The 109513-nt window shown below is 73.2% G+C and carries 105 protein-coding genes and 1 riboswitch (2 of these 106 running past the window's edge); of the genes, 44 read left to right on the forward strand and 61 right to left on the reverse strand.

What is annotated here, in order from left to right; genetic code table 11:
* A protein-coding gene (locus tag ACQP2Y_RS28705; RefSeq protein WP_433718142.1) for a catalase crosses the window boundary here: on the forward strand, positions 1-1511 show its 3' portion. The gene continues 616 nt to the left of window position 1, outside the view; only the last 1511 of its 2127 coding nucleotides appear in the window; its start codon lies beyond the left edge, outside the window; the stop codon is at positions 1509-1511.
* A 33-nt stretch (positions 1512-1544) separates the two neighbouring features.
* Here the strand turns inward: ACQP2Y_RS28705 and ACQP2Y_RS28710 are convergent, their stop codons facing one another.
* A complete protein-coding gene (locus tag ACQP2Y_RS28710) occupies positions 1545-2348 on the reverse strand; it encodes an MBL fold metallo-hydrolase (RefSeq protein WP_433718143.1) in 804 nt (267 codons plus the stop codon).
* Between the two features lie 40 nt (positions 2349-2388).
* Complete coding sequence (locus ACQP2Y_RS28715; RefSeq protein WP_433718144.1) at positions 2389-4335, reverse strand: putative bifunctional diguanylate cyclase/phosphodiesterase; 1947 nt, start codon at positions 4333-4335, stop codon at positions 2389-2391.
* Positions 4336-4473: 138 nt separating this feature from the next.
* Between ACQP2Y_RS28715 and ACQP2Y_RS28720 the strand changes: the two genes are divergently transcribed.
* Complete coding sequence (locus ACQP2Y_RS28720) at positions 4474-5634, forward strand: branched-chain amino acid ABC transporter substrate-binding protein (RefSeq protein WP_433718145.1); 1161 nt, start codon at positions 4474-4476, stop codon at positions 5632-5634.
* Between the two features lie 18 nt (positions 5635-5652).
* Here the strand turns inward: ACQP2Y_RS28720 and ACQP2Y_RS28725 are convergent, their stop codons facing one another.
* The gene (locus ACQP2Y_RS28725; RefSeq protein WP_433718146.1) at positions 5653-7275 is read right to left on the reverse strand and encodes a glycosyltransferase family 39 protein; all 1623 of its coding nucleotides are present in this window, start codon (positions 7273-7275) and stop codon (positions 5653-5655) included.
* Between the two features lie 77 nt (positions 7276-7352).
* On the opposite strand from ACQP2Y_RS28725, the gene ACQP2Y_RS28730 reads away from it, so the two are divergent.
* The 4 genes from ACQP2Y_RS28730 to ACQP2Y_RS28745 all read left to right on the forward strand — a co-directional run bounded on the left by ACQP2Y_RS28730 (position 7353) and on the right by ACQP2Y_RS28745 (position 10206).
* On the forward strand, positions 7353-8636 hold the full coding sequence (locus ACQP2Y_RS28730; protein ID WP_433718147.1) for a sensor histidine kinase: 1284 nt from the start codon (positions 7353-7355) through the stop codon (positions 8634-8636).
* On the forward strand, positions 8633-9283 hold the full coding sequence (locus tag ACQP2Y_RS28735; RefSeq protein WP_433718149.1) for a response regulator: 651 nt from the start codon (positions 8633-8635) through the stop codon (positions 9281-9283). Before ACQP2Y_RS28730 ends, ACQP2Y_RS28735 begins: the two co-directional genes overlap by 4 nt.
* A 95-nt stretch (positions 9284-9378) precedes the next feature.
* Positions 9379-9882, forward strand: a complete 504-nt coding sequence (locus ACQP2Y_RS28740; protein ID WP_433718150.1) for a hypothetical protein — start codon at positions 9379-9381, stop codon at positions 9880-9882.
* Positions 9883-9936: 54 nt separating this feature from the next.
* Positions 9937-10206 carry a DUF2277 domain-containing protein gene (locus ACQP2Y_RS28745; RefSeq protein WP_433718151.1) on the forward strand — a complete coding sequence of 90 codons (270 nt, stop codon included), beginning with the start codon at positions 9937-9939 and terminating at the stop codon, positions 10204-10206.
* On the opposite strand, the gene ACQP2Y_RS28750 is transcribed toward ACQP2Y_RS28745, so the two are convergent.
* On the reverse strand, positions 10187-10942 hold the full coding sequence (locus ACQP2Y_RS28750; RefSeq protein ID WP_433718152.1) for a hypothetical protein: 756 nt from the start codon (positions 10940-10942) through the stop codon (positions 10187-10189). The two genes, ACQP2Y_RS28745 and ACQP2Y_RS28750, sit on opposite strands and share 20 nt — an antisense overlap.
* A 72-nt stretch (positions 10943-11014) precedes the next feature.
* Between ACQP2Y_RS28750 and ACQP2Y_RS28755 the strand changes: the two genes are divergently transcribed.
* Complete coding sequence (locus ACQP2Y_RS28755) at positions 11015-11374, forward strand: ArsR/SmtB family transcription factor (protein WP_433718153.1); 360 nt, start codon at positions 11015-11017, stop codon at positions 11372-11374.
* Positions 11371-12003, forward strand: a complete 633-nt coding sequence (locus ACQP2Y_RS28760) for an SRPBCC family protein (protein WP_360834772.1) — start codon at positions 11371-11373, stop codon at positions 12001-12003. Before ACQP2Y_RS28755 ends, ACQP2Y_RS28760 begins: the two co-directional genes overlap by 4 nt.
* A gap of 8 nt (positions 12004-12011) precedes the next feature.
* Here the strand turns inward: ACQP2Y_RS28760 and ACQP2Y_RS28765 are convergent, their stop codons facing one another.
* Both ACQP2Y_RS28765 and ACQP2Y_RS28770 read right to left on the reverse strand, forming a co-directional pair.
* Entirely contained in the window at positions 12012-12587 is a 576-nt protein-coding gene (locus tag ACQP2Y_RS28765; protein ID WP_360543318.1) for a sigma-70 family RNA polymerase sigma factor, read from the reverse strand.
* Positions 12584-13303, reverse strand: coding sequence for a YcnI family copper-binding membrane protein (locus tag ACQP2Y_RS28770; protein ID WP_433718154.1), 720 nt, complete (start codon positions 13301-13303; stop codon positions 12584-12586). The genes ACQP2Y_RS28765 and ACQP2Y_RS28770 overlap by 4 nt, the downstream gene beginning before the upstream one ends.
* A gap of 112 nt (positions 13304-13415) precedes the next feature.
* On the opposite strand from ACQP2Y_RS28770, the gene ACQP2Y_RS28775 reads away from it, so the two are divergent.
* Positions 13416-14543, forward strand: coding sequence for a hypothetical protein (locus tag ACQP2Y_RS28775; protein WP_433718155.1), 1128 nt, complete (start codon positions 13416-13418; stop codon positions 14541-14543).
* A gap of 2 nt (positions 14544-14545) precedes the next feature.
* Here the strand turns inward: ACQP2Y_RS28775 and ACQP2Y_RS28780 are convergent, their stop codons facing one another.
* Both ACQP2Y_RS28780 and ACQP2Y_RS28785 read right to left on the reverse strand, forming a co-directional pair.
* On the reverse strand, positions 14546-15904 hold the full coding sequence (locus tag ACQP2Y_RS28780; protein ID WP_433718156.1) for a HAMP domain-containing sensor histidine kinase: 1359 nt from the start codon (positions 15902-15904) through the stop codon (positions 14546-14548).
* A gap of 2 nt (positions 15905-15906) precedes the next feature.
* Positions 15907-16575, reverse strand: a complete 669-nt coding sequence (locus tag ACQP2Y_RS28785) for a response regulator transcription factor (RefSeq protein WP_360828146.1) — start codon at positions 16573-16575, stop codon at positions 15907-15909.
* 102 nt (positions 16576-16677) lie between these two features.
* Here ACQP2Y_RS28785 and ACQP2Y_RS28790 point away from each other — a divergent pair, with 102 nt between their 5' ends.
* The 3 genes from ACQP2Y_RS28790 to ACQP2Y_RS28800 are packed head-to-tail and all read left to right on the forward strand — an operon-like array spanning position 16678 to position 19605.
* Positions 16678-17820: a LolA family protein gene (locus tag ACQP2Y_RS28790; RefSeq protein ID WP_433718157.1), complete on the forward strand. Its 1143-nt coding sequence runs from the start codon at positions 16678-16680 to the stop codon at positions 17818-17820.
* Complete coding sequence (locus ACQP2Y_RS28795) at positions 17817-18749, forward strand: ATP-binding cassette domain-containing protein (RefSeq protein WP_433718158.1); 933 nt, start codon at positions 17817-17819, stop codon at positions 18747-18749. Before ACQP2Y_RS28790 ends, ACQP2Y_RS28795 begins: the two co-directional genes overlap by 4 nt.
* Complete coding sequence (locus tag ACQP2Y_RS28800) at positions 18736-19605, forward strand: ABC transporter permease (protein WP_433718159.1); 870 nt, start codon at positions 18736-18738, stop codon at positions 19603-19605. Before ACQP2Y_RS28795 ends, ACQP2Y_RS28800 begins: the two co-directional genes overlap by 14 nt.
* Here the strand turns inward: ACQP2Y_RS28800 and ACQP2Y_RS28805 are convergent.
* On the reverse strand, positions 19542-20312 hold the full coding sequence (locus ACQP2Y_RS28805) for a PASTA domain-containing protein (protein ID WP_433718160.1): 771 nt from the start codon (positions 20310-20312) through the stop codon (positions 19542-19544). The genes ACQP2Y_RS28800 and ACQP2Y_RS28805 overlap by 64 nt on opposite strands.
* Positions 20313-20499: 187 nt before the next feature.
* The gene (locus ACQP2Y_RS28810; RefSeq protein WP_433718161.1) at positions 20500-21003 is read right to left on the reverse strand and encodes a winged helix-turn-helix transcriptional regulator; all 504 of its coding nucleotides are present in this window, start codon (positions 21001-21003) and stop codon (positions 20500-20502) included.
* Positions 21004-21119: 116 nt separating this feature from the next.
* Between ACQP2Y_RS28810 and ACQP2Y_RS28815 the strand changes: the two genes are divergently transcribed.
* The gene (locus ACQP2Y_RS28815) at positions 21120-21719 is read left to right on the forward strand and encodes a dihydrofolate reductase family protein (protein ID WP_433718162.1); all 600 of its coding nucleotides are present in this window, start codon (positions 21120-21122) and stop codon (positions 21717-21719) included.
* Here ACQP2Y_RS28815 and ACQP2Y_RS28820 read toward each other — a convergent pair.
* On the reverse strand, positions 21695-23113 hold the full coding sequence (locus ACQP2Y_RS28820) for an alpha/beta fold hydrolase (RefSeq protein WP_433718163.1): 1419 nt from the start codon (positions 23111-23113) through the stop codon (positions 21695-21697). The two genes, ACQP2Y_RS28815 and ACQP2Y_RS28820, sit on opposite strands and share 25 nt — an antisense overlap.
* Before the next feature lie 132 nt (positions 23114-23245).
* Between ACQP2Y_RS28820 and ACQP2Y_RS28825 the strand changes: the two genes are divergently transcribed.
* Both ACQP2Y_RS28825 and ACQP2Y_RS28830 read left to right on the forward strand, forming a co-directional pair.
* Positions 23246-24430, forward strand: a complete 1185-nt coding sequence (locus ACQP2Y_RS28825) for a sensor histidine kinase (RefSeq protein WP_433718165.1) — start codon at positions 23246-23248, stop codon at positions 24428-24430.
* 52 nt (positions 24431-24482) lie between these two features.
* Positions 24483-25160, forward strand: a complete 678-nt coding sequence (locus ACQP2Y_RS28830) for a response regulator (RefSeq protein WP_433718167.1) — start codon at positions 24483-24485, stop codon at positions 25158-25160.
* Here the strand turns inward: ACQP2Y_RS28830 and ACQP2Y_RS28835 are convergent.
* Positions 25157-25870, reverse strand: coding sequence for a Stf0 family sulfotransferase (locus ACQP2Y_RS28835; RefSeq protein WP_433718169.1), 714 nt, complete (start codon positions 25868-25870; stop codon positions 25157-25159). The two genes, ACQP2Y_RS28830 and ACQP2Y_RS28835, sit on opposite strands and share 4 nt — an antisense overlap.
* A 123-nt stretch (positions 25871-25993) precedes the next feature.
* On the opposite strand from ACQP2Y_RS28835, the gene trpB reads away from it, so the two are divergent.
* The 3 genes from trpB to ACQP2Y_RS28850 are packed head-to-tail and all read left to right on the forward strand — an operon-like array spanning position 25994 to position 28651.
* Positions 25994-27154, forward strand: coding sequence for a tryptophan synthase subunit beta (gene trpB, locus ACQP2Y_RS28840; RefSeq protein ID WP_433732092.1), 1161 nt, complete (start codon positions 25994-25996; stop codon positions 27152-27154).
* Positions 27151-27954 (forward strand): tryptophan synthase subunit alpha, encoded by an 804-nt coding sequence (gene trpA, locus ACQP2Y_RS28845; RefSeq protein ID WP_433718171.1) that lies wholly within the window; start codon positions 27151-27153, stop codon positions 27952-27954. The genes trpB and trpA overlap by 4 nt, the downstream gene beginning before the upstream one ends.
* Before the next feature lie 28 nt (positions 27955-27982).
* Positions 27983-28651: a GntR family transcriptional regulator gene (locus ACQP2Y_RS28850; RefSeq protein WP_433732094.1), complete on the forward strand. Its 669-nt coding sequence runs from the start codon at positions 27983-27985 to the stop codon at positions 28649-28651.
* A gap of 5 nt (positions 28652-28656) precedes the next feature.
* Here the strand turns inward: ACQP2Y_RS28850 and ACQP2Y_RS28855 are convergent, their stop codons facing one another.
* Both ACQP2Y_RS28855 and ACQP2Y_RS28860 read right to left on the reverse strand, forming a co-directional pair.
* Positions 28657-29901, reverse strand: a complete 1245-nt coding sequence (locus ACQP2Y_RS28855; RefSeq protein ID WP_433718173.1) for a tyrosine-protein phosphatase — start codon at positions 29899-29901, stop codon at positions 28657-28659.
* A complete protein-coding gene (locus tag ACQP2Y_RS28860) occupies positions 29898-30599 on the reverse strand; it encodes a TetR/AcrR family transcriptional regulator (RefSeq protein WP_433718174.1) in 702 nt (233 codons plus the stop codon). The genes ACQP2Y_RS28855 and ACQP2Y_RS28860 overlap by 4 nt, the downstream gene beginning before the upstream one ends.
* A gap of 45 nt (positions 30600-30644) precedes the next feature.
* Between ACQP2Y_RS28860 and ACQP2Y_RS28865 the strand changes: the two genes are divergently transcribed.
* Both ACQP2Y_RS28865 and ACQP2Y_RS28870 read left to right on the forward strand, forming a co-directional pair.
* A complete protein-coding gene (locus tag ACQP2Y_RS28865) occupies positions 30645-30968 on the forward strand; it encodes a nuclear transport factor 2 family protein (RefSeq protein ID WP_433718176.1) in 324 nt (107 codons plus the stop codon).
* 99 nt (positions 30969-31067) lie between these two features.
* Positions 31068-31460: an SCO5389 family protein gene (locus ACQP2Y_RS28870; RefSeq protein ID WP_360543352.1), complete on the forward strand. Its 393-nt coding sequence runs from the start codon at positions 31068-31070 to the stop codon at positions 31458-31460.
* Positions 31461-31501: 41 nt separating this feature from the next.
* On the opposite strand, the gene ACQP2Y_RS28875 is transcribed toward ACQP2Y_RS28870, so the two are convergent.
* From ACQP2Y_RS28875 to ACQP2Y_RS28890, 4 genes are read right to left on the reverse strand one after another with little or no spacing between them, the layout of a single operon-like run.
* Positions 31502-32734 (reverse strand): YibE/F family protein, encoded by a 1233-nt coding sequence (locus tag ACQP2Y_RS28875; RefSeq protein ID WP_433718179.1) that lies wholly within the window; start codon positions 32732-32734, stop codon positions 31502-31504.
* Positions 32686-33867, reverse strand: coding sequence for a tetratricopeptide repeat protein (locus ACQP2Y_RS28880; protein ID WP_433718180.1), 1182 nt, complete (start codon positions 33865-33867; stop codon positions 32686-32688). The genes ACQP2Y_RS28875 and ACQP2Y_RS28880 overlap by 49 nt, the downstream gene beginning before the upstream one ends.
* On the reverse strand, positions 33864-35048 hold the full coding sequence (locus ACQP2Y_RS28885; protein WP_433718182.1) for a tetratricopeptide repeat protein: 1185 nt from the start codon (positions 35046-35048) through the stop codon (positions 33864-33866). Before ACQP2Y_RS28885 ends, ACQP2Y_RS28880 begins: the two co-directional genes overlap by 4 nt.
* A 38-nt stretch (positions 35049-35086) precedes the next feature.
* Positions 35087-35833, reverse strand: a complete 747-nt coding sequence (locus ACQP2Y_RS28890; RefSeq protein WP_433718184.1) for a TetR/AcrR family transcriptional regulator C-terminal domain-containing protein — start codon at positions 35831-35833, stop codon at positions 35087-35089.
* Between the two features lie 93 nt (positions 35834-35926).
* Between ACQP2Y_RS28890 and ACQP2Y_RS28895 the strand changes: the two genes are divergently transcribed.
* Together ACQP2Y_RS28895 and ACQP2Y_RS28900 are read left to right on the forward strand one after the other, a co-directional pair.
* Entirely contained in the window at positions 35927-36856 is a 930-nt protein-coding gene (locus ACQP2Y_RS28895) for an ATP-binding cassette domain-containing protein (RefSeq protein WP_433732096.1), read from the forward strand.
* Positions 36853-37632: an ABC transporter permease gene (locus tag ACQP2Y_RS28900; RefSeq protein ID WP_433718186.1), complete on the forward strand. Its 780-nt coding sequence runs from the start codon at positions 36853-36855 to the stop codon at positions 37630-37632. Before ACQP2Y_RS28895 ends, ACQP2Y_RS28900 begins: the two co-directional genes overlap by 4 nt.
* Positions 37633-37683: 51 nt before the next feature.
* Here the strand turns inward: ACQP2Y_RS28900 and ACQP2Y_RS28905 are convergent, their stop codons facing one another.
* A complete protein-coding gene (locus ACQP2Y_RS28905; protein WP_433718188.1) occupies positions 37684-38460 on the reverse strand; it encodes an SDR family NAD(P)-dependent oxidoreductase in 777 nt (258 codons plus the stop codon).
* 45 nt (positions 38461-38505) lie between these two features.
* Positions 38506-39585 carry an epoxide hydrolase family protein gene (locus tag ACQP2Y_RS28910; protein ID WP_433732098.1) on the reverse strand — a complete coding sequence of 360 codons (1080 nt, stop codon included), beginning with the start codon at positions 39583-39585 and terminating at the stop codon, positions 38506-38508.
* Between the two features lie 62 nt (positions 39586-39647).
* On the opposite strand from ACQP2Y_RS28910, the gene ACQP2Y_RS28915 reads away from it, so the two are divergent.
* Positions 39648-40064 (forward strand): MarR family winged helix-turn-helix transcriptional regulator, encoded by a 417-nt coding sequence (locus ACQP2Y_RS28915; RefSeq protein ID WP_433718190.1) that lies wholly within the window; start codon positions 39648-39650, stop codon positions 40062-40064.
* On the opposite strand, the gene ACQP2Y_RS28920 is transcribed toward ACQP2Y_RS28915, so the two are convergent.
* From ACQP2Y_RS28920 to ACQP2Y_RS28935, 4 genes are all read right to left on the reverse strand, one after another.
* A complete protein-coding gene (locus ACQP2Y_RS28920) occupies positions 40039-40941 on the reverse strand; it encodes an aminoglycoside phosphotransferase family protein (protein ID WP_433718192.1) in 903 nt (300 codons plus the stop codon). The genes ACQP2Y_RS28915 and ACQP2Y_RS28920 overlap by 26 nt on opposite strands.
* Positions 40942-41497: 556 nt before the next feature.
* Positions 41498-42490 carry an NlpC/P60 family protein gene (locus ACQP2Y_RS28925; RefSeq protein WP_433718194.1) on the reverse strand — a complete coding sequence of 331 codons (993 nt, stop codon included), beginning with the start codon at positions 42488-42490 and terminating at the stop codon, positions 41498-41500.
* A 14-nt stretch (positions 42491-42504) separates the two neighbouring features.
* Positions 42505-42642, reverse strand: a riboswitch (cyclic di-AMP (ydaO/yuaA leader).
* A 134-nt stretch (positions 42643-42776) separates the two neighbouring features.
* Positions 42777-43691, reverse strand: coding sequence for a M56 family metallopeptidase (locus ACQP2Y_RS28930; RefSeq protein ID WP_433732100.1), 915 nt, complete (start codon positions 43689-43691; stop codon positions 42777-42779).
* 5 nt (positions 43692-43696) lie between these two features.
* Positions 43697-44101 (reverse strand): BlaI/MecI/CopY family transcriptional regulator, encoded by a 405-nt coding sequence (locus ACQP2Y_RS28935; RefSeq protein ID WP_433718196.1) that lies wholly within the window; start codon positions 44099-44101, stop codon positions 43697-43699.
* 75 nt (positions 44102-44176) lie between these two features.
* Between ACQP2Y_RS28935 and ACQP2Y_RS28940 the strand changes: the two genes are divergently transcribed.
* Genes ACQP2Y_RS28940 through ACQP2Y_RS28955 form a run of 4 tightly spaced genes read left to right on the forward strand, consistent with a single transcriptional unit; the run spans position 44177 to position 52012 of the window.
* Positions 44177-45571 carry a cytochrome ubiquinol oxidase subunit I gene (locus ACQP2Y_RS28940; RefSeq protein ID WP_433718198.1) on the forward strand — a complete coding sequence of 465 codons (1395 nt, stop codon included), beginning with the start codon at positions 44177-44179 and terminating at the stop codon, positions 45569-45571.
* A 9-nt stretch (positions 45572-45580) separates the two neighbouring features.
* Positions 45581-46564 (forward strand): cytochrome d ubiquinol oxidase subunit II, encoded by a 984-nt coding sequence (cydB, locus tag ACQP2Y_RS28945; RefSeq protein WP_433718200.1) that lies wholly within the window; start codon positions 45581-45583, stop codon positions 46562-46564.
* Positions 46561-49953 carry a thiol reductant ABC exporter subunit CydC gene (cydC, locus tag ACQP2Y_RS28950; RefSeq protein ID WP_433718202.1) on the forward strand — a complete coding sequence of 1131 codons (3393 nt, stop codon included), beginning with the start codon at positions 46561-46563 and terminating at the stop codon, positions 49951-49953. The genes cydB and cydC overlap by 4 nt, the downstream gene beginning before the upstream one ends.
* Before the next feature lie 25 nt (positions 49954-49978).
* Positions 49979-52012 (forward strand): aminotransferase class I/II-fold pyridoxal phosphate-dependent enzyme, encoded by a 2034-nt coding sequence (locus ACQP2Y_RS28955; RefSeq protein ID WP_433718204.1) that lies wholly within the window; start codon positions 49979-49981, stop codon positions 52010-52012.
* Here the strand turns inward: ACQP2Y_RS28955 and ACQP2Y_RS28960 are convergent.
* Entirely contained in the window at positions 52004-53389 is a 1386-nt protein-coding gene (locus ACQP2Y_RS28960; RefSeq protein ID WP_433718206.1) for a serine/threonine-protein kinase, read from the reverse strand. The two genes, ACQP2Y_RS28955 and ACQP2Y_RS28960, sit on opposite strands and share 9 nt — an antisense overlap.
* Before the next feature lie 140 nt (positions 53390-53529).
* Positions 53530-54654 carry an alpha/beta fold hydrolase gene (locus tag ACQP2Y_RS28965; RefSeq protein ID WP_433718208.1) on the reverse strand — a complete coding sequence of 375 codons (1125 nt, stop codon included), beginning with the start codon at positions 54652-54654 and terminating at the stop codon, positions 53530-53532.
* Between the two features lie 163 nt (positions 54655-54817).
* On the opposite strand from ACQP2Y_RS28965, the gene ACQP2Y_RS28970 reads away from it, so the two are divergent.
* On the forward strand, positions 54818-55357 hold the full coding sequence (locus tag ACQP2Y_RS28970; RefSeq protein WP_360832255.1) for a hypothetical protein: 540 nt from the start codon (positions 54818-54820) through the stop codon (positions 55355-55357).
* Here ACQP2Y_RS28970 and ACQP2Y_RS28975 read toward each other — a convergent pair.
* Positions 55354-55935 carry a TetR/AcrR family transcriptional regulator gene (locus ACQP2Y_RS28975; protein WP_433718211.1) on the reverse strand — a complete coding sequence of 194 codons (582 nt, stop codon included), beginning with the start codon at positions 55933-55935 and terminating at the stop codon, positions 55354-55356. The two genes, ACQP2Y_RS28970 and ACQP2Y_RS28975, sit on opposite strands and share 4 nt — an antisense overlap.
* 106 nt (positions 55936-56041) lie before the next feature.
* Between ACQP2Y_RS28975 and ACQP2Y_RS28980 the strand changes: the two genes are divergently transcribed.
* The 4 genes from ACQP2Y_RS28980 to ACQP2Y_RS28995 all read left to right on the forward strand — a co-directional run bounded on the left by ACQP2Y_RS28980 (position 56042) and on the right by ACQP2Y_RS28995 (position 60337).
* Positions 56042-56470 carry an ester cyclase gene (locus ACQP2Y_RS28980; protein ID WP_433718213.1) on the forward strand — a complete coding sequence of 143 codons (429 nt, stop codon included), beginning with the start codon at positions 56042-56044 and terminating at the stop codon, positions 56468-56470.
* Positions 56467-56937, forward strand: coding sequence for a DUF1772 domain-containing protein (locus ACQP2Y_RS28985; RefSeq protein ID WP_433718215.1), 471 nt, complete (start codon positions 56467-56469; stop codon positions 56935-56937). The genes ACQP2Y_RS28980 and ACQP2Y_RS28985 overlap by 4 nt, the downstream gene beginning before the upstream one ends.
* An 83-nt stretch (positions 56938-57020) precedes the next feature.
* The gene (locus tag ACQP2Y_RS28990) at positions 57021-57758 is read left to right on the forward strand and encodes an ABC transporter ATP-binding protein (RefSeq protein ID WP_433718217.1); all 738 of its coding nucleotides are present in this window, start codon (positions 57021-57023) and stop codon (positions 57756-57758) included.
* Between the two features lie 29 nt (positions 57759-57787).
* Complete coding sequence (locus ACQP2Y_RS28995) at positions 57788-60337, forward strand: ABC transporter permease (protein WP_433718219.1); 2550 nt, start codon at positions 57788-57790, stop codon at positions 60335-60337.
* Between the two features lie 12 nt (positions 60338-60349).
* Here ACQP2Y_RS28995 and ACQP2Y_RS29000 read toward each other — a convergent pair whose 3' ends face one another.
* From ACQP2Y_RS29000 to ACQP2Y_RS29010, 3 genes are read right to left on the reverse strand one after another with little or no spacing between them, the layout of a single operon-like run.
* On the reverse strand, positions 60350-60988 hold the full coding sequence (locus ACQP2Y_RS29000; protein WP_433718221.1) for a LuxR C-terminal-related transcriptional regulator: 639 nt from the start codon (positions 60986-60988) through the stop codon (positions 60350-60352).
* Positions 60979-62088, reverse strand: a complete 1110-nt coding sequence (locus ACQP2Y_RS29005) for a sensor histidine kinase (RefSeq protein WP_433718223.1) — start codon at positions 62086-62088, stop codon at positions 60979-60981. Before ACQP2Y_RS29005 ends, ACQP2Y_RS29000 begins: the two co-directional genes overlap by 10 nt.
* Before the next feature lie 39 nt (positions 62089-62127).
* The gene (locus ACQP2Y_RS29010; RefSeq protein WP_433718225.1) at positions 62128-63123 is read right to left on the reverse strand and encodes an aldo/keto reductase; all 996 of its coding nucleotides are present in this window, start codon (positions 63121-63123) and stop codon (positions 62128-62130) included.
* A gap of 102 nt (positions 63124-63225) precedes the next feature.
* On the opposite strand from ACQP2Y_RS29010, the gene ACQP2Y_RS29015 reads away from it, so the two are divergent.
* Positions 63226-64098, forward strand: a complete 873-nt coding sequence (locus ACQP2Y_RS29015; protein WP_433718227.1) for a helix-turn-helix transcriptional regulator — start codon at positions 63226-63228, stop codon at positions 64096-64098.
* Here ACQP2Y_RS29015 and ACQP2Y_RS29020 read toward each other — a convergent pair.
* From ACQP2Y_RS29020 to ACQP2Y_RS29100, 17 genes are all read right to left on the reverse strand, one after another.
* Entirely contained in the window at positions 64061-64846 is a 786-nt protein-coding gene (locus ACQP2Y_RS29020; RefSeq protein ID WP_433718229.1) for a class I SAM-dependent methyltransferase, read from the reverse strand. The two genes, ACQP2Y_RS29015 and ACQP2Y_RS29020, sit on opposite strands and share 38 nt — an antisense overlap.
* A complete protein-coding gene (locus ACQP2Y_RS29025; RefSeq protein WP_433718230.1) occupies positions 64836-65912 on the reverse strand; it encodes a radical SAM protein in 1077 nt (358 codons plus the stop codon). Before ACQP2Y_RS29025 ends, ACQP2Y_RS29020 begins: the two co-directional genes overlap by 11 nt.
* A 28-nt stretch (positions 65913-65940) precedes the next feature.
* Positions 65941-66435, reverse strand: coding sequence for a hypothetical protein (locus ACQP2Y_RS29030; protein WP_433718232.1), 495 nt, complete (start codon positions 66433-66435; stop codon positions 65941-65943).
* Entirely contained in the window at positions 66435-66896 is a 462-nt protein-coding gene (locus ACQP2Y_RS29035) for a hypothetical protein (RefSeq protein WP_433718234.1), read from the reverse strand. The genes ACQP2Y_RS29030 and ACQP2Y_RS29035 overlap by 1 nt, the downstream gene beginning before the upstream one ends.
* A 65-nt stretch (positions 66897-66961) precedes the next feature.
* Entirely contained in the window at positions 66962-67477 is a 516-nt protein-coding gene (locus ACQP2Y_RS29040) for a GNAT family N-acetyltransferase (protein ID WP_433718236.1), read from the reverse strand.
* Positions 67474-68034, reverse strand: a complete 561-nt coding sequence (locus tag ACQP2Y_RS29045; RefSeq protein WP_433718238.1) for a helix-turn-helix domain-containing protein — start codon at positions 68032-68034, stop codon at positions 67474-67476. The genes ACQP2Y_RS29040 and ACQP2Y_RS29045 overlap by 4 nt, the downstream gene beginning before the upstream one ends.
* A 25-nt stretch (positions 68035-68059) precedes the next feature.
* Positions 68060-68470 carry a ChaB family protein gene (locus ACQP2Y_RS29050; protein WP_433718239.1) on the reverse strand — a complete coding sequence of 137 codons (411 nt, stop codon included), beginning with the start codon at positions 68468-68470 and terminating at the stop codon, positions 68060-68062.
* Between the two features lie 33 nt (positions 68471-68503).
* On the reverse strand, positions 68504-69481 hold the full coding sequence (locus tag ACQP2Y_RS29055) for a DNA topoisomerase IB (protein ID WP_433718240.1): 978 nt from the start codon (positions 69479-69481) through the stop codon (positions 68504-68506).
* Entirely contained in the window at positions 69465-70400 is a 936-nt protein-coding gene (locus ACQP2Y_RS29060) for a glycosyltransferase family 9 protein (protein WP_433718241.1), read from the reverse strand. The genes ACQP2Y_RS29055 and ACQP2Y_RS29060 overlap by 17 nt, the downstream gene beginning before the upstream one ends.
* Complete coding sequence (locus tag ACQP2Y_RS29065) at positions 70397-71080, reverse strand: SDR family oxidoreductase (protein ID WP_433718242.1); 684 nt, start codon at positions 71078-71080, stop codon at positions 70397-70399. The genes ACQP2Y_RS29060 and ACQP2Y_RS29065 overlap by 4 nt, the downstream gene beginning before the upstream one ends.
* Positions 71077-72468, reverse strand: coding sequence for a PfkB family carbohydrate kinase (locus ACQP2Y_RS29070; protein ID WP_433718243.1), 1392 nt, complete (start codon positions 72466-72468; stop codon positions 71077-71079). Before ACQP2Y_RS29070 ends, ACQP2Y_RS29065 begins: the two co-directional genes overlap by 4 nt.
* The gene (locus ACQP2Y_RS29075) at positions 72465-73088 is read right to left on the reverse strand and encodes a D-sedoheptulose-7-phosphate isomerase (protein ID WP_212989403.1); all 624 of its coding nucleotides are present in this window, start codon (positions 73086-73088) and stop codon (positions 72465-72467) included. The genes ACQP2Y_RS29070 and ACQP2Y_RS29075 overlap by 4 nt, the downstream gene beginning before the upstream one ends.
* Positions 73088-74311 (reverse strand): glycosyltransferase, encoded by a 1224-nt coding sequence (locus tag ACQP2Y_RS29080; RefSeq protein WP_433718244.1) that lies wholly within the window; start codon positions 74309-74311, stop codon positions 73088-73090. The genes ACQP2Y_RS29075 and ACQP2Y_RS29080 overlap by 1 nt, the downstream gene beginning before the upstream one ends.
* A complete protein-coding gene (locus ACQP2Y_RS29085) occupies positions 74302-75225 on the reverse strand; it encodes a glycosyltransferase (protein ID WP_433718245.1) in 924 nt (307 codons plus the stop codon). The genes ACQP2Y_RS29080 and ACQP2Y_RS29085 overlap by 10 nt, the downstream gene beginning before the upstream one ends.
* The gene (locus ACQP2Y_RS29090; RefSeq protein WP_433718247.1) at positions 75222-76814 is read right to left on the reverse strand and encodes an HAD-IIIA family hydrolase; all 1593 of its coding nucleotides are present in this window, start codon (positions 76812-76814) and stop codon (positions 75222-75224) included. The genes ACQP2Y_RS29085 and ACQP2Y_RS29090 overlap by 4 nt, the downstream gene beginning before the upstream one ends.
* A complete protein-coding gene (locus ACQP2Y_RS29095; protein ID WP_433718248.1) occupies positions 76778-77776 on the reverse strand; it encodes a glycosyltransferase family 2 protein in 999 nt (332 codons plus the stop codon). The genes ACQP2Y_RS29090 and ACQP2Y_RS29095 overlap by 37 nt, the downstream gene beginning before the upstream one ends.
* On the reverse strand, positions 77773-79416 hold the full coding sequence (locus ACQP2Y_RS29100; protein ID WP_433718250.1) for a carbamoyltransferase family protein: 1644 nt from the start codon (positions 79414-79416) through the stop codon (positions 77773-77775). The genes ACQP2Y_RS29095 and ACQP2Y_RS29100 overlap by 4 nt, the downstream gene beginning before the upstream one ends.
* A gap of 150 nt (positions 79417-79566) precedes the next feature.
* Between ACQP2Y_RS29100 and ACQP2Y_RS29105 the strand changes: the two genes are divergently transcribed.
* Positions 79567-80973, forward strand: a complete 1407-nt coding sequence (locus ACQP2Y_RS29105; RefSeq protein WP_433718252.1) for an aldehyde dehydrogenase family protein — start codon at positions 79567-79569, stop codon at positions 80971-80973.
* Positions 80974-80976: 3 nt separating this feature from the next.
* Here ACQP2Y_RS29105 and ACQP2Y_RS29110 read toward each other — a convergent pair whose 3' ends face one another.
* The 5 genes from ACQP2Y_RS29110 to ACQP2Y_RS29130 all read right to left on the reverse strand — a co-directional run bounded on the left by ACQP2Y_RS29110 (position 80977) and on the right by ACQP2Y_RS29130 (position 84842).
* A complete protein-coding gene (locus tag ACQP2Y_RS29110; RefSeq protein ID WP_433718253.1) occupies positions 80977-81807 on the reverse strand; it encodes a glycosyltransferase family 2 protein in 831 nt (276 codons plus the stop codon).
* A gap of 43 nt (positions 81808-81850) precedes the next feature.
* Positions 81851-82807, reverse strand: coding sequence for a TIGR03557 family F420-dependent LLM class oxidoreductase (locus ACQP2Y_RS29115; protein WP_433718255.1), 957 nt, complete (start codon positions 82805-82807; stop codon positions 81851-81853).
* 108 nt (positions 82808-82915) lie between these two features.
* Entirely contained in the window at positions 82916-83587 is a 672-nt protein-coding gene (locus ACQP2Y_RS29120) for a DUF3618 domain-containing protein (protein ID WP_433718256.1), read from the reverse strand.
* A complete protein-coding gene (locus ACQP2Y_RS29125; RefSeq protein WP_433718257.1) occupies positions 83563-83991 on the reverse strand; it encodes a phage holin family protein in 429 nt (142 codons plus the stop codon). Before ACQP2Y_RS29125 ends, ACQP2Y_RS29120 begins: the two co-directional genes overlap by 25 nt.
* Positions 83988-84842, reverse strand: a complete 855-nt coding sequence (locus tag ACQP2Y_RS29130) for a hypothetical protein (protein WP_433718259.1) — start codon at positions 84840-84842, stop codon at positions 83988-83990. The genes ACQP2Y_RS29125 and ACQP2Y_RS29130 overlap by 4 nt, the downstream gene beginning before the upstream one ends.
* A gap of 223 nt (positions 84843-85065) precedes the next feature.
* Here ACQP2Y_RS29130 and ACQP2Y_RS29135 point away from each other — a divergent pair, with 223 nt between their 5' ends.
* Entirely contained in the window at positions 85066-86307 is a 1242-nt protein-coding gene (locus tag ACQP2Y_RS29135) for a sulfite oxidase (protein WP_433718260.1), read from the forward strand.
* Between the two features lie 4 nt (positions 86308-86311).
* On the opposite strand, the gene ACQP2Y_RS29140 is transcribed toward ACQP2Y_RS29135, so the two are convergent.
* The gene (locus tag ACQP2Y_RS29140) at positions 86312-88045 is read right to left on the reverse strand and encodes an ABC transporter ATP-binding protein (RefSeq protein WP_433718261.1); all 1734 of its coding nucleotides are present in this window, start codon (positions 88043-88045) and stop codon (positions 86312-86314) included.
* Positions 88042-89661, reverse strand: a complete 1620-nt coding sequence (locus tag ACQP2Y_RS29145) for an ABC transporter transmembrane domain-containing protein (protein ID WP_433732102.1) — start codon at positions 89659-89661, stop codon at positions 88042-88044. The genes ACQP2Y_RS29140 and ACQP2Y_RS29145 overlap by 4 nt, the downstream gene beginning before the upstream one ends.
* Positions 89662-89909: 248 nt before the next feature.
* Here ACQP2Y_RS29145 and folP point away from each other — a divergent pair, with 248 nt between their 5' ends.
* Positions 89910-90707, forward strand: coding sequence for a dihydropteroate synthase (gene folP / locus ACQP2Y_RS29150; protein WP_433732104.1), 798 nt, complete (start codon positions 89910-89912; stop codon positions 90705-90707).
* On the opposite strand, the gene ACQP2Y_RS29155 is transcribed toward folP, so the two are convergent.
* The 3 genes from ACQP2Y_RS29155 to ACQP2Y_RS29165 form a co-directional block, all read right to left on the reverse strand.
* Positions 90695-91399 carry an LLM class flavin-dependent oxidoreductase gene (locus tag ACQP2Y_RS29155; protein WP_433732106.1) on the reverse strand — a complete coding sequence of 235 codons (705 nt, stop codon included), beginning with the start codon at positions 91397-91399 and terminating at the stop codon, positions 90695-90697. The two genes, folP and ACQP2Y_RS29155, sit on opposite strands and share 13 nt — an antisense overlap.
* An 84-nt stretch (positions 91400-91483) precedes the next feature.
* Complete coding sequence (locus tag ACQP2Y_RS29160) at positions 91484-91960, reverse strand: MarR family winged helix-turn-helix transcriptional regulator (RefSeq protein WP_433718262.1); 477 nt, start codon at positions 91958-91960, stop codon at positions 91484-91486.
* A 34-nt stretch (positions 91961-91994) separates the two neighbouring features.
* Positions 91995-92567, reverse strand: coding sequence for a TetR/AcrR family transcriptional regulator (locus ACQP2Y_RS29165; protein WP_433718265.1), 573 nt, complete (start codon positions 92565-92567; stop codon positions 91995-91997).
* A 71-nt stretch (positions 92568-92638) separates the two neighbouring features.
* On the opposite strand from ACQP2Y_RS29165, the gene ACQP2Y_RS29170 reads away from it, so the two are divergent.
* Positions 92639-94084 carry a DHA2 family efflux MFS transporter permease subunit gene (locus ACQP2Y_RS29170; protein WP_433718266.1) on the forward strand — a complete coding sequence of 482 codons (1446 nt, stop codon included), beginning with the start codon at positions 92639-92641 and terminating at the stop codon, positions 94082-94084.
* A 188-nt stretch (positions 94085-94272) separates the two neighbouring features.
* Positions 94273-95952 (forward strand): galactose-binding domain-containing protein, encoded by a 1680-nt coding sequence (locus tag ACQP2Y_RS29175; protein WP_433718268.1) that lies wholly within the window; start codon positions 94273-94275, stop codon positions 95950-95952.
* A gap of 95 nt (positions 95953-96047) precedes the next feature.
* On the opposite strand, the gene ACQP2Y_RS29180 is transcribed toward ACQP2Y_RS29175, so the two are convergent.
* The 3 genes from ACQP2Y_RS29180 to ACQP2Y_RS29190 all read right to left on the reverse strand — a co-directional run bounded on the left by ACQP2Y_RS29180 (position 96048) and on the right by ACQP2Y_RS29190 (position 99712).
* On the reverse strand, positions 96048-96911 hold the full coding sequence (locus ACQP2Y_RS29180) for an MBL fold metallo-hydrolase (RefSeq protein WP_433718270.1): 864 nt from the start codon (positions 96909-96911) through the stop codon (positions 96048-96050).
* A gap of 75 nt (positions 96912-96986) precedes the next feature.
* Positions 96987-97868: a helix-turn-helix domain-containing protein gene (locus ACQP2Y_RS29185; protein ID WP_433718271.1), complete on the reverse strand. Its 882-nt coding sequence runs from the start codon at positions 97866-97868 to the stop codon at positions 96987-96989.
* Positions 97869-97960: 92 nt separating this feature from the next.
* Positions 97961-99712 (reverse strand): LamG domain-containing protein, encoded by a 1752-nt coding sequence (locus ACQP2Y_RS29190; protein WP_433718273.1) that lies wholly within the window; start codon positions 99710-99712, stop codon positions 97961-97963.
* Positions 99713-100020: 308 nt separating this feature from the next.
* Here ACQP2Y_RS29190 and ACQP2Y_RS29195 point away from each other — a divergent pair, with 308 nt between their 5' ends.
* Positions 100021-101028, forward strand: a complete 1008-nt coding sequence (locus ACQP2Y_RS29195) for a LacI family DNA-binding transcriptional regulator (RefSeq protein ID WP_433718275.1) — start codon at positions 100021-100023, stop codon at positions 101026-101028.
* Between the two features lie 147 nt (positions 101029-101175).
* Entirely contained in the window at positions 101176-102882 is a 1707-nt protein-coding gene (locus ACQP2Y_RS29200; protein ID WP_433718276.1) for a DUF1996 domain-containing protein, read from the forward strand.
* An 18-nt stretch (positions 102883-102900) separates the two neighbouring features.
* Here the strand turns inward: ACQP2Y_RS29200 and ACQP2Y_RS29205 are convergent, their stop codons facing one another.
* Entirely contained in the window at positions 102901-103380 is a 480-nt protein-coding gene (locus tag ACQP2Y_RS29205) for a MarR family winged helix-turn-helix transcriptional regulator (RefSeq protein WP_433718277.1), read from the reverse strand.
* Between the two features lie 87 nt (positions 103381-103467).
* On the opposite strand from ACQP2Y_RS29205, the gene ACQP2Y_RS29210 reads away from it, so the two are divergent.
* The 4 genes from ACQP2Y_RS29210 to ACQP2Y_RS29225 form a co-directional block, all read left to right on the forward strand.
* Complete coding sequence (locus tag ACQP2Y_RS29210) at positions 103468-104370, forward strand: alpha/beta fold hydrolase (RefSeq protein ID WP_433718279.1); 903 nt, start codon at positions 103468-103470, stop codon at positions 104368-104370.
* Positions 104371-104393: 23 nt separating this feature from the next.
* Positions 104394-106148 (forward strand): acyl-CoA dehydrogenase, encoded by a 1755-nt coding sequence (locus tag ACQP2Y_RS29215; RefSeq protein WP_433718280.1) that lies wholly within the window; start codon positions 104394-104396, stop codon positions 106146-106148.
* Positions 106139-106912: a glycerophosphodiester phosphodiesterase gene (locus tag ACQP2Y_RS29220; RefSeq protein ID WP_433718281.1), complete on the forward strand. Its 774-nt coding sequence runs from the start codon at positions 106139-106141 to the stop codon at positions 106910-106912. Before ACQP2Y_RS29215 ends, ACQP2Y_RS29220 begins: the two co-directional genes overlap by 10 nt.
* Before the next feature lie 89 nt (positions 106913-107001).
* Positions 107002-109513, forward strand: partial view of an alpha-L-arabinofuranosidase C-terminal domain-containing protein gene (locus ACQP2Y_RS29225; RefSeq protein WP_433718283.1) — the 5' portion only. The gene runs 32 nt beyond the window's last position; only the first 2512 of its 2544 coding nucleotides appear in the window; it begins with the start codon at positions 107002-107004; its stop codon lies beyond the right edge, outside the window.

The raw sequence follows: 109513 nt of genomic DNA on the forward strand, positions 1-109513 counted from the left end.
TCTCGCTGCACACCGAGGCCACCCACCACGTCTTCTGGAACATGTCCGACCGCGGCATCCCGCGCTCGTACCGCACCATGGAGGGCTTCGGGGTGCACACCTTCCGCCTGGTCGACGCGGACGGCGGCACCCACCTGGTGAAGTTCCACTGGAAGCCGGTCGCCGGCGTGCACTCGCTGGTCTGGGAGGAGGCGCAGCTCGCCGCCGGGGTCGACCCGGACTTCCACCGCCGGGACATGGCCGACGCTATCGACGCCGGCGCCTTCCTCGAGTACGAGCTCGGCATTCAGGTGATGCCGGACAGCGCCGAGGAGACGTTCGAGGGGATCGACCTGCTCGACCCCACCAAGATCGTGCCGGAGGAGCTGGCCCCGGTCCAGCCGATCGGGCTGCTCACGCTGAACCGCAACCCGGACAACTACCACGCCGAGGTCGAGCAGGTCGCCTTCCACACCGGCCACCTGGTGCCCGGCATCGAGGTCACCAACGACCCACTGATGCAGGCGCGGCTGTTCTCGTACCTGGACACCCAGCTCACCCGGCTCGGCGGGCCGAACTTCCCGCAGCTGCCGATCAACCGGCCGCACGTGCCGGTGAACGACAACCTGCGTGACGGGATGCACCAGACCGCCGTGCACCGCGGCATCGCGCCGTACCTGCCCAACAGCCTGGCCGGGGCCGAGGGCCCGGCCCCGGCGAGCGAGCCGGAGGGCGGCTTCGTGCACGTGCCGCGGCTGGTCGAGGGTGAGAAGGTACGGGCCAACCCGGTCTCCTTCGACGACCACTTCAGCCAGCCGGCGATGTTCTACGCCAGCCTGAGCGAGGTCGAGCGGATCCACCTGGCCGAGGCCTTCACCTTCGAGCTCGGCAAGTGCTACGAGCAGGCGATCCGCGAGCGCATGCTCGGCGTGCTGGCGAACGTGGACGCGGGCCTGTGCGCCCAGGTCGCCGCTGGGCTGGGACTGCCCGCCCCGGCCGGCACGCCGGTCGCCGAGGTGCGGGTCTCCGCCGCCCTGTCCCAGGTCACCGGGGTGCCCGGCCCGATCGCCGGCCGGGTCGTCGGCGTGGTCGCCGGTCCGAAGGCCGATCTCGCCGGGATCGGCAAGCTGCGCGACGCGCTGACGGCCCAGGGCGCCTTCGTCCGGGTCATCGCGTCGCACGGCGGCGAGCTGGTCAAGGGCCTGCGGAAGGAGATCATCGAGCGCACGCTGCTGACCACGCGGTCGATCGAGTACGACGCGATCCTGGTCGCGGGCGGCGCCGGCGACCTCGCGGACGTGAAGCTGACCGTGCTGCTGCAGGAGGCGTTCCGCCACGCCAAGGCCCTCGGCGCGTGGGGTGACGGCGTGCAGGCGCTGCGCACCGCGGGCATCGACGTGGGGGCACCGGGCATCCTGCTCGCCGACGGCATGACGGCCGCGTACCGCAAGCAGCTCGTCGCCGCTCTCGGCCTGCACCGCGTCTGGGAGCGCACCCCGCAGGTCATGGCCGCGGCCGCACCGACCGCGTAGCCGGCGGGGCTGCCGCTGCGCCGGGCCACCGGCTCAGCGCAGCGGCAGCTCCAGACTGTTCCCGCGGGTGATCGGCTGGATCCCGGTGAGGCCGTGCTCGCCGGCCCGCCGCAGGAAGGCGCTCAGCGGCAGCTTCTGCACCACGTAGTCGTCGTTGTGGATCGGGATGGTGAGCCGCGGCCGGATCAGCTCGGTCGTCGCCACGCCCTGCTTGTCGTCCATGGTGAGCAGCATGCCCATGATCTTCGTGCCGCCGAGGTGGATGATCATGGCGTCGATCTCGCCGCAGCGCCGTGGCACCTCCTCCAGGAACGGCCGATACAGCGTGTCCCCGGTGATGTAGAGCCGCAGCCGGCACCGGCCGTCCTCCTCCAGCTCCACCACCGAGCCCATCACGTCCGGCAGCAGGCGGTCCATCAGGCCGGGACCGTGCCGGCCGGGGACTGAGGTCACCCGCAGCCGCTGGCTCCCCCGCGAGAGCTCGTGGCTCTCCCAGGTCGGCAGGCCCAGGACATCCTCGAACTTGCGGCGCCGTAGCTTGCGCTGGGCCTCCCGGGTGGTGACGATCGGCGTCGTCTTCGCCACCTCGGCCGTGGCGACCCGGTCCCAGTGGTCGCCGTGGAAGTGCGACAGCAGCACCGCGTCGAGCGGCGGCAGCTCCGCGACCGAGCAGGCCGGGTCGAGCAGGCGCCGGGTCCACATGCCGTAGCCCAGGTGCACCCGGCTGCCCGCGGACACGAAGTTGGGGTCGGTCAGCAGGGTGAAGTCCCCGAGCCGCAACACGGTCGTCGCGTTGCCGATGAACGTCATGCTCGCGCGCGAGCCGTCCTGATCCATGTGTCGCGCATACCCGGGCGACGGCCGTCCATACCCTCGATCAGGCGGTAGCCGCGGCACCGACCGCGTGGCGTACGACGTCCTCGGCGTCCTGGCAGGCCTGCGGGAGCTGGTCGGCGGGCACCGGGTGGCTCAGCGCGTAGCCCTGGGCGTACTCGCAGGCCATCTCGCGCAGCCGCAGCAGCGCGGCCACGTCCTCCACGCCCTCGGCCACCATGGACAAGCCGAGGTTGTGCCCGAGGTCGATCGCGCTGCGCACCATGACGGCGTCGGGCGTGCCCGGGGTGAGGTCGCGGACGAACGTACGGTCGATCTTGAGCTCGTCGGCCGGCACCCGGCGCAGCTGGGCCAGCGAGCTGAAGCCGGTGCCGAAATCGTCGACCGACACGGTGACGCCGTGCTCGCGGACCTCGTGCAGCGCGCGGACCGCCCGGTCCGGGTCGGCCATGATGCTGGTCTCGGTCAGTTCCAGGCACAGCTGCTGCGGCGGCAGGCCGGCGGCGGCCACCGTGCTCAGCACCCGGGCGACAAAACCGGCGTCGATCAGGCAGCCGGGCGACACGTTCACCGCCACCTGGTACGTGTGCCCCTCGGCCAGCCAGCGCGCGGCCTGCCTGACCGCCAGCCTCAGCAGGTGGTCGGTCAGCCGGATCTCCAGGCCCCGGCTCTCCGCGACGGGCAGGAACGTGGCCGGCAGCAGCAGTCCCCGCTCGGGGTGCTGCCAGCGGACCAGCGCCTCGACCGAGGTCACGACGCCGTCGCTGAGGCGTACCTGGGGCTGGTAGTAGAGCCGCAGCTGACCGTCCGGGTCGCCGCTGTCGAGCAGGGCCCGCAGGTCGGCGAAGAGCTGCATCCGGTCCGGGATCTCGGCGTCCTCGGCGGCGTCGTAGACGGCGACCCCGCCGCCGTTGCCCTTGGCCCGGTACATCGCCGCGTCGGCGTGCCGGAACAGCTCGTCGCCGGCGCCGTGCAGCGGGCCGAGCGCGATGCCGAGGCTGCCGCTGATCGCCGCCGGGCCCTCGGCCAGGACGAAGTCGCGGCGCAGCGCGCCGACCAGCCGTTCGGCCAGCTCGGTGGCCTCGGCGGCGCCGGCGACGCGGGGCAGCAGCACGGCGAACTCGTCGCCGCCGAGCCGGGCCACCACACCGTCGGCACCGACCCCGGCGGCCAGCCGCCGCCCGGATTCGAGCAGCACCAGGTCACCGGCGTGGTGGCCGAGGGTGTCGTTGACGGCCTTGAACCCGTTCAGGTCGATGACCATGAGGGCCACCTGATGGCCGGTCCCCGCGGTCACACCGGCCAGGGCGGTCTGCAGCCGCTGGCCGAACAGAGTCCGGTTGGGCAGGCCGGTCAGTGGGTCGTGCAGGGCCAGGTGCCGGCTCGCCGCCGCCTGTTCGACCAGCCGCCGCTGGTAGCTCAGCACCAGGCGCAGGATCATGCCGACCAGGGTCAGTCCGACCGCGAAACCGACCGAGGTGCCGACCAGCAGCCGTACCTGGGTCCGGCGTAATGCGGACACCTGCAGCTGGGCGGCGTCGTGGTACGCCCGCGACACCTCGTCCACGTCGTCCTGCAACGTGTAGAAGGCCGGCGTCACCTCGAGGCGGTCCAGCTGGACGTGCGCGGGGTCGCTGTCGGCGATCAGCGCGATCAGCTGCTCGGCCAGAGCCTGGTACGCCAGCTGCTCGTCCCGCAACCGCAGCGCGTCCACCCGGGCCTGGCCGGTGTCCCCGGCGATGATCTGCGCCAGCGTGTCGTTCGCCGTCAGCACGACCTGGTCGAAACGCTGCTGGACAGCCACGGACGGCTCGACCTGGTAGTGCCGCAGGTTCACCTCCTGCATGGCGATCGCGATCCGCGCCTCGAAGAACAGCGAGTCGACGACCAGCGCGTGACTCTGCTGCTCGGTGGCCCGGGTGGTGTGCACCGTGCCCTGGATGACGTAGCCGGCCAGCGCCAGCAGCACCCCCGCCAGGGCAGCCGTCATCGCGACACTGCGTCCCCGGATGCGGCTGATCACGGCGGACTATTCGGCAGCGACGGGCGGTGGTGAAGGCGAACGGGCTCAGGTGACCGGGCCGGGGACCGATGAGACCCATGAGTCGAAGGACGGGGTGTGGTCCCATTGCGCAGTCGCAGAGTGCTGTCCGGCGTCGCCGTGGCTGTCGTACTGGCCGGACTGGCCGGCTGCGGCGGGCCCGCGGCCGAGACCGCGGGTGCGCCCGCGCCGTCGTCGGGAACGATCCGGCTGGGCACCCTGGTGCCGCTCACCGGGCGCAGCAGCCCGTCCGGCGAGGCCATGGTCAACGGGGCCCGGCTGGCGATCAGTGAGGCCAACGCGGCCGGTGGGATCCTGGGCCGGCAGGTCGAGCTGGCCGTCGAGGACGACGCCTGCGACCCCGGCACCGCCGTGACCGCCGCCCGGACACTGGTCGGCAAGGACATCGTCGCCTCGGTCGGCGGCTACTGCAGCAGCGCGACCGTGCCCACCCTGAAGATCTTCCGGGCGGCCGGCGTACCGATGGTCGTGGCCCAGTCCAACTCCACCGACCTGCTCGCGCCGAAATACGACAACGTCTTCCTGATCTGCGGCACCGTCACCGCCGAGGCCGACTTCGCGGTCAGCTGGATGAAGCGCCTCGGCGGGCACCGGGTCGCGGTCGTGCACGACGGCACCAGCTTCCCGGTCACCCTGGCCGAGTCCACGGCCACGGCGGCCAAACGCACCGGCGACCTGACGGTGACCGGCCAGTTCGAACTGAGCCAGGGCGCGCCGAACTACTCGCGGATCGCCGGCTCGGTGCGGGCCGGCAAGGCCGACATCGTCTACTACACCGGCTACTACGCCGAGGCCAGCCAGCTCATCAAGGACCTGCGTGGCAACGGCTTCACCGGCAAGATCGTCGTCGGCGACGGCGCGACCGACGGCCCGCTGCTCGAAAACCTCACCCCGGCGCAGTCCCGCGACGTGTACGGCACCGCACTGATCTTCCCGGAATTCCTGCCGGAGCTGGCCGACTGGTCAAAGCGCTACCAGGCGGCCTTCGGCTCCCCACCGGGACCGTCGACGGTCGAGGCGTACGACGCGGTGAACGTCGCCCTCGACGCCGTGAAGCGGGCGGGCAGCACCGACCGCGAGGCAGTCCGCAAGGCGATCGCGGCCACCGACCTGGCGGCGATGAGCGGCCCGCTGAGCTTCAACCCGGACGGCACCCGCACCACGCCGAAGTTCCTGCTGCTGCGGGCCGAGAACGGCAAGTTCGGCCTGGAACCGGCCGCCCGCTGACCGGCGGAGCGGGCGAGGTCACGGACGGCGGTAGATGCTGATCGAGTGGCCCACCGAGTCGATCGGTGCGCCGCTGCCGGCGATCAGCGCCCGGGTGCGGCCGGTCGCGCCCGCGATCGTGGAGTCGGAGACCACCAGCAGGCCGTGCACCTCGGCCGGCGGCACGCCGCGCGGGTCCTTCGCGTCGATGCCGTACGCGGCCGGCACCCCCGCGCCCTTGTACAGCAGCCAGACCGGCTCGCCGGGGTAGCGCTCGCGCAGCCGGTCGGCGACCCGGCCCAGGTCCTGCCCCCAGTCGACGTTCGAGTCGTGCAGCCGCAGGTGGGTCTGGGCCGGCCCGCCGAAGGCCTCGTTCGAGTACGGCAGGTAGTACGGGAACGTGCGTACCGAGCTGACCGCGACGAACGCCACCAGCGCAGCTGCCGTGACCTGGGTCCAGCGCGGGCGCAGGGTCACCACGGCCGCCGCGGCCACGGCCAGGAAGACCGGCAGGAAGATCGCGTACCGGCTGCCGTAGTTGCGGGCGCCCGTCATGGCCACGAGGAACAGGATCGCCGGCGTCACGAGCACGTACAGGGCCGCGACCCGCAGCCGGGCCACGGTCAGCATGGTGACCGCGCCGGCCAGCCACAGCACCAGCATCCCCAGCGGCGTCTTCACCAGCATCGCCGCGGGCAGGTAGTACCAGCGCGAGCCCCGGTACGCCTCGCCGAACAGGAAGCCGTTGAACGTCTGCTTCTCGAAGCCGAACTGGATCCGCATGCCGTCGCGGTACGGCTCCGGCATCGGCACCAGGTTCACCAGCGTCCGCTTCAGCCCGTGCAGCTCGGGCAGGCCGATCGGCGTCAGGAAGTGCAGCGTCGGATCGACGACGAGGTAGCTGACCCACACCACGGCGAGCGCGATCAGCCCGACCCCGGCCGCGGCCACCACCCCGCGCAGCCGTTTGACCGCCAGGAACGCCAGGAGCATCACCACCGGCACCGCGGGCAGCGCGCTCATCCGGGTCGCCAGGGCGGCGCCGAGCGCCAGCCCGGCCAACGGCAGGTACAGCTGCGGGCGGTTCCGGGCCCGCCAGAGCAGCCACGCGGCGGTCAGCAGGAAACCGGCCGCGGGCACATCGAGGGTGGCCAGCGACCCGTGCGCGATCAGGTCGGGCGAGAAGGAGTACAGGGCCAGGGCGAGCAACCCGCCCATCGGCCCCACCAGGTCGCGGGCGAACGCGAACACCACCAGCCCGAACAGCAGCGTCAGGATGATCATCGGGAGCCGGGCGGCGAACATCAGCTCGTACGGGTCGTTGCCGGCCTCGTAGAGCACGTACCGGCCCAGCTCGGACTGGTTGCCCCGGTAGCGGGGATCGACGTGCGGATCGGCGAACACGAGCCCGGCCGCCATGATCAGCTTGCCGAGCGGGGGATGCTCGGGGTTGTAGCGCAGGCTGTGCTGCTGAACGTAGGTGATGGCCGCGCCGACATAGACCGGCTCGTCGATGGTCGGCGTCTGCTGCACCGAGGTGACCACCATGGCAGCCGCCATCTGACCGAGCATGACCACGATGAGCAGAGCGACCAGCCACCGTCGGTGACGCCGGGGCGCGGCAACGGCAGCGGGCTGCGACTCATCGACGTCCACGGTCATCCGCAGAACCTATCCGGGCCCGGGGGCCGGACCTCGCCGGGGCAGCGGGCGGTGCCGTGGCGCACTAGGGTCCCGGCATGTCCACCGTGGCACCCCGGACCCCGACCGCGGCGGCAGCCGGGCGGTCCCCCATGAGCCGGATGATCCGGCCGCTGGTGCTGGCCACGACGTACCGGCGGGGTGCGTTCCTGCTGCTCGGCGGCGTCCTGCTGCTGCCGTACGGGCTGGTCGGGGTGGGCCTGGCCCGGCTGGCGGCCGACGACGGCACGCCGGCCGCCCTGGTCGTGGTGCTCGGCGCCGCGACCGCCGTCATCGGGCTCACCCCGCCGTTCCTGCACGGCGCGCGGGCGCTGGAGGTCGCGGCCGCCCGCTGGCTGCTCGGCGTCGACCTGCCGGACCCGCCCGCCACACCGGCGCCGGAGGCACGGGTGCGCGCGGCGCTGTGGTTCGCCGTGCATCTCGGCGTGGGCGCGATCGTCGGGCTGGCGCTGTTCGTCGCCGTGCCGGTCGCCGCGGGGCTGATCATGACGCATACCGGCTGGCCGGCCGTCGGCCTGGGACTGCTGGGCGTGGCCCTGCTGGTCGCCACCGGCTACGCGACCGCCGGGCTGGGCGCCCTGGCCGCCGTGATGGCGCCGGTGCTGCTGGGCCCGTCGGCCGACGAACGGGTCGCGGCGGTACGGGCCGAGGCGCGCAAGCTCGCCGAACGCAACCGGCTCGCCCGCGACCTGCACGACTCGGTCGGCCACGCGCTGACGGTGAGCGTGCTGCAGGCGGCCGCCGCCGGTGAGCTGCTGGAACGCGACCCGGCCTTCGCGCGCCGGGCACTGACCGCGATCGAGGAGACAGGCCGCGCCGCCATGGAGGACCTCGACCAGGTCCTCGGCCTGCTCCGCGACGAGCGGTACCGGCCCGGCCGCTCCCCCGCCGACCTCGAACCGTCAAGATCGCGCAACCCGACCCAGCCGGACCCGCGCGACCCGAGCCGGACGGACTCGCGCGACCCGAGCCAGACCTCCGCAGCCCGGCAGCCGGACCTACGTGATCTCGCCCGGCTCGCCGCCGGCGCCGGCGCACAGCTGGTGACCACCGGCACGCTCGGTGACGTGCCCGCGGAGCTGTCCCGGGAGGCGTACCGGGTCGTGCAGGAGTCGCTGACCAACGCGCTGCGGCACGCCGCGCCGGCGCCGGTGTCGCTGCGGGTCAGCGCCCGCGGCCAGGACCTGGTCGTCGAGGTGCGCAATCCGCTGCCCGGCCGCGGGCTGGCCGGGATGCGGGAACGGGTGTCGCTGCTGGGCGGCGAGCTGGTCGCCGGTCCGGACGGCGACGACTGGCGGGTACGCGCGGAGTGGCACCGGTGAGCACCCCCGCCGAGCCGATCCGGGTGGCCGTGGTCGACGACGAGGAGCTCGTCCGGATCGGGCTGACCGCGATCATCTCCACCGCCCCGGACCTGACCGTGGTCGGTGAGGCCGCCGACGGGGCCGCCGTTCCGCCGCTGCTGGCCCGCACCCGGCCCGACGTGGTGCTCATGGACGTGCGGATGCCGGCTATCGACGGCCTCCAGGCCACCCGGCACGCGCTCGCCACCGCCACCAGTCCGCCGCGCATCCTGATCATCACGACCTTCGAGCACGACGAGTACGTGTACGCCGCCCTGCGCGCCGGGGCGAGCGGCTTCCTGCTCAAGCGGGCCCGTCCGGCCGAGGTGCTGGCGGCGATCCGGGTGGTGGCGGCCGGCGAGTCGCTGCTGTTCCCGGCGGCGATCCGGCGTCTCGCGGCCGCGTACGGCAGCCGCACGCCCCCGGCCGACCTCACCGACCGGGAGGCCGAGGTGCTGCGGTTGATGGCGCGGGGCCTGTCCAACGCCGAGATCGCCGAGCGGCTGGTGCTGGGCGTGCAGACGGTCAAGACCCATGTCGGCAATGTGCTGGCCAAGCTCGGCGCCCGCGACCGTACCCAGGCGGTGATCGCCGCGTACGAGTCGGGGTTTGTGAGTCCCTCCTGAGAGGGAGCCGGTTCCCTCCCGGGCGGGAGTCGCGCCGGGCCGCGACGGACCAGGCTCATCCATGTCGGAAGTACCCGAGACCTGGAGGAAAAATGATGAAGCGCGCAGTTCTCGCCCTGACCGCCGCGGCCGCCGTCCTGATCACGTCCGGTGGCGCCGCGTCGGCCACCCGCCCGAAGCCGACCGAGCCCAGCCTGGTCGGCTCGGCGACGTTGTGGCGGGCCGCGGGCGACGACATCCGGTTCACCTTCGACGCCCACGGCCTCGGCCCGGACGCCCGGGGGACGTTCCGGGTCAGCCACTACCTCGGCACCGAGGGGGCCTGGTTCAGCGGGCGGATCGACTGCCTGGCGGTCGGCGGCCCGGTGGCGGTCGCGACGGGGATCATCACCGCCAGCAGCCTGAAGGAGTTCATCGGCGTGCGCCGCGGCTTCACGGTGTATGACCACGGCCGGCACGACCGGGTCGGCTACAGCTGGGTGATCGATCCGGGCAACACCGAGTCGGTGCCTCTGTGCGTGAGCGGCGCGCCCTACGAGACGGTGGAGACCGGCGACTTCCGTACCGTCGAATGGTTCCCGCCGGGCGTCCTGCCGTGACGAGCCGGCGGCCGGGGACCCCCACGAGCCGCCGGCAGTGATTACGCTTCTGCCATGTGCCGAAACATTCGCCAGCTGCACAACTTCGAGCCGCCCGCCACCCCTGACGAGGTCCAGGCGGCCGCCCTGCAGTACGTGCGCAAGGTCGCCGGGTCGACGAATCCGTCGCAGCGCAACCAGGCCGCGTTCGACCGGGCGGTCGCCGCGGTCGCGGCGGCGACGGAGGAGCTGCTCGCCGAGCTCGTCACCGCCGCGCCGCCCAAGGACCGCGAGACCGAGGCGGCCAAGGCCCGCGAGCGGGCCGCTAAGCGGTACGCGTCCTGACCGAGGCCCCGGTGAGGGTGAGGTACCAGGCCGAGTCGGTGAAGCCGGGTCCGGTCTCCTCGCCGATGTAGAGGTCGAGGTGCTTGCTGCCGCCGAGGCCGGGAGTGAACTCGTCGGTGACGGTCCAGCGGGCTCGGCGCAGAGCCGTGCAGACCTGCTCGGGTGCCGCGGCTCCGTCGTCGGTGTGCCCGCAGCCGGCGACGCGGAAGGTCGTGCCGCGCGGCAGCACGCCGGCGTCGGCGGCGGCCGAGACGAACGGGCGCAGCGGGGCGCCGGCGGTGTCCCGGGCGGCGGTGTCGAGCCAGTAGCCGATGTCGTACGACCAGTTCAGGTACGTGCCGGCCGCCGTACGCCCGGTGCCCTCGTCCTTGACCGCCACGACGAAGTCGGCGGGATAGTCGCCCAGATCCTCGTCGCCGTGCGCGCAGTCGAGCCCTCGGCAGCCGGTGACGGTCTCGGGCTCGCCGTCGTGGAAGCTCTGCACGGCGGTGTAGTAGACGGTGAGCTCCCACCCGCTGCTGACGGCGGCGGCCGGCGCCGGGGACGAAGCCCGGGCCGAGGCCGAAGCCGGGGCCGGCGCGGCGGGCGAGGCGCTCACCGAGGGGCCAGGGACGGACCAGGGCCCGAACGACGGCCGGGGCAGCGCCGTGGACGGCGCCCGCGTCACCGGGTCGCCGCACCCCGCCAGCAGGCTCAGCGCCAGCACCACCGAGCAGAACCGCACCTGAAGCAGCATCGCAGCAGTCCGCCCGGCCGGCCGGGAGATTAAGACTTGACTTATATAAGCTGCGGCTGACACAGTGGCCGGGTGCATGCCTTCGACGTGCTGGGCGACCCGGTCCGCCGCCGCATCCTGGAACTGCTCGCCGACGGCGAGCAGCCCTCCGGCGCGGTCACCGAGGTCATCCGGGCCGAGTTCGGCATCTCCCAGCCGGCCGTCTCCCAGCACCTGCGGGTGCTGCGCGACAACGGCTTCGCCACGGTACGCCCGGACGGCGCCCGCCGGCTCTACGCGGTCGACGACACGGCGCTGCGCGAGGCCGACGAGTGGCTGAGCAGGTTCCGTCGGTTCTGGACCCCCCACCTGGACGCGCTGGCCACCGAGGTGGCCCGCGGCAAGCGACAGCGGCGGCTCGCCGCCCGCGACGACGATCGGAGCAACGGATGATTGACGCGAAGCAGCAGGTCAGCGCGGTACGGCGGCAGGCCGGGGGACGCACCCTGGAGGCCGGCGAGGCCCGCGTCTCGACCATCAGCCAGGTCTACGACACCGGCCAGGACGACCTGTGGGACGCGGTGACCGACCCGGAACGGATCACCCGCTGGTTCCTGCCGGTCAGCGGCGAGCTCCGCGAGGGCGGCAAGTACCAGCTCGAGGGCAACGCCGGCGGCACGATCTCCCGCTGCGACAAGCCGCACGGCTTCGCCGCTACCTGGGAATACAACGGCGACGTCAGCTGGATCGAGGTCCGTCTCGTCCCGGAGGGCGACGGACGCACCCGCTTCGAGCTGGAGCACGTCGCGCACGTCGCCGACGAGTTCTGGGAGCAGTTCGGCCCCGGCGCCGTCGGGATCGGCTGGGACGCGGGCCTGCTCGGCCTGGCCATGCACCTGGCGGATCCGGCGGCGCCCCGCGACCAGGCGGCCATCGAGGCGTGGATGGTCTCCGACGAGGGCAAGCTCTTCTACCGGCTGAGCAGCGACAGCTGGGCCGAGGCCGCTGTCGCCGACGGCACCGACCCGGCCGTCGCCCGCGAGCGCGCCGACCGGTGCTACGCGGCCTACACCGGCGGCTGACCGGACCGTCAGCCCGCCGCGTTCGAGGGGCGGCCGCGGCGCGGGTCACCGCTGGCAGCCAGCGCCGCCACCAGATCCTCGCGGGCCCGGGCCACCCGTGAGCGGATCGTCCCCACCGGACAGTCGCAGACCTCGGCCGCTTCCGCGTACGAGAGCCCGAGCAGCTGGGTGGCCACGAAGGCCTCCCGCCGCTCGGCGCTCAGCGCCCCCAGCAGGTCGCGCAGGGCCAGGTCGTCCTCGAAGCGCGGCCGGTCGGCGCCGAGCGCCGCGTCGGCCGCGCCCTGCCAGTCCTCGACCCGGGCGATCCGCGGCCGGACGACCGCGGCCCGCACGTGGTCGACGGCGACCCGGCGCGCGATGGTGTACAGCCAGGTGCGGGCGCTGGACCGGCCGGCGAAACCGGGCAGGCTGCGCAGCGCCCGCAGGTACGTCTCCTGGGTCAGGTCGTCGAGCTCCTCCGGCCCGGCCAGGTGCTGCAGGAAGCGCCGCAGCTGCCGCTGGGTGGCCCGGACGAACGCCGCCGCCGCGTCCCGGTCACCCCGGCCCGCGGCGAGCGCCCACCCGGTCACCTGCTCGTCGGTCACTGCCCCGCGGTGCTCTGACCCGAGCGGCGGTACGCGAGCAGCCCGAGCACCAGCGCGGCCAGCCCCAGCACGATGCCGACGATGCCGGCCCAGGTCCCGTTGCCGTCCGGCTCGGCCTCGCCGGCCGCCGAGACGGTCGGAGCGGTGCTGCTGGTGGCAGCGGCCGGCGCGTCTGCCGCGGCGGCCGCGGTCAGCTTGAGGACGGGCGCGGGCTTCTCCGGCTCGGTGCCGTCAGTGGTGGGCTCGTCGATCCAGCGCACGACGTTGCCGTCCGAGTACGTCTGCAGCGCCTTGAACACCACCTGCGGCACCTGCGGCAGCGGGCCGAGCGAGACGTCGAACTCCTGGAACTGACCGGGCTTGATGGCCGCGTCCCCGGTGGCGGTCCAGGTGATCTTCGTGACCGCCTCGTTGATCTGGGTGCCGTGCGCGTCGATCGGCTTGGCCAGCTTCGACTTCACCGGCGCCATGGTCCAGCCGGCCACCGGCTTGAGCGACACCGACGCGAACGGCGTGTCGGCCGGCAGGTTGACCTCGACCTTGGTGGTGCTCGCGGTGTCGCTCTCGTTCGGCACCCGGAAGGTGACCTTGGCGTAGCCACCCTGCACCGCGGTGTTCGCGTTGACCGTGACGTGCGCGGACGCGGGCACAGCGAGGGCGAGGGTGAGCGCGGTGACCATCCCGGCCACCGCGGCCGAGCGCTTCAACAGCGACATCAGAAACCTTCCGGTCGGACCCGGCCGGGGCGCCGGGCACGGTCATTGGTCGGTGACCGTCCCGGGAAAGTTCCCGCGGCTTTCGCGAGCCTCCGGCTGCTAATTTCTCCGCGTGCCCCACGACCCCCAGGCGCCCGACTGGCAGACCCTGACCCACGCGTACGGGCCGGCCGGTGACGTACCCGGCCTGCTCCGCTCGCTCGCCGCCGGCGACAGTGCGGCGGCGGACGAACTGAGCGACCTGCTCGTCCATCAGGGGTCGAGATATCCGGCCACCGTGGCCGCGGTGCCATTCCTGATCGACACGTTCGCCGGTGCGGGGGTGACGGCCCGTGCGGCGGCCTACGCGGTGCTGGCCGACATCAAGGCCGTCGACCGCGATCCCGCACCGCGCCGCCGCACCGCCGGGCCGACCCTGGCCGAGCTGGCGGAGGACCGCAGCGACCGGTGGGTCGCCCGCCTGTCCGAGCCGGCGTCCGCCGTGCCCGACGACCTCGATCCTTGGGAGGACCGAGCTCTCGCAGCCGTCGCCGCAGGCGTCCCCGCCTACCTGACGGTGCTGGACCACCCCGAGGCCGCGCTGCGCATCGCGGCGGCCCACCTTCTCTCCGCCGCAACGCCCGCCGCGGCGCAGGCGCTGGCCGACCGGCTCGCCGCGGAGCAGGACCCGCAGGTGGCCGCGTCGCTGGTTCTCGCCGCCGCCACGACCCTCGATCCCGCGCTCATCCCCGCGATCGCCCGGTGGCACGACCACCTGCACGACCTGACCCGCTGGTCGGCGGCGATGGCGCTGGTGTATCTCGCCGACGAGCCCGACCCCGCCCTGGCCCGCGAGCTCGCGGACCTCATCGGCCGGCCGGGCTCGGCGGACGAGGCCGAGGCCTGGCCGATGCACCCCACCCCGCGGGACGGTGCCCTCTGGGCGCTGGCCACCCTGGTCCCGGGATCGATCCCCGGCTTACCCCAGCTGCTGGCCGAGCCCTTCTACGAGTACGGCGCCGATCCCCGCCTGCTCGCCCTGCTGCTGAGCGCCGTCTTCCCGGACGGACCACCGGCCGAAGGCACCACCGCCGCCGAGCTGACCCGGCTGCAACGCGACCTGATCGGCTTCATCGTCGACGGCGGCATCCTGGACGACGAAGGCTTCGGGCCGTGGCATCGGGTGATCGCCGAGTGCAATCTGCCGGCCGGGCAGGCGGCCCTGGCCCAGTTCGTGGGCAGCAAGCCCGGCGCGCGCTGAAGTCAGGCGCCCGGCAGGCGGACGTCCACGCGCAGCCCCGGCGGCGGGGAGGCACCCCGCAGCACCACCGTGCCCCGGTGCCGGCGGACCAGTTCGCGGACGATGGCCAGGCCCAGCCCCGAACCGCCGGCGTCGCGGGCCCGCGCGTCGTCGAGCCGGGTGAAGCGGTCGAAGACCCGCTCCCGGTCGGCCGCCGGGATGCCCGGGCCGTCGTCCGAGACCGAGATCATCTGGTACGCGCCATCGGCCAGCACCGTGAGCCGTACCGACGACGCGGCGTGCCGGACGGCGTTGTCGAGCAGGTTGGCCACCACCCGGCCGAGCGCGTCGCGTTCCCCGCGGGTGCGCAGCGGCACCGCCGGGCGTTCGTACTCCACCGCCGGGTAGCGGGCCGCGACCTCGCCCAGCAGCTGGCCCAGCTCCACGGTCTCCATCCGCCGCTCCTCGACCCGGGTGCTGCCGTCGTCGGCCCGGGCCAGCAGCAACAGATCGTCGACCAGCCGGCTGAGTCTGTCCACATCGGTCAGCAGGTCGTCGGCGAGCGCCGGCCAGTCGGTGGTGTCCGGCAGCCGCTGCGCCACCTCCAGCTCGGTGCGCATGTTGGTCAGCGGGCTGCGCAGCTCGTGGGCGGCGTCCGCGACGAAGGCCCGTTGCCGTCCCCGGGCCGCGTCCAGGCGGTGCAGCATACCGTTGAGGGTGACCGCCAGCCGGTGGATCTCGTCGTGCGAGTCGGGCACCGGGAGCCGGTCGGAGCGGGCGCCGCCGGTGATCTCCTCGGCGCCGGCCCGCAACGCCTCGACCGGGCGCAGCGTCGCGCCGACCACCCGCCAGGCGACCAGCGCGAGCAGCGCCACCAGCGCCGGGAACGTGAGCAGCAGGGTGGTGCGCAGCAGCTGCAGGCCCTGGGTGAGGTCCGAGGTGGGCCGCGCGACCAGCACCCGGACCCGGTCGTTCGCGGGCCCGGCCGTCACCATGACCACGCGGACCCGGCCGTCGAAGCCGATCCGGTTGCCGGGGATGAACTGGCCCTCCCGGTCGCCCAGCGCGTCCATCTCGTCCGGGTAGAGGATCGGCACCAGCCGGTCGGCGCCGGCGGACACGGAACGGACCCGGTCCTGGGGGTCGACGATCTGCACCCGTACGCCCGGAGCAGCCGGCAGCGGATCACTCACCGTCTCCGCGTCGACCAGATCGGCGACCGCGTCGGCGGTCTGCAGGGCCTCGTTGTTCGCCGTGCGCAGCAGGGCGAAGTTCATCGTCGCGACCAGCACCACGCCGCCGCCGGCCAGCCCGACGAAGAGCACCACCACCGACACCAGCAGCAGCCGCGCCCGCAGGCTCAGCCGGCGCAGCCAGGCCACGCTCAGGACCCGTCGACGGCGGCCAGCCGGTAGCCCGCGCCGCGGACCGTCTCCAACCGGTCCCGGCCGATCTTGCGGCGCAGATAGCCGACGTAGACCTCGACCGCGTTCGCGGCGGTGTCCAGCGCGGCGTCCCAGACGTGGTCGAGCAGCTCGGTCTTGGAGACCACCTCGCCGGGGCGGCGCAGCAGGTATTCCAGCAGGGCGAACTCGCGGGCGGTCAGCACCACCTCGGCCCCGGCCACGGTGACCTTGCGCTGCGCCGGGTCCAGCTCCAGGTCGCCGTGGCGCAGCACCGCCGGGCGTTCCGGGGTGCCCCGCCGCAGCAGCGCCCGCAACCGGGCCAGCAGCACCACGTACGAGAAGGGCTTGGTCAGGTAGTCGTCGGCACCGCAGTCCAGCCCGTCGGCCTGGTCGTACTCGCCGTCCTTGGCTGAGAGCATCAGCACCGGCAGCCACTTCTGCTCGGCGCGCAGCTGGCGCACCACCCGGTAGCCGGACAGCCGCGGAAGCATGACGTCGAGGATCATCGCGTCATAGTCACCGTGGCGGGCCAGCTCCAGCCCGTCCTGACCGTCGCCGGTCACGTCCACCGCGAAACCCTCGGCCTGCAGACCACGCTGCAGGGCAGCCGCGAGCCGCGCCTCATCCTCCACCACCAGCAACCGCACCCCACTACCTTGGCACGGGCGGGGCAACCCCTAGGGGATGTTCTCAGCGGCGTCACAGCCGGTGCGGCGCAGGATGGCTGCAGACAACGGGAGGTGCTCATCGTGAGTGTGTTCAGGTCAAGGCCCGCGCTGCGCTGGCTGGTTCCGGCAGCGGCAGCGGTCGTCGTCATCGGAGGCGGCGCCGCGGCGGGCACGATCGTCGCCAGCGCGGACCCCTCGCTGCCGGAGCGCAGCGCGGCTCAGCTGCTGGTCGACGTGCAGAACGCCAAGGTCGACGGTTTCTCGGGCACGGTCGTGCAGACGGCCGATCTGGGACTGCCGTCGCTGCCCGGCGTCACCAGTGGCGCCGGCAGCTCCGAGATCATGAATCTCGTCGCGGGCAGCAACACCGCGCGGGTCTGGTACGCCGGCGAGGACAAGGCACGCCTCGCCCTGATGGGCACGCTCGGCGAGACCGACGTGATCCGCAACGGTTCCGACGTGTGGATGTGGCGCAGCGCCGACAGCTCGGCGACGCACTTCAAGCTGCCGGCGGACAAGGCCGGCAAGGGGGCCAAGCCCGAGGCGCTGCCGTCGGGTGTGCCGTCGACGCCGCAGGAGGCCGCCGACGCGGCGCTCGCCGCGATCGACCCGACCACGGCGGTCACCACGACCGGCGCGGCCAAGGTCGCCGGCCGGGACGCGTACGAGCTGGTCCTCACCCCGCGTGACACCGCCTCGCTGGTGGGCCAGGTACGCCTGGCCATCGACGCGGAGAAGCACATCCCGCTGGGCGTGGACGTGTACGCCAAGGGCGCCAACGACCCGGCCGTACGGGTGGCGTTCCAGCAGGTCAGCTTCGAGGTGCCGGACGCACAGCAGTTCACCTTCAACCCGCCGCCGGGCACCAAGGTGACCGAGCCCAGCGAGGCCGACATCGCCAAGGAGCGCGAGAAGGCGATCACGCCCGAGGCGGAGAAGGCGCAGAAGGAAGCCGCCGAGGGCACCAAGGTCGTCGGCAAGGGCTGGACGTCGGTGCTGGTGGCCAAGATGCCCAAGGGTGACGACGCCAAGGCCAAGGATGGTGCGGCCGGCGCGGCCGGGCAGCTGGACGCCATCGTCGGGACGCTGCCGAAGACCAGCGGCAGCTGGGGCAGCGGGCACCTGCTCACCAGCGCCCTGTTCAGCGCGCTGATCACCGACGACGGCCGGATTCTGGTCGGCGCGGTGGCCCCGGAGAAGCTGTATGAGGCAGCCGGAAAGTGACTGACCTCGCGGTCGCCACACAGGGGCTGACCAAGCGGTTCGGCAGCCAGGTCGCGGTGGACACCGTCGACCTGGCTGTCCCCCGCGGTGCGGTCTACGGCTTCCTCGGCCCGAACGGCTCGGGCAAGACCACCACGATCCGGATGCTGCTGGGGCTGATCGGCCCCAGCGCCGGGCAGCACGAGCTGCTCGGCGCGGCGATGCCGGAGCACGCCGCCGACGTGCTCCCCCGCGTCGGCGCGCTGGTCGAAGGTCCCGGCTTCCACCCGTACCTGTCGGGGCGGGACAACCTGCGCCGGGTCGACGCGGCCGATCGCAGCGCCGAGGCCCGGACGTCGGGCGCCCGGATCGCCGCGGCCCTGGACCGGGTGGGGCTGGGCGCGGCGGCCGGCAAGCGCTACCGCACCTACTCGCTCGGCATGAAACAGCGGCTGGCCATCGCGGCCGCCCTGCTGGTGCCGCGGGAGCTGCTCATTCTCGACGAACCGACGAACGGCCTGGACCCGCAGGGCACCCGCGAGGTGCGCGCGCTGGTCGGGGCGCTCGCCGCGGAAGGCGCGACGGTGCTGCTCAGCACGCATCTGCTCGCCGAGGTCGAGCAGGTCTGCACGCACGTCGGGGTCATGCACCGCGGCAAGCTGGTCGCCCAGGAGCCGCTGGCGCAGCTGCGTTCGGACGCGGCGCCGCGGGCCCGGGTGCTGACCGACCAGCCGGCCCAGGCCGCCCAGGTGCTGCGCACGCTGGGCCTGACCGAGGTCGCCGAGACGGCGGCCGAGGCCACCGGGCAGCTCGGCGCGATCGCGCCGGAGAAGGTGGTGGCCGCGCTGGTGCACGACGGGGTGGCGGTACGCGGCTTCGCGGCCGAGTCGCCCAGCCTCGAGGACGTGTTCGTCTCCCTGACCGGAAGAGGCTTCGATGTCAGCGGTTGAGGTGTCCGGGGTCCCGGCGACCCCGGTACGCCGGGTCTCCACCCGGTTCCTGCGCTCCGAGCTGCGCCTGATCGCGGTGCGCCGGCGTAACCAGGTCGGCCTGGCCGCGCTGGCCGCCGTACCGATAGTGCTGGCCGTGGCCATGAAGGTGGCCGCGCCGGACACCTCGGACCGCCCCGGCGGCGGTCCGGACTTCTTCGCCCAGATCACCGGCAACGGCTTCTTCGTGGCGCTGGCCGCGCTCGGCGTCGAGCTCGGACTGTTCCTGCCGATCGCCATCGCGATGCTGGCCGGCGATGCGGTAGCCGGCGAGGCCAACCAGGGCACGCTGCGTTACCTGCTGACCGTGCCGGTAGGCCGGACCCGCCTGCTGGCCGTCAAGTACGCCGGCATCGTCACCGGCGCGTTCCTGGCGCCGCTGGTGGTGGCCGTCTCGGGGCTGGTGATCGGGCTGATCCTGTTCGGCGGCGGGGACGTGACGCTGCTGTCGGGCACCCAGGTCGGCTTCGGCGAGGCGCTCCTGCGGCTGCTCGGCGTCTGCCTGTTCCTCGGGGTGTGCCTGTCAGCGCTGGGCGCCATGGGGCTGTTCCTGTCCACGCTCACCGAGCAGCCGATGGGTGCCACCATCGCGCTGACCATGCTGACCGTGGCCAGCTTCGTGCTCCAGCAGATCCCGCAGCTGGACTGGCTGCACCCGTACCTGCTGACCCGGCACTGGCAGGACTTCGGGGAGCTGCTGCGCGACCCGGTGTCCTTCGACGCGCTGACGCCGGGATTGCTGTCGGCCGGCGCCTACATCCTGGTGTTCCTGTCGGCGGCGTGGGCCCGCTTCGCCGGCCGCGACATCACCAGCTGACTCACGCGGACCGGCGGGCGGCTCCGTCCCGCTCCACGACGACGGCCCGGCCGTAGCGGTCGGTGAGCGCGGCGGCGACATCGGCCGGGATGTCGCCCTCGACGCGGACAGCGCCCGCGACCGGATCCACTCGCAGCGTGTAGCCGGCCGTGCGCAGCAGATCGGCACTCACCCCGACGCTGGACGCTCTCCAGCTCGGCGAAGGTGGTCGGGCAGGCGACAACGCGGTGCTTGCGGCCGGCCAGGGCCGGACGGATCGCCGAGACAGCGACGGCCGGGTCCACACCGGCGGCGACCGCGACGACCACGGTCCCGTCCGGGTCGGCGCCGAGCCCGACGAAGCGGCGGCGGTCGGCGGCGATCCGGCCGTCGAGGTCGGCGGTCGGGCGGCCCGCGACCGAGACCTGGATCGTGCTGCCCCGCCGCACCGCTGATCCGGCGGCGGGATGGACCGCCACCACCGTGCCGGGCGCCTGCCGGGCCCGGGGGCGGTAGCTCAGGATCGGCACCACGCCGGCGTCACCGGCCAGTTTGTCGACTCGTGCGACGTCGCGGCCGACCAGGTCGGGAACGGTCGCGGCAGCCGTGTCGAACCGGTCACCTCCTCGGCGCGGCCGGCGCACCGCGGTGGCGAGCAGGATCACCGGACCGAGCAGGATCGCGGTGTTGAGCAGGGCGGATGACGGGCGGGCGCGGCGGACGGACATGGTGGGCCTCCGGGATCGCACGAGGGCAGTCCGCGCTTGGACGCGCCGGTGCGCGAGCCCGGTTCCCGCCCGGGTCGCGGACGGCACATCCGGCGGTTACGCAGCCGGGCGAGGCCGACGGCTACGCGGCCCGCCCCGGACAAGGCCGGCGATTACGCGGCGGCCCTGCTCAGGGCCAGGCCAGCGGTTACGCGGCTTCGCCGCGGGCCAGCTCGGCGTGGTAGGCGGCGGTCAGCCGGGTCAGCACCGACTCGGTGCCGGCCGGGCGGGGCACGCCCAGGTGCAGCTCGCGCAGCTCGGCCATGAAGTCGTCCCAGAGTGCCGGGCCGCCGCGTTCCAGCAGCTCGGCCCGGATGGCCAGCTCGCGGGTGACCGGCAGGTGCCGGCGGCCCCAGGCGCCGAGGTGGGCGAGGACCGGCACGAGCTGGATGGCGGGCTCGGTCAGGCTGAGCAGGATGCGCTGCTTGTGCCGGGGATCGGGCGCCGAGGTCAGCATGCCGAGCGCGGTCAGCCGCTGGAGGCGGTCGGCCAGGATGTTGGACGCGATGCCCTCTTCGCTCTCGGTCAGCAGCGCCCGGAAGTGCCGGCGGTTGCCGAACATCATGTCCCGGATGATCAGCAGCGACCATTTGTCCCCGAGGACCTCGAGGGACAGGTTGATCGGGCACCCGGACCGGTGTTCCTCGGTCATCGTCGCTCCTCGCCGGCTCAGACTGCACCACGCCGTACCGGTTGCACTCTACAACCGGTATCCGGTACGGTCCAAACCGATTGCAGACAACAACCGGTTTTGAGAGGACAACGACCATGGCGTACGTGACCTCCGACCCCGCCGTCTCCGCGGACGGCTTCGTGGCCGGGCCCCGGCAGAGCCGGCAGGACCCCATCGGCGAGGGCGGCGAGCAGCTGCACCGCTGGATGTTCGACACCCCGGACGAGAACACGGCCGAGCTGGCGGCGATCACCGGCGTCGACGCGTTCATCATGGGGCGCAACATGTTCGGCCCCGGGCGCGGCGACTGGGATCCGGAGTGGCGCGGCTGGTGGGGCGAGGACCCGCCGTACCACAAGCCGGTCTTTGTTCTCACCCATCACCCGCGCGCCGATCTGGTGATGCAGGGCGGCACCACGTTCTCCTTCGTCACCGGCGGCCTCCAGGAGGCTTTCGCCCGGGCCCGCGAGGTCTCCGGCGACGGACGGATCTCGGTGGCCGGCGGCGCCTCGACGATCAACCAGGCCCTCGCCGCCGGCATCATCGACGAGCTGCGCCTGCACATCGCGCCGGTGGTGCTGGGCCGGGGCGAGCGGCTCTTCGACGGGATCCCGCCGGTACGCCTGGAGCAGCTCTCCGGCCGCTCGGCGTCGCTGGTCACCCACCTCACCTACCGGGTGCTGCCCCCGGCCTGAGCCAGCACCTCGTCCATCACCTCGGCGAAGCGGTGCGGCTGTTCCAGGAACGCCCGGTGGCCACCGGACGGCACCACGGTCAGCCGCTTGCCGGGCGCCCGCAGCGCTTCGTACCAGGGGGTGAAGAGGGCGGCGAGGCCCCGCATCTCGTGGGCGCCCTGCACGAAGTAGACCGGCACGTCCAGCCGGGGCACGTCGCGGCGCAGGTCCACGCTCTGCATCCGGGGGTAGAGCGCGTTCCAGGTGTCCAGCACGGCGTTGACGGTGTGTGCCTTCTGCAACAGGGTGTACTCCGAGGCGTTGATGCCGTCGAAGGGATCACCCGCCCCGGCCGCGTTGCCCGAGTGGTCGTAGTCGTAGACCTGGTTCGCGTAGAGCATGATCGGCTCGTACGAGTAGACGTCCCGGTACGGCGGCGGCCCGAGCGCGGTCAGCGTACGGACGAGCGCCTCGCGGCCCGTGGCTCGCGCCCAGGCCAGGATGTCGGCGTAGAAGATCTTGTCGCTCGCGGGCAGATCGACAGCCTGCCCGGCACCGATGTACGCCCGGTACAGCTCGGGCCGCCGCTGCACCGCCAGCACGCCCAGGATCGAGCCGCCGGAGTGCCCGAGCAGGTAGATCTTCTCCTGGTGGAACCGGCGGCGCAGCGCCTCGGTGACAGCGATGACGTCCGCGACCGCACTGTCCAGGGTCACCGTCGCCGTCGGATCCAGAGCGGGGTACGACGAGCCTCCGCCGCGCCGGTCCAGCGTCACCACCACGAACCGCTTCTCCAGCTCGGCCAGGTGGCGCCGGGCCGCGCCCAGTTCCGAGCCGCCCGGCGCCCCGGGCACGAACAGCAGCACGGGTGCCGTCCGGTCGACGCCCCGGATCAGCGCGCCGAGCCGGTGGCCGCCCGCGTCGATCCGGCTCAGTTCGGCGATGCTCCGCTCCCCCGCGATCCCCGGGGTCCGGGCCGGTACGGCCACCCCCACCGTCACGGCCAGCAGCACCGCGCTCAGCAACCCCGTCGCCGTACGCCGCAGATACCGGCGGCCGCCGGTGCTGCGCCGCGCGTACACGGCACCGAGCACCATCGGCAGCACCGACAGCAACGCGTGTAGGCCGCGCCCGGCGACCAGCACGACGAAGCCGAGAGCGCTGGCGTGCGGCGCGTCGACCGACGGGCCGTCCAGGCGCAGCCGCAGCAGCTCCACCGCCACGACGAAGACCGCCGGCGCGATCAGCAGCGACCACCGGGACCGGCTCAACCGGCCGACCGCCACCCCCACGACGACGCTGATACCCACCGACCACAGCGCCTGCGCGCCCGTCAACGGGCCGCGCGGCATCCACCACCCCGCGACGATCCCCCAGCCGGCCACCGCCCCGATCCACCCCGCTCGTCTCACCATGGCCGAGAGCCTGGCTGCGGCCGGCTGCCCGGCACATCGGCCCTCGGATCCGGTACGCACCCATACTTCGGTAGGGGTCGCCGGTGACTTCGGACAGTGCCCCCGCGCGGCGCCGGATCGTAGGCTCGGCACATGGCCGGCCTGGTGTTCGCGTTGCTCGTGCCCGACCCGGCGGGCGGGCGCCGGTCGGCTGTCCGGGACCGGCTGGCCGACACCGTCGCGGTGACCGTGGCGCTGGCGTACGGGTCGCTGATGGTGCCGCTCGGCGACGCCACCCGCGAGGGTGCGCCGCTGCCGTGGCTCGCCGACGTCGCGCTCGGTGTGTTGTGCTGCGCCGCGCTGCTGTTGCGCCGGCGCTGGCCGGTGGGCCTGACGATCGCCCTGCTGCCGGTGAGCACGGTGTCGGTGATGGCGACCGGCGCCGTCATCGTCGCGCTGTTCACCGTGGCGATCCATCGGCGCGGCCCGGTGGCGCTGGCGCTCGGCGTCGCGTACGTCGCGGTGGTGCCGGTGTACTTCGTGCTGCACGACAGCCCGGAGTTCCCCGTGTGGGTGGACCTGCTGGTCCGCGGGGTCACCACGGCGGGGGCGCTGGGGTGGGGGATGTTCGTGCGGGCGTACCGGCGGCTGACCGGGACGCTGCGGGAGCACGCCGCCCGGCTCGAGGCCGAGCAGCACCTGCGGGAGGACCAGGCCCGGCTGACCGAGCGGGCCCGTATCGCGCGGGAGATGCACGACGTGCTGGCCCACCGGATGTCGTTGGTCAGCCTGCACGCCGGGGCCCTAGAGGTGCGCACCGACGCGCGGCCGGAAGAGGTGGCGATCGCGGCGGGCGCGATCCGGGCCAGCGCCCACGAGGCCCTGGAGGAGCTGCGCGGCGTCATCGGGGTGCTGCGTGAGGGCGCGGTGGGCCGCCCTGAGCCACCACAGCCGGGGCTGGCCGATCTGCCCAAGCTCGTCGACAGCGCCCGGGCGATGGGCACGACGGTGCACTACACGTGTGCGCTGCCGGAGGGCGGTCCGTCGGTGGTGCTCGGGCGTACGGCGTACCGGATCGCGCAGGAGGGGCTCACCAACGCGCGCAAGCACGCGCCGGGCACGGCGGTGCGGGTGCTGCTCGACGGCGCACCCGGCGCCGGCCTGCGGATCCGGATCGCCAACCCGTGCCCGGTACCGGCCACGCGGGCGGAGGTGCCGGGCGCGGGGATGGGCCTGGTCGAGGTCGGCGAGCGCGCGGCGCTGGCCGGCGGCCACGTCCGGTACGGCCGGCAGGGCGACGACTTCGTCCTGGAGGCCGAGCTGCCATGGCCGGCATGAACTGCCGGCGCGTCCCGGCGGCGGCCGGGCTCCGCGCGGCCGGGGAGCGGCGGTGACGGCGGGCGCCGGGCCGGCGCGGCCGATCCGGCTGGCCATCGTGGACGACGATCCGCTGGTCCGGGCCGGGCTGCGCATCCTGCTCGGCGGCTCGCCGGACATCGAGGTCGTCGCCGAGGCCGGGGACGGCGCCCAGGCCGCGGCGATGGCCGACGCGCACTGGCCCGACGTGGTGCTGATGGACATCCGGATGCCGGAGGTGGACGGGCTGGTCGCCACCCGCCGGCTGCGCTCGCGCCCGGCGCCGCCGCAGGTGATCGTGCTGACCACGTTCCACGCCGACGAGCACGTGCTGGACGCGCTCCGGGCCGGGGCCAGCGGCTTCCTGCTCAAGGACACCCCGCCGCGGGACATCATCGAGGCGGTCCGGGCGGTGGCGGGCGGCTCGGCCACCCTGTCGCCGGCGGTGATCCGGCAGCTGATCGACCACGTCGCCGATCCGGCCGCCGGGCCGCGCCGGGACCGGGCCCGGCACCGGCTGGCGGCGCTGACCGAGCGCGAACGGGCGGTGGCGCTGGCGCTGGGCCGGGGCTGGTCGAACGCGGAGATCGGCACCGAGCTGGGGATGAGCCTGCCGACGGTGAAGGGCCACGTGTCGCGGCTGCTGGCCAAGCTGGACCTGAACAACCGGGTGCAGGTGGCGCTGCTGGTCCACGACGCGGAACTGCTTTAGCGGGCGGTTTCCGTCCGGTATCGCGCGCCCCATTCCTCGTTGAGCGCGTCGGCCTGGCGGCGGTGCCGGGGCTGGATCGGCCGGCCCGCTTCCGGGTCGAGGCCCAGGAAGGTGAGCACGCCGCGGGTGGTGCCGGCCAGGTCAGCGGTGAGCTGTTCGTAGGTGATCTCGTGCGGGGTGATGCCGTACCGGGCGAACCAGGCCCGCCAGGCGGCGGTGTGCTCGGCCACGGTGCCCAGCAGCTCGGTGATGCGGGCCTCGTCGTAGTGCGGCTCGGCCGCGGTGCCGCCCGGGTCGCCGGCCCGCCAGGTGCTGGTCTGCTCCGCGCGCAGCCAGGACACCGCCTGGGCCAGTTCGTCCTCGCGCCGCAGGTATACGAAGCGGACCGGCCCGAACGCGGCCTCCAGCACCGCCAGGTCGCGGCCCGCGGTGCGCGGCGCCAGCTTGGCCACCAGCTCGTCGAGGGTGCCCCACATCAGCTTGGCGCCGAAGACGCCGTTGGGCGTCGTTCCGGCCTGGAGGGCGGCGTGCACGAAGGCCCGATAGGCGAAAGCCGGGCCGGGAATCCCCCACCGGTCGGCCCAGAGCTGCTGGTCCGGTTGCCGGAAGTACGACTCCGGGATGCCGGCCAGCCCCGTCGAGGCCAGCAGGCCGAGGAGTAGGGAACTGCCGGTGCGCGGTGTCGCACAGATGAAGTAGGACTCGGTCACCAACCCAGCCAAGCCGCCGGTGACTCGCGCGACAACCGAAATAAAGTTCTAGAACTCTTAGAGCCGCTATGACACACTCAGCCGAGAGTTATAGAACTTTGGAGGCACACCGTGACCGTGGTCATGCGCGAACCCACCGCCGGCGGGCGCTTCGGCGAGTACGGCGGCAGATACGTCCCCGAGTCGCTGATCCCCGCCTGCCTCGCCCTGGAAGAGGCCTTCCGCGACGCCTGGGCCGACCCGGCGTTCCGGCAGGAGCTCGACGGCTACCGCCGCACCTACGCCGGGCGCCCCACCGCGCTCACCGCCGCCCGCAACCTCTCCGCCGAGCTGGGCATCACCCTGCTGCTCAAGCGCGAGGACCTCGCCCACACCGGCTCCCACAAGATCAACAACGTGCTCGGGCAGGCGCTGCTGGCCCGGCGGATGGGCAAGACCCGGCTGATCGCCGAGACCGGGGCCGGCCAGCACGGTGTCGCCACGGCCACCGCGGCCGCGCTGTTCGGGCTGCGCGCCACGGTCTACATGGGCGAACGCGACATCGAACGCCAGGCCCTCAACGTCTTCCGGATGCACCTGCTCGGCGCCGAGGTCGTCCCGGTGACCAGCGGCAGCCGCACCCTCAAGGACGCCACCAACGAGGCCATGCGCAGCTGGGTGTCGGCCGTCGAGGACACCCACTTCTGCCTGGGGTCGGTCGCCGGGCCGCACCCGTACCCGTGGATGGTCCGGGAATTTCAGCGGGTGATCGGCGAGGAGGCCCGCGGGCAGGTCGCGGCCGAGCTCAGCACCGGCGTCCCGGACATGGTCGTCGCCTGCGTGGGCGGCGGCTCCAACGCGGCCGGCACCTTCGCGGGCTTCGTCGACACGACCGCCCGGCTCGTCGGCGTGGAGGCGGCCGGCGGGGCGGCGGTGTCCGGCGGTGAGCCGGGCGTGCTGCACGGCTCCCGGTCGCTGGTGCTGCAGGACCGGCACGGGCAGGTCGCCGAGGCGCACTCGATCGCCGCCGGCTTGGACTACCCCGGCGTCGGGCCGGAGCACGCGCAGCTCGGCGGGCTGGGCCGGGCCCGGTACGTGACGGTGAACGACGACGAGGTGCTGGTCGCGGTCCGCCGCCTGGCCGAGCGCGAGGGCATCATCTGCGCGCTCGAATCGGCGCACGCGGTGGCGTGGGTGCTGCGCGCGGCCGGGACCTCCGAACTGCCGACCGGCTCGACGGTGCTGCTGACCCTCTCGGGCCGCGGCGACAAGGACATGGCTCAGCTGATGGAGGGACTGCGATGACGACCACGCTCAGCGCCGCGCTGGCGGTCACCGGACGGCCACTGCTGGTGCCCTACGTGACCGGTGGCATCACCGCGAACTGGACCGAGCTGCTGTTGGCCTGCCAGGACGGCGGGGCGGACGCGATCGAGGTGGGGCTGCCGTTCTCCGACCCGATGCTGGACGGGCCGACCATCCAGGAGGCCTCCGACCGGGCCCTGGCCCGCGGCGCCACGGTGGAGTCGATCCTCGCGGATCTCGCCGCCACGCCGCTGCGGGTGCCGGTCGTCGTCATGACGTACGCGAACATCGTCCTGCGGATCGGTCTTCCCGCGCTGGCCGCCGCCGGGGTCTCCGGCCTGATCGTGCCGGACCTGCCGCTGGAGGAATCGGCGGCGACCGAGGCCGCCGCGGCGGCCGCCGGCATCGACCTGGTGCTGCTGGCGGCACCCTCGACCCCGGACGACCGGCTGCGCGAGATCTGCACCCGCAGCCGCGGCTTCGTGTACGCGATCAGCGTCATGGGCACCACCGGTGAACGCGCCCAGCTGGCCGGCTCGGCGGCGACGCTGGCCGCCCGGCTGAAAGCGGTCACCGAGCTGCCGGTCCTCATCGGGTTCGGCGTGTCCACCCCGGCGCAGGCGGCCGAGGCGGGACGCGCCGGGGACGGCGCTGTGATCGCGTCGGTGCTGATGCGTAGGGTTCTCGACGGAGCCACGGCGGCCGAGCTCGCCGCCGACGTCGCCGCCTACCGCACCGCACTCGACCTGGGGGTGTCTTCTGGAACGCCGCACGCCGAAATATCGGGTCATCGCGGCTGACCTGACCGCGAAGATCCGCGGTGGCGAGCTGCCGCCCGGCTCGGCGCTGCCGCCGCAGAAGGAGCTCAGCGCCGCGTACGGGGTGACGCTCGTGACGCTGCGGCAGGCGCTGCGGCAGCTGGAGGCCGACGGCCTGCTCTCCCAGCAGCCGGGGCGGGGCACGTTCGTCGCGTCGCCGAAGGCCACCTACCGGCTGGACTCGCTGCGCGGGCTGGCCGAGGATCTGCGGGCCCAGGGCCATACGGTCAGCACCGAGATCCTCGGCCAGGGCCTGCACCGCCCGCCGGCCTGGGTCGCGGCGCAGCTGGGCCCGGGCCGGATCCTGCGGCTCGAACGCCTGCGCCTGCTGGCCGGCCGCCCGGCGGTGCACCAGCTGTCCTGGGTGCGCCCGCCGGTCGGCGCCTTGCTGCGCACCGCCGATCTCAGCGACACCTCCCTGTACGCGGCCATCGCCGAGCACGGGGTGGTCGTGCACCGCGCCTCCGAGGTGTTGCGCCCGGAAGTGCTCACAGCGCCGGTGGCGGAGCTGCTGCGCCGGCCCGAGGGCACGCCGGTGTTCGTCTCGGACCGGATCACCTACGGCCTGGACAACCAGCCGGTCGTGGTGGACCGGGCGACGATCCTGGGCTCGGTGATGGAGGTCCGCACCGAACGCGCGGCGACCGGCCTGTCGGTGCAGTGGACGTCGTCGTCCTGACGACGCTACTGACCGGCTGAGGGCCGGCGGGCCACCAGGTACGCCTGCGGCACCGTCTCGACCACGCCCAGGTGCTCGGCGGGCTCGCGGATCGTCCGCAGCACCAGGTCGAGCCCGGCGTCGGCCAGCAGCGCCTCGACGGCTTCGGGACGGCGGCGGTGGAAGTTGATGTCCCGGCGGACCACGATCTCGTCGCCGGTCTGGAACGCCAGGATCACCGGCGCGCCGGGCGCCAGCACCCGGTGGAACCCGGCGAAGACCGCCGGCAGTTCCTCGTCCGGCAGGTTGATGATCGAATACCAGGCCACCAGCCCGGCCAGCGAAGCGTCGGGCACCGGCAGGTCCGTCATGGAAACCACCCGGAACCGGACGTGCGGGTGGTCGCGGCGGGCGACGGCGACCATCTCCGGGGAGAGGTCGATGCCGCTGATGTCGAGGCCCAGGCTGTGCAGATAGGCGGTTGTGACGCCGGGTCCGGAACCGACCTCGACGACCAGGCCCGGCGCGGCACCGACGAGCTCCGCGAAGCCGGCCAGCAGCGCCCGGTCCCAGATCCGGGTGGGCAGGTCGTCGCGGAACTGCTCGGTGTACCAGTCCGCGACGGCGTCCCAGCCCGCGCGGGTCTCGGTGAGGTGGGCGGGCTCGCGCAGGCGCTCCCGGACCGCGTCGAGGTGGCGCTGCTCGATGCCGATGCCGCGCAGGTAGTTCTCGACGCCGCCGTACGCCTGCTCGGCGTGGGCCAGGGTGTTGATCATCGTGGCAGCCGGGCAGTCCTCGGAGCGCGCGTAGTCCTCGGCCACCACCTCCGGGCCGACCCCGGCGACGGTCAGGGCGAGGGCGACCAGGGTGCCCGTCCGGTCCCGGCCGCCGCGGCAGTGCACGAGCACGCCGCCCGGAGGCGCCTCGGCGATCGCCCGGAAGGCGGCCGCCACCCGGGCCTGGTTGTGGTCCAGCAGCGGCCCGTAGGAGTCCGCCGGATACTCGTAGTCGGTCACGTCCATGAGCATCGACACGTGGGTGTAGATCGGGTCACCGGCGAACGGGCTGGGCTGCTCGGCGAGCTCCGCGGGCCGGCGCAGGTCCACGATGCGCGACACCCCGGCGGAGCGGACCGTGGCGACGTCGTCCGGGGTCATCGCGGCGTGGTGGTCGGAGCGCAGCAGCGCCCCGTCACGGATCCGGCCACCGTCGAGGGTGGGCAGTCCGCCCAGGTCGCGGGCATTGCGGCAGGCGGGCCAGTCGAGGATCACCGGGCGGGCTCCGTTTCGGCGGCGAGGCGGTCGAGAAGCTCACCCAACAGGGCGGCCTCGCCCGCGGTCAACCCCGTCCGGTCGGCCGCCAGCGCGGCCCGCAGCGTGACGGCAGCACCGGCCCGGGAGACGTCTGCCGGCACCGCGTCGCCGGTGATCAGCACCCCTTGCAGGGCTGCCTCGCGGGCGCGCACGGACAGGCCCAGATCACGCTCCCCGGCCGGCCGGCCGATCAGGCTCAGCGTCACCCCGACGTTGGCCGCGAGGATCTGGGCGGCGGCGTCCGCCACCGGTACGCGTACCAGCCCGCGCGCCGCCGCGGCCTCCAGCAGCCGGCTCAGCGTGGCCAGAGCCGGCCCGGTCACGCCGCAGGGCACGCCGGGGCGGATCCGGCCGTGCAGCAGCACGTAGAACGACGGATGGTCCAGCCCGTACCGCACGTGGGCGTCCCAGCCCGCACGCAGGTCGGCCACCGGGTCGCCGGACTCACCCGCACCGGCGGCGTACTGCGTCAGGCCGTAGCTGACCACCGCGTCGACGAGGCCCTGCTTGCTGCCGAAGTGGTGATAGAGCGTGGGCGCGGTGACGCCGGCCCGCTCGCAGACGGCCCGGGTGGACACGTCCCGGCCGCCGGACCCGTCGAGCAGCTCGGCCGCTGCGAGCAGCAGACGGTCGCGTGCGGTCGCCTCGTCTTTCATGTCGCTATAGTAGCCGCTATAACAACGCTCTAGGAGGGTGGCAGCATGGACACGCCGGAGATCATCGATCGGTATCTGCAGCTCGGCACCGGGCCGGACCACGCCGCGACGGCCGCCTGCTTCACGCCGGGCGCGACAGTGTCGGACGACGGACGGACCTACCACGGCCGGGCCGAGATCCAGGCCTGGCGCGAGGCGCTGGCGGGGCAGTTCACGTACACGGTGAAGGTGCTGGGGACCGAGGGCAGCGAGAGCGGTGGCTACCGGGTGCGCAGCCTGGTGGAGGGTGACTTCCCCGGCGGGCGGGTCGAGCTGACGTACGCGTTCCGCCTGCGCGACGGCCTGATCAGCGAGCTGACGATCGGGTGACACCGGCGCGTCGTTCTTTACAATGAAAACCGTTCCCAACAAGATGGACGCAGCTGCCGGCGCCCCGCCGGTACGCCGTCCACTGTTGGAAGGATCCGCATGTCTCTTGCCGTCTCCCCCGATCTGCTCTCCGCCGCCGAGCGTGGCGAGGTCCCGGACGCGGAGTTCGTCGACTGTGTCCGCACGTCCCTGCCGTACGCCTGGGAGGTGGTCAGCAAGGTCATGACCGACCTGGACACCACCGGCGGCGAGTTCGCCGACCACGAGATCCCGCCGCCGTCCGAGCAGCAGCGGGGTGAGCTGCTGCGTGCCCTGGCCAGCGACGCCATCCGCGGCGGGCTGGAGCGGCACTTCGGCGCCAAGCTCGCCTTCCAGAACTGCCACCGGGTGGCGGCGTTCCGCTTCAGCGCGGTGGGCGGCGACCGTTACCAGGCATTCGTCTCCCCGCGCGGGCAGCTGCTCAACCAGTCACCGGAACTGCGTAACTGCTGAGCACCGGCCGATCGAGGGCGGCGGGCTCCGGCCCGCCGTCCTCAGGCGCGCCGGGCGTGCCGCCCCGCGACGACGGGAGTGGCCGGGCCGAGGTCCGCCACCAGGGCGGCGAGGGCGGTCGTGATCGGGACCGAGGCGACCAGGCCGATCGTGCCGACGGCGCTGCGCAGGATCTCCTGGGCCAGGTACTCGCTGGTCAGCAGGTCGGTGACGGGTTCGCTGGACGCCGTGATCAGCAACAGCAGGGGCAGCGAGGCCCCCGCGTAGGCGAGCACGATCGTGTTGACCGCCGAGGCCACGTGCGCGCGGCCGACCCGGATCGCCGTGCGGTACAGCTCCCAGCGGCTCGTCGCGCCGGGGCTCATCTCCGCCACCGTCACCGCCTGGGTGACCGTCACGTCGTCCAGCACGCCGAGGGCGCCGATCACGATGCCGGCCAGCAGCAACCCGCGCAGGTCCAGACTGGTCCGGGTGACGGCCAGGGCCGCGCTGTCGTCGCTGCCCAGCCCGCTCAGCTGCATCAGCGAGGTGAACAAAGCACCGAGCACGCCGGTGAGCACCAGGCTGGCCAGCGTGCCGGCCACCGCCACCGAGGTGTGCACGTTGACGCCATGGGTCAGATACAGCGCCGCGAACATGATCGCCGAGGCGCCCACCACGGCGATGAGCAGCGGCGGCGAGCCGTCCAGGATGGCCGGGATCACGAACAGCAGCAGCAGCGCGAAGCTCACCGCCAGGCCGGCCAGCGAGGTCAGCCCCCGCCGCCGCCCGAACGCCAGGATCACCGCCACGGCCACCGCGACCAGCCAGATCATCGGAGTCGAGCGCTGCCGGTCCACCACCGAGTACGCCCGCCCGCCAGGAACCGCGTCCGGGAAGTAGAGCAGGACCACGCCGTCGCCGACGTGCAGAGCGCGCGTGCCGGGGCCTTGTGGAAGATCCACAGCCTGATCTGTCCCTGAGCCAGGGCCCTCGGTGACGCGGACCGTGGCGGAACCACAGCGCTGCTGCTGCGCGCCGGCCGGGCACGCCTGCTCGGCAACGGCGGTGACCGTGCCCAGGGCCCGCTCGCCGCCGCCCGCGGCAGCCTCGGTGCGCACGTCGCCGGGCCACAGCAGGATCAGCGCGACGAGAGTGGCCAGCGCGGCCGGCACCAGCACCGCGGTGACGATCCGCCGGGTACGCCGGGACGCGGCCGGCGGAGTGCCGTGGCTGTGATCGTGGCTCATCGCGACGACCCGGGACTCGGCGGCAGCGGCTTGTCGTCGTTCCACGTCTCGCGCAGCTCGCGTTTCGTCTCCTGCCACCAGCGGGCGAGCTCGCCGCCCCAGTCGCGGAAGTCACGGCCCAGGGCCTTCAGCGCGTGCAGGAAACCCGGGTCGTCCAGCCGGGCACCGAGCAGCTCGGCCAGGCCCAGGGCCCACAGCACCGGCACCGCCGCGAGGGCGAGCACGGCCGTCCACCAGCGGCCCGTCACGGCGTACCCGAGCAGGAGCGCGACCATGACGCCCACCGTCACCATCGCGGCCCGGGTGGCCCGGCGCAGTAGCCGGGGCACCAGCCGCAGGCAGCGCCACGGCAACCGGCCCGCGGGGATCAGCACCCGCAGGGCGAAGCCGGCCACGACCACGGCGAACAGGGCGGCCAGGATGCGGCTGCCGAGGGCCGCCGATGGCCACCACGTTGCCGCGAGGGCGCCGGCCGCGACCAGCAGGATCGCGGCGGCGAACCAGCGGCGCAGCGCGCTGAGCAGGCTGCGGATCGGCCAGGTCATCGAGATGACGTTCGGGCGGGCCGGATTCTCCCGGGCCACGTCGTGCAGGGCCCGCATCGAACGACCCACCCGCAGCCGCTCGGCGTCGAGCATCGCGAGCAGCCAGCGGCCGTAGGCGTTGGCCGGCTCGATGGCCAGCGCCGCCCGGGCCGCCTCCTCGGCCGCGTCCCGGCTGCCCGCGTCGCGTTCCACGTCGGCCACGGTCAGCAGCCCCTCGACCGACCGCGGGGCCAGCGTCAGACCCTGCCGGGCGCAGGCGCGAGCCTCGGCGAAGCGGCGGCCGGCGGCCAGCGCGCGGGCCAGCACCAGGTGCCCGGAGGGCTCGTGCGGAGCCAGCCGGACCGCCTCCCCAGCCGCGGCGATCGCGTCCCGGTCGCGGATCAGGGCGATCAGAGACTCGGCGCGTTCGGCGTGCGCGTCGGCCAGCCCCGGCGCGGCGGCCACGGCGGCGTCGCAGGCCGCCAGCGCGGCCGCGTAGTCGCGCTGTTGACGCAGCACATAACCGAGCAGGGTGAGCAGGTCGGCGTCGGCGGGCGCGGCGGCCAGCGCCGTGCGCAACCGGACCTCGGCGTCCGCGTACCGGCCGACCTGGGCGAGCTGCCGGGCCTGCCGGTACGCGTCGTCGCCGCTCACAGCAGCTTGCGCTTCCGGAGGTACGCGGCCAGGTCGTCGTACTCGCCGCCGGCGTTGCCGAACATGACCACGCTGCGGGCGGTGGCGAACCAGGCGTCGGTGGACGGGCGCACCTCCCGGACGGCGGCCGTCATGTCCTGCTGCGAGATCATCCGCACCTCGCCGGTGGCGATGGCGTCGCGCATCGCGAACTCGGCCGCGGTCTCGCACACGTGCGCGAGGTCCGCACCGGAGAAGTGCTCGGTGGCGGCCGCCAGCGCGCGCAGGTCGATGCCGGCGACCGGCCGCTCGCGCAGGTGGTACTCGAGGATGGCCGCGCGGGCGGTCGCGTCCGGCGGCAGCACCAGGACAGTGCGGTCGAGGCGGCCGGGCCGGCGCAGCGCCGCGTCGATGTCCCAGGGGGCGTTGGTCGCGGCGAGCACGAACACGCCCTCGTTGCCGCCGCCGACCCCGTCCAGCTCGGTGAGCAGCTGGTTGACCAGGGTCCGCATCGCCGAGGAGCTGAGCTGGCTGCGCTTGTGGCCGAGCGCGTCGATCTCGTCGAGGAACAGCACGCAGGGCGCGTGCGAGCGGGCCGCCTCGAACAGGTCGTGCAGGTTGCGCTCCGAGCTGCCGACCCACATCTGCAGCACGTCGACGATCGACAGGGAGACGAACGCGGCACCCATCTCCCCCGCGACGGCCCGGGCCAGGAACGTCTTGCCGCAACCGGGTGGGCCGTACAGCAGCAGGCCGCCGCGCAGGCTCTTGCCGAACAGGGTGCGCAGCCGCGGGTTGCGCAGCGGGCCGAGGAAGGCCAGCTCGAGGCGCTGCTTCACCTCGTCCATGCCGCCCACGTCGGCGAGGGTGACCGTGGCCCGTTCGACGTCGAAGGCGTGGTCGTCGGCACCGGCCGGGGCGAACCTGGGCGGGACGACGCCCTCGAACTCGCCCTCCAGGGCGTCCCAGTCCACGCCCGGAGCTTGCGAGGGTTTCGGCGCTTCACCCGGAAGAGCGCTGGTCATCACCCGCCGGGCGGCCTCGTTCGCGGGGTCCCGGGCCAGCACCTGGGCGGCGTGCCCGATCGCCTCGCCGGTCCGTCCGGCCCCGACCAGCAGCTCGGCCAGGTGCAGCCGCAGCGCGACGTCGTCGGGCCGGGCGGCGACCGCCGCCGTGAGGCTGTCGATCAGGGCGTCGCTCATGAGAGGCGATTATGCCCCGGCTTCCCCGTGGGCCCCCGTCAGCGGTCGAGGAGGCGCTCCAGCCCGTCCAGGATGCGGTCGAGCCCGAAGCGGAACGACCGCTCCGGGTCGCCGACCGCGTTGTACTCCAGCCCGGCGGCCTGCCCGACCCGGCCGGAGATCGGGTACGCGTCGCCGGGCATCACCCGTTCCAGGACCGGCGCGTTGACCGCCCACCACTCGGCGTCGGAGATGCCGGACTGCTCGGTGGTGCGCCGGGTGTCGATGGAGGACCGGGCGGCCCCGGCCGTGAAGCTGCACAGCATCGTGATCACCTGGTCCATCTCCAGGTCGGTGAAGCCGGCGCCCTCGATGGCGGCGAGCTGCCACTCGTACCGGTCGGAGACGTTCGGGCCGATCCACGGCCGGCTGTTCTCCACCTGGAGCAGCCAGGGATGCCGGTGGTACTCGTCCCAGATCTGCTGCGCGACCCCGGTGATCCGCTGCCGCAGCGGGCCCTCGTGCGGCGGCAGCTTCTGCTCGCCGGCCACCTCGTCGATCATCAGGCCGATCAGCTCGGCCCGGCCGGGTACGTAGGTGTAGATCGACATCAGCTTCAGCCCGAGCCGGTCGGCGACCTTGCGCATGGAGAACGCGGGCAGCCCCTCCTCGTCCGCCACCGCGATCGCCGCGCGCACCACTTCGTCAACGCTCACCCGCTGCCGGGGTCCGCGGGTGCCCTGCGGGGTCCCGAGCGTGCGCCGCCACAGCAGATTGAGCGTGCGGTCGATGTCTTGACTCTCCATGTGCGCACATTACCCCGTGGGGTGTACGGTGTTGCCGGCAAGATTTCCGTAAGGCATACGGAGTTAGGAGCCACCGTGACCGACTACGCCCTCATGGCCGACGGACTACGCAAGAGATACGGCGCTCTGCAGGCTCTGGACGGCTTCGACCTGAGCGTGCCGCCCGGCGTCATCCACGGGCTGCTCGGCCCGAACGGCGCCGGCAAGACCACCGCGGTGAAGGCCCTGGCCACGCTCATCCGTACCGACGGCGGCAGCGCGCGGGTCGCCGGCTTCGACGTGCGCACCCAGGCCCGCGAGGTCCGGCGGCGGATCGGCCTGGTCGGGCAGAACGCCGCCGTGGACGAGATCCTCGGCGGTCGGCAGAACCTGGTCATGTTCGGCCGGCTCTTCGGCCTCACCACGGCCCGCGCCCGGGCCCGGGCCGACGAGCTGCTCGATACGTTCGGGCTCACCGACGCGGCGGACCGGGCGGTGTCGACCTACAGCGGCGGGATGCGCCGCCGGCTCGACCTGGCCGCCGGTTTCATCCTCACCCCGGCGGTGCTGTTCCTCGACGAGCCCACGACTGGCCTGGATCCCCGGGCCCGCAACGAGGTCTGGGAGAGCGTCCGGGAGATCGCCGCGCGCGGCACCACGGTCCTGCTCACCACGCAGTATCTCGACGAGGCCGACCAGCTGGCGGCCCGGATCTCCGTGATGAACCACGGCAAGGTGGTCGCCACCGGCACGCCCGACGAGCTCAAGCGTCAGGTCGGCGGGGATCGGGTGACCGTCACCGTGCCGCGGTCGGAGTCGCTGGAGCTGGTGGCGCAGCGGCTGGCGGCCGCCCTGGGCGAGGCCGCCGTCACCGACGCGGAGACGCACCGGGTGACCTTCGAGGTCGGGGCCGGGGTGGTCGCGCTGGCCGACATCGTCCGTGCCCTGGATCAGCTGGGTATCGCCCCGGAGGACCTGGTGCTGCGCCGGCCGACCCTCGACGAGGTCTTCCTCACCCTGACCGACAAGGAGGTGGCGCGATGACGACACTGCGAGCCGGCTGGATCATCACCCAGCGGGACCTGGCCCACTGGGTACGCCAGCCGTGGACGCCGCTCTTCGGCCTGCTCTTCTCGATCATGCTGCTGCTGGTCTTCGGCTTCCTCTTCGGCGGCGCGATCACGGTCCCCGGCGGCGGCGACTACATCAGCTTCCTGCTGCCCGGCATGCTCGCGCTGAGCATGATGTTCGGGGTCGAGAGCACGGCCACGGCGATGGCCAACGACGCCCGCAAGGGCATCACCGACCGGTTCCGCTCGATGCCGATCGGCAGTGCGTCGGTGGCCCTGGGCCGGGTCGGCGCCGACATGGCCAACTCGGCGGTCGAGCTGCTGGTGCTGATCCTCGGCGGCCTGCTCATCGGCTGGCGGATCTCCGACGGCCCGGCGTCCGCGCTGGCCGCCGTGCTGCTCCTGCTCCTGCTGCGGTTCGCCGTGCTGTGGATCGGCATCTTCGTGGGCCTGAGCTTCCGCGGCGAGGGCGCCACGATGGCCGTACAGGTGCTGGTCTGGCCGATCGGCTTCCTGTCCACCGCGATCGTGTCCGCCGAGACGATGCCGGGCTGGCTGGGCGCGATCGCCGCCTGGAACCCGTTGTCCGCGACCGCGTCGGCCACGCGGGAGCTCTTCGGCAACCCGACCGGGATCACCGAGGGACCGCTGGCCGACGGGGCGGTGTGGCTCGCGGTCGGCTGGCCGCTGCTGCTCACCGCGATCTTCCTGCCGCTGTCGGCGCGCGCCTACCGCCGGCTGCGCTACTGAGCCGGACCGGCCGGACCGCGGGTGGGCCCGCGGTCCGGCCGGGCGGACCCGTCAGGGCAGGATCGCGTCGACATAACCGCCGTCGACGCGCAGCGCGCCACCGGTGGTGGCCGACGCCTGCGGGGAGCTGAGGTAGACCACCATGTTGGCGATCTCCTCGGGCTCGATCAGGCGTTGCAACAGTGACTGCGGCCGGTGCAGCCGCATGAACTCGCGCTGCGCCTCGTCCCACGGCAGGTCACGGTCCACGAGCTCATAGACGAACTCCTCGACACCGGCGGTGTGGGTCGGTCCGGCGATGACGCTGTTGACCGTCACGCCACTGCCGGCCGCTTCCTTGGCGAAGCCGCGGGAGACCGCCAGCAGCGCGGTCTTGGTCATGCCGTAGTGGATCATCTCGGCCGGCGTCACCACCGCGGAGTCGCTCGCGATGTACTGGATCCGGCCCCAGCCGCGCTCGCGCATGCCCGGCAGGTACGCCCGGGTCAGCCGGACCGCGGTCAGCACGTTGACCTCGAAGTACCGCCGCCACTCGGCGTCGGTGATCTCCAGCGCCGGCCGGGCACCGAAGATGCCCAGGTTGTTGATGAGGATGTCGACCTCCGGCAGCGCCTCCAGCAGCGCGGCGACACCGTCGTCGGTGGTCAGATCGGCCGGGGCGGCGACGAAGTCACCGTCGCTCGGGAGCACGGCGAGCACCTTGTCGCGGTCCCGGCCGTTGATCGCCACCCGGGCGCCGGCGGCGGCCAGGCCGGTGGCGATCGCGAGGCCGATGCCCTGGGTCGAGCCGGTGACGAGAGCAGTCCTGCCGCTGAGATCGAGTCGCATGCCCCCACTCTTCCCCGTGCCGGGCGCCGCGACGCGGGACCCGCACTACGGTGAGGGCGAGATCACCGGGCTCCGGAAGAAGGCGCGGATGTCGGCGGCCAGCTCGACCGGCACCTCCAGCGCCGCGAAGTGCCCGCCGCGCGGCAGTTCTGTCCAGTGCCGGATGTCGAAGAGGCGCTCGGCCAGCGGGCGCACGCTCAGCACGATGTCGTGCGGCAGGACGGCCACACCCATCGGCACCGGGCAGGGCGTGCCGAAGCCGCTCTCCTTGGCCAGCCGGGCCGACGAGCCCGCCGTCCGGGTGAACCAGTAGATCGACACGTCGGTGAGCAGGACGTCGTCGCTGATGGTGGAGGCCGGGTCGACCCACTCGGTGAACTTCTCGGCGATCCAGGCGAGCTGGCCGACGGGTGAGTCGGTCAGCGCGTACGAGATGGTCTGCGGCCGGGTCGCGTGCAGCACCTGGTAGCCGGGCCGGTTCGCGGCGAACGCCGCGGTCCGCTCGGCGCGGTCGCGGTCCTCGCCGGTCAGGCCGGTCGCCGGGCCGGGCGTGGGCAGATAGTTGACGTGTACGCCGACGACCCGTTCGGGGACGGCGGCGCCGAGCGCACGGGCGACGCCGGAGCCCCAGTCGCCCCCGTGCGCACCGAAACGCGGGTAACCGAGCCGGGTCATCAGCTCGGCCAGGGCCCGGGCGATGCGGTGCAGGTCCCAGCCGCGCTCCCCGGTCGGCCCGGAGAAGCCGAAGCCGGGCAGCGACGGCACGACCAGGTGGAAGTCGTCGGACAGCAGGCCGGTCAGGGCCCGGAACTCGAGCACCGAGCCCGGCCAGCCGTGCAGGAGCAGCAGCGGCAGCGCGTCCGGGTTGGCCGAGCGGATGTGCAGGAAGTGGACGCGCTGGCCGTCGATCTCGGTGCGGAACTGCGGGAACTCGTTCAGCTCGGCCTCGTGCCGCCGCCAGTCGTAGCCGTGGCGCCAGTGCTCGGCGAGTTCGCGTACGCGGGCCAGCGGGATGCCGTAGTCCCAGCCCGCGCCGGGCAGCTCGTCGGGCCAGCGGGTGCGGTCGAGGCGGTCGGCCAGGTCGTCGAGGTCGGCCTGCGGGACGTCGATCCGGTACGGCGCGATATCGTTCATACGACTAACGTTAGTCGTACTAACGTTAGTCAGGCAAATGTTAGAGTCGGCACATGGAGCACCTCCCCAGCTGGCTGCTGACCCAGACCGCCGCCCACGCCGGCCGCCTGGTCACCGAACGATTCGCCGAGGTCGGCGCGCGCGGCTACCACTACCGGCTGCTGGAGACCCTGCTCGACGGGCCGGCCAGCCAGGCCGAGCTGGGCCGGCGCACCGCAATCCACCTCAGCGACATGGTGGCGGTGCTCAACGAGCTGACCGCGGACGGCTACGTCGAGCGCAGCCCGGACCCGGCCGACAAGCGCCGCAACGTCGTGACGATCACCGGCCGCGGCCGTGAACGCGCCCGGGAGCTGGCAGCTCGGGCCGAGGCCATCCAGGACGAGCTGCTCGCGCCGCTGACCTCCGCCGAGCGGGCCGAGCTGGTGCGGCTGCTGAGCCTGCTCAGGAAAGGCGCGGCGCCAGCTTGAGCGCCACCTGCAGCGCCTGGCCGGGCTCCGGGTAACCCCCGTCGGCATCCCACACCTCGGAGAGCACCGCCTGCACAAAACCCCAGGCGACCACCCGGTCGACGGGCATGCCGAGGCCGTCGGCGAAGTGCTCCACCCGGGCCGGCAGCAGCTCCAGCACCGGCTCGTCGCCGTCGAACGGGTTGTAGAGCACCGCCCCGACCTCGTATCCGGGATCGCCGAGCACGCCGTGCGGGTCGATCGCCAGCCACGGCTCCCGGACCGCGGCCAGCACGTTCTCGTGGTGCAGATCCCCGTGCAGGACCACCCGCTGCGAGGCCGAGGCGCACAGGTCGGCCAGCAGCGCCCGGGCCTGCTCGACCAGGCGCCGCGGCAACGGGTCGTCGCCGGGATACCGCGCCAGATGCGCGTCGAACGCCGCGACGCGCGAGGACAACTCCTCCAGCACCAGCCCTTCCGGCGCCGGCCGGTGCAGGCGCCGCATCATGTCGACGAGGACGGCCGTGGCCTGCTCGTCGTGCTCGCGGACCAGCGCCCGCAACGTCCCGCCGGGCTCGGCCCGCTCCAGCAGCAGCGCACCCCGGTCGTCGTCGCGGGCCAGCACCTCGACCGTGCCCCGGCCACCGAAGAAGCCGAGCGTGTCGGCCTCCATCGCGACATGACCGGCCACGGCCAGGCCGAGCTTGAGCACGGCCGGCGACCCGTCGGCCCGCCGCGCCGGCGCGACATAGTTGAAACTCAACGGGTACGGCGCACCGACCGTCAGTCCCCACTCCCGGGCAACGTCCTCGACCAGAGCGGGCAGCTGGGCGAGCCAGCGCCGGCCGTCGTCGCCCCAATTGCCGGTGACGTTGCGGACGAAGGCAGCGGGAAACATGCCCTCCAGTCTCGCAGCACCCTGATCGGACACTTTGGAGCCCACCGCTCTGGTGAGCGGGTTCATCCGCCGGCGCCACATCACCGCGGACGTGGACGACCGGGGCTGAGACTGCCTGCGGGCCGGCGGGAAGTTCCAGCTGGAAGGCAACGCGGGCGGTGACATCCTGGCCTGCGAACCGCCGCGGCTGCTGCGGCTGACCTTCGGCGGGCCACTGAGCCGGGTGGAGCTGCGCCTTTCCCCGGACGGCGCGGAGCGGACCCGGCTCGAGCTGGAGCACACCGTCCCATCGAGATGGCCCGCAGCGGCGCGGGAGCCCTCTCCCTCGGTCCGGGATGGGACGGCGCGTTCCTGGCCCTGGCGCTGTTCCTGCAGGGTGTGGTCGCCGAGGACCCGGCACACCTGGGTGAGCGTCGTCGAGGCGTCCGGCACCGCGGGACCGGAGGACATCGCCGCAGCCAAGGAGGTGTCGCTGGCCCAGTTCGCTCCGGAGCAGGCCTGAAAGGAGAAAGCCGCCACGGAGGTGGCGGCTTTTCCGTCGTGCGTGGTGCGGGCCTCAGCCGGTCGGGCGGCGGATGCCGGTGATGGCCCCGCTGCGATCGATCGACGCCATGCGGACGTGGTCACCCGTGTGCGGTGCGTGCACCATCGTGTTGCCGCCGACATAGATGCCGACATGATGGACCGGACTGCCGTAGAAGATCAGGTCGCCCGGCTGCAGCTGACTGCGGCTGACCGCCCGACCCGCTCCGATCTGGTCACCGGTGAAGTGCTCCAGGTGCACCCCGACCACCGCCCAGGCCACCTTGGTCAGGCCGGAGCAGTCGTAGCCGCCCGGCCCTTCCGCACCGAAGACGTAGGGCTTGCCGATGAGGTCGCACGCCTTCTGCGCCGCCCGGCCACCCTTGTCGTCGGTGTAGTCGACCGGGCACGGGCCGGTCTTGAACGCACCGTCGGAGACGCCGCTCGCCCCGTACGCCCTGATCCGCAGTTTCTGCAGCTCGTCGACCTTCTTCTGGATGTCCTTCTTCTGCTGGGCCAGCGCCTTGTCGCGCGCCGCCACGGCTTTGGTCAGGGTGTCCAGGTCGCGCTTGTCGCCCGCGAGCTGGTCGCGCAGCTTCGCGGCGCCCGAGACCGACTCACGCTGGTGCCGGCTGATCTGGTCGAGGAACGTGAGCTTCTCGGTCAGAGAGGTCGGCGAACCACTGACGACCATGGCCTTCATGGCGCTGGGCGAGCCCTGCATGTAGGCCTTTCCCGCCATGTTGCCCACCTGCGACATGGCCAGGTCGACCTCCAGCTCCAGCGGTGCGAGCCGTTTGTCGATCTTCCGGAGCTGGGCCTGGTTCTTGAGCAGCTGATTGTGCACGTTGTTGTACTGCTCGATGACCGGTTCCAGCTTGTTCCACTGCTCGTCGATCTGCTTTTCGATGCTCGACGGGGACGGTGTCGCATTCGCCACCCCGGGAGTGAGAAGAATCCCGACCGCGACGACGGCGCAGGCGATGCTGCGCAGAATTGCGGCGCTGCGCGCCTCAATCCGTTTCACGTAGGTGCAGTGTCCTTTCTTCCCTCGGCCGCCGACCGGGTTAGCTGACGGGTGCGGGCGGGAAGCGCGCCCGGCCACCGTGCTGCTGGTGGCTTGACCCCAGAATTCGTGGGTCCCCGGTTCGTCTCGCGACGATTAGGCGGTGGCTCGTCAGTTCGCCCGGGTTGGGACGAGGGGGGACTGCCGAGCCGGGCACTACCGTACTCCCGATCAACGGCGATTTGAACCCGGCGGTATCAGGACACACTGCGCCGAACATCGGTTGACGCAGCGTAAGAAATGGCCGTCAAAGCGGCCAGGCCGAAAGCGCCCGGTCCAGCCATGGCAATACCAGAATCACTGTGGGTAATACCAGCAGGCCGACCGCGCCGGTGGCCGCGGCCAGGGTCAAGGTCACGGTGACCGGGCGCGGATCACTCACATTCAGCCGGTCGAGCCGGCGCCGGCGTTCCGCCGCCGCGCTGCCGAGCTCCGCCGGCGCGTCCGGGCTGACCGCGTCGCTGAGCAGCGCCAGAGCTGTGCGCAGCGGCGCCGCGCCGCAGCGCCGCCGGGCGGCGTCGTCGGCGACCATCTCGAGCAGCAGGTGTACGGCGTCGAGCGGCGCCCGGCTGCGCAGTGGCCGCGGCACCGCCCGGTAGAACGCGGTGAACGACTCCATGACCACGTCGTGCCGGTGCCGCAGGTGGGTCTGCTCGTGCGCGATCACCGCGGCCACCTGCTCGGCGTCGAGGACCCGCAGCGCACCGTCGCTGAGCACCACCCGAGGCGAGCGGCCCGGCAGGCAGTACGCGAAAGGCAGCGGCCCGTCCAGCACCCGCAGCCCGGCAGGCACCTCGGCCGGCAGCTCACCGTGGCGCTCGGCACTGTCCAGCAGGTCGACCAGCATCCGGTGCCGGGACCGGCGCGCCCGGGACCGGATGCTCACCCGGACGAGCGACACGAGCAGCCGCACGATGATCACCGCGGCGACGGCCAGCGCGAAAATCAGCGCAGCCGCACCCACCGGCCGGTCCGAACCCAGCTCACTGACCAGTTCCTGCGGTCCGGCCAGCACCACGCCCAGCGCGCAGAGCACCCCAGTGAGGGTGATGCTCTGCCAGAGCGCGACGGCCGCCGCGGGAGCCCGGTCGGGCCAGCGCGCCCCGGCCAGGATGCCCGGCACGACCAGCGACAGGGTCAGCCCGAGAGCGCCGAGCAGCATGGCGGTCACTGCTGTTGTTCTGGGTTTTCCGCTGCGGGCAGGCTCAGCAGAGCGCCCGGGTCCTTCCGTGCCGCCTCGATGGCGGCGGTCAGTGCCGACGGGTCGATCCGGCCGACGAAGTGCGCCAGGGCCGCGTCGCGGACGCCGTCGGGAGCCGCACTGAGGGCGTCGAGCATCAGCGCGGCAGTCATCTCCTCGCGCGACTGCGCGGGGGCATAGCGGTACGCCCGGTCGGCGCGTTGCTGGGTGACGACACCCTTCTTGGCCAGCCGGTCCAGCACGGTCATCACGGTCGTGTACGCCAGCTCGCGGTCGCGGCTCAGCCGTTCGTGCACCTGGCGCACGGTCAGCGGCTCGCCGGCGTTCCACAACTGCGTCATGACCTCACGTTCGAGGTCTCCCAAAGCCATGTGACCCACTCTACTGCACAGCGTCGTACTACGGGGCGTAGTATCTACTACGGAACGTCGTAGAGGGGGCCATCCGTGGACGTGCTCGAGCTGACCCGGCTGCAGTTCGCGGTCGTGACGATCTACCACTACTTCTTCGTGCCGCTGTCGATCAGCCTGGCCGGCACCGCCGCGGGCCTGCAGCTCGCCTGGCTGCGCACCGGTCAGGAGCGCTATCTGCAGCTCACCAAACTGGTCGGCAAGCTGCTCATCGTCACCTTCGCGGTCGGCGTGGTCACCGGGCTGGTGCAGGAGTTCCAGTTCGGGATGGGCTGGAGCAACTTCGCCCGCTTCTACGGCGACGTGTTCGGCCCGACGCTGGCGATCGAGGGCATGCTCGCCTTCTTCCTGGAGGCGACGTTCCTCGCGCTCTGGTACTTCGGCTGGGACCGGCTGCCACGCAAGCTGCACGCCGCCACCATCGTCATCGTCGCGGCCGGCACCGTGATGTCCGCGTTCATCATCCTGGCCGCCAACTCGTTCATGCAGAACCCGGTCGCGTACTCGCTGGACCCGGTGACCGGGCGGGCGCACCTCGACGACTTCGGCGCGCTGCTGCTCAACAAGGTCAACCTGGCCGCGTTCCCGCACACGCTGGCCGGGGCGGTGATGGCCGGCGGGTCGCTGCTCCTGGCCATCGGGGTGTGGCGGCTGCGGGCGGGAGGCGAGGCGGCGTTCCGTACGCTGGCCCGGCTCGGCGCCTGGCTGACCCTCACCGGCGGCGCCCTCACCGCCCTGACCGGCGACCACCTCGGCAAGGTCATCACCGAGGTGCAGCCGATGAAGATGGCCGCCGCCGAGGCCCTGTACGCGACCACCACCGGCGCGCCCTTCTCGGTCTTCGCCGTCGGCGGCCCGGACGGCGGCGAGCCGTTCTTCAGCCTGGAGATCCCCCGCCTGCTGTCCATCCTGGCCAAGGGAAACCCCGGCGCGACCGTGCAGGGCATCGACGACCTCCAGGCCCAGTACGCCGCCCAGTTCGGCCCGGGCAGCTACATCCCGATGATCCCGGTGGCGTTCTGGACGTTCCGGCTGATGATCGGCATCGGCATGCTGGCGGCGGCCGTCGCGGCGTACTACCTGTGGAGCACCCGGCGTGACCGGCAGGCCCACCGGCTGCTGATCCGCTTCCTGCCGCTGATCCCGATCCTGCCCGCCGCGGCCAACACGTTCGGCTGGATCTTCACCGAGACCGCCCGCCAGCCCTGGCTCGCGTTCGGCATCTCCCGGGTCGCCGACGGCATCTCCCCCGGCCTGACCCGCGGCGAGGTGCTCGTCTCCCTGATCGGCTTCGCCGTCGTCTACGGCATCCTCGCCGTCGTCTGGCTGCGCCTGGTCCGCCACCTGTCCCGGCAACCGCTCGAAGCCGCCGCGCCCGCCGCATCCGCCGGCGAGCAGGCACCCGAGCGCGAGCCCGTCCCGGTCTACTGAGGAATCACCATGATGATCACTGTCTGGTTCGCGCTGGTCGTGCTCTGCTGGGTGCTGTTCTTCGTCCTCGAGGGCTTCGACTTCGGCGTCGGCCTGCTCTCCCCGGTCGTCGGCCGCGACGACCACGAGCGGGGAGCCGTCGTCCGCACCGTCGGCCCGTTCTGGGACGGCAACGAGGTCTGGCTGGTCGCCGCGATCGGCGTGACCTTCGCGGCCTTCCCCGACTGGTACGCCGCCCTGCTCTCCGGCCTCTATCTGCCGATGGTGGCGCTGTTGCTGCTGCTCGCCGTCCGCGGGGTGGCGCTGGAGTTCCGCGGCAAGGGCGACGGGCCACGCTGGCGCCGACGCTGCGACGCGGCCCTGGCGGCCAGCTCGGCCGGCATCGTGCTGCTCTGGGGAGCGGTGCTGGGCGTGCTCACCCACGGCCTGGCCCTCGGCCCGGACGGCCAGGTCACCGGTACGGGTCTGAGCCGCAGCACCGCGGCCCTGCTCAGCTGGCCGGCCCTGGCCGGGGCGGGCGCGGCCCTGTTCGCCGCCCTGCTGATCGGGGCGATGTTCCTGACCCTGCGCACCACCGGCCCGGTGCACGTGCGGGCCCGCCGGCTCGGCGTCACCCTGGCCACCGGCGGCACCGCCGTGCTGGCCGCGATCGGCTTCGCCACCGAGTCGCGGCCGGCGCTGGCCGCGGCCGCGCTCTGCCTGGGCATCGCCATGCTGGCCCGCAACGGCCAGGAAGCCCTGGCCTTCGGCGGTACGGCGCTGAGCATCGCCGGCGCCGTCATCACCGTCTTCACCGTGCACGGCGACGTCGTGCTGCGCAGCACACTGGACCCGGCCTGGTCGCTGACCATGACGGGCGCGGCGGCCACCGACTCGGCGCTGCGGCTGATCAGCGTCGTCGGCGTGGTGGTGCTCCCCGGCGTACTGGTCTACCAGGCGTTCTCGTACTGGGTGTTCCGGCGCCGGGTGGCCAGCGAGCGGGTGCCGTCATGAGCCGTGGACCCCTCGACCCCCGGTTGCTGCGGCACGCTCGCTCCAGCCGTACCGGAATCGGGATCTCGGCCCTGCTCGGCGCCGTCCAGGCGGCCGCGACGGTCGCCGTCGCCGTCGCCCTGGCCCGGATCGTCACCGGCCACGACGCGCTGGCGCTGCTGGCCGCGGCCTTCGTGCTGCGGGCCGCGCTGACCTGGGCGGAGCAGGTGGTGGCCCAGCGTACGGCGGCCGCGGTGACCGACGAACTGCGCCGCTCGGCGCTCGCGGCGGCGCTGGACCACGGTCCCGCCTGGGTGGCCCGCTTCGGCGGCAACCGGCTCACCGCCGTGCTGGGCAGCGGCCTGGACTCGCTGCGGCCGTGGTTCTCCGGCTACCTGCCCGCACTGGTCCTCGGCGTGGCGCTGCCACCGCTGGTCATCGTCGCGATGGCCCTCACCGACCTCACGTCGGCACTGATCGCCCTGGTCACGCTGCCGCTGATCCCGGTGCTGGGCGCGCTGATCGGCTGGGCGACCCGCGAGCGGGCCCAGCGGGCCTGGGAGGCCGACGCCCGGCTGGCGGGCCACTTCCTCGACGTCGTGCGCGGGCTGGCGACCCTGCGGGTGTACGGCCGCGCCGACCGCCAGACCACCGTGGTCCGCGACATGACCGACCGGCACCGCGCGGCGACCCTGCGGGTGCTGCGGGTGGCGTTCCTGTCCTCGACGGCGCTGGACCTGGTCGCCACGCTGTCCGTGGGGCTGATCGCCGTCGAGGCGGGGCTCCGGGTGGCCGCCGGCGACCTGACGCTGGGCCCGGCGCTGCTGGTCATCCTGCTCGCGCCCGAGGTGTACCGGCCGCTGCGCGAGATGGCGGCCCGCTACCACGCGAGCGCCGACGCGTCGGCAGTCATCGCGGACGCCGACGAGATCCTGGCACCCTCCGACGCCGATCCGGCCTTCCTGCCGACCGGGGCGGTGCTGGCCGCGGCTCGCGACGGACGCTTCGGCGCCGGTGGCGAACGCCCGGCCGTGTACGCCGCCCGGCTGCGGGTGCGGCACCCCGGGTCCACGGTGGACGCACTCAACCTGGACGCGCTGGCCGTCCGCGAGGGAGAACTGGTCGCCCTGCGCGGACCGTCGGGTGCCGGCAAGACCACGGCACTGCGGGTCCTCGCCGGGCTGCAGCCGGCGGTCACGGGACGGGTCGAGCTCAGCGGTCCCGGCCTGCTGTACCTGCCCCAGCGGCCGACGCTGCCGCACGTCCGCACAGTCGCCGACGTGTTCCCGGGGTGCAGTCCGGACGCGGTGCGCGAAGCGCTGCGCACGGTGGGCCTGGACGCCGAGGTGGAACCGGCGACAGTGCTGGGCGAGCACGGGGCTGGGGTGTCGGCCGGCCAGCGGCAAAGGCTGGCGCTGGCGGCTCTGCTGCGGGCGGCCGGGCGCGCACCGGCGGTGCTGCTGCTCGACGAACCGACCGCGCACCTCGACGCGGAAGCCGAGCGGCTGGTGATCGAGCGGCTGCGGGCGGCGGCGGACCAGGGGTGTGCGGTGCTGGTGGTCGCGCACCGGCCCGGGCTGCTGGCCGCGGCCGACCGGATCATCGACGTCACTCCCCCGCCGCCCGACGTGCCGCCGGCATCAGGACCGGTCGGCCGGCAACACCCCGACGACCGGGCCGTTTCATCGGCGCCGGGCGCCGCCCCCGCGGCCGCGCCGGGCGCTGTTCCCGCGGCCACGCCGGGCACTGTTCGCGCCCCTGCGGCCGGTGGGTCGCTGGTGGCGCGCGCTGCCGGGTGGCTCGTGCGGCGCCCCGGCACGGCCGTCGGGTTCGGGGCGGCTTCCTGGCTGGCCGGGATCGTGCTGACCGGGGCGGCCACCTGGCTGCTCGTCCGGGCCGCGACGCTGCCGCCGGTGCTCACGCTGTCGACCGCTGTCGTGCTCGTCCGGGGTAGTGCCGTCGCCCGGCCGCTGCTGCGCTACGTCGAGCGGCTGGTCTCGCACGACGTGGCCTTCGCCCGGCTCGGCGAGTGGCGGGCGCGGGTCTTCGCTGACCTCATCCCCCGGGTGCCCGGCCCTCGGCTGCGACGCCGCGGTGACCTGCTCACCCGGGTCGGGGACGACGTGGACGCCCGCGTCGACGGGCTGCTGCGGGGGCGCCTGCCCGCCCTCGCGGCGGCTCTGACCCTGGCGCTCGTGGCGGTCACTGCTGTGGCGGTGCTGCCCGCGGTCGCGCTTCCGCTCGCGGTGGGACTGCTGATCAGCGGGGTGGCCGCTCCGGCGCTGGCCGCGCGGCAGGCGAGCCGGCTCGACGCTGCTACCGGTCAGGCGCGGGCCGAGCTGCGGGACGCCGTCGTGGAGACCGTCGATGGTGTCGAGGAGCTCGCCGTGGGTCGGCGGGGCGGGGACGCTCTGGCCGTACCGGATCGGCGCAGCCGGGTGCTGGCGCGGCTCGAAGCGCGGGCGGCCCGCTCGGCCGGTGCCGCCGCCGCGCTTGGCCTGCTCGGCTGGGGGGTCGCGGTGACCGGTACCGCGCTGGTGGCCGCCGGTAGCGGGCTGTCCGACGAGTGGGCCGCTGTGCTGTTGCTTGCGGTTGTGGCGCTCGGCGAGCCGGTCGCCGCGCTGCCCGACGCTGCTGTTGCCTGGCGCCGCGCGGCCGGTGCGCGCGCCCGGCTCGCGGAGATCGCCGCGCAGCCACCGTCAGCCACTCCCGGACCCGCCGCTGCCGCCGGTGCTCCCGGTGCCGGTGCGGCCGGGGACATCACGATCCGCGGCCTGGTGGCTGGCTGGGACCCGGCTCGGCCGCCCGCCCTGGCCGGCATCGACCTGGACCTGCCGGCCGGCTCCCGCACCGCGGTGCTCGGGCCCTCCGGCGGCGGCAAGTCCACCCTCGCCGCCGTGCTGTCCCGGCTGCTGGACCCGCGCGCGGGCACGGTCACCGGGGTGGGCCGCAGCGCGCTGGTCGGCGACGAGGCCGACCACGTCTTCGCCTCCACGGTCCGGGAGAACCTGCGCCTCGCCCGCCCGGACGCCACCGACGCCGAACTGCACGCCGCCCTGGCCCGGGTGCGGCTCGACGGCTGGCTGGCCGGTCTGCCGCAGGGGCTCGACACCTGGCTCGGCACCGGCGGCGGGACGATCTCCGGCGGTCAGCGTCGCCGGCTGGCGACCGCCCGGGCCCTGCTCGCCGAACCCGACCTGCTCATCCTGGACGAGCCCACCGAAGGGCTGGACGAGGCCGGCGCGGCCGCGCTGATGGCGGATCTGCTCACCGCCACCGATGGGCGCACGGTGCTGCTGCTGACGCACCGCACCGAAGGGCTGGACCGGGTGCACGCCCGCTACGAACTGCGGGACGGACAGCTGACCCCCTGTCGGCGAGCGGACACCGCGGTGGTCGGGGCTCGTTGATACTGACCTCCTTTGTGGAGGTTGCATGAACAGCTTCGTGCTGGTCGGGGGTTCGGGCTTCCTCGGCACCGAGGTCGCCGCCGCGCTGCTGGCCGCCGGGGAAGCGGTCACCAGCGTGGACCGGGTCGCGCCGCCGGAGGTCACCGCGGCGGCCGGGCTCGGCTGGATCAGCGCCGACCTGCTCACCGACGAACTGCCCGAGCTGCCGCCGGGCGTTGTCGTGCTGCTGCTCGGGGCCAGCGATCCGCGGCCGCGCCGGCCCTGGACGCTGCCGCTGCACAATGCGATCAGCACGGCCCGGCTGCTGCCCGCCCTGGCCGGGCGACGGGTCATTCTGACGTCCTCGGTCGAGGTGTACGGGTCAGCCGACGGCCCGCTGACCGAGGACACGGCACCGGTGCTGCCGTGGTCGGCCGGCGAGATCGACGCGTGGTGCGCCGACGCCCGTGATCTGGCCCGGGCCGCCTGTCCCCCGTGGCGGGCCGCGCCGCTCGCCCGCCGGATGGCCGACGCGGATCCGGCCGGGCGGTGGACGTACGCGATGGCCAAGCTCGCCCAGGAGCGGCTCGTCGCCGGAGCCGTCCGGAGCGACCGGCTGACCGTGTTGCGGCTGGCCAACGCGTTCGGTGCGGGTCAGGACCGGGTCGCCACCCGGCTGGTCCGGCGGGCGCGGGCCGGGCTGCCGCTGCCCGTCACGGCCGGGACCGTACGCAGCTTCCTGCCGCCGGTGGAGCTGGGCCGGATCCTCGTGGGCGGCATCGGGCCCGGCGTGTTCAACGTCGGCGGGCCGCCGGTGTCGCTGCACGCCCTGGCCACCGAGATCCGTACGCTGTGCGGCTCCGCCTCCCCGGTACGCGAGCAGCCGCGCCGTCTGCCGGACAGTTCGGGGCTGGTGGTCACCAATCGGCTCGCCGCGGCCGGTTACCGGATCGGTTCGCTGCGCCCGCACCTGGCCCGGCTCATCGAGCAGATCGGCGACGACCGGGAGCCGCTGTTCCGCCCGCCGCTGCCGGTCGTGGTGCCGCTGCGGCCGGTCCGTCCGGAGCTCGTCGTCGCCCGCCAGCAGCAGTGCCTGGTCAGCGGCGAGGTGAAGCACGGCAACCGGTGGACGCGGGAGCTCACCGAGCGCCTCGGCAAGGAGCTCGACCTCGACGACGACCGGCGGGTGCTGCTCACCGCGTCTGGGACCGCCGCGCTACGGATCATGGTGGCGGCGACGGTGGGCCGGGCGGGGCCGGGGGACGTGGCGGTGCTGCCGTCGTACACGTTCCCGGCGACCGCCGAGATCCTGGTGCAGCTGGGCTACCGGCTGCGTTTCGCCGACGTGGACCCGGTGACCTGGACGCTGTCACCGGCCGCGGTCGGCGAGGCGCTGCGGCCGGGTGACGTGCGGCTGGTCATGGCGGTCGACACCTTCGGCAATCCGTGCGACTACCCGGGGCTGCGCGCGGTCTGCCGGCGGGCCGGGGTGGCGCTACTGGCCGACTCGGCGGCGGCGCTGGGCAGCCTGCACCGGGGCCGGCCGGTGGCGCAGCAGGCGGACGCGCACGCGTACTCGATGAGTTTCGCCAAGGTCCTGTCGGCCGGCGGCGCGGGCGGCGCCCTGGTCCTGCCGGCTGAGGCCGCCGAGCGGGTGCAGGCCGACCCGGCGGGCTGGACCCGCTCGGAGCTGATGAACGAGCTGCACGCGGTGGTGGCGCTGGATCAGCTGCCGGTGCTGGGCGACCTGGTCCGGTGGCGCGCCGAGGTGGCAGCGGTCTACGCCGGCCTGCCTCTGGAGACGCAGCAGGTGCGCGACGGCGACCGGCACAGTTACGTGCACTGGGTGGCCCGGGTGGCGGACCGCGACGGGTTGCAGCGGCGCCTCGACGCGCTGGGGGTGGGGACCAAGCCGTACTTCGCGGCGGTGCACCGGGGGCCGCTCGGCGCGGGCCGGACCCTGCCGGTCACCGACGCGCTGCACGCCGAGGCGCTGGCTCTGCCGATGTCGTCGGAGCTGACGGTCGAGCAGGCCGAACGGGTGGTCGCGGCCGTCCGGCGCAGCCTGCCCTCAGGATGAGGTGAACGCCGAGCCGGTGGGCTCGCCCTGCTCGGGACGGGCCAGGCAGTGCACCAGCCGCTGGTCGGTGCCGGGCACCTCGATCGGCCAGGCCTCGCGCTCCCAGCCGTCGGTCGCGGCCCGGTCCCGGCTGCGGTCGGCCATGACCCGCGCCGAGCAGGCGGCCGCGATGTCCTTGCGCAGCAGCAGTTCGTCCTCGTGGCTCCGGCTGACGTCGGCGGGCAGGGCAGTGGCCGCGAAGGTCTCCCAGGTGTGGTCCCCGGCGCAGTCGAGATCCCGCGGCGACGACGCCCGGCCGTTGATGGCGGTCACCCCGGCCCAGCACAGCGGCTCGGCTGGGCAGAGCAGCGGGCCGCAGGTGACGAAGCCGGCCGGCCGCACGACCCCGGGCGCGGCCGGGCCCGAGGTGCCGGCGCCCACTGCCGGCCCGCCGTGCGGGTCCGGACGCAGGGTCTGCCACAGCGCCACGCCTCCGGCCACGACCAGGACAACCAGCGCCGCAGCCAGCACCGCCCAGCGCCGGGAACGTGACGTGGACGGCCGCGGCGCCCGCGGTGTCGGTCCGGGACCGACCGCGGCGCGGGCGGCTTCGGCCATCGCGGCCGCTGACGGCCAGCGGTCGGCCGGGTCGGTGGCCAGCGCCCGCTCGACCACGGCCAGCACCGGGGCGGGAATGTCACCGCCGAGCGTGCGGGGCGCGGCCTGCAGCCGCTGCAGCGCCACCGCGTACGGGTTGTCGCCCTCGAACGGGCGCCGTCCGGCGAGACACTCGTACGCGGCCAGCCCGAGCGAGTAGATGTCGCTGCGGCCGGTGGCGGGTTGCCCGAGCACCTGCTCGGGTGACAGGTACGTCGGCGTGCCCAGGACCGCGCCGGAGGCGGTGAGCTGGGTGCCGTCCTCCGTGCGGGAGATGCCGAAGTCCGTGATGAGCAGGGCGCCGTTACGCCGTACGAGAAGGTTGGCGGGTTTGATGTCGCGGTGCACGATGCCGCGCTCGTGCACCGCCTCGAGGCCGTCGGCGGCCTGCGCGACGAGCCGCATCGTCGTCACCGGGTCGAGGCGCCCCTCCCGGGCCAGCAGCTGCGACAGGGACTCGCCGTCGATGAACTCCATGACCAGGTACGTGATCCCGGCGCCGCGCCCGTAGTCGTGGATCGACGCCACCGCGGGATGGTTGACGCTGGCCATGGCCTTGGCCTCGACGAGGAACCGCTTGGCGAAGTCGGGCTGGTCGGCGACCCCGGGCAGCATGGCCTTGACCGCGACGACCCGGCCGAGCACCTCGTCGACCGCCCGCCAGACCTCGCCCATGCCGCCGGCGCCGATCCGCGCGTCGAGCCGGTAGCGGTCACCGAGCCTGAGACCGGCGTGCAGCATCGCCCCTCACCGTCCGTCCGTCGGACCGCCCCCAGCGGCCGCCCGCCGCGCATCCTGTCATGCGCCGGCGGGCGGCGGCCGGGGACTCCCGGTCCGCGGGTCTCAGGCGGCGAAGCGGGCGGCGATCCGGTCCGCGGGTCTCAGGCGGCGAAGCGGGCGGCGATCCAGTCCGCGACGAGGGTCGTCGAGGCGAACACCGCGCCGTCGTGGTTCTCGTTCTCGAGGGTGACGAGTTCGACCGGCTGCGGGTAGTCGTCCAGCTGGTCCTCCAGCGCGTCGGTGATGAAGGCCGGCACCGCCTCATCGGCCGAGCCCTGCACGAGCAGGATCGGTGCGCTCGGCGCCACCTGGGCCGGGTTGTCGTAGTGGGCCAGCTGGTCCACCACCGCCGGCGGCAGGGCGCCGCCGAGGAGCAGCTGGCCGGCCTTCAGTGACTGGTACTGGGCCAGGATCTCGTACAGGCAGCCGGATTGGAGCACGGACACGCGTTGCCGGGCGGGCGGGGCCAGCACGGTGAGCGGGTCGAACGACGGCTGGACCGCGGCCAGGCCGTACAGGGCCATCACCAGGTAGCCCTGGCCGGGCGTGCCGGGGATCAGCGGGGCCAGCACGTCGACGTTGGAGACCGGGGCGATGGCCGCGACGCCGCGCAACGTGAGGTCGCCGTCGTAGCTCGGTGCCAGTTCGCCGGCGAACAGTGCGCCCTGGCCGCCCTGGGAGTGGCCGTCGAGGACGTACTCGGTGCCGAGGTTGGTGTCCAGGTGACGGGCGGCCTTGACGCTGTCGATCATCGAGCGGGCCGCGCTGCCACCGATCAGGTACGGGTGTGCTTGCGGCGTACCCAGTCCCGGATAGTCGGGGGCCGCGACGGTCCAGCCCCGGGTGAGCAGCTCGGCGACGGCGGCCCGGGCCTCCGGCCAGAAGACTCCCTGGTTCTCGGAGGGCGCGCACTGGTCGGCCAGCCCGGTGGTGCCGTGCCCCCAGACCACGGTCTTGTTGGCCTTCTTGCGTTTGGGGCTGAGCACGAGTCCGGTGGTGGTGATGCTCGCGCCGGTGACACTCGTGCTGACGTACGAGACGCGCTTGCCGGTGGCCAGGGCGGTCAGCTCCGGTGGCAGAGTGGCCGCCGCCGTGGACAGGACCGTGCCCGGCGGGTCGGCGACGGCTGCCGCCGGACGGGCACCGGGGAGACCACCGCCGATGACCGCCAGGACGGATCCGACGACGGCGGCCCTCCTCGCGTGATGCCGCAGGACTGCGTTCATACGTTCCACCCCTTCCGGGTGTGATCTCGCTTGGTGCGTCCATGCAAGCCCGCTGACCAGGGCGATCTCGCACAGTGCGTGCGACGGTGCCGAGGACTCCCCGTTCGGTGCGGCACCCGTCGGCCGATCGACGGCGCGGGCCCGGCTGTGCGACGGTGGACCCATGACGGCCATCGCCGGGTTGACGCAGTCGGGTTCGGTCTACATCGGCGGGGACAGCGCGGGGGTGTCGGGCCTGAGCCTGACCGTGCGCGCCGACGCGAAGGTCTTCCGCAAGAACCGCTACCTGTTCGGCTTCACCACCTCGTTCCGGATGGGCCAGCTGATCCGGTATTCGCTGACCCTGCCCAAGCCCACCGGCGACCTGGACCGGTTCATGGCGACGACGTTCATCGACGCGGTGCGCGACTGTCTCAAGGCGGGCGGCTGGGCGGCCAAGGAGAACGACCGCGAGGAGGGCGGCACGTTCCTGGTCGGCGTACGCGGGCAGCTCTTCGCCGTCCACGACGACTACCAGGTGGCGAAGGCGGCCGACGGTTTCGCCGCGGTCGGCTGCGGTGACCAGATCGCCCTGGGCGCGCTCTACGCCACGGCGGGCACCGCGCTGGGGCCGCGCCGCCGGGTGAAGAAGGCCCTGGCCGCGGCCGAACGCTTCAACGCGGGCGTCCGTGGCCCGTTCGTGTGCCTGAAGGGCCGGCCCTAGGCTGACGCGGCGCGCAGCTGCGTGACCAGGAGCTCGATGCGGGCGGTGTCATGGCCCGGGCGTAGCCGGCCGTTGCGGCCGAGCACCACCAATCCGTGCAGCGCCGACCAGACGACCTCGGTGAGGGTGTCGACGTCGCGCCCGCCGGCGATCGTGGCGACCGCCGCGCGCAGCTCGGCGAAGGCTTCTTTCAGCGGCGCCGGCGTGTCCTCGGCCGCGAAGTGCAGTCGGGTGGACCGGATGAACATCGCGTCGAACAGCGCGGGATTCTTCGCGGCGAAGCCGCTGTAGGCAGCGGCGACCCGGCCGAGCTCGTCGCCGGACGCCCGGCTGTCGCCGCGGGCGGCGCGCAGTGTCTCGGCGAGCTCCTCGAAGCCCTCGACCGCGACGGCTTCGACGATGTCCTCCATCGAGCCGAAATGCTTGTAGAGCACGGGCTGGCTGTATTCGATCTCGGTGGACAGCCGGCGCGTGGTGACCGCCTCCCAGCCCTCGGTCTCGGCCAGGGTGCGCGCCGTCGCCGTGATCAGCCGGCGACGGGCGTCGCGCTCGCGCTGCCGGCGGTCCTCGATAGCCATGCCCGACTGTAGCATCGATAGCTTCGCTAGCACCGCTATTGACGCGAGCGGAATTGCGGATTAGCGTCGCTAGCGCTAGCAGTGCTAACCGCGATCGGAGCCTGACATGACCACACCCGGACACCAGCTCGCCGACCTCTTCGTCGAGATGACCAACACTCACAACCCGGACCTGGTGGACAGGTTCATCGCCGAGGACTACCGCAACCACAACGACTTCGTCGCCGACGGGCGCGAGGCCAACCGCCAGTTCTGGGCCGCGTTCTTCACCGGCCTGCCCGATGTGAAGGTCACCATGGAGGACCTGATCGTCTCCGGTGACCGCGTCGTCGGCCGCTTCGTCTACCGCGGCACCCACACCGGGGACCTGCTGGGCATCCCGGCCAGCGGCAAGCCCGTCGAGATGCGCAGCATCGACATCTGGCGCGTGCGCGACAGCCTGTTCGTCGAGCACTGGGACCAGCTGAACCTGATGCAGATGTTCCAGCAGATCGGTGCCCTGCCCCCGCTCGGCGGTCCCGAGGCCCAGGCATGACACTGGTCTCGCAACTCGCCGCACTTCTGGCCATCCTGAGCACCGGGATCGTCTACGGCACCGACGCCTTCTGCGCGCTCGTCCAGCGATCCGCCCTCGCGCACGTCGACGACAGCACCCTCACGGCGGTCATGGGCAACCTGCACCGCGTCGCTGACCGGCGCATGCCCGTACCCGGGATCCTCGGGGTCATCGCGGCGGGCGCCGCGGCCGTGCTCGCCGCGGTGTCCGGCCGTCCCGCCGCGGCCGCGACCGCCGGAGCGGCATTCGTGCTGCTGGTGGTCTGGGTGCTGCTCTACGTGCGGGTCAGCGCACCCATCAACCGGCGGCTCACCGCGGCCGCCGACGCCCACCAGACTCCAGCGGACATCCGCAGCTGGCAACGCGCCTGGGACCGCATCATCGTCCCCCGGGCCGTCCTGCAGGGGCTGGCCGTCCTCGCCTTGGGCGTAAGCCTCATCAGCTGACCCGGCACTACAGCTGGCTGTAAGACTTTTCCGGTGGTTCGGGGTAGCGATCAAGCCTCGCGTGACGCCTAGCGTCAACCGCCATGACAGTTGGATCGTATGCCGTACGCCTCGATGCGGTATCCAAAGTGCACGGGTCAGGGCGGAATCAGGTACGCGCACTGGACGGGGTCACGGCCGCGTTCCTCCGCGGTACGTTCACCGCCGTCATGGGCCCGTCCGGGTCCGGCAAGAGCACGTTCCTGAATTGCGTGGCCGGACTGGACCGGCCCACCTCCGGACGGGTCATGCTGGGTGACACGGAGGTGTCCGGCCGGTCGGAGACGGAGCTCACCGAGTTGCGCAGGGACCGGATCGGGTTCGTCTTCCAGGCGTACAACCTGCTCGGGGCGCTGACGGTGGCCGACAACGTCACGCTGCCGGTGCGGTTGGCCGAGAAGCCGGTGGACCGGCAGCGGCTGGCCCGCGTGCTGGCCGAGGTGGGGCTCACCGAGCTGCGCGACCGGCGGCCGAGCCGGCTGTCCGGCGGGCAGCAACAGCGTGTCGCGATCGCTCGGGCGCTCATCAACCGGCCGGACCTGGTGTGCGCCGACGAGCCGACCGGCGCCTTGGACAGCCGTACCGGCGGGGACGTGCTGGCGCTGCTCAGGAAGCTCGTCGACGACCTGGGGCAGACCGTGCTGATGGTGACGCACGATCCGGTCGCGGCCGCCCACGCCGACACCGTGGTGTTCCTGGCCGACGGCCGGCTGGCCGGCGAGCTGGACCGGCCTTGCGCCGAGCAGATCGCCGAGCGGATGACTCACCTGGGCGAGCCGTGAGGCGCCGGCTGCCGTCGAGGCGCATTTCGGTGCTGGCCTGGCGCACGATCCGGGCACGCCCGGGCGGGTTCGTCGCCGCGTTCATCGCGGTGCTGTTCGGCTCGGCGGTGATCACGGCCTGCGGGATCCTGCTGGAGAGCAGCGAGCGCGCGGGCGGGCCGACCGAGCGTTACCAGGCCGCCGATCTGGTGGTGGGTGCCCCGCAGGCGCTGCCCGTGGCCGACGACGTGGACCCCCGGTTCGCCGAACGAGCCACCCTGCCGGCCGACCGGGCCGGCGCCCTCGCGCGGGTGCCCGGCGTCCGGGCGGCGATCGCCGACGTCAGCGTCCCGGTCAGCTTGGTGACGATGGACGGCGGACTGCTCGCCCAGCCGGACGGCATCCCCCTGCTCGGGCACGGCTGGGAGTCAGCCGTGCTGGGCCCGTTCACCACGAGCGCGGGAGGGGCTCCGGTCCGGACGGACGACGTGGTGCTGGACTCCGCGCTGGCCCGGCGGGCCGGCGTCACTGTCGGCGCTGCGGTTCGGCTCGCGGTGGGCTCCCGCACGTCGACCTACCGGGTGACGGGCATCGCGGACCTGCCCGCAGGTCCACCCGCCCGGCAGTCCGCACTGTTCTTCACCGACGACCGGGCGCGGGAACTGACCGGCCGGCCGGATCGGGTGAACGCGATCGGCGTGCTCACCTCCCCGGATGTCGGCCCAGCGGAGCTGGCAGGCGCCGTCGAGGCGGCGTTCCCCGATGTGGTCGTCCACACCGGACGGGAGCGCAGCGAAGCCGAGTTTCTCGACATCGGCAACACGCGTTCGTTCCTCAGCGAGCTGGCTCTGGCGTTCGGCGCCAGCATGGTGCTGGTCATCATGATCGTGGTGGCCGGCACCCTCGCCCTGTCCGTCCGGCACCGGCTGCGGGAACTGGCCCTGCTGAGAGCGATCGGTGCGACCCCGAGGCAGGTCCTCGGCATGATCGCCGCGGAGACCACGGTGGTGAGCACGCTCGGGGCGGTACTCGGGGTCATTCCCGGCATCGGGCTGAGCTTGCTCTTTCGCGCGGCCTTCGCCTCGGCCGGCGCGATACCGGATGACTTCGCGCTGTCGATCGGCCCGCTTCCGGTGCTCGCGGCGTTGGTGCTCTGCCTCATCGGCGCCCGGCTGGGCGGTTGGATCGCCGCGCGGCGCGCAGCCGGGCTGCGGCCGGTGGACGCTCTCGGTGAGGCGGCCGTGGAGCCGCCGAAACTGGGATGGCTGCGGTTGACCGTCGGCGTGCTGCTGGTGCCCGCAGGTCTGGCCACCGCCCTCGTGCCGCCGCTCCTGCTGCCCGGTGACGGCGGCGCGGAGAGTGCGGCCTTCTCGGCGTTCCTGCTCATCTTCGCCGTCGCACTGCTGGGCCCGCGGTTGCTCGGTGGAGCCGTCACCGTGCTCGGTCCCTGGTTGAACCGCCGATCGGGCGTGAGCGGGTTCCTCGCGACGGCGAACGCCCACGCCAACTCCCGGCGGCTCGCCGCGGCGACCACCCCGCTGATCATGGGCATCACGCTGGCCGCCGGTCAGCTCTTCAGCGGGACGACCGCGAGCGCCGCCGCCGAGGATCAGGTCGCGGCCGGGCTACGGGCGGACCACGTCGTCACATCTCTTTCCTCCGGTGTGTCGCCCGAGGTGGCCGATCTGCTCCGGGAGGTGCCCGGCGTCTCGGCGGTGACCCCGGTGGTCCGCACCCGGACCCTGTCCACCGTGGCCTCGGGAGACAGTCTGCAGATCAGGAGCTATTCCGCCCAGGGGGTGGACGGCGACCGGCTGGCCGAAACCATGGACCTCGCCGTGCTCGAGGGTGATGTCGCGCGGCTGCGGGGCAACACGGTGGCGTTGAGCCGGATCGCGGCGGGCACCCTGGGCGTCGTTCCCGGCGACACCGTCGACCTCCGTCTCGGTGACGGCACGCCGATCAGGCCCACGGTGATCGCGCTCTACGAGCGAGGGCTCGGCCTCGGTGACGTCACGCTGCCGCACGACCTCGTACTGGCGCACACCACCGACCACCTGGATTTCGCGGTGCTGGTCACGGCGTCCGCGGGCACCGGCGTCGGGGCACTCGGCGATGCCCTTCGATCCGCTGTGCGGGACCTGCCGACCGTCCGGGTCGACGATCGGGAGTCGTTCGTCGCGGCGCAGCGCGACGCCGGCGCCGGGGAGTCGGCGGTGGGCCTGATCCTCAACGCGGTGCTGCTGGGCTACCTGGCCATCGCCGTGGTGAACACCCTGGTGATGGCCACGGCCGCCCGGTCGCGGGAGTTCGCCCTGCTGCAGCTGGTCGGCGGCTCCAGGCAGCAGATCCGCGCGATGATGCGCGCCGAGACGCGGATCATCGTCGTCGCGGCCGTGCTCCTCGGCACCATCGCCGCCATCCCGTCGTTGATCGGCACCAGCCTCGCGCTCACCAGGACATTGATGCCGTCCGTCCCGCCCTGGGCCTACCTGGGGATCGTCGCGGTCGCCGCGCTGCTCGGCGGGGCCGCCGTCATGACCTCGACCCGGATCGCCATGCGGCCGCGCGCGGTCGACGCGATCGGCGTCCGGGAGTGACGGAGGGACCGGTCAGACCCGCAGGTACGCCAGGACGGCGAGCACCCGCCGGTGCCCGCTGTCGCTCGCCGCCAGCCCCAGCTTCGCGAAGATGTTGCCGATGTGCTTGTGCACGGCGTTGTCGGTGATGAACAGTCGGGCGGCGATCGAGGTGTTGTCGTGCCCCTGCGCCATCAGGCCGAGGATCTCCCGCTCGCGCCGGGTCAGGGTGGCCAGTGGATCGCCGCGGCGGTTCAGCAACTGGGCCACCACCTCCGGATCCAGGGCGGTGCCACCGGAAGCGACCCGCCGTACCGCGTCGACGAACTCATCCACCCGGCTCACCCTGTCCTTGAGCAGGTACCCGACTCCGGCCGGGGCGCTGGACAGCAGCTCCGCCGCGTACTCGTGTTCGACGTACTGCGACAGCACCAGCACCGGCAGCCCGGGGTGGTCGCGGCGCGCGCGGAGCGCGGCGCGGATCCCCTCGTCCCGGAACGAAGGCGGCAGCCGGATGTCGACGATGGTCACATCCGGACGGTGCCGGCCGACCGCCGCCAGGAAGGCGTCGGCGTCGGTGACGATGTCCACCACTTCGAAACCGCGACGGCTCAGCAGCAGCTCCAGGCCCGAGGAGAGCAGCACGTTGTCCTCGGCGATCACTACCCGCACGGCAGCTCCACGATCAGCGTGGTCGGCCCGCCCGGCGGGCTGGAGACCGTGACGACGCCGTCCAGCGCCTCCGCCCGGCGCCGGATGCCGGCCAGGCCGCTGCCCGCCGTCTCATCGGCCCCGCCGGCGCCGTCATCAGCGACGACGATGGACAGCCGATTGCCACGCCGGTGCGCGCGCACCACGGCCGAGCCGGCTCCGCTGTGCTTCGCCACGTTGGTGAGCGCCTCCGCGACCGCGAAGTACGCCACCGCCTCCAGCGCCGCGGGCACCTGCCCCAGCTCACCGACGTCCACGTCGGTACGGACCCCGCCCCGGGCCGCAACCGTGCGAAGCGCGCCGGCCAGCCCACGGTCGGCCAGGATCGGCGGATACATCGTGCGGATCACGTCCCGCAACTCGATCATCGCCTCCTCCGTCCCCTCGTGCGCCTCCCGGAGCAACCGTTCCACCAGCACCGGGTCGTCCGCCAACGCGTCCCGGGCCACCGCCAGCCGCACGGCGATGGCGACCAGCCGAGCCTGCGTTCCGTCGTGCAGGTCCCGCTCGATACGGCGCAGCTCGGCGCCGTGCGCCTCCAGCACGTCCGCCCGGGTCCTGGTCAGCACCTCGACACGGCCGGCCAGACGCTCGGCCGGAGAGGGGGCAAGCAGCGCCAGCGTAGCCTTGGCGTACGCGCCGGCCAGCAGCGGCAACACCAGCAGCACCGCCCCGCTGAGCACGCCGAGCTGAGCCGCGCCGAGAACCAGGGCCGTTCCCCAGTCGCGCACCGGCACGTCGAAGACCAGCCGGGCCGGATCCTCGGCCGGGAAGGCCCACCACAGCGGCGTCACCACCAACGCCGCCAGCAGGTTCCCGACGCACAGCACCGTCAGTAGCCCGACGGGCAGGCCGGCCACCACGTGTACCGACAGCCAGGCCCAGTGCCGGCGGCGCAGCGGCTGACCCGGCGACACCGTGACGCCGCGCATCCGGCCGGCCCGCCGCCGGTGCCACTGGGCCCAGGGCCGGCCCACCACGGGCACACAGAGCAACGGCAGCCCGATCAGCGTCACGACCGCCGTTCCGAGCGTGCCCAGCAGGTACCACGTCGCCCGCATCCCCCGAGTCAGCACTCCCCCACTTGTACAGGGTCCGTTCTAGTTGCCCACGCCGAGGGAGGCCATGAACGCCGCCGGGTAGCGGTCGCCGCGGGCCGCTCCCGCCGGCACTGCCTGCTCGATCGCGGCGAGGTCGTCCGCCGTCAGGGTCAGCTCGGCCGCGGGCAGCGCCTCGGCCAGCCGCTCCCGGGGGCGCGCCCCGACCAGCGGCACGATGTCCGCTCCCTGCGCCGCCACCCAGGCGATGGCCAGCTGCGCGACCGTGCAGCCCTTCGCCCCGGCGATCCGGCGCAGCGCTTCCACCAGGGCGAGATTGTGTTCCACGTTGCCGCCGGCGAACCGCGGGCTGAAGCCGCGGCTGTCGCCCGGCCGGGGCGGTCCGGCGGACCAGTGCCCGGAGATCAGGCCGCGGCCCAGCACACCGTACGCGGTCAGCCCGATCCCCAGTTCCCGCAGCGTGGGCAGCACCTCGGCCTCCACCGCCCGGGACAGCAGTGAGTACTCGATCTGCAGGTCCGCCACCGGGTGCACGGCCTGCGCCCGGCGGATCGTCTCCGCGCCGACCTCCGACAGGCCCAGGTGCCGCACGTAGCCGGCGTCGATCATCTCCTTGATGGCGCCGACGGTGTCCTCGATGGGCACCGCCGGGTCCAGCCGGGCGGGGCGGTAGATGTCGATGTGGTCGACGCCCAGCCGGGTCAGCGTGTAGGCCAGGAAGTTGCGCACCGCCTCCGGGCGGCTGTCCTGGCCGCCGAAGCCGCCGCCTGGCCCCCGCCGCATGCCGAACTTGACGCTCAGCTGGTAGCTGTCCCGGTCGCGGCCGCGCAGGGCCTCGCCGAGCAGCAGTTCGTTGTGGCCCATGCCGTAGAAGTCGGCGGTGTCGATCAGGGTCACGCCCGCGTCCAGCGCGGCGTGCACCGTGGCGATCGCTTCCGCGCGGTCGGTCACGCCGTACGCGCCCGACATGCCCATCGCGCCCAGGCCCAGCGTGGCGACGGCCGGTCCGGTCCTGCCCAAGGTTCGTGTCTGCATCATGGCTCAACGGTGGACCCGGTCCGGCGCGGGCGGGAGCGGAGCGTTCATCGTGGGAGAGCCGCTCCCTGGATACCCGGGCCCGGCGCGGAGCACCATGAGGTCATGCATCGTGACCAGCTCGCCGACTTCCTGCGCCGCCGCCGCGAGGCCGTCCGGCCGGCCCAGGTCGGCATCGCCGAGGGCCCGCGCCGGCGCACCACCGGCCTGCGCCGCGAGGAGGTGGCCATGCTGGCCGGCATGTCGGTCGACTACGTGGTACGCCTGGAGCAGGGCCGCAGCAGCCAGCCCTCGACCCAGCTGCTCGGCGCGCTGGCCCGGGCCCTGCGCCTCTCCGACGACGAGCGTGACCACCTGTTCCACCTCGCCGGGCACCGTCCCCCGCCCGCCGAGGGCATCGCCGGCCAGGCCCGCGCCGGTCTGATGCGCATGCTGGACCTGCTCGGTGACACCCCGGCCATGGTGCTGTCCGACCTGGGTGAGGTGCTCGCCCAGAACCGGATGTCCTCCCTGCTGACCGGCGATCTCACCCACTTCTCCGGTGACCGGCGCTACGTCGTGTACCGCTGGTTCACCGACCCGGCCGCCCGCGCCGCTCACGCGGATGACGAGCAGCAGGAGCACAGCCGCCGGCTGGTGGCCGGCCTGCGCGCGACCGCCGGCCGCCGGTCCGGTGATCCCTCCGTCGCCGGGCTCGTCGACCGGCTGCAGGCGGCGAGCGCCGACTTCCGGCGGCTCTGGGCCGAGCACGAGGTGGCGGTGCGGCGCATGGACCGCAAGACCTTCCGGCATCCGCGGGTGGGCCGGCTGCGGATGGACTGCGAGACCCTGGTCACCCCGGACCAGGGTCAGGAGCTGGTGGTCCTCACCCCGGCCGACGACGAGGCCCGCGAGCGGCTGGAGCTGCTGCGCGTGCTGGGCGTCGAGGAGTGGCCCACGGCTACGACAGACAGGCCGCTCCGGGACGGCGGCCGGTGACCAGGAGCTGCTTGCCGGTGTCGGCCAGCAGGGGCGACTCCAGCAGCTGACGTTCCAGGGCCAGGTGGGCCTCGCGGTCGGTGGTCAGCCGGCGGGTGAGCTCGTCGCGGCCCAGGGGTGTCGCCGTCACCAGCAGGCCGCGGGTGCGGACGTCGGTGAGGCCGGCCGCGGTGAACGCCGCCTCCAGCCGGGCCCGGTCGAGCAGGTGCAGGTCGGCTTCCAGGCCGTGCTGGCGCCACACGCCGCGCCGGGTCGTCAGCCGTTGCCGGGCCTCCTGCTCGCGGCCGTCGCGCAGCAGCTCCAGCACCAGGGCGACCAGCGAGTCGACCAGCACGGCCAGGACGCCGCCGGGACGCAGCCAGCCGGCCAGGTGGGCGATCGCGGCCTCGGGGTCGTCCGTGTACTGGAGTGAGCCCATCGCCAGCACCATTCCGGCGTCCGGCGGCAGCTGCGCGTCGGTCATCGACCCCTCGACGAGGGTGAAACCGGGGTCGCTCGGGTGGCGGCGCAGAGCGGCGATCATGCCCGGGGACTGCTCGACGCCCGTCACGTCGTACCCCAGGCTCCGCAGCCGGCGCGCCCAGCGCCCGACGCCGCAGCCGGCGTCGACGATCCGGTCCGGGGGCTGCGGCAGCAGGGCGGCCGTCTGCTCCCAGGCCAGGTCGTCGTAGGCGCGGCGGTGCGGGACGGCGAAGTGCTCCTCGTAGCCGTCGGCGAGCGCGTCGTAGAGGGGCCGGCTAGGCCGCAAGGGACTTCCGTCCCGCGCGCCACTGCAGGTCCGCGAGGTACGTGCCCGGCCGCCACCGCAGGTTGAGGCTGTAGTTGCTGCCGCAGCCGACGCACTCCTTGCGGAACAGCCGGGCGTGCTCCTCGCGGTATTCGGGGGCGTCGACGATGGCCGCCAGCGACCGGGAGCGGACGGTGGCGGTGGGGTCGTGGGCCCAGCACCCGCCGACCTGGCCCTGCGAGTGGATCATCAGCTTGAGCTGCGACTCGGCGCACGGCAGGTCGCGTTGCACCAGGTCGCTGAAGTGGCCGCGCAGATAGCGCAGGTCGGAGTAGCGCGGCAGCCAGCGGCGGTCCCGGCGGGCCAGCTCCTCCAGCTCGGCCAGGGCGGTGTCGAGGCGGTCGCGGTCGACGGCGGTCTGGTCGGTCACCGCGTCCGTGCGGAACAGGAACGTGCGGTCGGTGACCAGGTTGAGGTAGAGGGCGACGCCGAGCTCCTGGGCCAGGGCGGCGATGGCGGGCAGGCTGTCCACGTTGTCGCGCATGACCGTGAAGTTCATCCGCACCTTGAGCCGGTGCCGGTCGCGTTGGGCGATCAGGTGCCGTAGGTGCTCAGTGGTGGTGGCGAAGGCGCCGAGGCGGCCGCGGATCCGGTCGTGGACCAGGGCGGTCGGACCGTCGACCGAGACGTTGAAGCTGCGCACGCCCGCGGCGATGACCTCGTCGAGGACGGCCGGGGTGAGCCGGATGCCGTTGCTGTTGAGGTGCAGGTGGCGGACGCCGGCGCTGCGGGCGTACGCCATCAGCGCGATCGCGTCCGGCCGGATCAGCGGCTCCCCGCCGGTGAAGTTGACCTTGTGGATGCGCAGCGCCACGAGCTGCCGCAGCACGTCCTGCCACTCCTCGGTGGACAGCTCCCCCTTGGTGTTCGAGGTCCAGCAGCCGCAGCTGGTGCAGCGCAGGTTGCAGTTGTCGGTGAGGAACAGCTCGGCGACCAGCGGCCGCACGTGCAGCCGGGGCGCGAACCGTTCCTTGACCGCCAGCCGGCCGAAGAACGCCGCCAGCCGTGCCTTCTCACCGAGGGTCATGGCAGTCTCCTCGCCGCGACGAACGGGTTCATCGCACCAGCCGCCCGCAGAGCTCGTCGAGGACGGCCACGAGCCGCTCGTCGGAGACCGCCGGTGGCAGCGGCCGCTCGGCGAGCAACCGCCGCGCGTCTTCGCGGTGCCGGGCGACCGCTCCGGCCAGCTCGCCGACGTCCCAGACGGCGACGACCCGGCCGGCCCGCTCCTCGGCCCGCAGGTATGCGACCTGGTGATCGTTGCCCATCTCGCCGCGTGCGGCCTCGCGCGCCACGGCCACCGGCACGCCGCCGAGCCGCTGCACCAGCCGCACGGTGTTGCCGGCGTGGGTGAGCACGACGTCCGCGGCGGCGAGCCGTTCCTGCAGCTCGTCCAGCGGCAGGAACGCCGCGTGCGGGCAGGGCGGGACGACGGTGGACGTGCCGGTCTGGGCGAACACCTCGTGCTCGGCGCAGAGCGGGGCCAGCGCGGCGATGAGCCGGTCGAAGGGCCACGGTCCCATCCCGACGGTGACCAGGACGCGGGCCATCAGTAGAGCTCCCCGATCAGCACCGCGCGGCGACGGGTCTCCAGCAGGGCCGGCCGCTGCACCAGCACGGCGGCGGCGAACCGGGCGCAGATCCGGGCGGCGGCCCCGGGCGGACCGGTCATGTTGAACGTCTCCAGCCACAGGGCGGGCACGCGCAGCAGCCGGGCCGCGAGGAAGAAGCCGACGGCCACGCCGGTGCCGGCCGACACGATGACGTCGGGTCGCTCGGCGCGCAGCAGCCGCAGCGCCCGCCAGGCCGCCGGGATGACCCGCAGCTTGGTGCCGGTGGTCAGCTCGGCCCGCCAGTGCACCCGCTGGCCGGCCAGGGCGACCTCGGTGTCCGGGGCCGGCACGGCGACCCAGACCGGGTCGTGACCCTGCCACCACGGTCGCAGGGCGAGCAGATCCAGCAGCACACCGCCGCTGCTGGAGACGAGGAGCACCCGATAGCGCCGGCCCATAGGGCGTCAGGCTAGCGCAGCGCCCGCCCCGGCCCATCCACTGTGGAGAGGCGGATTCCCGACAGTCAGCCGAGCTTCTTGTAGAAGAAGCTGCAGTCCTGGAGCTCGCCGGCCGGGTCGGCCGCGTAGTCCGGGACGATGCCGTAGCGGTGCCAGCCCGCCGACTCGTAGAGCCGTTCCGCCGCGCTGGCCGTCTCCGTGTCGAGCAGCAACAGGGTGATCCCGGAGGCGGCGGCTGCCTCCTCGGCGGCGGCGAGCAGCCGGCGGCCGAGGCCGTTACCCCGCGCGTCGCGGCGCACGGCCAGCTTGACCACTTCGGCGCGGTGCCGGGCGTTGGGCTTCTCCGCGTACGCCAGGCTGACCGTGCCGGTGACGCCGGCCGGACCGCTGCTGATCCACACGGCGAGGCTGCCGTCCGCGACCGCGCCGGCGCGGGACCGCCACCAGGCAGTGGCCGCTGCGTGGTCGAAATCGGCCAGGAAGCCGACGGAGGCGCCGTCGGCCACGGCGTCGACGAGCAGGTCGGCCAGGGCCGGCAGGTGTGCGGCGAAGTCGTCGCCGGTGAGCCGGGTGACGGTCACGGCAGCACCACGAAGACGGCGTAGCGGACCGGGCCCGGACCGGGGTTGTAGAAGCGGGTCGGGCCCCAGAGGCGGAACCGCAGGCAGTCCCTCGCGTCGAGGCGGTGCGGGGTGCGGTCGTCCGTCAGCTCCAGCCGGCCGTCGAGCACCCACACGTGCTGTTCCATGCCGGTCACCGGGGGCGCGTCGTAGGAGATGTCGGCGCCGGGGTCGAGGACCCCCTCGATCAGCTCGCCGCGCAGGCCGGCGTGCGGCGGGGAGACGCTGCGGCGGGTGAAGCCGGCGGAGTCGTCGCGCCAGAGCGCCTGCTCCGCGCCGCGGACCACGGCGGGCGGCTCGGCCTCGACCTCGGCCAGCAGGCGGGACATGGTCCAGCCGTACGCGGTGCAGAGCTTGCCGAGCAGCGAGGCCGTCGGGCTGATCTCGCCGCGTTCGAGGCGGGACAGCGTGGAACGGCTCACGCCGGTGCGGCCGGCCAGGTCGTCCAGGGACCAGCCGCGCGCGACCCGCAGCTCGGCGACGCGGGACGCCAGCCGCTCGTCCAGAGCATCTCTCATATCCGGGATGCTATCCCAGATCTGATCAGTCCTCGCGTTCGGCCTTCAGCGCGCGCCGGCTGGCCGCGTCATTGGCCTTGCCGATCGCCTCGACCAGCTCGGCCTTGGTCATCCGCGAGCGGCCGGTCACGTCCAGCCGCTTCGCCACCTCCAGCAGGTGCTTCTTGCTCGCGTTCGCGTCGACGCCGCCCGCCGTGGGACGGTCGGTGTCGACACCACCCTCGGCCTGCGCATCGCTCGGGCCACGCTGCTCCTTGGGCTCCCAGTGGTCGCCGACCTTCTCGAACGAGTGCTTGAGCGACGACAGGGCGGTGCGGTGCGCGCGCTCGCCGTCGCCGTACTGCTCGACGGCGCTGTCCAGGGTCTCCGCGTAGGTGTCCTGGGCCTTGCGCGGCGACCGCTTGATGGTGCTCGGCAGGTTCTCGCGTGCGGGCATACCGTCGAAGTTCCCGCGGGCCGAGGCGCGAAACTAGTCCGAGAGCATGTCCAGCACCGCCTGCTCGACCGGCTCGTCCTGGGGCACGGTCCGGCCCTTCTCGAACTCCTCCACGACCCGCGGGTCCACGTACGAGCTGCGGGCCACCGCCGGAGTGTTGCCGAGCATCTCCGCAACCTCCTTCATGGCGTGCGAGACAGCCTTCTTGCGGGCCGTCTTCGTCTTCTGCGGCCCGGCGGCGGCCAGTTCCTCGGCGGCCTTGACAGTGCCGTGCCAGGTACGGAAGTCCTTCGCGGTCATCTCCTCGCCGCTGATCTCCCGCAGGTATGCGTTGATGTCGTCGGCCCGGATGTCCCGCCACCGCCGACCGGCCGGATCCCAGTACGCGAACAGCCGCTGCTCCCCTCGCCGGCGCCGCTTGAGGTCACGCAGCACCTGGCAGACCTCGCCGTCCTCGACCGGGTTGGCGTGCTCGACCCCGGACTTGCCGGTGAACTCCAGCACCACGCAGCCGCCACGGACGCGGACGTGCTCGGGCAGCAGGGTGGACAGGCCGTAGGAGGGGTCCTCGTCGCGGCGGGCGTACTGGTCGCTGCCGACCCGGAACATGCCCATGTCGAGCAGCCGGACCACCGCCGCCAGCACCCGCTCGCGGGTCAGGCCCCGCCCGCTGAGGTCGGTGCAGAGCCGCGAGCGCATCTCCGGCAGCCGCTCGGCGATCTCCAGCGCGTGCTCGAACTTCTTCTCGTCGCGGGCGGTCCGCCAGTCCGGGTGGTAGAGGTACTGCTTGCGGCCGGCGGCGTCCTGCCCGGTGGCCTGGATGTGCCCGCGCGGATCGGTGCTGATCCACACGTCGGTCCACGCGGGCGGGATCACCAGTTCCTTGATCCGGGTGACGGCGTCCTGGTCGCGCAGCGTCGTGGTGCCGTCGGTGTCGAGATAGCGGAAGCCCTTGCCGGAGCGGCGCCGGCCGTAACCGGGCTTGGTCAGCTCACTACGCCGCAAACGCATGGCGCGCCTTTTCCGCCTCATCGGCCGCCGCGAGCACCTCGCCGACGCTCACCCGCAGCAGTGCGGGATGCACCCCGGGGTCCATGGTGTCGCCCCGCTCGGCCCGGGTGCCGTGCCAGATCGCCCGGTGGTACGCGCGGTCCGGCGGCGGCCCCCAGCGGCGCGGCGGCACCGGCCCGAACAACACGACCGACGGCGTCCGGTACGCGGTGGCCAGGTGCGCGATGCCCGTGTCTCCACTGACCAGCAGCCGGGCGTGGGCGACGAGCGCGGCCAGCTCATCGAGGCCGGTGTCCCCGGCCAGGACCGCGGTCGACGGCAGGCCGGCGTCGCGGGCCACCGCCAGGGCGAGCTCCCGCTCACCCGCCGAGCCGGTGACCACCACGTCGTGACCCCGCTCGGCCAGCGCCCGGGCAACCGCGGCGAAGTGCGGCCAGCGGCGGGCCGGGGACTTCGCACCCGGATGGACGATCGTGACCCCTCGCGGCCCGCCGACCCCGGGCACGGCCAGGGACAGGTCGCCGGGATCGGCCCGTACGTCGTAATGGCTCAGCAGCCGGCACCAGCGTCGCACCTCGTGCTCCTCCTCGGCCCAGGTCGGGCCGTCGAGATGCCCCGCGTCGGCGTTGGCAAACGCCCACATCCGCGCGGGTCGCAACGCCAGTAGCAGCCGGTGCGACTCCGGACCGCTGCCGTGCAGGTTGACCGCCAGTTCCGGGGCCGGCACGGCCGGCGGCGCGGCCGGCCCGTCGGTGGCCACGATCCGGTCGACGCCGCCGATCAGCTCGATCAGCGGCGTCAGCCAGGCCGGTGCGGCCAGCGCCAGGGTCCGGTCCGGGAACGCGGCACGCAGCGCCCGCAGTGCGGGCACGCCCGCGGCGAGGTCGCCGACGCCGAGGGCGCGCAACACCAGGATCACGGGTACGACGTCTCCTGCTCGGCCGCGACGATGAGCTCCCGCACAGCGCTGCCGGCCGGCTGGGTCAGCGCGAACATGATCGCGTTGGCCACGTTGGCCGGGTCGTTGAGGATCGCGTCCGGGCCGGGCTTGTACTGCTCGTCGCGGTCGTCGAAGAACTTCGTCCGCATGCCGCCGGGGATCAGCAGCGTGACGCCGACCTGCCCGGCCAGCTCGGCGGCGAGCGACCGGGTGAAGCCGACCACGCCGAACTTCGCGGCGCAGTACGCGGTCGCGTCGCTGACCGCCTTGATGCCCAGCGTGGAGGCGATGGTCACGACGGTGCCGTGCGACTCCTTGAGCGCCGGGATGGCCGCCCGGATGACCGCGGCGGTGGCCAGCAGGTCGATCATGACGATCCGGTCCCAGGTCTCGCCCGGGATGTCGGCCAGCGCGCCGGGCACGTCCATGCCGGCCGCGGTGACCACCCCGTCGATGCTGCCGCCGGCCTGGGCGATGACCTCGCGGGTGGCGGCCTCGGCGGCCCGGGTGTCGGCCAGGTCGCACTCGACCCACGGGACACCCTCGGCGGGCGGCTGCCGGTCGATGACGAACGGGCGGCCGCCGGCCTTGAGCACGGCGTCCACGACGGCGGCGCCCAGGCCGCTGGATCCGCCGGTGACGATGACAGCGTCGGTCATGAGTTTCCTTCCGAATGGCCGCGCGCGGCGGCGATGGTCCTGGTGGTGGAACGGCCGTCGAGATAGGGGACGATGACTGTCTGGCCACCCCAGCGGTGCATGAGCTCGGCCTCGGGCAGGTCCGGCCCGCCGTCGGCGTAGTCGCCGCCCTTGACCCAGATGTCCGGGCGCAGCCGGGCCAGCACGGCCTCGGGGGTCGGCTCGTCGAAGACCACGACGGCGTCCACGCAGTCGAGGGCGGCGAGCAGCCGGGCCCGGTCGCCCTGGCCGGTGAGCGGCCGGTCGGGGCCCTTGAGGGCGGCGACGCTGGAGTCGGAGTTGAGGCAGACGACCAGGCAGTCGCCCAGCTTGCGGGCGGCCTGCAGGGTCGCCAGGTGACCGATGTGCAGCAGGTCGAAGCAGCCGCCGGTGGCCACGACCGTGCCGCCCTGGGCGCGGACCCGGGCGATCACCCGGCTCGCCTCCTCGGTCTGCCGGTCGGGCTTGTCCGCGGGCGGGGCGAGGGCGACGGTGACGCCGCCGGCCGCCACGTACTCGGTCGCCGCGGTGACCGCCTGCTGGACCGCCTCGGAGACCAGTGCGCCGGAGGCCAGGGCCAGGGCGGCGGTGGCGGCGAACCGGTCACCGGCACCACAGGTGTCGCCGTCGGCGGCGTTGGGAGCGGGCACGACCAGCGGTGTCGACCCGGCGTGGCACAGCACCGCACCGTTCGCACCGACGGTCACAGCGACCGCACCGGCCCGCCAGCGCTGCCGCAACTGCTGGCCCGCGCGGTGCACAGTGCTCAGCATCGGCCCGGAACCGGCGTCGTCGGCGAGCTTGCGGACCTCGGCCTCGTTCGGGGTCACCAGCCGCACGTTGGGCACCGGGGCCGGCCCGTTCGGGTGCGGATCCCAGACCACGGGCGCCTTGGCCTCCTGCAACGCGGCGCGCAGCCGGGGGTTGCGGGCCACGCCCCGGCCGTAGTCGCTGACCAGGATCGCCGAGGCTTCCTTCAGCACCTCGAGGGCTGCCTCGCTCGGGTCGCCCGGTGCTACCGGGTCGCCGCCCCGGTCCAGGCGCACCAGCACCTGGCCGGCGGCGCGCAGCCGTACCTTCTCGGCGGTCGCACCCGCCAGCGGCAGCGGGTAGACCGCGATGCCGGCCTCGGTGAGCAGCTCGCAGAGCCGGCTCCCGGCGTCGTCGTCGGCGATCGCGGTGACCAGGGCGACGTCGTGGCCCTGACCGGCGGCGAGCAGCGCGGCCAGACCGGCCCCGCCGGGCCGGTCGGTGACGGACTCCTCGTCCAGCACCGGGGCGGGCGCGTCCGGCGCGACCCGCCGCACCGTCCCCTCGACATCCCGGTCGAGCAGAGTGTCACCCACGATGACCAGAAGCGGCCCGCTCATGACGCCAGCACCGGCTGCATGCGCCGCACGGGTCGCGCCGGTGCTTTTCCCAGCACCACCGGCAGCGCCCGGTCCAGGTACTCGCACATCACGTGGACCGAGATCAGGTGCAGCTCCTGGACCACCTGGGAGTCCGGCGACGGGCAGCACAGCGCCTCGTCGCAGGCGTCGGCGAGCGGGTTCGGGCCCGGACCGCACAGCGCCCAGGTGCGCACGCCGATCTCCCGGGCGGCGTCCGCGGCGGTGAGCAGGTTCGGGCTGCGGCCGCTGGTCGACATGAGCAGCAGCACGTCGCCGGGGCGGCCGTGGGCGCGGACCTGGCGGGCGAAGATCTCGTCGAAGCCGTAGTCGTTGCCGATCGCGGTGACCGCCGACGAATCCGGGGTCAGCGCGATCGCCGACAGCGGCATCCGCTCGTCGCGCAGCCGGCCGACCAGCTCGGCGGCGAGGTGCTGGGCCTCGGCCGCGCTGCCGCCGTTGCCGGCGACCAGCAACCGGCCGCCGTGGCCCAGGTGCCGGGCCAGCTCGCCGCCCCAGCGGGCCAGCCGGTCGGCGGCCGCCGCGCGGTACGGCAACAGCGCCGCGGCCATACCGGTGAGGTGTTCGTCCAGGAGGTCCATCAGGCGACTGCCTCTCGGGTCTGGTCCTCGGCCACGGCGCGACCGGTGACAGCGGCGTAGACGGCGGCGAGCCGGAGGGCCACGTGCCGCCAGGAGTACGAGTGGGTGGCCCGGTCGACGGCAGCCGCCGCATAGGAGAACCGGCGCACCTCGTCGGTGACCAACCGGCGCAGCGCCGACGCGAGCACCCGCGGGTCCCGGGCGGGCACCAGGTCGCCGGTGATCCCGTCGACCACGGTGTCGGTGAGCCCGCCGACGGCCGTGGCGACCACGGGCACCCCGCAGGCCATGGCCTCCAGCGGGGTCAGGCCGAAGGGCTCGTACCAGGGGGTGGCGGCGAGCAGGTCCGCGGAGCGGTACCAGCGCGGCATGTCGGCGGCGGCCACGGCACCGGCGAGCCGGACCCGGTCGCCGACCCGGCTGCGCTCGGCGAGGGCGCGCAGCTTGCGGGCGTACGGGTGGTCGTCGACCGAACCGTCCGGCGGTCCCCCGACGATGACCAGCTCGGCGCCGGGCACGGCCGGCATCGCGCGGATCAGGTCCTCGTAGCCCTTGCGTTCGACCAGCCGGCCCACCGTGATGATCCGCGGCACGTCCGGGTCGCGGGGCTCGGCCGGGCCGTCCGGGCGGAACCGGTCGGTGTTGACGCCCGAGGGCACCAGCGCCATCCGCGAGCGCGGCACGCCCAGCCGGATCAGCTCGCGGACCTCGTCCTGGCACTGCACGACGACCCGGTCGACGACCCGGCCGAGTTGGCGCTCGTAGGCGACCCGGTGCGCCGGGCTGGTGTCCGCGGCGCCCTGGTGGCGGCGCTTGACCGAGCCGAGCGCGTGATAGGTCTGCACGACCGGCACGTCGCAGGCTCGTCCGGCGGTCACGGCGGCCAGCCCGCTCATCCAGAAGTGCGCGTGCGCGACGTCCGGCAGCCAGTGCTCGCGCCAATCGGCGGCCATCCACTCGGCGAAGTCACCCATGAACGGCAGCAGGTCGTCCTTGGGCAGCACGGTGGCCGGTCCGGCCGGCACGTGCACGACCTGGAAGCCGTTGGCCGGGACCACCCGGGGCTGGTCCGGGCTCTCCCGGCGGGTGTAGACCCGCACCTCGTGGCCCTGGTCGACCAGGGCGGCGGCGAGTTCGGCGACGTGCGCGTTCTGGCCGCCCGCGTCCACGCCACCGAGGGCGGAGAGCGGGCTGGCGTGCTCCGAGATCATCGCTATGCGCATGTCTGCTCCTCCAGCAAGCGGTCCCAGTCCGCGAGGAACCGGTCCAGGCCGTAGCGGGCCAGCGCCACCTGGCGGGCCCGGGCGCCGAGCACCCGGGCCTGCTCGGGCTCCTCGATCAGCCAGTGGGCGGCGTCGACGAGCGTGTCGACGCGGGTGGCGAGCACGCCGGCGTCGTCCGGGACAGCGGCGATCGCCTCGGTCGTGGCCAGCGCGAGCACCGGCATGCCGATCTGCATGGCCTCGATCAGGCTCAGCCCCAGTGAGGTCCACCGGCAGAGGTGCAGGTACGCCCGCCTCTTCGCGATCTCGGCGTGCATCCGGGCCTGCGGCGGGTCGTCGTACGTGGTGACCCCGTCCAGGTGCAGGCCGGCGACGCCCATGCCGTACACGTCCAGGGGTGCCACCGCCGCGAACCGGGGCATCAGGTCGGTGCCGGTGACCCGGTTGCGCCGGACCGGCTCGTTGGTGACCACCGCGAAGCGGTCCAGCTCGCCGGTCCAGCGCGCGACCGGCTCGACGATGCCGTGCTCGATCACCGTGGTCCGGGTGCCGCCGACGTCCCAGAACAGGTCGTTGAAGTGGGTGACGTGGGCGACGATCAGGTCGTCCCGGTCGGCCATCGGGTGCCGGCTGTCGGGCACGTCGCCCTTGGGGGTGTTGTGCTCGACGTAGATCTTCGGCACGTCCAGGTGCGCGACCCGGTCGAGCTCCTCGGGCCGTTGCAGCACGACGACGTCCACGTCACGCACGTCGGCGAGGTCGACCTCCTCGACGGAGGCGGGCCAGTCGAAGGTGCGGGCCCGGCCGCGGCCCCACTCGTCGCGGGCGGCGTTCACGGGCACGAGGTAGCGGTGCTTGCCCTGGACGAACGACGTCGTCCAGGAACCGTGCACGTGCCAGAGCAGGATGTTCACGCGGCTACCTCACTGATGACGGGAACGGGGACACCGAGCAGGCGTACGGCGGTGACGACCTCGGCCGGGTCGATCCGGGTCAGGCACGGGTGGCCGGGCACGGGACAGACCGCGGCGCGGGTGTCGCGGCAGGCCGCGGCGGGATCGCCGAGACGCACGTAGGGCACCCGGTACGGGCCCCATTGACCGAAGGGGACGGTGGGGGCGTAGAGGCTGACGACGGGGGTGCCGACGGCCGCGGCGAGGTGGGCCGGGCCGGTGTTGCCGACCACCACACAGGACGCCCCGGCGATGAGCCGGGTCAGCTCGGCCAAGCTGGTCGCGCCGGCGGGCGTGCCCACCGCGGCGGCCAGCTCCTGCTCGTCCGGGCCACCGGTCACGATCACCCGGTGTCCCGCGCGTTCCAGCGCGACAACGATCGCCCGCATGGTCTGCGGCGGGCAGGCCCGGGCGTCGACCGAGGCGCCGGGGTGCACGACCACGTAGTCACCGGCGGCGTCCGGCGCGTCCACCCGTACCCGCAGGGCGCCGTCGTCGCCGTCCGGCAGGGCGAAACCGGCGGCTGCCGAGACCGAGCGGGCGCGCTCGGCCTCGGGCACCCCCACCGGTACGCGGTGCCGCACGTCCAGCAGCGAGCCGGGATAGTCGTCACTGATCGCCGTGATCCTCGCGACCCCGGCCGTACGCAGCAGCAACGCCAGGGGCAGCGCGGACTGGTGGAACGAGGTGAAGACGACGGCCTCGTCGGCGCCGACCGCGGCGAGCCGGGCCACCAGCTCACCGGTGAAGTCCGGGCCGACCGGCGCCGGCTGCGGGTCGATCCACGGCAGCCGGGCCTCGATGATCTCGTCCACGCCGGGCAGCAGCTCGGCGGCGGCCCGCCCGCGCGGCCCGCAGAGCAGGACGACCCGGTCGGCGCCGGCCGCGACGGCCCGGATGCCCGGCCCGGTGAGCAGCACGTCCCCGGCCGAGTCGGACCGTACGACCAGCACGGTGCCGCCGGGCCGGCGCGGCTCGCGCGGGGTGACCAGCGCCTGACGCTCGAGGATGAGGTCGACGGCACCGGTCAGGTCGGCGGCTCGGGCGGGCGCCGCGGCGACCTCGGGACTCAGCGTCACGGCGGTCGGCACGATGATCCCGGTGGCGCCGGCGGCCCCGGCCGCGACCATGTCCCGGCCGATGTCACCGACGACGACGCAGCGCGCCGGGGTCGTGCCCAGCGCTTCGGCGGCGCCCAGCACAAGGCCGGGGGCGGGCTTGCGGCAGGCGCAGCCCGCGGTGTCGTCGTGCGGGCACACCTGCCAGCTGTCGAACGGGCCGAGCAGCTCCTCGACCCGGGCGTTGACCGCGGCGAGCTGCTCCGCGCTGAACAGGCCCCGGGCCAGCCCGGACTGGTTGGTCACCACGCCCAGCCGCAGACCGGCGGCCCGCAGGCGGTCCAGGGCGGCCCGGGCCCCCGGCATCGGCTCGACCAGGGCCGGGTCGCCGTTGTACGGAACGTCGGCAATGAGAGTGCCGTCCCGATCGAACAGGACGGCATCGAAGAGAGCGGTCACAGCGCGGTCTCCAGCGGACGCGCGCCCCGCCATCGGAACCAGCCGCGCAACCAGTGCGCGACCGCGGCGGGCGGGATCGCGGCGCTGGTGGCGAGCATCGTGACCACCTCCCGGCGGTCCCGGGGACCGGGCTTGATCCGGGCGGCGGCGAACTCGGCGGTCCCGGCCCCCCAGGCGGCCGCCGCGGCGGCGGCCACGGTCAGCGCCCCGCGTCGCCGGGTGAGCAGCGCGGTGACCAGCGCACCGGCGGCGAGGGTGCCGGCGGCGGTGACGGCCAGGTGCCGGGGGCGGCGACCGGGCGGGATGTCGAGCTTGCCGCGCCAGCCCGGGCCGTACAGGCGGCGCAGCAGCGCGTCGTCGGCGTTGCCGCGCTGGGTGCGCACGCTGACCCAGCGGTCCTCGGGACGGACCGGGTGGGTGACCGTACGCGAGCCCCGGACCAGCCCCCAGCCCGCCGCCCGCACCCGGTACGCCAGCTCGGCGTCCTCCCGGAAGGCCCGCGGCAACCGCTCGTCGAAGCCACCGGCGGCCTCCAGCGCGGCCCGCCGGTACGCCATGTCGGCGGTGATCCACGCGCCGTCGGCGAGCGCCGCGGTGACCCGTTCCCAGTCGGTCGGCCGCCGGTCGGACGGCAGCGGCACCCGCAGCCGGCCCTGCACTCCCCCGGTCGACGCGGAGGCGCCGGTGAGGTCGGCGGCCAGCCGGACGAACCAGTCCGGATCGGGCAGCACGTCGTCGTCGAGGAACGCCACCCACTCGTGGCTCGCGGCGTGCCAGCCGACGTTGCGGGCAGCGGCCGGACCGGCGGCCCGGCCGGTGAGGATCTTCGCGTCGACGCCCGGCGGGAGCTCGAGCTCCTCGGCCGGGGCCGGGCGGTCGTCGACCAGCAGCAGCTCCACCGGCAGCGGAGCCGGGGCCCCGGCGGCCAGGGCGCTCAGCAGAGCGGTGAGGCTGGGCCGGCCGAGGGTCGGGACGACGACGGAGACTCCGGTCATCGGCCGCCCCCGAAGGCCGCGGCGCGGTGCACCGCGAACGGCCCGAGAGCCAGCAGGTCCACCGGGGCGGAACCGAACAGCTCCATCGCCTCGCGCGGAGTGTCCACCATGGGCCGCCCGGCCGTGTTCAGCGAGGTGTTGACGACCACCGGCAGGCCGGTGAGCCGCTCGAACTCGGCGAGCATCTCAGCCACCAGCGGCTCGGATTCGGTGTGCACGGTCTGCACCCGGGCGGTGCCGTCGACGTGCACGACGGCCGGGATCCGGTCCCGCCACTCGGGCTTCACCTGGTGCACGAAGAGCATGTACGGGCTCGGGTAGACGCCGTCGAAGATGTCGGCGAAGCGCTCGGCCCGGACCATCGGCGCGATCGGACGGAACTGCTCGCGGCCCTTCACGTTGTTCATCCGGGTCTGGGTGTCCGGGTCGCCGGGGTGGGCGAGCAGCGACCGGTGGCCCAGGGCGCGCGGGCCGTACTCGCTGCGGCCCTGGTACCAGGCCACGATGCCGTTGTCCGCGAGCACCTTGGCGGCCTCGGCAGCGATGGACTCCGGCCGGGTGTACGGCAGGGCGGCCCGCTGCAACTCGGCCTCGAGCTCCTCGTCGCTCCAGCCCCGGCCCAGGTCGGCACCGGTGAACGGCACGACCGGACCGGCCTCGCGGGAGATGCTCAGCGCGGCGCCCAGGGCGGTGCCGGAGTCACCGGCGGCCGGCTGCACCCAGACCCGCTCGTACGGGCCCTGCGCCGCGATCCGCGCGTTGGCTACGCAGTTGAGCGCGGTGCCACCGGCCATGGTCAGCGTCTTCGGTCCACCGGCGGCGTCGTACGTCCAGCGGGCCAGATCGAGCATGACCTCCTCGAGCCGGGCCTGGACGCTGGAGGCGAGATCGGCGTGCGCGTCGGTCATCTCGCCCTCGGCGCTGCGGGCCTTGGCCAGCGCGGACCAGTCGATGCGCTCGACGGTGAAGCCGCCGTCGTCGTTGGCGTGCACCAGCTCGCGGAGCAGCGGCAGGAACTTCGGCGTGCCGAACGAGGCCAGCGCCATCACCTTGTACTCGTCGCTGGAGTGCAGGAAGCCCAGGTGCCGGGTCAGGTCCTCGTAGAGCAGGCCGAGCGAGTGCGGCAGGCCCTGTCCGGCGAGGACGGTCAGCTCGCCGTCGCGGTAGACGCCGGAGAGGTGGCTGGCCACCTCGCCGCGTCCGTCGAGGACCAGCACGGCGCTGTCCTCCTCGACGGCGAGGCCGGCCGAGGCGGCGTGCGCCACGTGGTGCGGGACGAAGCGGACCTGCTCCGGGTCGAGCCCGGGCAGCGCGGCGGCGAGGAACTGCGGCGCCCGCCGGGCGTAGTCGACGCGCAGGTGGTCCCACGGGTCGGCCAGGCCGAGCTCAGCGGCGTCGCGGGTCAGGCCGGGATCGAACGAGTACGCGACCGCGTCCAGGTCGCCGGGCTTGAATCCGGCGCTCTCCAGACACCAGGCGGCGGCGAGCTCGGGCAGCTCCCAGGCGGAGAACGGCACCGGCCGCTTGCCGTGCTTGCGCCGGCTGAACCGCTCCTCCTCCGCGGCGGCGACCACCTGGCCGTCGACGACCAGGGCGGCGGCCGGATCGTGGAAGATCGCATTGATACCGAGGACACGCATGGCGCCCCGGATACCCCGGCCATTTTGACTTATTCGCTAGATCACTGACTTCTTCACGACTTCTTCAGCACTTCTTCAGAGGCCCTCGACCTGCACTGATAAAGGACGACGCCGCGTTTGCGAAGCCTGCTGAGGGGCAACCGGCGAGGCATGCATGACGTCGGACAACTCATCGGTGGAACCTGGACACCCGGCAGCGGGAGCGGCCGGCTGACCGTACTGAACCCCGCGGACGGCACTCCCGTGACGAGCGTCGCGGTCGCCTCGGAAGCTGACGTGGCCGCCGCGGTGAAGGCCGCGCGCGACGCCGCCCCGCTCTGGAGCCGGACCGCGGCGGGCGCCCGGGCGGCTGCCCTGCACGCGGCGGCGGACGCGGTCGAGGCCGCCGCGGACGAGCTCGCCGAGCTGATGAACGCGGAGATGGGCAAGCCCGTCGACGGCGCGAAGGACTCGATCGGCGCGGGCGTCGGCACCCTGCGCCAGTACGCCGAACTCGGGCCCACCCACCGGGGCCGGACGCTGGCGGGCAACGACGAGGCGATCGACCTCATGGCGTACGGGCCGCGCGGAGTGGTGGCGGTGGTGACGCCGTGGAACGACCCGGTCGCCGTCTCGTGCGGCCTGCTCGGCGCCGCCCTGGTGACCGGCAACACGGTGGTGTACAAGCCGAGCGAGCGCACCCCGGCCACCGGCTGGCGCCTCGCCCAGCTCCTCGCCCCGCACTTCCCGGACGGTGTGTTCTCACTGCTCAGCGGCGACGGCACGGTCGGGGCGGCGCTGGCCTCGGCGGAGGTGGACGTGGTCGCGCACGTCGGCTCGACCGCGACCGGCCGGGCCATCGCGGCGGCCTGCGCGACGACCGGCGCCAAGGCGCTGCTGGAGAACGGCGGCAGCGACCCGCTGATCGTCGACGCGGACGTCGACCCGGCGTGGGCGGCGCAGCAGGCGGCGGTCGGCTCCTTCGCCAACTCGGGGCAGATCTGCGTCGCCGTGGAACGGATCTATGCGCACCGCGACATCGCGGACGCGTTCCTGCGCGAGCTGGCCGAGCAGGCGAGGACCTGGGCCGGTGACCTCGGGCCGCTGGTCGACACCCGGCTCCGCGAGGCGGTGCACGCGCAGGTCAGCGCGGCGGTGCAGGACGGCGCGCGGGTGCTCACCGGCGGCGAGGTGCCGGACGGGCCGGGCGCGTACTACCCGCCGACCGTGCTGGCCGACTGCACCGACGACATGGCGGTGCTGCGGGAGGAGACCTTCGGCCCGGTCGCCCCGGTGGTCGTCGTCGACTCGTTCAGCGAGGCGCTGGCCCGGGCTGCGGAGTCACCGTACGGGCTGGCCGCGACGGTGCTGACCGGCTCGATGAGCCACGCCCAGCAGGCCTGGCGGGAGCTGCCGGTCGGCACCGTCAAGGTCAACGCGGTGTTCGGTGGCGCGCCCGGCGGTGCGGCGCATCCGCGCGGCGGCAGCGGGCAGGGCTTCGGGTACGGCCCCGAGCTGCTCGACGAGCTGACGGTCATGAAGGCGGTCCACCTGGAGGCCCCGCCGAACGGGTGGTGATCCCTACTGGATCGTGAGGACCCGCAGGGCGTCCTCCACAGTGTCCGGAAGTGGCCGGCGCCGGCGCAGCGCCCACGGGAGCAGGCGCGCGGCGTCGGCCACACCCCGCCGATCGTCCCGCCAGGCCGATACCGCCGTCCGCGCCACCACGGCCGGCGGGCGGCGCAGCAGAGCGGTGAGGACCCGGTTGCGCGCCTCGATGCGGTGCCGGGCGCCGTTGTCCCGGCCGGCCGGCAGCGGCAGGTGGCGCACGGTCAGGTCGGGCGCGTACGTCTGGAGCCAGCCGGCGGCGGCCAGGTCCATGGCCAGCAGGGCTTCTTCGCCGTACACGTGCAGTTTGGGGTTGAAGCCCCCCACCTGCAGGAACGCCTCCCGCCGGACGGTGACCGCACAGGCCAGGAAGCCCAGCACGGCCGGGCCGGGCGCGCCCTCGGGGACGCCGAGGGGCGCGGCGGCCATGGCCTCGGAGACCGGGTCGACGCGGGCCTGCGGCCCGACCAGCACGCGGGCGCTGAGCAGCCCGACCCGCGGGTGGTCCCGCAGCAGCGCGGCGGCGCCGGCGAGCGAGCCGGGCTCCCAGTACGAGTCGTCGTCGGCGAACGCGACATACGGGGTACGAGCCAGCTCCACGCCGACGTTGCGCGCCGCGGCTCCCCTGTTCTCACCCAGGGGCACCACCGTGACCTGCGGGAAAGCTGCCTGGATGGCCTCCGGGCTGCCGTCGTCGGAGCCGTTGTCGACCAGGATGACCGGGCCCTCGTGGTGCGGGATGGTCTCGAACAGCCGGGCGCGCCGGTTACGGGTGGCCACCACGACGGTGACTTCGCTGATCATCGCAGCGGCCTACCCCTACCGGCCCGGGACGAAACGGGAACTTTCACAGGCGCTGCAGCTTGTCGTGCAGGTCCTTCTGGAAGAAGTCGATGAAGCCTTCGGGGTCCGGGCCCGCGTTCTGCAGGACAATGTGGTCGAAGCCCGCCTCGGTGTACTTCTTCACCGCGGCCACGTACGGCTCGGCGTCCGGGCCCAGCGCGAACTGGCCGCGGACGTCCTCCTCGCGGACCGTCTGCGACGCCGCGTCGAAGTTCACCGGATTCGGCAGCTCGCTCATCACCTTCCAGCCGGTCAGCGCCCACCGGGTGGTCTTGAGGACCTCCTGGATGCCGGCCTCCTCGGTCGGGGCCCAGGCCATCGGCACCTCGGCGTAGCGGGGACCGGACCCGCCGGCGCCGGTGTAGCTCTCGACCAGGTCGGCGCGCGGCTCGGTGGCGAACAGCCCGTCACCCAGCTCGGCGGCCATCGCGGCGGCGCTCTTCCCGCCGGCCGCCACGGCGATCACCGGGAGCTGGTCCGGGAGGTCGAAGACCCGGGCGTCCTCCAGCTGCAGGTGCTTGCCCTCGTACGACTGGTAGCCGCCCTGCCAGAGCAGCTTGATGATCTCCAGCGCCTCGCGCAGCCGCTCGTGCCGGCCGCGGACGCTGGGGAAGCCCTGCCCGACGACGTGCTCGTTGAGCCGCTCCCCCGCGCCGATGCCCAGCGTGAACCGGTTGTCCGACACGATCGCCAGCGTGGCGGCCGCCTGGGCGATGATCGCCGGGTGGTACCGCACAGTCGGGCAGGTCACGCCGGTAGCCAGGCCGATCCGCTCGGTGCGCGCGGCGATCGCGCCGAGCACGGTCCAGGCGAACGGCGAGTGGCCCTGGACGTCCAGCCACGGGTGGAAGTGGTCGCTGATCTCGACGAAGTCGAAGCCGGCCTGCTCGGCCCGCACCGCCTGCTGGATGAGCTCCTTCGGGCCGAAGCCCTCGGCCGACAGCTTGTATCCGAACTTCATGGTGATCCCCTCGGTCTGCGGTCTCACCCCGGTCTGTGCCCGCCGCCGGGCACGACAAACGCCGGGCCGCACCCGAGGGTGCGGCCCGGCGCCGGCCGGTGCGGGAAGTCAGGAACGGGCCTGGCTGACCGCTTCCTTGCTCTGGTCCTTGGCGTCCTGCGCCGAGGACTGGGCCTGCTGCTTGGTGGTCTGCGCGGCGTCGGCGGCGGTCTCCTTGACCTGGCCGACCGCCTGCTGCACCGTGCCCGAGACGTCGTCCTTCATCTCGGCCGCGACGTCCTTGACCTTGTCGGTCAGGTCGCCGCTGTGCTCCTTGAGCTGCTGGCCGGCCCGCTTCTCGGCGTCGGTGACGGGGATCAGCGTGGCGGCGAGCATGCCGACACCGAAGGCGATGATGCCCGCGGCGAGCGGGTTGCCCTGGGTCTGCTGGGCCACCGCCTGCGGTGCGCCCCGCACCGCGTCTGCGGCGCTGTGCGCCTTGTCGCCCGCGGCGTCGGTGAGGTTCGACGCCTTGTCCTGCACCGTGCCCAGGGCCGAGGAGGCCTTGTCCTGCACGGTACCGGCGGCCGACGAGGCCTTGTCCTGCACGGTGCCCGCGGCGTTGCCCGCCGAGTGCCGCGCGTGCTCCGAGCTACCCATGACCTTCTCCTTCACGGCGGTCCAGCGGCGCTGGGCGGCCTTGGTAGGGCTGGTCTTCTCCGCCAGCAGATCCACGTGGCGGGTCATGGAGGCGCGCGTCGCCTCGATGTCCTGCCTCAACCGGTCGGGTTCTTCAGCCATTGCGCGTCCTCCTTGAGGGTGTCGACGGTGCGCCGCGGGGTCGGGTCCACGGTCTTGAGCTTCTTGCGGCCGTTGCTGTAGAGCACCGCGCCGACGATCCCCCAGAGCACCGCCACGATCAGCGCGGCCCAGCCGGGATCCATCACGTTGCTGAGGGCGGCCACCAGCGCGAAGCTGAGCAGCACCAGCACCAGGTAACCGGCGAAGGCGGCGGCGCCGAGCATCCCGGCCGCCTTGCCGGCCTTCGAGGCCTCCTGCTTCAGCTCGACCTTGGCCAGCTCCACCTCCTGGCGGAACAGCGTGGACAGGTCGTTGCTGATGTTGCCGATCAGTTCACCGACGGAGGTCTCGCTGACCTCCTCGGCGTGGTCATGCGAGTGACCGGTGGGGTAGGGCGCGGTCATCGCGTGCCGCCCGGGTAGTCCCGCGTGGTCCCGGTGACGTAGTCCTCCTCGACGACGACCGGCGTGCCGGTGCCTGTCGAGGCGTACTCGGTGGTGGCCGCCGGGTAGCCGGAGGTCGTGTCGACCGCCGGGTCCACGTAGCCGGTCGTCCCGGTCGTGTAACCGGTCGTCGCCGGGGTGGTGTAGCCGGTGTCGTAGGTGCCCGGGTTGGACACGAACGAGTCGCTGGAGGGCTTGTCCGACGAGAGGTCGTCGGCCTTGGCCACGCCCTTGCCCAGCCGGGCCACCACGAAGCCGGCGGCCAGCGCACCCGCGAGGAACGCGCCGGGACGACGCCGGGCGAAGTCCTGGACCTCGCGCAGCACGCCCTCGGGGCCGTTGTTCTCCAGGTAACCGGCGAGCTGCCGGCCGCTGTCCGCGACGCGCGAGACGATCTGGGTGGCGGGCGAGTCGGCCCGGTCGCCGCGCATCTCCTCCAGGTGGTCCGCCATCTCGCGGATGCTGCCGACCAGCTTGTCGTTCTGCGTCCGGGCCTGCTCGCTCACCTTGCCGCGAACCTCGGACGCGACGTTGCGGACCTGGGTCTTGGCCTCGGAGCCGACCCGCTGGGCCTGCTGCTTGGCGGTGTCCTTGACGTCAGTGGCGGCCTGACCCGCGGCTTGGGCGGTCTGTCCGGCGGCCTGCTTGACCGCGGACTGGTCGCCGCCCGAGGAGCCCTGCCCGGTCGCCGGGTACGTCTCGGCGGGGTAGGTCGTCTCGGGATATGTCGTCGCCGCGTAGGTCTCGGTGACCGGCACGTCGGCGAGGGGGGTGGTGTCCGGCGCGCGGGCGCCCGCAGACGGGTCACTCATTGCTGCCTCCATCGTGGTTCGTTCGTCCGTTGGTGCTTCGCGATATTGGTTACCCGGGGTGGCCTCCGCTAACGCATAAAACGGCCCGCACAATACGACGAATTCTTTCCGCATAGATCGCTTTCCAGCGGGTACTCACCATGACTCCCTTTTCCTACAGCCCCCATCGGTTTACCATGCTGTGGACGATCGAGACCGGTCAGTGCCGCAGAGGAGCACCCTGATGGACGACATGCTGGACGAGGGCACCTACGACCGGCGCCGGCTGGCCCAGTGGCGGGCCGGTGAGGCAACCGGCTTCTCCCGCCGGGACCTGCTTAAACTCACCGCCGCGGCGAGCGCGGGCCTGGCCGGCGTGGCCGCCACGGGCACCGCCGCCACCGCCGCCGCGCCAGGGCCGATCGTGAAGCCCCTGCCCCCGGAGCTCTTCACCGTGCTGGGCACCAACGCCGAGATGCGCTGGTCCGCGCTGGCCGACCAGGGCCATCTGGTGCCGATCGACCGCTTTTTCGTCCGCAACCACACCAGCACACCGATCATCGATGCGGCGGATTGGCGGCTGCGCCTGTTCGGCGCCGGACTGCGACACGGACCGATCACATTAACGTATGACGAATTGCGCCGCCTCCCGAGCGAAACGGTCACCGCGACGGTGGAATGCGCGGGAAACGGCCGCAGCTACTTCACCACCCAGCAGGGTCAGACGGTGTCCGGCACGGCCTGGAAGCTCGGCGGCGTCGGCGTGGCCCGCTGGCGCGGCGTACGGCTGTCCACCGTGCTGCGTCGCGCCGGCCTCAGCCGCCACGCGGTGGACGTGCTGCCGGCCGGACTGGACCCGAACTTCGTCAGCGGCGGCGTGGACCTCGGCCCGGTCCGCCGCCCGCTGCCGATCCGCAAGGCACTGCACGACGTGCTGCTCGCGTACGAGATGAACGGCGAACCCCTGCCCGCCGACCACGGCCACCCGGTGCGGCTGGTGGTGCCCGGCTGGATCGGCATCGCCTCGATCAAGTGGCTGGGCAGCATCGAGGTCAGCGACGTTCCGCTGTTCTCACCCTGGAACACCCAGTTCTACCGGCTGTTCGGCCCGGACCACCCGGCGGAGGGCGAACCCTTCGACCGCCAGGTCCTCAAGAGCGCCTTCGAACTGGACCCGGGCGCGCAGGTGCCGGCAGGCCGGCACGTGCGGCTACGCGGCCGGTCCTGGTCGGCGGCGGGCGCGATCCGGCACGTGGACGTCAGCACGGACGGCGGCACGACCTGGCGCCGGGCCCGCCGGGTCGGCGGCAGCGAGGGCCACGCATGGCAGCGCTGGGAGGTGGACTGGCGGCCGGCCGCGGGCGCGCACGAGCTGCTGGCCCGGGCGACCGACGTCCGCGGCAACACCCAGCCGGACGTGGCGGACTACAACGAGCTGGGCTACCTGTTCGACGCCGTGGTCCGGCACCCCGTGGTGGCCGTCTGACCAGTCAGCCGTGCCAGGTGCGCCACAGGGCGGCGTACGTGCCGTCCGCCGCGACCAGTTCGTCGTGCGTGCCCAGCTCCACGAGCCGCCCGCCGTCCATCACCGCCACCCGGTCCGCGTCATGGGCGGTCTGCAGCCGGTGCGCGATCGCGATCACCGTACGGTCGTGCAGCACCGCGGCCAGCGACCGTTCCGCGTCCCGGGCGGTCGTCGGGTCGAGCAGTGCCGTCGCCTCGTCCAGCACCACCGTGTGCGGGTCGGCCAGTACCACCCGGGCCAGCGCCAGCTGCTGGGCCTGCGCCCCGTCGAGGACGAAGCCGTCGCCGCCCAGCCGGGTGTCCAGGCCGTCCGGCAGTTCCCGGACCCAGTCCGCGCCGACGATGGCCAGCGCCGAACGCAGGTCGTCGTCGGACGCGTCCGGGGCGGCCAGGGTCAGGTTGTCGCGGACCGCGTCGCGGAACACGTGGTGTTCCTGGGTGACCAGGACGACCTGGCGGCGCAGGAGGCTCGGCGGCAACTCGGCGATCGGCACGCCGCCCACGGTCAGCGTGCCGGCGCGGGGGCGGTCGACCCCGGCGAGCAGCCGGCCGAGGGTCGACTTGCCGGCGCCGGAGCGGCCGACCAGGGCGAGCCGCTCCCCCGGGCGCACGGTCAGGTCGACGCCGCGCAGGACGTCGCGGCCGCCGTCGTAGGCGTACCGCACGCCGCGCGCCTCGATCCGGTCGCCGGCGGGTGCGCGGCGTTCGGTGACCACCGCCCGCGGGATCACCGACAGCCCCTCGACCCGTGCGAAGGACGCCCCGCTGCTCTGCAGCTGCTCCAGCCAGATCAGGATCGCGTCGAGCGGCACGGCGAGCTGGCGCAGATACAGCGCGGTCGCCGCGACGGCGCCCAGGGAGAGCAGCCCGTTGACGTAGAGGGTGCCGCCGACCAGCAGCACGGCGACCACCGGCACCACGTAGGAGACGTCGACCGCGGGGAACAGCACGCTGCGCAGGAACAAGGTGCGCAACCGGGTCCGGCGGGCCCGGGCGATCGCGGCGTCGCCCGCTGCCCGGCGGCGTTCCTGCAGGCCCAGGGCCTCGACCGTACGGGTGCCGGCGATTGTCGAGGCCAGCTCGTCGGCCAGCGCCGACCCGGCCGCCCCCTCGTCCAGGTAGGCCGTCGGCGCTCGGCGCAGGTACCACCGGGTGGCCAGCGGGATCGCCGACAGTCCGGCCAGGGCCACCACGCCGAGCAACGGGTCCAGCAGGAAGACGGCGACGATCACGAACAGGGCCTGCGCCGAGGCGATGAGCACCTCGGGGATCGCGTCGCGCAGCGTCACGGCGACCGTGCTGACGTCGCCGGTGCCGCGGGCGGCCAGGTCGCCGGTCGGCACGCGTTCCACCACCGAGGCGGGCAGGGCCAGGGCCCGGTCGACGAACCGTTCGCGGACCCGGGCCGCCGTACGCTCGCCGAAGCGGTAGCCGACCGCCAGCGCCGAGCGGGCCAGCAGGGTCTGCGCGACCGTGCACAGCAGGATCGCGCCGGCGAGCTGGTCGACGGCGTGCACGGAGGCGTGGCCGCTGGTGACCGTGTCGACGATGCGGCCCAGCAGCCACGGGCCGGCCAGCCCGGCGACCGCCGCGAGGGCGTTGAGCAGCACCATCAGCGCGACGGCCCGCCGGTCGTCGCGGATCAGCCGGATCGCGGCGCGGCGCACGTGGGCGCCGCCGGCGATCGGCAGGGTGCTCACCGGACGACCTCCGGCAGCGCGGCCTCCCCCGCCGCCCGGGTGACCAGCGCGCGGTAGCCGGGCTCGGTGTCGAGCAGGGCGCGGTGCGTGCCGGTGGCCGCCAGCCGGCCGTCGACCAGGTAGTGCACGATGTCGGCCCGGTCCAGCAGGGCCGGGGAGGTCGTCGCGACCAGCGTGGTCCGGCCGGCCCGGGCGATGGGCAGGCGCTGCGCGATGGCGGCCTCGGTGTGCGCGTCCACGGCCGAGGTCGGTTCGACGGCGAGCAGGATCTCCGGGTCGGCGTAGAGGGCGCGGGCGAGCCGGATGCGCTGGCGCTGGCCGCCGGAGAGGTTGCGGCCCTGGGTGTCGACGGTCGACGCGGTCCCGTCGCTGAGACCGTCCACGATGTCGCCAGCGACGGCGGCGGTCAGTGCGCGGGTGACCGCTGCGTCGTCCACCGGCGACCGGCCCGCGACGATCTCGCCCAGCGTGCCGGTGAACATATATGCCTCGTTGTCGGCCATCAGGATCCGGTCACGGACCGCGAGCCCGTCCATCCGCAGCCCGCCCCAGGTGGCACGGGTCGGGCCGTAGCGGCCGAGCCGGTCCACCACCGCGGCGGCGTCGGCGGGCCGGGCGCTGGCCAGCACGGTCAGCCGGCCGGGCACCACGACCACGCCGGACTCGGGGTCGCGCAGCACCGCCGGGCCGTCGGGGCCGGGCCGGGTCGGTGCCGGATCCACCGGCAGGCGCAGGAAATCCACGACGCGGCCCCCGGCGACCAGGGCGCGGCTGATGTCGAAGCCGCCCTCGATGAAGAACGCGACCGGGACGACGAGCACGGCCGCGTACCCCCAGACCGCGACCAGCTCGCCGACCGTGATCTGGCCCTGGGCCGCCATCCGCGCGGCCAGCCAGATCACCACGGCCAGGAACAGCGCGGGCAGGCCGACGCCGAGCGCCTGGATCCAGCTGGTCACCGCGCCGACCAGGTAGCCCTCCTCGGCGACCCGCTGGGAGTCGCGGCGGTAGCGGCGGGCGTAACCCTCTTTGCCGCCGAGGCCGTTGAGGATGCGCAGCCCGGCCATGATGTCGACGAGCCGGTCGGCGAGCGCGCCCTGGTGGTCGCGGTAGCGGGCGCCGGCGCGCTGGAGCCGGCTGAGCATCGGGCCGACCACGGTGGCCAGCACCGGCACGCCGGCGAGCACCACGACCGCGAGCAGCGGCGAGATCTTCAGCAGCAGCACGGCGACCACGACGTAGGCGACGACGGCGCCCAGCCCGGGCCCGGTCACGGTGAGGGCCTGGGCCAGCACCCAGACGTCGGCGATGCCGATGGTGACGATCTCGCCGGCGCCGATCCGCCGCGGCAGCGCGGCGCCGAGCCGGGTGGCGTGCGCGATGACGGCCCGCACGGTGCGGAAACCGCCGTCCAGCCGGATCTTGGTCATGGTGCGGTGCCGCAGGATGGCCAGCAGCGCGTTGACCGCGCCGACCACGAAGAGCACGGCCACCCAGCCGGTCAGCGCGGCCAGATCGCGCCGCTGCAGGCCGCGGTCGATGGCCTGGGAGAGCAGGTACGGCGGGAGCGTCAGCCCCACCATCCACAGCGACCCGAGCACCGCGCCGGCGGTGATCCGCAGCTTCTGCCGCCGCACGAGCCACCACAGGTACGGCAGCGGACCACGCACGTCGGCCACCGCGTGTCCCGCTTCCGTCACGCCTTGCACCTTAGAGCAGCAGCGATCATCGGCGGGAGCCCGAATTCGGGCGATGTTCACGGCCCGGTTAGTCTCCGGGCGTGACTGCCTTCGCACCCCCGCTGATCTGCGCCGAACGTGTCATCGGGGGACGCGCGCACGACTTCTCACGCCGGGTCTCGGTGATGGCGATCGTCAACCGCACGCCCGACTCGTTCCACGACCGCGGCCGCACGTTCGCGCTGGAGAAGGCGACCGGGGCGGTGCGCGCGGCGGCCGAAGCCGGGGCGGACTGGATCGACATCGGCGGGGTGCCGTTCGCGCCGGGGCCGGAGGTCAGCGCGGCCGCGGAGCTGGACCGGGTGCTGCCGGTGGTGGAGGCGGCGCGCGGGCTGGCCGTGGTCTCGGTCGACACCTACCGGCCGGAGGTGGCGCGGGAGGTGATCGCGGCTGGTGCGGGGGTCATCAACGACACTTCAGGTCTGCGCGACCCGGCGATCGCGGACGCGGTGGCCGGCACCGACGCATCCCTGGTGATCACCCACAGCCTGGCCGCGCCGCGCACCCTGCACCCGAGCCCGCAGTACGCCGACGTGACCGCGGAGGTGGCCGGCTTCCTGCGCGAGCGGGTGGCGCTGGCGCTGTCCCGTGGCGTCCGGCCGGAGCAGATCATCATCGATCCGGGCCACGACCTGAACAAGAACACGTACCACTCGCTGGAGCTGACCCGGCGGCTCAACGAGATCACCGCGATCGGCTACCCGACGCTGGCGGCGCTCAGCAACAAGGACTTCATCGGCGAGACCCTGGACCGCCCGCAGCAGGAACGCCTGGTGGGCACGGTCGCGGCAGTGGTCTTCTGCGTGACGCAGGGCGCCCGGATCGTCCGGGTGCACGACGTGCGCGCGGCGGTGGACGCGGTCCGGATGACCGAGGCGATGCTGGGCCTGCGCGACCCGGCCTACGCCCGTCACAACATCTGAGCGGCGACCGCTTCGCGGACCGCCGGGGCGATCTCCTCGGCCCAGCGCCCGAGGGACACCTCGTCCGTGGTGCCGTGACCGGCCGCGAAGAGGGTGAAGCCGGCAGCGTCGTGCTCCAGCACCGCCCCGGTGAGCTCCTCGATCCACTGCTGCACCGAACCGCCGAGCCACCGCCCGGCCTCGTCGCGCGGGGCGGGCAGCGGACGGTCGGTGATGGCCCCGGGCAGGTTGAAGACAGTGCGGATCTCCCGCGGATCCCGGCCCACGGCGGCCGCCGCCTCGTCGATGACCGGGCGGGACGTCCGGTATCGCTCGCTGAGCCAGTCGGCGGCGTGCCCGGGGATCCAGCCGTCGGCGACCCGGCCGGTGACCGCGAGGGACTTCGGGCCGACCGAGCCGGTCCACACCGGCGGCGCGGGCACGGGCGCGGGCTCCAGCTCGCGCACCTGGTAGTACCGGCCCTCGTGGGTGACCGGCGGGCCGCCGCCGCACAGCTTCTTGATGAGGACGATCGCCTCCTCGAAGGCCTCGACGGCCGCACCCGGGGACAGCCGGGGCACGCCCAGCTCCGCGATCCGGTCCCACAACCCGCCCGCGCCCATGCCGAGCACCACACGCCCGTCGGAGAGCGCCATCAGCGACGTCACCGTGCGGGCCAGCATGGGAGCGGGCCGGGTCGGCAGGTTGGTCACGTTGGCCAAGGCGGCCAGCCGCTCGGTGCGGCCCAGGACGAAAAGCGCCTTTCCGACAGCCTATAGTTCGTGCCACGAACTGTATTAGTTCGTACTACGAACTGCAACCTCCGGCTCCAGGAACACCTCGGGGACTTTGTTGTCACGTACGACAGCGCCGAGCAACCCGGCCAGCGCGTCGCGTCCGGCGTCGTCCAGGCCGGCGGTCAGCTGCTCCACCCGGCGACAGGTCTCGGCATAGAACTCCGCGGCGAGCCGGCTGCCGTGCGGGGTCAGCGCGACCCGTACCGCTCTGGTGTCGCGGGGATCCGGCTCGCGGCTGACCAGGCCGTTGCGTTCGGTGCGGTCCACCAGGCCGGTGAGGCTCGACTTGGCCAGGGAGAGCATCGTGGTCAGCTCCCCCATACCGCGCGGCCCACTCATCAGCACGCACAGCAACTGCCCCTGCTGCGGGGTGAGGCCGTGCTCCCGCCCCGATTCCGAATAGACCGCATTGACCAGGAACGTGGCCCGCACCAGGGCGGCCACCACCCCGATCCGGCCCTCGTCCGCACTGTCCACCGGGCCATTGTAGGCCGAACATTCGTGGCACGAACTATCCGGGTTCGGGCCCGAGCCAGCCCTTCTCGAGGTTGTGCACGCCGATCAGCTCGGTCATCCACGGCTCGCGGGGCACCGCGTCCGGCCCGATGATCTGGAGCACGCCGAGCACGGTGAGCAGCATGCCGCTGGCCAGGAAGCCGCGGGCCTCCTCCTCGCCGGCGCCGGTCAGCTCGCGGACCGTGCGGTAGATCCGGCCGAAGCAGGCGCGCACGGTGGGCCCGAGCGCGGGATCGGCGCCGGCGGCGAAGGCGTGCAGCAGGACGGTGATCAGATCCCGCTCGGCCAGCAGGTCGTCGTAGGCGATGCCCAGGCTCTCCAGATCCGCCCGCTCGGCCGCCGCTTGGCGGAAGCGCTGCTCGACGCGGCCGGTGGCGTGCTCGGCGGCGGCCAGGAACAGCGCCTGCTTGGTGCCGAAGAGCCGGATCACGTACGGCTGCGAGACGCCGGCCAGGCGGGCCACCTGATCGGTGGTCGTGCCGGCGTAACCGCCGCGGGCGAAGGCGGTGATCGCGGCGGCCACGAGCTGCTCGTGGCGCTCCTCGGCGGTGAGGCGGGTCCTGGTCACGTTGACAGGTTATCAGTTGATAACTACGGTGGCCTCAGTTAGTTATCAGTGAATAACAACAAGGAGACGCGATGTCCAGCCCAGCCGCGGCGCCCAGCCGGCCCCGCCCTCTCGCCGCGGTCCTGGCCGCCGTCGGCATCCCGATTTTCATGGTCACGCTGGACAACCTGGTGGTCACCACGGCCCTGCCGGTGATCCGCGCGGACCTCGGTGCCTCGGTCACCGACCTGCAGTGGTTCGTCAACGCGTACACGTTGCCCTTCGCCGCCTTCCTGCTCACCGCGGCCGCCATCGGCGACCGGATCGGCCGCCGCCGGATGTTCCTGGCCGGGATCGTGCTGTTCACGCTCGCGTCGGCCGCCGCCGCTCTGAGCACCGAGTCGTGGATGCTGACCGCGTCCCGCGCGGTGCAGGGCCTGGGCGGCGCCGCGGTCGCCCCGCTGTCACTGACCCTGCTGGCCCAGGCGGTCCCGGACCGGCTGCGCAGCGCGGCGGTCGGGATCTGGGGCGGCATCAGCGGCCTCGGGGTCGCGGTCGGCCCGGTGGTCGGCGGCGCGGTGGTCGAGGGTCTCGACTGGTCCTGGATCTTCTGGCTCAACGTGCCGGTCGGCGTCGTGGCCGTGCTGCTGGCCGCGACCGTGCTGCCCGAGTCGCGCGGCGGCGCCGTCCGGCTCGACCCGCTGGGCCTGCTGCTCTCCGCCACCGGCATGCTGCTGCTGGTCTGGGGCGTGGTGGACGGTCCGGACCACGGCTGGTCCTCGGCCCGGGTGCTGTCCATGCTGGCCGGTGGCGCCGCGCTGCTCACCGCGTTCGTGGTCTGGCAGCGCCGCAACACCGCGCCGATGCTGCCGCTGTCGCTGTTCCGCTCGCGCGGCTTCAGCCTGGTCAACATCGTGACGCTGACCTTCTCGGCCGGCACCTTCGGCGCGGTCTTCCTGCTGGCCCAGTTCTTCCAGGTGGTGCAGGGGCTGAGCCCGCTGGACGCAGGTATCCGCACCCTGCCGTGGACGATGGCGCCGATGGTGGTGGCACCCCTGGCCGGCATCTTCGCCGACCGCCTCGGCGTGCGGAACCTGATCGTGGCGGGTCAGGCGTTGCTGGCCGCGGGCATCCTGTGGATCGCGCTGGCCACCACGACCGAGGTGAGCTACGGCGACCTGGTGATCGCGTTCGTGCTGAGCGGGGTCGGCATGGGGCTGACCTTCGCGCCGATCAGCACCATGGCCCTGGCCAGCGTCACCGCCCGCGAGCGCGGCGTCGCCTCCGGGGCCAACAACACCATCCGCGAGCTGGGGGTGGCCGTCGGCATCGCGGTGCTGGCCTCCATCTTCACCTCCACCGGCGACTACACCAGCCGGCAGGCCTTCGTGGACGGGCTGGTCCCCGCGGTGATCGTCGGCGCCTGCATCGTGGCGGCCGGCGGCGTCGTGGCGTTGTGGCTGCCCCGCCGCCCGGCCCCCGTGGCCGACGAGATCCCGTCGAGCGTGTCCGAGGCGGTGCCGGCGCTCCAGCACTGATGGCTCGACCGGCTGCGCCGGGATCCGATCGTGGGCTCCGGCGTAGCCACGCGTCTTCTTGCGGTCTGATATCTCGAATGTTTCATAAGTTGGTCCAACTATTGCGGGACTGTGTCGTGCGCTGTCACGATGACCGTCGATCCGACATCCCCCTCCATCCCTAGGTCGGATCGGATCGGAGCATCCCCGTGCCCGTCTCCCGCCGTACCGTGCTGTCCACGATGGCCGCCGGCTCCGCCGCGGCCGCCTCCCCCGCCCTGTTCGCCCGCCCGGCCGGCGCCGCCTCCCCGCCCGGCGACGTCGTCGGCAAGATCACCGTCGGCTACCAGGGCTGGTTCTCCTGCCCCGGCGACGGCGCCCCGATCGGCGGCTGGTGGCACTGGAGCCGCGACCGCTTCCAGCCGCCGTCTCCCGCCAACACCACGATCGTGTCCTGGCCCGACCTCACCGACCTGCAGCACGGCTACCCCACGGCCTACCCGAATCTCGGCAACGGCCAGAGCGCCCGGCTGTTCTCCTCCTACGACCAGCAGACGGTCGACACGCACTTCCGGTGGATGCGCGACTACAACATCGACACGGCGGCGCTGCAACGCTTCAACCCGACCGGCGACGAGGGACCGACCCGCGACGCCATGACGGTCAAGGTCCGCGGCGCGGCCGAGGCGACCGGCCGCAAGTTCTACATCATGTACGACGTCACCGGCTGGACCGCGATGCAGCAGGAGATCAAGAACGACTGGCTGACGAAGATGGCCGCGCACACGTCGTCATCCGCGTACGCCCGGCAGAACGGCAAGCCGGTCGTCTGCATCTGGGGTTTCGGCTTCGACGACCCCGGCCGCCCGTTCACCCCCGCCCCCTGCCTGGACGTCATCAACTGGTTCAAGGCGCAGGGCTGTTACGTCATCGGCGGGGTGCCGACGTGGTGGCGCCAGGGCATCAACGACTCGCGCCCGGGCTTCGCCGACGTCTACCACGCCTTCCACATGATCTCGCCGTGGATGGTGGGCCGGGCGGCGACCCCGGCCGACCTGGACTCGTACTACGCCAACGCCAACGTCGGGGACTACGCCGACTGCCAGGCGCACGGCATCGACTACCAGCCCTGCGTGCTGCCGGGCGACCTGTCGTCCGGGCACCGCCGGCACGGCGACTACTACTGGCGCAGCCTCTACAACATGATCCGGCTCGGCTCCCAGGGCCTGTACGTGTCCATGTTCGACGAGTTCAACGAGGGCAACCAGATCGCCAAGACGGCGCCGACCGCGGCGTTCGTGCCGGCCGGTTCGGGCATCCGGGCCCTCGACGAGGACGGCACCGCCTGCTCGGCCGACTACTACCTGCGGATCACCGCCGACGGCGGCCGGATGCTCAAGGGCCAGCTCGCGCTGACCGCGACCCGCCCCACCCCGCCGGTGATCGGCGGCGGCCCCGGGCCGGGCCCCGATCCGGCGCGCGACCTGGCGGCGGGCCGGCCGACCGCGGAGAGCAGCCACACCCAGGTGTACGGCTCGGGAAACGCCGTCGACGGCAACCCGGGCTCCTACTGGGAGAGCGCGAACAACGCCTTCCCGCAGTGGCTGCAAGTGGACCTCGGCGCCGCCACCCCGGTGTCCCGCCTCGTCCTGCGCCTGCCACCGGGCTGGGAGACCCGTACCCAGACGCTGGGCGTGCAGGGCAGCACGGACGGCGGCGCGTTCACCACCCTGTCCGCCGCGACGGGCCGCACGTTCAACCCGGCCGGCGGCAACCAGGTGACAGTGACCTTCCCGAGCGCCTCGGTGCGCTACGTCCGGATCACCGTCACGGCCAACACGGGCTGGCCGGCCGGTCAGGTGTCCACGCTGGAGGCGTACGCGGGATAGCTCAGGCTCTGCGGCTTCCATCCTCAGCCGCAGGGACACGGGATGGAAGGCCGGTGCCCCGCCGGCGCCGGCCTTTCACCTCCCGGCGGTCGCCGTCAGTAGCGAGGGAAGGCCGCCCACTCCTTGACGGCGAACGCGTCGCCGCGGTGGGCCACCTCGAAGGCGCTGTGGCCGCTGAAGTGCGCCGGCAGCACCAGTGCTCCGGCGTCCGCCGCCCATCCCAGCAGCCGGCGACGGCTGGCCCGGGCCGCCGCGGGGTCCTCGCAGAAGCAGCTGTTGTGCTCCGGGTGCAGCAGCTGCAACGGCGTGTGCAGCAGGTCCCCGGCGAACAGTGCCCGGTCGTCACCCGAGCTGAGCTTGATCACGGCGGAGCCGGGCGTGTGCCCGGGCGCCGCCTCCAGCCGCAGGTTCGCGTCGATCACGTGCGTGTCCTCCCAGAACCGGGCCTGACCGGACTCGTGGATCGGGACGACGCTGTCCTCGAAGGCGTCACCGGCCGTCCGGGGCTGGTAGTCCGCCCGCGGCATCAGGTACGTGGCGTTCGGGAACGTCGGGACCCAATGCCCGTCCACCAAGCGGGTGTTCCAGCCGACGTGGTCCGCGTGCAGGTGGGTGTTCACCACCAGGTCGACGTCCTCCGGGCGGACCCCGGCCGTCGCGAGCCGGTCCAGGAAGTCCCGGTCCAGGTGGTCCCACATCGGCACCGACGGGCGGGTCTTGTCGTTGCCGACGCCGGTGTCGACCAGGATGGTGCGGCCCTCGCTGCGCAGCAGCCAGGTCTGCATGGCCGCGTGCACCAGGTCGTCGCCGGCCCCCAGGTGGTCGGGCACCAGCAGGTCGCGGTGCTGCTGCCAGGCGTCCGCCGGCAGCTCCGGGAAGAAGGCGCCCGGCGCCATGATCGGCCCGTGCATCTCCTCGACGCGGGTCACCGTGACGTCGCCGAGCTTGATCTCGTGCATGGTCGCTCCAGAGGGGTTGAGGGCGTACGGGGTCCGGCGCTCGTCGTCGGAGCACCCCGAGGAGAACAAGAAAGGTCAGTCGGTGACTGCCCGCTCGGCCGGCAGAGTGCCGCTGGTCGCCGTGCTGTGCACCAGCAACGTGAGCGCCGCCTGGGACGGCGACCCCGGCTCGGTCGTCGCGACCACCAGGACCTGGGCGTCTTCTGTGCGCAGGGTCTGCTGGGTGACCGTCAGGGAGCCGACCAGCGGGTGATGCATCTCGTACACCGCGTCGCCGAGGGCCTTGACCCGGTGGTCGGCCCACATCGCGGCGAACCGTGCGCTTCTCATCGACAGTTCGCCGACCAGCCCGGCGAACAACGGGTCGTCCGGGAAGTGCCCGGAGGCCATCCGCAGCGTCGCCACCACGGCGCGGGCCTTGGCCGGCCAGTCGGCGTACAGCTCGCGGGTGTGCTCGTCGAGGAAGACCAGGCGGGCCATGTTGGGCCGCTGCCGGCTGTCGGGGGCGGCCACGTCGAGGTGCCCGGCGAACAAAGCGTGCCCGGCGGCGTTCCAGGCGAGCACGTCACTGTGCCGGCCCAGCACCACCACCGGTACGTCGCCGAGCGCGGTCACCAGTTGCCGGACCGCGGGCGTGACCCGTTCCGGGGCGGGCCGGCGTCGCGTGGTGCCGCCGCGGGTCCCGGCGGCCAGCTCCCGCAGGTGGGCGCGTTCGGCGTCGTCGAGCCGCAGCGCCCGGGCGATCGCGTCCAGCACCTCCGGTGAGGCGTTGGACGACTGGCCCTGCTCCAGCCGGGAGTAGTAGGACGCGCTGACCCCGGCCAGCAGCGCCAGCTCCTCGCGGCGCAGACCCGGGACGCGGCGCCGGTCGCCGTACGTGCTCAGCCCCACGTCCTGCGGCCGCAGCTGCGAGCGCCGGGTCTGCAGGAACTCGCCGAGCTGTCGTTTCGCGTCCATGGCACGAGTATGGGCAGCCCGTACGGGGGCCAGCCACACCCTGCCGGTGGGAGGCACGGCAGTGGGTCCCGCCGTGCCTCCCGGAGCGGCTGTCAGCCGACGCTGATCCAGACGTCGTCGAGGCTGCCGTGGAACTGGTCGTTGTTCACGCCCGTGCCCTTGCCGCCGATGCTCAGCGGCTGCTGGGTGACGACCTCGAGCGTCGCCGGCACCGTCGCGCTGCCGCCGTCCTTGTCGTCGACCAGGATGCTGAGCGCGGTGCCGGTCCGCCGGCACTCGATGGTGTGCCAGTCGCCGTCCGCGACCGAGGTCTGGCTCTTGGCGACGTGGATGGCCGGGTCGGTCTTGTCGCTCATCACGCAGCTGGGCTTGCCGGAGATGCCGTCGACCTGGAGCTTGTACTGCCCCCCGGCGGTGGAGTAGCCCTTCTGCATGATGTTCTCGCCCGACGAGGTCTCGGCCGGCGAGAGCAGCACGTTGGCGCCGTACCGCAGGTTCTTGCTGCCGGGGTTGAGGTCCGGCACGTCGGTGGCCTGCAGCACGACCCGGGCGCAGGCGGTGCCCGCGCACTTGGCCGGGAAGGCGATGCCCTGCCCGGCGCCGTGCGGGACGGTCCTGACCGCGCCGCCGTTGACCGCCAGGGCCTTGAGCAGGTGACCGTTGCCGGAGCCGTCGTCGAACGTGCCGTCGGTGACGGTGGAGTCGAAGTTGTACGACGCCACGTACGGCGACGCCGGCGCGACCGGCGCCGCCTCGGGCGCGTTCGGGCCCCCGAAGGCGGCGTAGCGCTTCTGCGCGGAACCGGCCAGCGTGGTGAAGTCACCGCCGATGCTGAGCAGGCCGATGGCCGGGTTCGCGGCCAGCGTCCGGACCCCCACCACCCCGTTGGCCTGCGGCGCCCACTCGGTCAGGTTGCCGGCGCCGTCCACGGCGGCGAGCTTGATCCGCGGCACGGAACCGTCGGTGCAGACGCCCTTGACGCCATTGTTGGTCGTGGTGCAGGCCTTGTCGAAGTGCCCGCCGACGTACGTCGTGCCGTCGAGGGTGACGATCGCCTGCGCGTCGCCGTCGAAGACCCGGGTCCAGCGGGCCGCGCCGCCGAAGGTGTAGGCGACGGCCCGGCCGCCCTGCCCGCCGAGGGCGGCGTACACGCCGTTGGCGTCGGCGGCCAGCGCGAAGACCTGCGAGACCGGCTTGGGCAGGAAGCTCTTGTCCAGCTGCGCGCTGGTGCCGTCGACCGCGGTGAGCCGCAGCGTGGAGCTGACCCCGTTGGTCTTGTGGAAGCCGCCGCCGAGGTAGACCCGGTTGCCGTAGACGGCCAGCGCGTTCACGGTGTTGTCGGTGGTCGGCGCCCAGCCGTCGAGCACGCCGGTGGCCAGCGAGAACGCCGCCAGATTGGTCCGCGGCGCGCCGTCGACGGAGGTGAGCCGGCCGGCCACGTAGAGCCGGCCGTTGCCGACCGCGAGGGCGTTGGGCTGGCCCAGCACGGTGTGCTTGAGGGTGGTCGGCTTGCCGGTGCTCGCGTCGACCCCGGCGACGGCGTCGCGGGCCATGCCGGCGACCTTGTCGAAGTCACCGGCGGCGTAGACGGTGGTGCCGTCGACGGCCAGGGCCCGCACGGTCGCGTCGGCGCCGGGGTTCCAGGCCAGCAGGGCGCCGGTCCGCGCGTCGTAGGCGGCGAGCCGCTGCCGGGCCACGGTCTTGCCGCCGACCAGGGCGCCGGTGAAGTTGCCGCCGACGTAGACCACGTCACCGCGGTGGGCGAGCGCGTACACCGGGCCGTTGAACGACGGCGACGGCGTCGGTCTGCCCGACACGACTTCGGCGAGGGCGACGCCGCCCACGGCGGCGACGACGGTGGAGACGCCGACGAGGACCAGCCGGCGTACTACAGATTTTCGGCCATTTCGGTTATTACGCACAACGCAAGCTAACGGCGCTCGCGCCCAAAGGACGCGAGCGCCGATCCAGCGATCGGCTCAGATAACCGACCGAAAGGTCACAAAAAGTACGGAGATCATCCGATGGGGTGACGGGAGAGACGGAGACCGAGGGCGATCGATATTCGCGGATGCTAATACGTTTCATGTTTTCCGCCGAGGACTGTGGAATACTTCCGAAAACTGCATCCGAAACTTACGAGGAGACGCCAGTGGCCCGCGTGACCATCGCCGCGATCGCCCGCGAAGCCGGGGTCTCGGTACCCACGGTCTCCCGGGTGCTCAACGGCCGCGCCGACGTGTCGCCGCAGACCCGCGAGACCGTGGAGAACCTGCTCAAGCAGCACGGATACCGGCGGCGGGCCTCCCGCCAGCAGGCCGGCAAGGCGGCTCTGGTCGACCTGGTCTTCAACGACCTGGACAGCCCGTGGGCGGTCGAGCTCATCCGGGGCGTCGAGGACGTCATGCACACCTCCGGGGTCGGCACGGTCGTCTCGGCGGTGCACCGCCGCAGCACCGCGACCCGGCAATGGCTGCAGAACCTCTACGCCCGGGCCTCCGACGGCGTGATTTTCGTTACTTCCGACGTCAGTACGCCGGTCTACGCGGAGCTCCAGCGGCTCAACATCCCGGTCGTGGTGATCGACCCGGCCGGCGGCGCCATGGTCGACGTGCCGACCATCGGCGCGACCAACTGGGCCGGTGGCCTGTCGGCGACCCAGCACCTCGTGCAGCTCGGGCACCGCCGGGTCGGCTTCGTCGCCGGCCCGAAGAACCTGCTGTGCAGCCGGGCCCGGCTGGACGGCTACCGGGCGGGCCTGGAAGCCGCCGGCCTCACCCCGGACGAGGCTCTGATCCGCCAGGGCGACTTCCTCTACGACTCGGGCTTCGCCGGCGGCGCGTCATTGCTGGCCATGGCCGACCCGCCGACCGCGATCTTCGCCTCCAGCGACACGATGGCGCTGGGCGTGCACGAGGCAGCCCGGCAGCGCGGCCTGCGGGTGCCGGACGACCTGAGCGTGGTGGGCTTCGACGACCTGCCCGAGGCGCGCTGGGCGTCGCCGCCGCTCACCACGGTGCGGCAGCCGCTGGCCGAGATGGGCGGGCTCGCCGCCCGCAGCATCCTGCGGCTGGCCCGCGGCGAGGAGATCCAGGCACCCCGGATCGAGCTGGCCACCGAGCTCATCGTCCGCGACAGCACCCGCCCGCCCCGAGACTGAGACACAGCGCCACCGTCTCACCACACACGGCGACCGGATCTTACCGACCGGTGACGCCACCGCCGCGAACCGATCGGCGTCGATCCTCCCGGCGTATCCACCGGCGCAGCGGGCCGTCCGGCCTGCCGCGTCCGGAGGGAAATCACCATGAGGGTCAGCAGCAGGACCGGTCCGGCACGGCTGGTCGCCGTCGCCGCCACACTGATCGTGACCGCGGGAGTCACGGGCTACTTCGTGTCCAGCGGCGGCAAGGGCGAGGCCTCGGCGGAGACCAGCCTCGCCGACTACGTGCCCATCGCCAAGGTGGCGCCGAACGTCGTGACGCCGAAGCCGCGGCGGGGAGCCGCCACCGGCACCTTCACCGTGGACTGCGGCACCAACGGCAACGGCAAGTTCAGCCCGGACAACCCGGTGGCGCAGCCGGGCATCAAGAACGGCGCCGAACACGTGCACGACTTCGTGGGCAACCAGGCGATCACCGCGGACACCCCGGACGAGGCTCTGGCCGCCGCCGGGACGACGTGCCGCAACGGTGACAAGTCCTCGTACTTCTGGCCGGTCGTCCGCATCGACAAGGCGGTCCGGGCCGATACGGCGGCGGCGCTGCCCACGACCGTGCCGACGGTCTCGTGCCCCCAGGTCCGCGACAAGCTGCCCGCCGTCCCGGCCGGCTCCCGGGCGGCCGTCGACCGGCAGCTCGCGAAGCTGGACCGGAGCCTGGCCGCGGCCAACGACCGGATCGCCGCGAGCCGCGGGCAGATCGACGCAGGCTTCAACAACTCGGTCATCAAGCCGCTGCGGGCGGAACGGGCCCGGATCCTGAAGAAGCTCAGTGCTCTGCTCAACGGCCGGTCGGGGCGGCTGGTGTCACTGGTGGAATGCGAGGTCAGCTACGACGGCCTGCACGCCGGGCACAGCACTGCGGCCACGCGCAGCGTCGCCAACCCGAACGTGCGGTGCCCGTCGGTGCGGGACAAGCTGCCGGCCGTACCGGATCAGGCCCTGGCCGAGGTGGACCGCAACCTGGCCGAGCTGGACCGGCAGATCGCCCAGGCGGACGAGCGCCTGGTCCAGGCGCCGGGCGACGGCGGTGTGCTGGGCGCCCTGCAGGCCAAGCGGACCGCGACGATCGACCGGATCGTCATCGCCATCGGCCGCCGCGCCGCCCGGCCGGCCGGGCTGGACAAGCTCGCCGCCTGCACCGTCGGCAAGGGACAGGACACTCCGCCCCCGGCCGCGGGTGGCGACAAGCAGCCTCCGGCCGCGGGTGGCGACAAGGAACTTCCGGCGCCCAGCGGCCCGAACCTGGAACTGCCCGGCAACACCGGCGCCATCGTCCGCCCCGCCGCCGTGCTGATCGAGTACCGCGGCAACGCCACCGCCAAGGTCACCGCGATGCCGCGCTTCCTGCGGGCGCTGACCGGTGACGCCAAGCCCACCAGCCGTGGCCCGGCGAACGCCCGCGCGACCTGGACCTGTTCCGGCTTCGCCGACCGGCTGTCGGACAAGTACCCGATCTGCCCGGCCGGCAGCAAGGTGATGCGCGTGCAGGACTTCCCCGGCTGCTGGAACGGCAAGGACATCGACAGCGACAACCACCGTGCCCACCTGGCCTTCGCTGACAAGCAGACCGGCTCCTGCCCGCAGGGTTTCCGGGCGATCCCGCAGCTGCGGATCAGCATCTCCTACGACATCCCGCGCGACGTGCAGGAGAAGGGCCAGTACGCGCTCGACTCGTTCCCCGAGGAGAACCACAACCCGTTCTCGGACCACAACGACTACGTCAACGTCAACACCGACCGGCAGATGAGCAAGATCGCCGCCTGCGTCAACAGCGGCCGGCGCTGCGGCTGAGCGCGGTAGGAGGGCGGATCAGCTCTCGCCGGACAGGTCCCGCATGAGCCAGCCCGGCGTGTCCAGCCGGACGGTGTTGCCGGCGAGCAGCCGTCCGAGGGTCTCCTCGAGCACCTTGACGGAGTCCGCCCCCACCTGCCGTTCCCACTGCTCGCGCAACTCGTCGAAGATCGCCTCGCCCTCGCGCAGCATCGCGAGCCCGTGCTCGGTGACCGTCAGGCGGTTCCGCCGCCGGTCGGCCGGGTCGGGCTCGCGCCGCACGAACTCGCGCTCCTCCAGCCCGGCGATCGTCTTCGCCGCGGACTGCTTGGCGACGGACATCCGCCGGCCGAGCTCGGAGGCGCTGTCCGCGCCGGAGAGGATCGCCCGCAGCGCGAAGTCGTGCACCGGCCGGACGTCCCGGTAGCCCCGCGCGGCGAGCTCGGCCGTCGCGCGATCGGCCAGGTCACGGAATCCGCCGAGCAGGAGCAGGGCGAGGTCGGCTCCGGATCGGGACATACGGGCAGCCTATAAGAGCCTTTGACAAAGACAGCCTGGGTGTCTATCTTTTATCGACACCCAGGCTGTCTATTTGAGGAGCCACCCATGCCCGTCGTCACGCCTGCCGGGGCCACCGTTCCCGGCGTCACCCACCAAGTCGCGGACGTCAACGGCACCCGGCTGCACTACGTCTCGGCCGGAACCACCGGCTCCGCGATCCTGCTCGTGCACGGCTGGCCGGAGACCTGGTGGGCCTTCCACAAGCTGATCCCGCTGCTGGCCACGACGCACCGGGTCTTCGCCGTCGACCTGCGCGGGTTCGGTGACTCGGGCACCGCCGACGGCGACTACGACGACGCCACCTCGGCCGAGGACCTGCACCACCTGACCGGGCAGCTCGGCGCCGGGCCGGTCCACGTGCTGTGCCAGGACATCAGCGGTGGCCTCGGTTTCCGCTTCGCCGCCACGCATCCCGACGACGTCCTGAGCCTCACCGCGGTCGAGTCGACCCTGGCCGGCTACGGGCTGGAGAGCCTCGCCGACGTCAACCACGGCGGCTCCTGGCACGTCGGATTCCTCGCCGCCCCGGGCGTCCCGGAGATGCTCCTGCCCGGCCACGAACGGCAGCTGCTCGCCGACTGGGCCTACCCCCTGATGACCGCGGTCGAGGACGCCGTCACCGAGGCCGACATCGACGAGTTCACCCGCTCGTACGCGCGCCCCGGCGGCTGGCGTGGCACGACCGGTCTCTACCAGGCCGTCTTCGCCGACGCGGGCAGCACCCGGGCCCTGGCCGAAGAGCGCCCGCTGACCATGCCGGTCCTCACCGTCGACGCGTTCAGCGCCCCGTTCACCGAGCAGACCTTCCGCCAGGTGAGCGCCGGCGAGCTCACCGCCGTACGCCTCGAGGGCGTCGGTCATTTCGTGGCGCAGGAAGCCCCCGAAGCACTGGCCAACGCGGTGCTGGACTTCGTGGCGCACGTCGACAACGGCCGCCGGGCCGGCTGAACGGCGGACGCTAGGGTGGGCTGATGGCGTCCAGCATCCTCTCGCAGCGCGACCTCGAGTTCCTGCTCTACGAGTGGCTCGACGTGGCCGGGCTGACCTCCCGGCCGCGCTTCGCCGAGCACTCCCGCGAGACGTTCGACGCCTTCCTGGAGGTCTCCGCGCAGATCGCCGAGCGTGAGTTCGCGCCCCACAACCGGCGCAACGACGCCGAGGAGCCGCGCTTCGACGGCGAGCGGGTGCACATCATCCCGGAGGTCAAGGCCGCGCTGACCGCGTTCAACGACTCCGGGCTGCTGGCCGGGTCGATGGACGAGGCGGTCGGCGGGCTGCAGCTGCCGCACGTGATGGCCCGGGCCTGCTTCGCGTGGTTCCAGGCCGCCAACATCGCCACCTCGGCGTACCCGCTGCTGACCATGGCGAACGCCAACCTGCTGCTCACCCACGCCGCGCCCGAGCACGTCGCCCGGTTCGTGGAGCCCATGCTGGACGGCCGCTTCACCGGCACGATGTGCCTGTCCGAGCCGCAGGCCGGCTCCTCGCTGAGCGACGTCACCACGCGCGCGGTGCCGGCCGGTGACGGGAGCTACCGGGTCACCGGCAGCAAGATGTGGATCTCCGGCGGCGATCACGAGCTCAGCGAGACAATCGTGCACCTGGTGCTGGCCCGGGTCGCCGGGGCACCGGCCGGAGTGAAGGGCCTGTCACTCTTCATCGTGCCCAAGCACCTGGTCGGCGACGACGGCCGGGTGGGCGCGCGCAACGGCGTGGAGCTGGCCGGGCTGAACCACAAGATGGGCTTCCGGGGCACGACCAACGCGGTGCTGTCGTTCACCGACAGCGAGGCGTACCTGGTCGGCGAGGAGGGGCGTGGGCTGGCCTACATGTTCCAGATGATGAACGAGGCGCGGATCGGCGTGGGCGCCGGCGCGGTGGCGCTGGGCTACACGGGTTATCTGCACGCGCTGGCGTACGCCCGCGAGCGCCTGCAGGGCCGCCCGGTGGCCGGCAAGGATCCGGTCGCCCCGCCGGTGCCGATCATCCGGCACCCGGACGTGCGCCGGATGCTGCTGGCGTCCAAGACCTACGTCGAGGGCGGCCTGGCCCTGGTCCTGTACGCGGCCAAGCTCGTCGACGAGCAGGAGACCGGTGACCCCTCGGCGGCCGCCGAGGCGCAGCTGCTGCTGGACGTGCTGACGCCGATCGTCAAGGCGTGGCCGTCGCAGTGGTGCCTGCTGGCCAACGACCACGCCATCCAGGTGCACGGTGGCTACGGCTACACCCGGGAGTATCCGGTCGAGCAGTTCTACCGCGACAACCGGCTCAACCCGATCCATGAGGGCACCGACGGCATCCAGGGCCTGGACCTGCTGGGCCGCAAGGTGGTCATGCGCGACGGGGCCGGCCTCAAGCTGCTGGTCAGCACGATCCGCCAGGCCGCCGGGCGCGCGCCGGCCGAGCTCGCCGACTATGCCCGGCTGCTGGAGGCGGGCTGCGAGCGGCTGGTCGAGGTCACCGGCAAGCTCTGGTCGGACGGCGATCCGGAACGCGCGCTGGCCAACTCGACCGCCTACCTGAACGCCGCCGGTCACCTGGTCATCGCGTGGATGTGGCTGGAGCAGGCGAGCGCCGCGGCGGGCCGGGAGGGCTCGTTCTACGACGGCAAGCGCCTCGCCGCCCGCTACTTCTTCACGCACGAGCTGCCCCGAACCACGGCTTGGTTCGAGCTGTTGGAGAGCGGGGACACCCTGCTGGCCGAGCTGGACGACGCGTGTCTGTAGGGGCCCGCCTGCCCTTCCTGGACTCCCCCACCCCGCTGGCGTTCGCCCATCGCGGCGGGGCCGCCGCCGGCGACGAGAACACGGCGGAGGCGTTCGCGCGGGCGATCGCCCTGGGCTTCCGGTACGTCGAGACGGACGTGCACGCCACCGCGGACGGCGTACCGGTGGTCTTCCACGACGCCTCGCTGGATCGGCTCACCGGCACCGCGGGCCGAGTGGCCGACCTGCGCTGGGCCGACCTGGCGACGCTGCGGATCGGCGGGGCGGGCGCGGTGCCCCGCCTGGACGAGGTGCTGGCCGCCTGGCCGCAGATCCGGTTCAACATCGACGTCAAGGCCGACACCGCGACGGGTCCGACGGTCGACGTGATCCGGCGCAGCGACGCCGCCGACCGGGTGCTGCTGGCCTCGTTCAGCGACGCGCGGCTGGCCCGGGTGCGGGCGCTGGCCGGCCCGCGGGTGGCGACCTCCTTGGGCCGGGGCGAGGTGGCGCGGCTGCGGCTGTCGTCCTGGGCGGGCACACCGCTGCGGCTGCCGGCCTCGGCGGTCGCGGCCCAGGTCCCGACCCGCCACGGCCGGGTGCCCATCGTGGACCGGCGGTTCATCACCCGGGCGCACCGGCTGGGCCTGCAGGTACACGTCTGGACGATCGACGATCCGGCGGAGATGGACCGGCTGCTCGACCTGGGCGTGGACGGCATCATGACCGACCGCCCCGAGGTGCTGCGCGAGGTCTACACGACTCGCGGGCTCCCGCTCTCATAACAACAAGTTCGGTTACGAGGGCATTGACGGCGTGTTATGCGTCGATGATAATCGGCCTGCGTTGTTAACGTTCACATAGGAGGACACAGATGTCCCCGTACCGTGCGCTCCTCGGTCTCGCGACCGTGACGGTGCTGCTCGCCACCGTCGGCGGCGCGGCGCCGGGCCTGGCTCAGGCCCCGGCCACCCCGCCCGACTACACGATCACCGTCGACCGGGGCGCCACCGGACCGGAGATCGCCGACTCCATGTACGGCGTCTTCTTCGAGGACATCAACTTCGCGGCTGACGGCGGCCTCTACGCCGAGCTGGTCCGCAACCGCTCCTTCGAGTTCCTCCCGGCCGACAACGCCGCCTACAACGGGCTGACCGCCTGGACGCCCGGCGCGGAGGCCGGCGGCGCGGGCACGGCGACCACCGCCGACGACGCGGCCCGGCTCAACGAGCGCAACCGCACCTACCTCAAGCTGGCGCTGACCAACCCGGCCGGCGGGCGCTACGGCGTCACGAACGCGGGGTACAACACCGGTTTCGCGGTGACCCGCGGGGCCACGTACGACTTCTCGGTCTGGGCCCGCAGCGACTCCCCCGCCGGCACGCCGCTGTCGGTGACCCTGCGCGACAGCGCTGGTCAACCGCTCGCCGCGCCGGTCTCGCTCACCATTCGCGGTGACTCCTGGACGCGCTACCCGGCCACCGTCCGGGCGACCCGCACCACCGACGCCGGCCGGCTGGCCGTGCTCGCCGGCGGCACCGGCACCCTGCGCCTGGACATGGTCTCGCTGTTCCCCCGCGACACCTACAAGGCCCGCCCCAACGGCCTGCGCAAGGACCTCGCCGACAAGATCGCCGCGCTGCGTCCCGGCTTCGTGCGCTTCCCCGGCGGCTGCCTGGTCAACACCGGCAGCATGGCCGGCTACGACGCGGCGGCGAACTACCCGCGAGCGCGCTCGTACCAGTGGAAGGACACCGTCGGGCCGGTCGAGACGCGGGCCACCAACGCCAACTTCTGGGGCTACAACCAGTCCTACGGGCTGGGCTACTACGAGTACTTCCAGTTCTCCGAGGACATCGGCGCGATGCCGCTGCCCGTGCTGCCGGCGCTGGTCACCGGCTGCGGGCAGAACCGGGCGACCGACGACCCGGCCCTGCTGCAGCGCCACATCCAGGACGCCCTCGACCTGATCGAGTTCGCCAACGGCCCGGTCACCTCGACGTGGGGCAAGCTGCGCGCGCAGATGGGCCACCCGAAGCCGTTCGGGCTGACCCACGTGGCCGTGGGCAACGAGGAGAACCTGCCGAACGAGTACTTCGCCAACTTCCTGAAGTTCCGCGAGGCCATCGCCGCGAAGTACCCGCAGATCGTCGTGGTGAGCAACTCCGGGCCGGACGACCAGGGCGCGACCTTCGACAACCTGTGGGCCAAGAACAAGGCCGCCGGGGTGGCCATGGTCGACGAGCACTACTACAACAGCCCGGCCTGGTTCCTGAGCAACAACAAGCGCTACGACTCCTACGACCGCAACGGCCCGAAGGTCTTCCTCGGTGAGTACGCGTCGCTGGACAACAAGCTGTTCAACTCGCTGGCCGAGGCGTCGTACATGACCGGGCTGGAACGCAACGCCGACGTGGTCAAGCTGGCCTCGTACGCGCCGCTGCTGGCCAACATCGACCACGTGCAGTGGAAGCCGGACATGATCTGGTTCGACAACGACGAGTCCTGGGGCTCGACCAGCTACCAGATGCAGAAGCTGTTCATGAACAACGTGGGTGACCGCGTGGTGCCCAGCAGGTCGACGGGCAAGGTGGTCCAGCCCAAACCCATCACCGGAGCCGTCGGCCTCTCCACCTGGGCCACCGCGGCCACCTACGACGACATCAAGGTGACCGCCCCGGACGGCGCTGTGCTGTTCAGCGACAACTTCTCCGGCGGCGCCGGGCAGTGGACGCCGGTGGAGCCGCGCGGCGCCTGGTCGGTCGTCGACGGCGCCTACCGCCAGACCGACACGGCCGCGCTGGACACCCTGGTCAAGGCGGGCAACATCACCGCCACCGACTACGACCTGACGCTCAAGGCCACCAAGCAGGCCGGCGCCGAGGGCTTCCTGGTCGCGTTCGGCGTGCAGCCCTCCGGCGAGCTCTACTGGTGGAACCTGGGCGGCTGGAACAACACCCAGGGCGCGATCCAGAAGGGTGCCGGCGGGTCCAAGGAGATTGTGCTGGCCAAGCCGAACTCGATCACCACCGGGACCACGTACGACATCCGCATCGAGGTCCGCGGCACCCAGGTGCGGCTGTTCCTCAACGGCGCCGAGTGGGGCAGCTTCACCGACGACCAGGTGACCGAGCCGTTCGCCCAGGTCGTCACCCAGGACGACAAGACCGGCGAGCTCATCGTCAAGGTGGTCAACGCCCAGGACGAGCCGGCCGTGACCACCGTGGACCTCGGCGGGCGCAAGGTCGCCAAGCAGGCCCGGATGACCGTCATCACCGGCGACCCGCAGGAGCAGAACACCCGCTCGGCCGAACCGATCCAGCCGGTCACCACGACCGTCAACGGCATCTCCGCGAAGTTCACCCGCACCTTCGCGGCGAACTCCG

Source organism: Actinoplanes sp. CA-051413, from assembly GCF_050955795.1.
GTDB lineage: Bacteria > Actinomycetota > Actinomycetes > Mycobacteriales > Micromonosporaceae > Actinoplanes.

What these genes read in the sequence shown, in the direction of transcription:
- ACQP2Y_RS28710 (WP_433718143.1), bottom strand. Translation starts at nt 2,348, where the DNA reads ATGGATCAGGACGGCTCGCGCGCGAGCATGACGTTCATCGGCAACGCG.
- ACQP2Y_RS28715 (WP_433718144.1), bottom strand. Translation starts at nt 4,335, where the DNA reads ATGACGGCTGCCCTGGCGGGGGTGCTGCTGGCGCTGGCCGGCTACGTC.
- ACQP2Y_RS28725 (WP_433718146.1), bottom strand. Translation starts at nt 7,275, where the DNA reads ATGACCGTGGACGTCGATGAGTCGCAGCCCGCTGCCGTTGCCGCGCCC.
- ACQP2Y_RS28730 (WP_433718147.1), top strand. Translation starts at nt 7,353, where the DNA reads ATGTCCACCGTGGCACCCCGGACCCCGACCGCGGCGGCAGCCGGGCGG.
- ACQP2Y_RS28740 (WP_433718150.1), top strand. Translation starts at nt 9,379, where the DNA reads ATGAAGCGCGCAGTTCTCGCCCTGACCGCCGCGGCCGCCGTCCTGATC.
- ACQP2Y_RS28745 (WP_433718151.1), top strand. Translation starts at nt 9,937, where the DNA reads ATGTGCCGAAACATTCGCCAGCTGCACAACTTCGAGCCGCCCGCCACC.
- ACQP2Y_RS28750 (WP_433718152.1), bottom strand. Translation starts at nt 10,942, where the DNA reads ATGCTGCTTCAGGTGCGGTTCTGCTCGGTGGTGCTGGCGCTGAGCCTG.
- ACQP2Y_RS28760 (WP_360834772.1), top strand. Translation starts at nt 11,371, where the DNA reads ATGATTGACGCGAAGCAGCAGGTCAGCGCGGTACGGCGGCAGGCCGGG.
- ACQP2Y_RS28770 (WP_433718154.1), bottom strand. Translation starts at nt 13,303, where the DNA reads ATGTCGCTGTTGAAGCGCTCGGCCGCGGTGGCCGGGATGGTCACCGCG.
- ACQP2Y_RS28800 (WP_433718159.1), top strand. Translation starts at nt 18,736, where the DNA reads ATGTCAGCGGTTGAGGTGTCCGGGGTCCCGGCGACCCCGGTACGCCGG.
- ACQP2Y_RS28805 (WP_433718160.1), bottom strand. Translation starts at nt 20,312, where the DNA reads ATGTCCGTCCGCCGCGCCCGCCCGTCATCCGCCCTGCTCAACACCGCG.
- ACQP2Y_RS28810 (WP_433718161.1), bottom strand. Translation starts at nt 21,003, where the DNA reads ATGACCGAGGAACACCGGTCCGGGTGCCCGATCAACCTGTCCCTCGAG.
- ACQP2Y_RS28815 (WP_433718162.1), top strand. Translation starts at nt 21,120, where the DNA reads ATGGCGTACGTGACCTCCGACCCCGCCGTCTCCGCGGACGGCTTCGTG.
- ACQP2Y_RS28820 (WP_433718163.1), bottom strand. Translation starts at nt 23,113, where the DNA reads ATGGTGAGACGAGCGGGGTGGATCGGGGCGGTGGCCGGCTGGGGGATC.
- ACQP2Y_RS28825 (WP_433718165.1), top strand. Translation starts at nt 23,246, where the DNA reads ATGGCCGGCCTGGTGTTCGCGTTGCTCGTGCCCGACCCGGCGGGCGGG.
- trpB (WP_433732092.1), top strand. Translation starts at nt 25,994, where the DNA reads ATGCGCGAACCCACCGCCGGCGGGCGCTTCGGCGAGTACGGCGGCAGA.
- trpA (WP_433718171.1), top strand. Translation starts at nt 27,151, where the DNA reads ATGACGACCACGCTCAGCGCCGCGCTGGCGGTCACCGGACGGCCACTG.
- ACQP2Y_RS28860 (WP_433718174.1), bottom strand. Translation starts at nt 30,599, where the DNA reads ATGAAAGACGAGGCGACCGCACGCGACCGTCTGCTGCTCGCAGCGGCC.
- ACQP2Y_RS28865 (WP_433718176.1), top strand. Translation starts at nt 30,645, where the DNA reads ATGGACACGCCGGAGATCATCGATCGGTATCTGCAGCTCGGCACCGGG.
- ACQP2Y_RS28870 (WP_360543352.1), top strand. Translation starts at nt 31,068, where the DNA reads ATGTCTCTTGCCGTCTCCCCCGATCTGCTCTCCGCCGCCGAGCGTGGC.
- ACQP2Y_RS28885 (WP_433718182.1), bottom strand. Translation starts at nt 35,048, where the DNA reads ATGAGCGACGCCCTGATCGACAGCCTCACGGCGGCGGTCGCCGCCCGG.
- ACQP2Y_RS28890 (WP_433718184.1), bottom strand. Translation starts at nt 35,833, where the DNA reads ATGGAGAGTCAAGACATCGACCGCACGCTCAATCTGCTGTGGCGGCGC.
- ACQP2Y_RS28895 (WP_433732096.1), top strand. Translation starts at nt 35,927, where the DNA reads ATGGCCGACGGACTACGCAAGAGATACGGCGCTCTGCAGGCTCTGGAC.
- ACQP2Y_RS28900 (WP_433718186.1), top strand. Translation starts at nt 36,853, where the DNA reads ATGACGACACTGCGAGCCGGCTGGATCATCACCCAGCGGGACCTGGCC.
- ACQP2Y_RS28905 (WP_433718188.1), bottom strand. Translation starts at nt 38,460, where the DNA reads ATGCGACTCGATCTCAGCGGCAGGACTGCTCTCGTCACCGGCTCGACC.
- ACQP2Y_RS28915 (WP_433718190.1), top strand. Translation starts at nt 39,648, where the DNA reads ATGGAGCACCTCCCCAGCTGGCTGCTGACCCAGACCGCCGCCCACGCC.
- ACQP2Y_RS28920 (WP_433718192.1), bottom strand. Translation starts at nt 40,941, where the DNA reads ATGTTTCCCGCTGCCTTCGTCCGCAACGTCACCGGCAATTGGGGCGAC.
- ACQP2Y_RS28930 (WP_433732100.1), bottom strand. Translation starts at nt 43,691, where the DNA reads ATGCTGCTCGGCGCTCTCGGGCTGACCCTGTCGCTGGTCGTGCCGGGC.
- ACQP2Y_RS28935 (WP_433718196.1), bottom strand. Translation starts at nt 44,101, where the DNA reads ATGGCTTTGGGAGACCTCGAACGTGAGGTCATGACGCAGTTGTGGAAC.
- cydB (WP_433718200.1), top strand. Translation starts at nt 45,581, where the DNA reads ATGATGATCACTGTCTGGTTCGCGCTGGTCGTGCTCTGCTGGGTGCTG.
- cydC (WP_433718202.1), top strand. Translation starts at nt 46,561, where the DNA reads ATGAGCCGTGGACCCCTCGACCCCCGGTTGCTGCGGCACGCTCGCTCC.
- ACQP2Y_RS28955 (WP_433718204.1), top strand. Translation starts at nt 49,979, where the DNA reads ATGAACAGCTTCGTGCTGGTCGGGGGTTCGGGCTTCCTCGGCACCGAG.
- ACQP2Y_RS28960 (WP_433718206.1), bottom strand. Translation starts at nt 53,389, where the DNA reads ATGCTGCACGCCGGTCTCAGGCTCGGTGACCGCTACCGGCTCGACGCG.
- ACQP2Y_RS28965 (WP_433718208.1), bottom strand. Translation starts at nt 54,654, where the DNA reads ATGAACGCAGTCCTGCGGCATCACGCGAGGAGGGCCGCCGTCGTCGGA.
- ACQP2Y_RS28970 (WP_360832255.1), top strand. Translation starts at nt 54,818, where the DNA reads ATGACGGCCATCGCCGGGTTGACGCAGTCGGGTTCGGTCTACATCGGC.
- ACQP2Y_RS28975 (WP_433718211.1), bottom strand. Translation starts at nt 55,935, where the DNA reads ATGGCTATCGAGGACCGCCGGCAGCGCGAGCGCGACGCCCGTCGCCGG.
- ACQP2Y_RS28980 (WP_433718213.1), top strand. Translation starts at nt 56,042, where the DNA reads ATGACCACACCCGGACACCAGCTCGCCGACCTCTTCGTCGAGATGACC.
- ACQP2Y_RS28985 (WP_433718215.1), top strand. Translation starts at nt 56,467, where the DNA reads ATGACACTGGTCTCGCAACTCGCCGCACTTCTGGCCATCCTGAGCACC.
- ACQP2Y_RS28990 (WP_433718217.1), top strand. Translation starts at nt 57,021, where the DNA reads ATGACAGTTGGATCGTATGCCGTACGCCTCGATGCGGTATCCAAAGTG.
- ACQP2Y_RS29005 (WP_433718223.1), bottom strand. Translation starts at nt 62,088, where the DNA reads ATGCGGGCGACGTGGTACCTGCTGGGCACGCTCGGAACGGCGGTCGTG.
- ACQP2Y_RS29010 (WP_433718225.1), bottom strand. Translation starts at nt 63,123, where the DNA reads ATGATGCAGACACGAACCTTGGGCAGGACCGGACCGGCCGTCGCCACG.
- ACQP2Y_RS29015 (WP_433718227.1), top strand. Translation starts at nt 63,226, where the DNA reads ATGCATCGTGACCAGCTCGCCGACTTCCTGCGCCGCCGCCGCGAGGCC.
- ACQP2Y_RS29025 (WP_433718230.1), bottom strand. Translation starts at nt 65,912, where the DNA reads ATGACCCTCGGTGAGAAGGCACGGCTGGCGGCGTTCTTCGGCCGGCTG.
- ACQP2Y_RS29030 (WP_433718232.1), bottom strand. Translation starts at nt 66,435, where the DNA reads ATGGCCCGCGTCCTGGTCACCGTCGGGATGGGACCGTGGCCCTTCGAC.
- ACQP2Y_RS29035 (WP_433718234.1), bottom strand. Translation starts at nt 66,896, where the DNA reads ATGGGCCGGCGCTATCGGGTGCTCCTCGTCTCCAGCAGCGGCGGTGTG.
- ACQP2Y_RS29045 (WP_433718238.1), bottom strand. Translation starts at nt 68,034, where the DNA reads ATGAGAGATGCTCTGGACGAGCGGCTGGCGTCCCGCGTCGCCGAGCTG.
- ACQP2Y_RS29050 (WP_433718239.1), bottom strand. Translation starts at nt 68,470, where the DNA reads ATGCCCGCACGCGAGAACCTGCCGAGCACCATCAAGCGGTCGCCGCGC.
- ACQP2Y_RS29055 (WP_433718240.1), bottom strand. Translation starts at nt 69,481, where the DNA reads ATGCGTTTGCGGCGTAGTGAGCTGACCAAGCCCGGTTACGGCCGGCGC.
- ACQP2Y_RS29065 (WP_433718242.1), bottom strand. Translation starts at nt 71,080, where the DNA reads ATGACCGACGCTGTCATCGTCACCGGCGGATCCAGCGGCCTGGGCGCC.
- ACQP2Y_RS29070 (WP_433718243.1), bottom strand. Translation starts at nt 72,468, where the DNA reads ATGAGCGGGCCGCTTCTGGTCATCGTGGGTGACACTCTGCTCGACCGG.
- ACQP2Y_RS29075 (WP_212989403.1), bottom strand. Translation starts at nt 73,088, where the DNA reads ATGGACCTCCTGGACGAACACCTCACCGGTATGGCCGCGGCGCTGTTG.
- ACQP2Y_RS29080 (WP_433718244.1), bottom strand. Translation starts at nt 74,311, where the DNA reads ATGCGCATAGCGATGATCTCGGAGCACGCCAGCCCGCTCTCCGCCCTC.
- ACQP2Y_RS29090 (WP_433718247.1), bottom strand. Translation starts at nt 76,814, where the DNA reads ATGGCGGGGCGCGCGTCCGCTGGAGACCGCGCTGTGACCGCTCTCTTC.
- ACQP2Y_RS29095 (WP_433718248.1), bottom strand. Translation starts at nt 77,776, where the DNA reads ATGACCGGAGTCTCCGTCGTCGTCCCGACCCTCGGCCGGCCCAGCCTC.
- ACQP2Y_RS29100 (WP_433718250.1), bottom strand. Translation starts at nt 79,416, where the DNA reads ATGCGTGTCCTCGGTATCAATGCGATCTTCCACGATCCGGCCGCCGCC.
- ACQP2Y_RS29105 (WP_433718252.1), top strand. Translation starts at nt 79,567, where the DNA reads ATGCATGACGTCGGACAACTCATCGGTGGAACCTGGACACCCGGCAGC.
- ACQP2Y_RS29110 (WP_433718253.1), bottom strand. Translation starts at nt 81,807, where the DNA reads ATGATCAGCGAAGTCACCGTCGTGGTGGCCACCCGTAACCGGCGCGCC.
- ACQP2Y_RS29115 (WP_433718255.1), bottom strand. Translation starts at nt 82,807, where the DNA reads ATGAAGTTCGGATACAAGCTGTCGGCCGAGGGCTTCGGCCCGAAGGAG.
- ACQP2Y_RS29120 (WP_433718256.1), bottom strand. Translation starts at nt 83,587, where the DNA reads ATGGCTGAAGAACCCGACCGGTTGAGGCAGGACATCGAGGCGACGCGC.
- ACQP2Y_RS29125 (WP_433718257.1), bottom strand. Translation starts at nt 83,991, where the DNA reads ATGACCGCGCCCTACCCCACCGGTCACTCGCATGACCACGCCGAGGAG.
- ACQP2Y_RS29130 (WP_433718259.1), bottom strand. Translation starts at nt 84,842, where the DNA reads ATGAGTGACCCGTCTGCGGGCGCCCGCGCGCCGGACACCACCCCCCTC.
- ACQP2Y_RS29135 (WP_433718260.1), top strand. Translation starts at nt 85,066, where the DNA reads ATGGACGACATGCTGGACGAGGGCACCTACGACCGGCGCCGGCTGGCC.
- folP (WP_433732104.1), top strand. Translation starts at nt 89,910, where the DNA reads ATGGCGATCGTCAACCGCACGCCCGACTCGTTCCACGACCGCGGCCGC.
- ACQP2Y_RS29170 (WP_433718266.1), top strand. Translation starts at nt 92,639, where the DNA reads ATGTCCAGCCCAGCCGCGGCGCCCAGCCGGCCCCGCCCTCTCGCCGCG.
- ACQP2Y_RS29180 (WP_433718270.1), bottom strand. Translation starts at nt 96,911, where the DNA reads ATGCACGAGATCAAGCTCGGCGACGTCACGGTGACCCGCGTCGAGGAG.
- ACQP2Y_RS29185 (WP_433718271.1), bottom strand. Translation starts at nt 97,868, where the DNA reads ATGGACGCGAAACGACAGCTCGGCGAGTTCCTGCAGACCCGGCGCTCG.
- ACQP2Y_RS29200 (WP_433718276.1), top strand. Translation starts at nt 101,176, where the DNA reads ATGAGGGTCAGCAGCAGGACCGGTCCGGCACGGCTGGTCGCCGTCGCC.
- ACQP2Y_RS29205 (WP_433718277.1), bottom strand. Translation starts at nt 103,380, where the DNA reads ATGTCCCGATCCGGAGCCGACCTCGCCCTGCTCCTGCTCGGCGGATTC.
- ACQP2Y_RS29210 (WP_433718279.1), top strand. Translation starts at nt 103,468, where the DNA reads ATGCCCGTCGTCACGCCTGCCGGGGCCACCGTTCCCGGCGTCACCCAC.
- ACQP2Y_RS29215 (WP_433718280.1), top strand. Translation starts at nt 104,394, where the DNA reads ATGGCGTCCAGCATCCTCTCGCAGCGCGACCTCGAGTTCCTGCTCTAC.